Raw genomic sequence first — 110101 nt, 5'->3', positions numbered from 1 at the left:
CGATCCACCCCCTGGTTCATCAGGGCATGGCAGGAGTCCAGCAGGGATTCCACCTCGTCGATGCCGAACTTCTCCTCGCACTCGCTGATGTAATGGCGGGCAAATACCAGGTAATCGATGATGGAGTCGGCATCGGTCCAGGCCTTGAACAGGTAGTTGTTCTTGAAGAAGGAGTTGTGGCCATAACAGGCATGGGCCATCACCAGAGCCTGCATCGGCAGGGTGTTTTCCTCCATCAGATAGGCGATGCAGGGATTGGAGTTGATGACGATCTCGTAAGCCAGCCCCATCTGGCCGCGCTTGTAGTGCTGCTCTGTGCTGATGAAGCGTTTGCCGAACGACCAGTGGTGGTAGCCGATGGGCATGCCGACACTGGAATAGGCGTCCATCATCTGTTCGGCGGTGATCACCTCGATCTGATTGGGATAGGTGGTGAGGCGATAATGCTGGGCCACCCGCTCTATCTCGGCCTGATAGCGATCCAGCAGGGCGAAGGTCCAGTCTGGCCCGTCGGGCAGGGGGGGGCGCTTGGTCTCCATAACACCTCCTAGGCGGCCTGTTTCTTAAACAGCTGACGAAACACCGGCAGTATGTCGTCGGCCTTGCGGATGTTCTCCATGGCGAATCCGGGGAAGCGCTGGGCCAGGTGCTCGTACTGGTACCAGAGGCTCTGGTGGGCCCGCTGGCTGATCTCTATGTAGGCGTAGTAACGCACCAGCGGCAGGATTTGCTCCTCCAGCAGTTGCCGGCACAGGGGGGAGTCATCGGCCCAGTTATCGCCATCGGAGGCCTGGGCGGCATAGATGTTCCACTGATCCGCCGGGTAGCGGGCCTGCAAGATCTCCTTCATCAGCTTGATGGCGCTGGAGACTATGGTGCCGCCTGTCTCCTGGGAGTAAAAGAACTCCTGCTCGTCCACCTCCTTGGCCTGGGTATGGTGGCGGATAAACACCACCTCCACGTTCTGGTAACTGCGGGCCAAAAACAGGTACAGCAGGATATAGAAGCGCTTGGCCATCTCCTTGGTGGCCTGATCCATGGAGCCGGAGACGTCCATCAGGCAGAACATCACCGCTTGGCTGGTGGGCACGGCCCGCTTGACGAAGTTGTTGTAGCGCAGATCGAAGGTGTCGATGAAGGGCACCTGGCCTATCTTGGTTTTCAGGCTCTGGATCTGCTGATCTAGCCAGGCCAGCTGCACTGCATCGGGCTCGGGGGCCATCAGGGCCTGGTGGCGCTCCTGCTCCAGCCGGGCCAGCTCGCGTTTCTTGCCGGCCTGCATGGCCACCCGGCGGGCCAGGGAATTTTGCAGCGAGCGCACTATGTTGATGTTGCTGGGCACGCCATCGGCGGTATAGCCGGCGCGAAAGGTCTTCATCTCCACCAGCTTGCTGGCCTGGGTGGATTGCAGGTTGGGCAGTTCCAGATCGTCGAACAAGATATCCAGGTACTCGTCCCGGGAGAGTTCGAAGACGAAATCGTCCTGGCCTTCCCCCTGATTGCTGGCGTCCCCCTGGCCGGCGCCCTGGCCCCCCCCGCTGGGCCGCTCCACCTGCTCGCCGGTGACGAAGCGATCGTTACCCGGGTGCACCAGATCCCGGTGCCCGCCCTTGCCCAGATGAAACTGGGGCTCCAGGATATCCTTGGCCGGGATGCTGACGCTCTCGCCCTGCTCGATATCCTGGATGCTGCGCCGGGAGACAGCGTCGGAGACGGCTTTCTTGATCTGCTGCTTGTAACGGCGGATGAACCGTTGCCGGTTCACCGCACTCTTGTTCTTGCCGTTAAGCCGCCGATCGATGAAATGGGCCATAGCTACTCCTCATACTGCATACGACCTTAGGCGGACTTGCGCACCCGCAGGTACCACTCGGACAGCAGGCGCACCTGCTTGCGGGTGTAGCCCTTCTCCATCATGCGTTCGACAAAGTTCTCGTGTTTCTTCATCTCGTCGGCCGAGGTCTTGGCATTGAAGGAGATGACCGGCAGCAGATCTTCGGTATTGGAAAACATCTTCTTCTCGATGACGCTGCGCAGCTTCTCGTAGCTGGTCCAGTTGGGGTTGCGACCGCCGTTGTTGGCCCGGGCCCGCAGCACGAAGTTGACGATCTCGTTGCGAAAATCCTTGGGGTTGCTGATGCCGGCGGGCTTTTCGATCTTCTCCAGCTCACTGTTGAGGGCGCCGCGGTCAAACAGCTGGCCGGTTTCCGGATCCCGGTACTCCTGATCCTGGATCCAGAAGTCGGCATAGGTGACGTAGCGGTCGAAGATGTTCTGACCGTACTCGGAGTAGGACTCCAGGTAGGCGGTCTGGATCTCCTTGCCGATGAAGTCGATGTAGCGGGGCACCAGGTAACCCTTGATGAATTCCAGGTACTTGTCGTGGATCTCCTGCTGGAATTGCTCCCGCTCTATCTGTTGCTCCAGCACATAGAAGAGGTGCACCGGGTTGGCGGCCACCTCGCTATGGTCGAAGTTGAACACCCGGGAGAGGATCTTGAAGGCAAAGCGGGTGGAGAGCCCTGTCATGCCTTCGTCTACCCCGGCATAGTCCCGGTATTCCTGATAGGACTTGGCCTTGGGATCCGTGTCCTTGAGGCTCTCGCCGTCATAGACCCGCATCTTGGAATAGATGCTGGAGTTTTCCGGATCCTTGATGCGGGAGAGCACGCTGAACTGGGCCAGGTAGCTCAGGGTGCCGGGGGCACACTTGGCATTGGCCAGCTCGCTGTTTTGCAGCAGCTTCTCATAGATGTGGATCTCCTCGGAGACCCGCAGGCAGTAGGGCACCTTGACGATGTAGACCCGGTCGAGGAAGGCCTCGTTGTTCTTGTTGTGCTTGAAGTGCTGCCATTCCGACTCGTTGGAGTGGGCCAGTATGATGCCCTCAAACGGCAGGGCCGAGAGCCCTTCGGTGCCGTTGTAGTTGCCTTCCTGGGTGGCGGTGAGCAGGGGGTGCAGCACCTTGATGGGCGCCTTGAACATCTCGACGAACTCCATCATGCCCTGGTTGGCCCGGCACAGGGAGCCGGAATAGGCATAGGCGTCGGCGTCGTTCTGGGCGAAGTGCTCCAGCTGGCGGATGTCCACCTTGCCCACCAGCGAAGAGATGTCCTGATTGTTCTCGTCACCGGGCTCCGTCTTGGCGATGGCGATCTGATCCAGGATGGAGGGGTAGACCTTCTCCACCTTGAACTGGCTGATGTCGCCGCCGAACTCGTGCAGCCGCTTGGCGGCCCAGGGTGACATTATGCTGCGCAGGCAGCGGGTCGGGATGCCGTACTCCTGCTCCAGCAGCTTGCCATCCTCGAGTATGTCGAACAGGCAGAAGGGGTGATCGTTCACCGGCGAGCCTTGCAGCCGGTAGATGGGTACCTTCTGCATCAGCGCCTTGAGCTTCTCGGCCAGGGAGGACTTACCGCCCCCCACCGGGCCCAGCAGGTAGAGGATCTGTTTGCGCTCCTCGAGGCCCTGGGCGGCATGCTTGAGGTAGGCCACGATCTGCTCGATGGCCTCTTCCATGCCGTAGAAATCCTTGAAGGCGGGATAGCGGTTGATGATGCGGTTGGAGAAGATGCGGCTTAAGCGCGGATCCTGTGCCGTGTCCACCTGCTCTGGGGTGCCGATGGCCATCAGCAGGCGCTCGGCGGCCGAGGCGTAGCAGCTCTTGTCCTCTTTACAGAGTTCGAGGAATTCCTGCAGGCTGTAGACTTCCTGGCGGGATGCCTCGTAGCGTTGTTGATAATGCTCGAAAATGCCCATGTACCACCCCCAAAGACGTCGTGTTACCACTGCCCAGCTCGGTTGGCTCAGACTGATCTGGCCCTGTGGGTCCTTGATCAAGCCTAGTCGAGTGACGGCCAAAGCAAAATCCAACACCCCGATTCCTAAGCCTTTTTAGCCGGCCTGTCTAGCGGTTTATGACTCACTCATCCCGCAGGGCCGCCACGGGATCCAGCGCCATGGCCCGCACCGCCGGCAGCAGGCCGGCGGTCAGTCCCACCAGGGCGCTAAAGCCCAGGGCGGCCAGCAGGTAGTGCAGCTGCCAGTCCAGCGGCAAGCCTGGCCAAAGCCCATGCAGGATCAGGGCCAGCAGGCCCCACAGCAGCAGGCCCAGCAGACCGCCCAGCAGGGCCAGCAGGCTGGCCTCCGCCAGAAACAGCGACAAGATCAGGCCCGGCGAGGCCCCCAATGCCCGCAGCAGGCCTATCTCGGTGAGGCGTTCCTGCTGGGCTATGGTCATGATGGTGAAGATACCCACGGCACCGATGAGCAGGGAAACCGTGCCCAGGCTGCCGATGGCCAGACTGAGGATGCCCAGTATCTTGTCCAGCGAACCCAGCATGTCCTCCTGGGAGTAGAGGGTGAAGTCGCGGCGGCCGTGGCGCTGGGTCAGCCGCTGGTCTATCTGTCCCAGCAGGACCTGGGTGGGGATCTGGGCGTCGTAGATGACATCCAGCTCCATCAGGCCTTCCCGGTTGAACAGGTTCTGGGCCAGGCCGGCGGGGATGAAGATCATGTCGTCCAGATCGAAGCCCAGAAACTGCCCCTTGGGGGCCATGACCCCCACCACCCGAAAGCGCCAGGAGCCGATGCGCACCTGGGCACCCAGGGCCGGCTGGCCGGCAAACAGCTCCTGGGCCAGGGTGTGGCCCAGCACCGCCAAGGGGCGGGCCTGTTGTGCCGGCTCGTCGGGCAGAAAGTGGCCCTGGGCCAGGGTGAAACGCCACCCTGCGGCGGCTTCATGGTTGGTGCCCAGTATGCTGGTGTCCCGGCTCAGCCGCCCGGCCTTCACCTGGCCTGTGCCGGAGATCACCGGGATCACCGCCTGAACATGAGGCAGGCGACGCAGCCAGTCACCATCCTCCAGGCGCAGGGGGCGGCTGCTGGCCAGCAGGCCATTGGGGCTGGCGGGGTTGTCGCTCACCCCCGGGGTGATGGCGATGACCCGGCTGCCGAATTGGGAGAAGCTCTCCAGCAGATAGCCCCGTAGCCCTTCGCCTATGCCGGTGAGGGTGACCACGGCGGCGATGCCGATGGCGATGCCCAGGGCACTGAGCAGGGTTCGGCTGCCGCTGCGACTCAATGCCTTGAGCACCCAGGCCAGGCCATCTTGCGGGCGCATCACAGGCGCCCCCGCAGGCTGGCCACCGCCGGCAGGCGAGCGGCGCGGGCCGCCGGCAGCCAGGCAAACAGCAGGCCTGTGCCCAGGGCGCAGGCCAGGGCCGCCAGGGCTGCCCAGGGGGGAATGGCCAGCGGGAAGCCGGGGTAGACCCAGCCGCTTAAGGTCACCAGCCCGTAGCCCACGGCCAGCCCCAACAGACCGCCCAACCCCGTCAGCAGCAGGGCCTCGGTGAGCAGCAGCTGCAGTATGAGCCGGGCCGGCGCCCCCAGGGCCTTCAACAGGCCTATCTCGGCGGTGCGCTGCCGGGCGCTGACCAGGCTCAGGTTCATCAGCAGGATACCCGCTACCAGCAGGCTGATGGCGCCTATGCCCACCACCGCCAGGGTGAGGGTGGCCATGATGTCGCTGAAGGTGGCCAGCATGGCGTCCGGCTGCAGCAGGGTCACATCCAGGTTGCCCTGGTGGCGCTGACGCATCAGTTGCTCCAGCCGCTGGGCCAATGGGGAGAGCGGCTGACCATCACGGGCCTGAATAAACAAGCGGAACAGCGCCTGGGTATCGTAGAGCGCCAGGGCACTGCCCACCGGGATCAGCAGGCTGTCGTCCAGCTGCCAGCCCAGGTTGCTGCTGGCGCTATGAAACACCCCCAGCACCCGAAAGCGTCGGTCGTCGATGCGGATCCATTGTCCCAGGGGGGAGCGTGCGGCAAACAGCTCCTGGGCCAGGCCGGCCCCCAGCACACAGACTGGGGTGGCCTGGGTCGCCGGCACATCCGGCAAGGGGCTGCCGGCCACCAGGCGCAGCTTGTGGGTGGTAAAGAAGGTCATGGTGGTGCCCAGCACGGGTCTGTGGCGGCTGCGGGCGCCCTGCCGGATCTGGCTGTTGCCCACCACCAGGGGGGCCAGGCGGACGCGGGGCAGCTGGCGCGCCAGGAAGGCCATGTCCTCCAGGGTGATGTCCCGCAGGCTGGCCCCCAGGGGCGGCAGGCCGCCAGTGGTCTGCTTGCGTCCCGGCAGCATCACCAGCAAGTCCTTGCCCAAGAAGGCAAATTCGGCCGCCACATAGCGGCGGGCGCCTTCCCCCAGGGCGGTGAGCAGCAGCACGGAGCAGACGGCGGCGGCCACGGCCAGCAGTTGCAGGGACGAGCGGCCGCGATGCCGTGTCAGGGCCTGGTGGGCAAACGCCAGGCAGTCGCTTAGGCGCATGGGGCCTCCCCTCGGGGCACTGCTCCCTCCGCTGCACCGCTATCGCTCACCAGTCGCCCGTCGGCCATGCGCAGCTGACGGGCCGCCCGCGCCCCCAGCGCCCCATCATGGGTCACCAGTATGAGGGTGATCCCGGCCTGCTGGTGCAAGGACTCCAGCAGGTGCATCACCTCCTGGCCGGACTGGCTGTCCAGGTTGCCGGTGGGTTCATCTGCCAGCAGCAGGGGTGGGGAGAGGGCCAGGGCCCGGCCGATGGCCACCCGCTGTCGCTGGCCGCCGGAGAGCTGGTGGGGCAGGTGGTGGGCGCGTTCGCTCAGGTTCAATTGATCCAGCAAGCTGGCGCAGCGGGCCGCCCGCGCCTTGGGCGACCAGCCCGCCAGCACCAGGGGCAGGGCCAGGTTTTCGGCGGCACTCAAGCGCGGGATCAGGTGAAAGGACTGGAACACGAAGCCGATCTTTTCTGCCCGCAGCCGCGCCAGGGTCTGCTCGCCCAGTGGATTGATGAGCTGGCCGTCCAGCCGATAGCTGCCGCTGTCGGGTCGGTCCAGCAGTCCCAGCAGGTTGAGCAGGGTAGACTTGCCCGAGCCGGAGGGGCCCATCACCGCCAGGTATTCGCCCTGCCTGATACGCAGATCCACCCGGTCGAGCCCCATGACGGTCTGACCGCCCAGCACGAAGCGGCGGCTCGCCTCGGTCAGCTCGACAAGCGGGGTCTCACTCATGGCGGATCTCCACCGACATGCCGGCCCGGTACGATAGCTGACCCGGTTGCAGTACCAGCTGATCCCCTTCTTCCAGTCCGCCCAGCACCGCCACCCAGTGCCAGTTACGTAGCCCCAGCTCAGGCTGCACCCGCGTCAGGCGGCCCTGCTGGTAGCGCAGTACGCTCTGATCTGTGTCCAGCGCCTCCAGGGGCAGCCGCAGCACTGCGGCGGCCTCATCCGTGATCACCTCCAGATCGGCGCTGTAGCCCACCAGCAGGGGCACATCGGCGGGCAGAGGGGTAAAGTCGGCCTCCACCGCCACGGTGCGGGCCTGCTTCTCTTCGGCCAGCACATAGGGGGCGATGCGCCGAACCTGGGCGGCGAAGCGGCGATCCGGCAGGGCATCCAGTTGTATCCAGGCTCGCTGCCCCACCTTGAGGCGGGCGGCGTCCACCTCGTCCATGGGCGCGGAGACATAGAGGCAGCCGTCATCGATGAGATCCACCACCGGGGGCATGCTGATCCCGGGGGGCGAGGGGGTCATGTATTCCCCAAGCTTGCTGTTGATCTTGGCCACCACGCCGGCAAAGGGCGCCCGCAGTTGCCGCTGGCTCTGCTGGGCCACCACCTCGCCCAGGCTGGCATCATCCACCGCCACCTGGGCCCGGGCCACCCGGCAGCCCAGCTGCTGACTTTGCGCCTGGGTGCGCAGCTCATCCAGGAGGGATTGGGCCGCCAGATCGGCCCGGGCCAGCTTGGCCAGCCGTTCGGCCTGGCGCTGGGCCAGCTCGGCCTGCAGGCACTGCTGGCGCACCAGCAGGGCATCCCGGGCCAGGGCCTGCGCCAGGCGCCGTTGACTCTGGTCTAGATCCTCCTGCCACAGACGCAGCAGCGGGGTACCTCGGGCAACCCTGTCCCCTTCCTTGACGTAGATGTCCGTCACCACGCCGCCTTGGGGCAGGCTCAAACCGGCGCGCTGGCAGGACTCCAGGGTCCCGGCCCGGCTATTGACCAGGCTGACGGTGAGTTCGCCGCGGCCGAGCCGGGTCAGGCTGACCTGAGGGAGACTGGGGCGGCCTAGCCACCACAGGCCGAACAGCAGCAAGGCGAACAGGGGCAGGCCGAGCAACAATAGGCGTTTCATGGCACCTCCTTGAGGTCTCACTAAGGAGTGTGGCACCCCAGGGTGGGGAGTGGGCGACCGTGTCGGCCGTTTATGTGATCCGCGCGGCGTAGTAGACTGGCGCTCCCTGAGCTTGTCTGTGGATCCAAGGTGCGTTTTCTCCATTATCTGTTGCACGAGCTGCCGCGGGCCTGGCGGCGGGCCAGTTGGCCGGTGCGCTTGCGGCGTGTGCTGCTGGGCCTGTTGCTGCTGTGGTTGTTGTGGTTGAGCTGGGTGTTTGTGCAGCTGTGCTGGTATCGCAGCCATGCCCCAGGCAGCACCGCCTTCATGCAGGAGCAGTTAAGCGTCCTGCAGGAGACCCAGCCCAAGGCGCGTCTGCGGCAGCAGTGGCTGCCCTATGGGCAGATCGACCGGGATCTTAAGCGCGCCTTGCTGGTGGCCGAAGACTCCGGCTTCATGGATCACCATGGCTTCGACTGGGAAGGGATCCAGGTCGCCTGGCGCAAGAACCTGGCCAAGGGGCGCATCGTGGCGGGGGGCTCCACCATCTCCCAGCAACTGGCGAAAAACCTGTTCCTCTCCTCGGCTCGTACCCCCTGGCGCAAGCTCAACGAGACCCTGATCACCCTGATGCTGGAGGCTGTGCTCAGCAAGCAGCGCATCCTGGAGATCTATCTGAATGTCATCGAATGGGGGCAGGGAGTGTTCGGCGCCGAGGCGGCGGCACGCCACTACTTCGGTCGTAGTGCCCGCAGTCTCTCCGCCAGCCAGGCGGCCTATCTGGCGGCCATGGTCACTCGCCCGCGCTATTACGAGCAGCACCGTCACCATGCGGCCCTGCTGCGCAAGCAACGCATCCTGCTGGCGCGGCTCTATCAGGTCCGCATTCCCTGAGCGCCGTGGCGGGTGGCTCTAGAGCCACTGATCCAGCAAGGCGGCCAGCCGCTGAGCCAGTTCTATCTCGTCATCCTGCCATTCTCGGGCCCGCTGCTCCTGGGTCAGCAGCAAGACCCCCTTGGCGGCATGGGCGGGGCCGATGCGCTGGGCCAGCAGTGACTGGATGTGCCTGGGGGCGAGGAAGCTGGTGTCGGCCTCTCGGCTGCGCAGATCCGCCCTGGCGTGATGGGCATCCAGGAAGGGGTGGGCCGGCAGGTAGTCAAACAGGGCGGCAAACTGCCCCCGGGGCAGCGCCGGCTCCTTGAACTCCCGGGCACTGGGGCCGTGATAGGTGAGCAGGTTCTCAAGGGTGTCGGTCTGGTAACGCCAGATGCCGACCCGGTCCAGCTCCAGCAGTTGGCAACAGTCCTGGCACAGCTGCCGCAGCCGATCCCCCAGGGGCTGCTGGCTGAGCTGCAGGCAGCGCCCCAGCAAGGTCAGCTCCTGGGACAGCCGTGCCTCGCGCCTGTGTTGCTGCTGTTGCAGGCGATGAGCCGGATCCCGGTTCTCCAGCAGGCCCCACAGGCTGGCCGCCGGTAGCTGGCTGCCCTCCGCCGCCCCCTGCAGGCGCACCCACAGACTGCCGCCCGCTGGCAGATGCCAGGGGCCTTCAAATTGCCAGGCTTCCCCCTGCTGCCAGCTGAGCTCCAGCCGTTGGCGCAGCCGCTGCGCCTCGGCCGGAGGAAAGTGGGCCAGCAGGCCGGCGCTGTCCTGTACCGCCGCAAAGGCCTCCTGGGCGGGGGTGAGCCAGTGCCACAGATCTGCCTGCACCTCCCAGCGCCAGGCCAGGGCACCGGTTTGCTCAAGGGCGCGGGCCAGTTGGTGGTGCTCCTGCCGCTGCTGCTGGCTGTTACGCAACCAGTGGCTGATATCCCGTGCCTCCAGCAGCACCCGGCTGGCGCCCTCCGGCGTGGCCGGCAAAGGGTGGATCAGCAGATCCAGCTGGCGGGGAGTCTCATCCTGACTGGGCAGCGTCAGCAGACGGCGCAGCCGCTGCCCCTGACGTTGCGCCAGCTTGACACTGTGCTTGATCTCGCCGGCCAGCTGGGGATCCTGGGCCAGCGGCGGTAGACTCCACAGGGGGCGGCCCAAGAGGCCGGACTCTGGGCTGCCCAACGCCTGGCACAGGGCCGGACTGATGCTCAGCAGGTGGCCCTCGCCATCCAGCAGGGCCAGCAGGGTGAGACTGTGTTCCAGCAACAGCTGCTGACGGCGCCCCTGGGCGGCCCTGGCCTGTTGCTGGCGCAGCCGCTGCAATTCGGCACTGAGTCGGGGCAAATAGGGCGCCAGCCAGCCATCGAGCAATCCGGCCGGGGGCAGGGGGGCATGGTGCAACAGGCACAGGATGCCGATGGGCGTCTGCTGATCATCCCGCAGCAGCCAACCTTGGTAGCTGGCGTGGCTGTGCTGGCCCAGGCGCCTGTCCCGGGGGAACTCCCGATACAGGGGGCCATCCAGCCGGCAGTGTTCCCATTCCAGGGTCCACTGGCCCGGCCCCTTCTCCAGCAGGTAGTTTTCCGGCGCACAAGCCTGACCCTGCTGCCACTGGGCCAGGCCATAGGCCACCAGCAAGCCGTCCTTGCGGGGCGCCAGGTGGGAGAGGGCCACATGGTCGATGGCCAGTTGGCGGGCCAGGCAGCCGGTCAGGGCATCAAACAGGGCCTGTTCCTGCACTGTGGCGCACGCGAGGGCCAGTTGTTGGGGCAGTTCGGGCGCCATGAAGAGTCTCCGGCAGAGGGGGTCTCTTGAGTGTGGGCCAAGGGGGGCGGGCGGAGCAAACCCAGACCGCCGACGGGCTCGGCAGGCCGGCGGCGGGAATTGCCTTGGGCTGGGCGGGGCTTTGGTTTAGAATGCGCGGCTGTTTATCCACTCCATCAGACGGTCACCTTATGCTCCATATCCCCAATTTCGACATCATCATCCGTTGGTTGCAGCAGGGCCAGATCCCGCATTACATGTGCGATCAGTGCCATGGCATCCACATGGTGGATGTGCAGTCCATGGAGGGGGTGCTGGAGAGTCGCCTGTTCGTGGAGAGTGAAGGCCTGCTGCTCAGCACCGAGCTGGAGGTGCGGCCCAGCGGCCTGCTGCTGCTGGTCTCCGAGCTGGGGCGGCTCAACATGAACTACCCGGCGCTGAAGATCTTCGTTGACGTGGTGGATGACAACCTGCCGCGGCTGATGGTGTGCGCCAGCGCCTATATCGAGGCCGGCATGACGCCCGAACAGCTCACCCTGTTTGTGCAGCGCACCCTGGCCGCCACCCAGCAGCTGATCAGCGAATGCGAGCAGTTGGGGGTCTTGAATCCGCCCGAGAGCGGCTCGGATCTGCGCGCCGTCCACTGACAGCCACTGCCGATCCTGTCTCGTTTGTCACCTACTGTTGTTTTATGCTGATAGCTAGCCAGATTACCGACTTAATCTGCTAATTAGGCGTTGATATCAGCATAACTACTCACTATAGTGCCGCCTCTTTTTTATCGCGCGGGAGTGGGCACTATGCGACAGGATCTGGGGTTGGGGGCGCTCATCGCCCTGGTGTTCAGCTCCATGGTGGGGGCGGGGATCTTCAGCCTGCCCCAGAACATGGCCCAACAGGCCCAGGTGGGTGCCATCGCCCTGGGCTGGCTCATCACCGGGGTCGGCATGCTGGCCCTGGCCTGCGTCTATCAGCGCCTGGCGCTGCGCCGTCCGGATCTGGACGGCGGCATCTTCACCTATGCCCGGGCGGGCTTCGGTGACTTCATCGGCTTCAACGCCGCCTGGGGCTACTGGGTCTGCCAGCTGCTGGCCAACGTCTCCTATGTGGTGGTGCTGTTCAGCGCCCTGAGCTACTTCACCGACCGGCCCGGACACACCTTACTGGGTGAGGGTAACACCCCGCTGGCCATTGGCCTGGGTTCCGTGCTGGTGTGGGGCGTGCACCTGCTGATCTTGAAGGGGGTACGCCGCGCCGCCCTGGTTAACCTGGTGGCCACCCTGGCCAAACTCATCCCCCTGCTGGTGCTGTGCGTGGCCCTCTTGCTGGCCTTCCACCTGGAGACCTTCCGCCTGGATGTCTGGGGCGAGCAAGCCCTGGGCGGCGTGCTGGAGCAGGTGACCTCCACCATGAAGGTGACCCTCTGGGTGTTCATCGGCATCGAGGGGGCCGTGGTGGTCTCCGCCCGGGCTCGCCGTCGGCAGGACGTGGGTCGCGCCACCCTGATCGCCCTGCTGGGGGCCCTGGCCCTGTATGTGATGGTGAGCCTGTTCGCCCTGGGGGTCATGAGTCAGCCGGAGGTGGCGGCGCTGAAGAACCCGTCCACCGCCGCCATACTGGCGCAGATCGTTGGGCCCTGGGGCGCCTGGCTCATCAACATCGGCATGGTGATCTCCGTGCTGGGCGCCTTTTTGAGCTGGACCCTGCTGGCCAGCGAGGTGCCTTTCATCGCCGCCCAAAGCGGCCTGTTCCCCCGTTGGTTCAGCCGCCTGAATCAGCACGGCACGCCCAAGCACGGCCTCTGGGCCACCACCCTGCTGGTTCAGCTGTTCCTGCTGGTGATCCTGTTGCAGGAGAGCACCTATCTGGCCCTCGTCAACATCACCACCTCCGCCGCCCTGGTGCCCTATTTCTTCTCCGCGGCCTACGGCCTGAAGCTGGCCTGGCAGGATAGGGCCCGTGCCCAGGCCTCGGCGCAGGATCTGCTGCTGGGGGCCCTGGCCAGCGGCTATGGCCTGTGGCTGGTATATGCCGCCGGGGTGGAGTACCTGCTGCTGGCCACCCTGCTGTATGTGCCGGGCCTGCTGATCCTGCACCTGGCCCGCCGGCAACGTGGCCAGACCTGGGGACGCGCCGAGGCACTGGGGGGACTGATCCTCGTGTGTCTGGCGGCCTGGAGTGCCTGGCGCTGGGCACAGGGGCTGCTGGGCTAGGGTTTCGCCGCCGGCATCCGGCAGGTAATATGCCCCCTTCAAGGAGGAACCATGCTGCTTAACGCCCTCATCATGTATCTGCTGGCCGGCGCCTGCTCCGGGGTGCTGGCGGGTCTGTTTGGCATCGGGGGCGGGCTCATCGTCGTGCCCCTGTTGCTGGTGGCCTTCCATCTGCAAGGCCTGCCCGAGGCGGTGATCACCCATCTGGCGGTGGGCACCTCCCTGGCCACCATCGTCTTCACGTCCTTGAGTTCGGTGCGGGCGCACCTTAAGCGAACCCAGCTGGATTGGATCCTGGTGCTGCAGATGGCCGTGGGCATGGCCATGGGCGCCTTCCTGGGCGGCATGCTGGCCGCCGATATCCCCGGCTGGATGCTGCAACGGCTCATCGGACTGTTTGCCCTAGCCATCGCGGTGCAGATGTGGTTCAACCTGAGCCCGGGCGGGGGGAAGGAAGCCGGTGAGACGGTGGCGCGGGCGCCGCTGGAGCGGGGCCTGGTGGGGAGCGGCATCGGCCTGCTCTCCGCCCTGTTTGGCATCGGTGGTGGCTCCATCACCGTGCCCTATCTGGCCTGGCGGGGGCTGCGTATGGCCAAGGCGGTGGCCACCTCGTCGGCCACCAGTATCCCCATCGCCCTGTTTGGCGCCGCCAGCTACATGCTCAACGGCTGGGGGGAGGCGAGCCTGCCGGCCCACAGCCTGGGTTATGTCTACTGGCCGGCCCTGCTGGGTGTGATCAGCACCAGCGCCTTCACCAGCAAGCTGGGGGTCTGGCTGGCCCACCGCTTACCGCCCTTGGTGCTGCGCCGCGCCTTCGCCCTGTTGCAGCTGGGCATCGCCTGCAAGTTTCTGATCTTCAGCTGATTGTTCGTTTTTGGCGCACTTGGTGCGCTCGCGGGGCAAAAGCGTTGCATTCAGGCTGTCGGCTGGGTAGACTCCAGCCCGTTGTTATGGGGGCTCTGTTGGTCCTCCCGCATCGGAATCTCTTCGACCTGGTCAGGACCGGAAGGTAGCAGCCAAGGGGAGTCTTCCGAGTGCCGGGATGTGGCTGGCAGAGCCTCCACCATTTCTGCTAAATCAATAAGTTAGCCAGCTGAGCACGCTTGGTCATCCACTTTGTGTGGACGAACTTAAGGTACTCTCTATGAATCTCTGGCTTAAGTCCCCACGGTATCTGGTACTTCCGCAAGGTCACCACGCTACCTTGTGGCAGACGCAAAGAAATCAAGAAGACACTCAGAACAAGAGACGAGTTCGTCGCCAGGCAGAAGATACGGGTTTGTTCGCCTGTTTATGCCCATCCGAGGGCAAGAGACGTTTTGGGCGTCTCTTCGAGGAAGCTAGAGGGGTGGCCCAGATCCGGCGAATCGCCACAAGATAACGCCCACCGCCGGATCAGTCTTGGTTACCCATTTCGCTTAAACAGAGATGTCTGTGTGCGGCATTGAGATAACGTGGCGGTCTTTCCCCAATAATGCGTGTCGTGTCTTCACTGTCTGGAGTTGGGTCAGCCACCATTGCAGTGCCTTTCCTTGGCCGAGCTTGCTACCTCTTTGCCAGGCGTAACTGGGTTGAATTTGCTGTGTGGCTCGCTCGACCGTCTTAGCGACCAGTCGGCCACTGTCGATATAGGGCTGGGCGAGATGGCTGGGCAAAAAACCGGCGCCGAGGCCACGGATCTGAGCGTCGAGTTTGCTGGACATGTCGGCGACGGTGAAAACATCCTGACCGGCCAGCAGGCCGATGCTGAGTGTTGAACCCTGTCGCACAGAATCGGCAATGGCGACTGCCCTGTGCTGACGGATCACGGCATCGGTCAAGGGCTCGGGCAGGCAGGCTAGGGCATGATGTGGTGCCACCGCAAACACAAAGCTGAGGGTGCCCAGTGGTTCGCGCAGCAGTCCTGGTTTGGTGTTGTCGTCCATGACCACCCCCAGAGCCAGATCGGCCTGTCCTGAGGTCAGCGCTTCCAGGGTGCCGGATAGTGTCTCAGTGCGCAGTCTCAGTCGGGTCGGTGGATCCAGGTGCAAGAAAGCATCACAGAGTTCCATCATCGCCGAACGGTCAATAATGCTGTCGACGGCGATGGTGAACTGGGACTCCCAGCCGGTGGCCACCCGCTTGACCCGATTGGCAATGGCGTCAATCTCGGTCAGCAGCCGGGTTCCTTCACGCAACAATTCAGCCCCGGCGGCGGTGAGCTTGGCCTGTCTGGTGCTGCGGTCGAACAGCAATACATCCAGGGCCTCCTCCAACTGTCGAACACGGTAGGTGAGGGCGCTGGGCACCATGTTGCAGGCCCGTGCCGCGGCGGCAAAACTGCCCGCGTCAGCTATCAGTTGCAGCATGGCGAGGGCACTTGGCGTTAGAACATCACGAGGCGTTGGCATCAGGAGCGTCCCGAATCTTGAGAGCCTGAATCATGCCGACAAAGGCGGCAGCTTGTCGAGCTGCCACCGCATGATCCCTTATCCCTTATCCCTTATCCCTTATCCCTTATCCCTTGCGACGAGCGTCCAGGCTCCAGGCGCCTGCGCCCCAGGCGGTTAGCGTCAACAGGCCACCGACCACGGCAATGTTCTTGAAAAACAACAACTGAGTGACGTACTGCTGATCGGCCGGCACCGCCCAGTAAGGGTGAAAGAAGAAGGAGGCAACCAGTGTGAACAGCGCCAGGATGAGGGCGGCAATTCGGGTTTGGAATCCGAGGATCACGGCCAGGCCGGCACCGATTTCCACCACAATGGCGATGAGGGCGCCGAGGGTGGGAAAGGGCAACCCGGCGGAGGCAATATAACCGACGGTGCCGGCAAATCCGGTTAATTTGCTGATGCCGGCCGGCAGAAACAACGAGGCCAATAACAGGCGACCGGCGACCATCAAGAGTTGGTGAAACGTATTTGATTGGGCATTAGGCATGGGAATCTCCTTTTTTAATTAAACATCAGGCCGTCAAATCAAAGACCAGGACTTCGGCATCGTTGCCGTCGCTTAAAACAATCTGTGCCTCACCCTCAAGTTTGATGGCGTCGCCTGCCGATAGGCGTTCGCCATTCACGGTCAAGTTTCCGCGGATCAGATGAACATACGCCTTGCGCTCCGGGTTCAGCGCCAGCCTAGCCTGTTCATCCCCATCAAATAGCCCAGCGTAGAGGGATGCATCCGCATGGATCAGCACAGATCCGTGGGCGCCATCCGGTGAGGCGATCAGGCGCAAAGCCCCCCGTTTTTCGGCTGCTGGAATGGTCGTTTGGGCATAGCTGGGAGGGATGTCCAGCTGATTGGGTTCAATCCAGATCTGCAGAAAATGCGTGGTCTGACCGACAGCATGATTTAGCTCACTGTGGGTGACTCCCGAGCCGGCACTCATTCGCTGAATATCGCCCGGTGGAATGGTCGTGACATTGCCCATGTTGTCCTGATGGGCCAGTTCACCACTGAGCACATAGCTGATGATTTCCATGTTGCGGTGGCCGTGGCGCCCGAAACCCGTGCCGGGGGCTATCTGATCTTCATTGATGACGAGCAGATTGCCCCAGCCACTGTGTGCCGGATCGTAATAGCCAGCAAAAGAGAAGGAATGATAGCTCTTGAGCCAACCATGATTGGCATAGCCGCGCTCATTAGATTTGCGAAGTTGCAGCATGTTTACCCCCTGTTCTCGATGTGACCATCTTAGCCTTGATTGATCGCTATGAGGGCGATGCGGTTTGACGATGTAATTCAAATTTTTTGAATGTAATTTGCCAGCCTCTCTGGATATCAGGGGGTGGCTGGGGCTTGAAGGGGTCTGTTAAATGGCCGCCATTACGCCTCGCCAACCGACTCCCCGATGGCGTAGAAGTGGCCCCCCGCCACGTGGTGCAGGCTGCGCAGGGCGGGATCGGCGTTCTCAAACTGCCAGTGGCCGTCCCGAAACACCGCCGGATCGGCCCAGGCGGCGGTCACCTCGCCGATAAACAGATCATAGGTTTGCTGGTTATGGGGCTCGGCAATCAGGCGACACAGCAGGTAGGCGCTGCAGCCGGCCACCAAAGGCTGATCCACCGCCGGTACAGCCAACAGTTGCACGCCGGCGTGGCGCAGCTTGTCGGCATCCTCGGCCAGGCTGACGCTGCCCACCGCCAGGGTCAGATCCCGCTGCGCCACAGTCGGGATCTGCACCACAAACTGCCCGGCCTGTTCGATCATGGCGCGGGTGTGGCTGGCCTTGTCCAGCACTAGCGTGAGCTTGGGCGGCAGGAAGTCCAGCACGCAGACCCAGGCTGCCGCCATCACGTTATCCACGCCGGCGTGACGGCAGGAAACCAGTACCGTGGGGCCGTGATTGAGCAGGCGATAGGCTTTGTCCAGCGGCACTGGATCCAGGGGCTGGGGGATATCTGTCAGGGGCAACAAAGAGGGGATCATAAGCATTCCGCGTGGGGTCAAGGTGGGCGCCATGATAACGCCGCCACCAGGCTTCGCCCAAGGGATGGGCTCAAATGAAATTAATCTGATTCAGTTCAAATTTACCTCCATTGAGGTATGGTCTGACGGTGGAGGAGCGCCGATTGAGCGCCAACTGTTCAGCAATACGTACAAGAAGGGAGCCGACGATGAACAAACTGATGTTGTGCCTGCTGTGTGCCAGCCTGTCCCTGTCCGCCTACGGGGAGGACGAAAAGACCCAGGTGCTGCTCAAGAGTGAGAAGATCTCCGGGGTGATGAAGGTGTGTGTCTACAGCGGTGGTGCCGTGGAGACCAAGAAGATCAAGGAAAAGTGCAAGCCCACCATCAAGAAGTAAGGCGAGTGGCGTGATGATGGAAACGCCCGGTCGAAGCCGGGCGTTTTGTTGTGGCGACGGCGATGAGACTGCCGTGACTTTTGGAGCGCCGGTTCGCCCTCGGCAAACCGGCTAGTCTGGCTGGCTTTGCCGGATCCGCTGCGCCAGCGCTGCCAGGGCGGCATCGTCAGCGCGGTCGGCATCGTGGGAGGAGAGATACCCCTGATAGTGGGTAAAGAAGTGCCGCTGACGGGATTCGATGGGCCGAAAGTGGCTGCCTTCACCGGTGCCGTGCATGGGAAACAGCTTGCTGTGCAGATGGTCCACGCCAAAGCCCTCAAAGAACATGCCGGTGCGGCCCACATCGTCGAAGGCGGCGTCCAGCAGGCGGGCCACCCGCTTAGTGGCCAGCACCAGCTTGGCCAGCACGGCATCGTCCTGCTCAAAGGCATAACTGCCATGATGGGCCTTGGGGATCACCACGCTGAAGCCCTCGGTATTGGGGTAGATGGACAAGAAGGCCAGGTGTTCCTCATCTTCCCAGATGCGGTGGCAGGGCGCGCGGCCGGCCACCATGTCGCAAAAAATACAGCCCATCTTGATCTCCTTGAGATGGATTAGCCTCACTCGGGTCGGACAGTGTGCCGCCGCTTGCGGGAAAACCGCAACGGCAATCTGGCGGCGGCTCACCCGCTGAAACCTGACGTTGCACAAATCTGCATCAGGTCACAAATTTGAAAGCGTTGCCAGCTTGACTGAGAGGCAAAACAGACAATCCTGCTGCCATGGCTGTGAGCCGGATCACGTGTCTGCCGAGCTTGAAACCGTTACAGTGGCCGCGTTTTTTTTAAGGTAATACGCACCACAGACAGCGAGACATAATAAATGAAGAAACCACGTCTATCTTTTTGGCAAATCTGGAACATGAGTTTTGGCTTTCTCGGCATTCAGTTTGGCTTTGGCCTGCAAAATGCTAACGTCAGCCGTATCTTCGAAACCCTGGGCGCCAGCATCGATCAGATCCCCATCCTGTGGATCGCGGCGCCCCTGACCGGCCTGCTGGTACAGCCCATCATCGGCTATTTCAGCGATCGCACCTGGTGCGGCCTGGGCCGTCGCCGACCCTACTTCCTGGCTGGCGCCATTCTCTCCTCCCTGGCGCTGTTTGTGATGCCCAACAGTCCGGCCCTCTGGGTGGCGGCGGGCATGCTGTGGATCCTGGATGCCTCCATCAACGTCTCCATGGAGCCGTTCCGTGCCCTGGTGGCGGATAACCTGCCTTCCGAGCAGCGCACCGGGGGCTTTGCGGTGCAGACCTTCTTCATCGGCGTGGGCTCTGTGGTGGCGTCGGCCATGCCCTACCTGCTGACCAATGTGTTTGGCATCGCCAACACGGCGCCGGAGGGCATGATACCCCCGTCGGTGAAGTACTCCTTCTATGCCGGTGGCCTGGTGTTCCTGCTGGCCATTCTCTGGACCGTGTGGCGCACCCGGGAATATAGCCCGGCGCAGCTGGCCCAGTTTGATGGGGCTGACGTGGCGCAAGAGGAGGAGTCCTCCGGCGTCAAGGCGGCCCTGGGGGATCTGCTGCGGATGCCCGCCACCATGCGCCAGCTGGCCCTGGTGCAGTTCTTCAGCTGGTTTGCCCTGTTTGCCATGTGGATCTACACCACCTCGGCGGTCACCAGCCATCTGTACGGCACCACGGACTCCAGCTCTGCCCTGTATAACCAAGGGGCGGACTGGGTGGGGATCTGCTTTGCCACCTACAACGGGGTGTCTGCCCTGGCCGCCTTCGTGCTGCCCTGGCTGGCGCAGCGCATTGGCCGCAAGGGCGTCCACGCCGTCTGCCTGGTGCTGGGGGGCATCAGCCTGCTGGGCATGAGCTGGGTCAAGGATCCCCAGTTCCTGCTGGTGAACATGATGGGGGTGGGCTTTGCCTGGGCCTCCATCCTGTGCATGCCTTATGCCATCCTGGCGGGCTCCCTGCCGGCGCGTCGCATGGGCTTCTACATGGGGGTGTTCAACTTCTTCATCGTGCTGCCCCAGGTGTTGGCGGCCGGCATCCTCGGCTACTTCACCAAGACCTTCTTCGGTGGCGATGCCATGCTGGCCCTGGCGCTGGGCGGGGGATCCATGCTGTTGGCGGCCCTGCTGACCCTCTGGGTCAAGGACGTGGACGAGACCCTGTCCCAGGCCCAGGACGATCGCCAAGCGGTTGCCGCTACGGCCTGATGGCGTCATCGACGATATTTTGTTAAATGGCGTGATCATAAGACCATGCCTGTTCTGTGAAGGCGCCGCGGGCGCCTTTTTTGTTTATGGAGGCCTGCCCTCGGGCTAGGGGCGGGGGGCCGGCTTGCTGGCATTCAGGCTGGTGGCGCCGTGATAGAGGAGGGCAGCCCAGCCGGCGATCAATAGCAGGCCGCCAATCGGGGTGATTATCCCCATGGGCCAGTGAGCCAGGATCAGCAGATAGAGGCTGCCACTAAAGCACAGGATCCCGCCGACAAAACAGGCGGCAGCCACTCGCAGGCTGCGGCCAGGATGCGTCACCTGCCGCTGGCAGACCCATAGCAGCGCCAGGGCATGCCAGAGCTGATACTGCACCGCTGTCTGGAGCACCGCCAGGCTCTCTGCCGGCAGGCTCGCCTTGAGCCCATGGGCGGCAAAGGCCCCCATGGCAACGGCGCTCAAACCCGCCAGGGCGGCAAACATCAACTCGCTTCTCATGGATAATGACTCCTTGTGGATGGGCTGTTAGGCGTAACAGCCAGGCAACGACGGCGCCTATCATAGCCAAAGCCCGAGGGCGCCGATACGGGGAGGACAACCCCGGATCCACCTGTTGGATATGACAGTCAGTGTGCCTGAAACGCTTTGCAAGGATGCGCGGCAGTTGAATCCTGTTTTGGCTCTGGCAAGCTGGCACAGCGTATTCCTTTGTGGATTTTGGCCCCGCCTCGGCGGGGCCTTTCTTTTATTGTCTGCCGACACAAGACAAGCCGCCGTTGTAGAAGTAACCAGTTGAATGCACAGGGGGGGAATTTCGTTGACGCTGACGAGGGGCCTTGGGTATGATGCGTGCCCGTTGTAGGGGGAGGCGAGACGTCTCTCCTCAGGCGGCCAGTGTGGGTAACCTCCAGTCGGTGATTAGCGCAGCCCGGTAGCGCATCTGGTTTGGGACCAGAGGGTCGTAGGTTCGAATCCTACATCACCGACCACCCGTGCGCCCTTAGCTCAGTTGGATAGAGCAACGGCCTTCTAAGCCGTGGGTCGCAGGTTCGAATCCTGCAGGGCGCGCCATCTTCCGATGGCAGGGCACCGCAGTGTCGGCAGGTTAACCGGCAGGTCGTTACAACCAGTCAGTGGTGGCTGTAGCTCAGTTGGTAGAGTCCAGGATTGTGATTCCTGTTGTCGTGGGTTCGAGCCCCATCAGCCACCCCATCTTTTAGGTTGTCGTCGTCAACGGCAACCAGCCCTTTTGCGGAAGTGGCGAAATTGGTAGACGCACCAGATTTAGGTTCTGGCGCCTTTGGCGTGTGGGTTCAAGTCCCACCTTCCGCACCATGATTGAACAAACAACCCGGCCTTTGCGCCGGGTTGTTTGTTTCTGCAGCCAGAAAAGAACAGTGGCTTTGCCTCAATTCGGCCTGAAAAGATCTGACGGCTCTCCCGGAATAGGTGCTGGATTCATGCGCCCCTTTATCTCGGTCTGATATGGCATTTTACATCTCGCATCGGTTTTGTTATTGGCTTGTTTCGGAATTAGAGCTTTCATCCAAAAAAAAACTAAAAAACGTGATTTTATGACTGGGTTTTGTATGGCTCTTTGCTTGTTAACTGTAATAGAATCCAGAAAATTCAAATAAAACATGATGATATGAGCACGATCACACTTCGACAGGCACTGGGTGTTCTTGCCAAGTCTTCTCCTTTTTCTGTTTCAACGGTCAGCGAGCGTCCCAGGGATCTCTATGACGAGCTGAAGGCTTACCTCTATGTCGAACAGGACATCGAGAAGGACTTCAAGAAGTTGCTGACGTCACTGCGTGGCAAAGAGGTGATATTCCTCTGCGGTAGCAGTGGAGATGGAAAGTCCGAGATCCTGACTCGCGCTTATGATACCTACCGCCACCAGTTTCACTTTCACCTCGATGCCACTCACAGCTTTCAGCCTCATCAGTCGGCTATTGAGGCGCTGGATGAGCTGTTTGACCGATCCAGCACCGAACAACGCCCTTTGGTGCTGGGGATCAATATTGGCATGTTGGCCAACTACGCCAAAGAAGGGGCAGAACGTCACCATATCATTCGTGAGGTGATAGAGCGGTTCCTGCAACAGGGAGATCGCACCTATCACAGTGAAAGTGATGCGGCTCCGTTCGAACGGTTTCATTTTCTCGATTTCGAGCAATACCCCAAGTTTCAGTTTCAGACGGGGGAACGCGGCTATTCGGACTTTGTGCGTCAGCTGCTGCAACGGCTGACCTGCCAGGATGACCGCAATCTCTTCTATCTGCTGGCCAAGCCGCAGCTGGCGTCGGGCGACGATCGGCAACTGATGGCTAATTTCCGCCTGTTGGCTATGCCGTCGGTGCAGGAGGAGGTGATCACCAACCTGTTCAAGACACGGCTGTACAAGGATCAATTCATCACAACACGGGCGCTGCTCGATTTGCTGCACCATCTGCTGCTCGGTCCGGGATACCTATTCGACAATCTGTTTGCCGGTTCAGATAACGAGTTAATTGCTCGGCTTGGCGAGTTTGATCCGGCGCTGATTCACACCCGCGCACTGGATCAATTTGTGCTGCGCTATGAGCTGGACCTTCCGGATCCGGATTTGGATACGTTTTTGCTGACCCTCGGCGAGCTTGGCATTGTGTTCAACCCTGAGCGGGAGACGGCTGGTGAGGCGGCCTCGTTGATTCGGCTGTTCTATCTGTTGCGTCATCAGTCGCTTGGCAACGATTATCATCTTGCGTTTGCCAGTGAATTTGATGAAGAGCTGTTGCGCAATTATGCCGACGTCTGGCTGCAGCATAGCGAGTTTGATGGCAGCAATGAGCACAAATTGGCGCTGAGGCCTTTCTATATCAATGAGCTGATCCCAGCCGTTTTTCGCTACGCCAATCGTAATGCCCCTGAGCTGGAGAAAGGCGAGTGGTTCTTAGGCCAATTTGGCACCGTTAAGCTGGCCGCACCTATCACGATCAAAGCCGATTTCGCCCGCATTCAACGTGAACATGTCGAGAAGAGCTCGCAGTTTCAGGCGTTTCTCAAAGTTGCAGACAAACATGCGCTCGAGCGGGATCTCAAACCCATCACCATCAATTTGAATCTGTTTGCGTTGCTATGGCGTCTTAATCGCGGCTATCGGCCAAATAAATACGATAAAAATGCCATCGTCTTGCTCGACGAGATGGTCGAGCAGATCAGTGAGGTCGCGCGGCACAGTCCGGCGCTGAGATTTTATGAGGGTGACCGCTGTTATAGCGCCAGTCAGGATGACGGCATGATTGCCGTTAGTGGGGTGAGCTAAGCCATGTTATTTCCAATACCCGAGGGGCTGACCCCATCCGACAAGAATAAGATCAACAGTTTTCTGCCGATCCGTAACAAGGGGAATGAGTTTAAGTGGGATACCATCACCGGGCTGGTGTTAGGCCATGTCCTGAAAAAGGTGGTGAAGAACTACTCGCTCGATCAGTTTCGTGAAGCGTGTCAGGCCCGGTTTATCGCCAAGTTGGATGAGCCTGGCTTCTGGCCAGTTTTGGATCGCATGTATTTTGCTACGGAAGCGGTGTTTCATATTTCACCGCTGTTCTTGCTGTTCAAGTCGCAGCAAAAAGGCAGTGGCAAGAGTGAGCTGGGTGCAGAAAACCTGCGCATGGCTGAATTATTCGCCGGTCTGCTGGGCAACACCTTCCTGTTTGACGATATTCCAGACAACCTCAACTTTATTGAGCAGGAGATGCTCAATGTATTGCGTAGTGAGCTGAAAGCTGGTTCGGTACTTCAATCGCAAGAGCAGCCTTACCTGCCTTATCTGGCGGCACACTTTCAGGACGACATTACCTTTTTGGCCTGCCATCCGCAGTACATGCTGCAAGAATTGACCAACATGCTGCAGTTGTATGCATTCAGTTATTGCGCTCAGTTGGCACTGCATGTCACGGATTGGAAGGCCGGCATACCGGCCAGCAAGCCACTTTATTTCATTTTGGATAACGAGAAAGCCAGTAAAGAGCGGGTTGCCGTGCAGTATTACGGTCATAAGTTGTTCTCGGAATCCAGTAAGCGCCTATTCCCGATGCTGTCGGCGCTGGAAGTGTTGCAAATCCAGTCGCCTAAGCGTCCGCTGTGGCAGGTCTACCGGGATGCACTGGCCTATCACGACCAACCGCGCCTGCTAGCTGAACTCAATCGCTATCTGCATGACTTTGCCGAATCGCGTACATTGCAGCCTTATTGGTGCGAGGCCCAGAATACTGAGCAGGCCTTTGATCTTTTGCGGGAACTGGCTATTCGGCAATTCGAATCGGAAAAGGACACCCGCAGCGAAATCAACAATAAGTACGTCAAAGAGTTGGAGAAACAGGTCGGCGCCAACTTTATCCAGTCGCGTGGCCGTGCTGGCCGCGTGCTGGTTCTCAACCAGGATCAGCTGCTGTTGTTGACCAATCTGGCGATTGGACAGCGCGACAAGTTGCGATTGCATGAGCTGATCAAAGGCTTTGAACAACGCGGTTTCTATCTGGATAGCCAGTCGCAACAGGTATTGGTTAGCTTCTATGAGCGCATGGGTAACGTGGAAAGAATGAGTGACAGTGGAGATGCCGTATATGTCCGCAAAACCCTATGAGCAGTTTTTGGCAGAGCAGTGTATTGATTGGATTGGCCAGGACATTCAGGCCGGCACACGTTATCAGTTCAAGTCTCCGGATGCGGAGAATGCCAAGCGTCTGTATCAGGCATTTGTCACCCTGTCGGGTGGACAAACGTTGTCTCTGGGGCATATGGCCTTACCCAAGGTGATGTGTAACGGCATCGCCCTGTTGCCTGTGCTACATGGTGATGCGCCAGAAGGCTGTACCGAGAATTACATCTCTCACCTGCGTGATGCAGTAGCCAGCCGAAGTGGTGATCTGGCGCAGGCCGGGCTGCTGATAATTCATAACAGTATGCTCGACACCCTGATCAATAGCGCAAGCGATCTGGCAGCACCTGGGGCGATTTGGCATCCCCATACATTACAAAGCAAACTCGCCGGGCTGATTGATCCCTACAACGACATGCGCGAGTTATCACAGTGTTTGCTGCAGGATCAGCTGGCAATCGTCACCGAAGAGGGTGCGACCGTCTTTGGTTTCGCTTCGCTGTACCGCTCTTTGGAGGATGGCCGTCTCGAGTTCAGCGAGCTCGGGCTGTTTGATGATCCGTTGATCCGCCAGATGAGTGGGCAAAGCGCGCAGATCCGTCGGCGTCTGGACGCCAACCGAACTTTGCGCCGCCATATCGAGTTCTGTGTCGAGCACTATGCCGATCAGCTTGAAAGCCAGCTCAAGGAGTTCAGTCCCAAGTTTATTCAACAGCACTTCCTCAAGGAGTCGGCGGACTGGAAACAGCTGGCGTTCCAGATCTATCTGGATGAAATGGATGCTAACAAGGCACAAAAGCTGATCCTGGATGCTATCGAGCTGGGGGCTGGCATGGCGGGGGCCACCCTGCTGCAACGCGACAAGAGCCAGACCAAGGCAGGGCAAAAAGAGAAGAGCCTGCTGATTGCGTTGCCGGCCGAAGTGGACACCTTGGCGCTAACGCTGACCTTTACCGGTAACGATCTGGAGAGTGATCAGCTGCGGCTGATGCATAACAAAGGCTTGGACAAGGTGCTGCACAAGCAGGTACGCCGTGGCGGTGGTAAGCGTTGCTGGGCAGATTTGACGCTCCCTTTTAATGGCGAGCCGACCTTTTTCAGCCTGGAGCTTAAGCGCGAAAATCGCTCCGAAGACTACAAGCTACGTTGTCTGTTGCTGCGCGAGGGCGATTTCTATCTGGAGCCGCTACAGAACTGTTTCCGCGTCGAGCCGCATAAAGGCTGGTTGACACTGCTGATGGATGAGGACCTGCTGCGGTTGCGCGCGGAGCCAGGCCCATGTCTGCATCTGGGCGCGGATGAGGAAGAGGTGGATTGCCGCGGCTACGGCGAGGTCGATTTTTCCGAGCAGGCAAACCAGATCGAGCGCATCCAGTTCACCTTGTGCAGCGGTGAATCGCGCCTCCCAATCAACATTGAAGGACCGGCCGCCGAAGAGGGGCTGATGTTGCCGCTGCTCTTTGATAAAGAGCGATTCGGCCGCCTGCTGCGCGATGACTACAACGGTGAATATAACCGCGCCAAGAATAAGATAGTCCTCGATAATGCCGAGCACGCCGTGGTCGGCGTGCGCCAGCAGCTGTTGACGCTGGAAGCGCGTTTTGTCGATGAACGGTTGATCTATATCGGCAGCTGTGGTGATCCAGTACGGTTAGGCAGCCTGCAGGCAAGCCATCCGGCGCTACACGATGCCTATGCGGCCTTGTTCGACTATCTGGCTCGCCACAAGAGCTTGCCCAGCCTGGTCAGCTGGGGCGAAGGCTATTGCCGGCTCGTGGAGGCCGTGGTGGCCGCTTACGAACGCGCGCTCCAGGGCATTCGCCTGCACAGTGTGTTGAACCTCGAAGAGAAGCGGCTGCTGCGCGTCGGTCTGTGCAAGCTTGAGGACAAGGAGCGCTTTAGCCCGCTGCACCCTCTGGTGCTGGCCTATTACAGCCAGCTGGTGGCGGCAATCCGCAGCGATCGCGATACCGATGGTCACAGCAGTTTTGATGAGCTGCCGGAGATCACCCGTGAGCGCATGGTGGCGTCGGGCCTGATGCCGTTCGCCTACGACGAGGCGGCCGGTTACGCCCACCTGCAGCCGGTCAAAGAGAACAACGGTTGGCTGGAGCTAGTACCGCGCCAGCTGGTGAGCCACAGCTTCGTCAAACGTCTGGTACGCGACAAACTGGCTGAGTTTACAAAGGCCTATGCTCGATTGTTCCGGGCCGGCCCCAATAGCACGCTGATCGTCAATGCCATCAATCAGGGCGAGGCGGCCGAGCTGTTTTTGGGGCTAGTGGAGCACTTTAAGCTGCATGGCGACGCGGCCTTTGCCATCCATGTGAATTTCTACGATGCCAGGCTGCAGTTTAATGAGTTTGACCGCTTCGCCGAGACACCTTCCTATGACGCGCTCAAAACCTGGCTGGGCTTGAATAATGGCAGCTGGCGTGAAGAGGCCGATCTGCTGATCGACCTATTACGCAGCCGGCTAACCTACAGCAAGTTTGTCACACCGACGGCAGACGGTGCCTTTACCTATGCCCATTTGGCGTTTTTCAGCAATAACGCGCCGGTAGAGTGCCACCTAATGGACCCCGCTCAGGCGCTCAGTGGTGTCTTGTGCGATGGTTTGATCGCCGGCGAGGCCGCCGAGACCAAAGACAGCGCCTATTTTACCGCCTTTGGTCTGCGGCATGTCGAGGTTGAACCCCATCCCAGCCTGCGCGTGGCTCGGCTGCTGGGCCAGCTTTGGCAACCGGCGCGCAAGAGTAACGATAGCCATCTTGGCCTGGGCATCGGGCTGGCCGTCAGCGCCGATTTCAAGCAGTTGCTGACTCACTCCTATAACAGCGCCTTGTGGACCACCATCATAGACCCCAAGGTGACTCTCGATTTCTTTACCAGCCAGAAGGATGTGGTGTTGATCCACTATTCGGATCAATACACCAGTGCGGCTGGCTACGATGCCATTACCGTGACACGGCGGGTCGATCTGTTTGAGGGCCTGCTGCGTAAGGAGAGCCAGACCCTGGGGCGCAATCTGCTCTCGGAATTTAATGCCTTCAATGGCGAGTGGCTGCTGCAGATGCTGACGGCGAATGCCACCCAGCGCAAAGAGAAGAACGGCATCATAGGGGCCTACAAGTTTGTTAGTGGCTTGCTGCTCGAGTCGGATATCAGCTGGGTGCCGCTGTCGGTGGCCGAGATGATTCGTGTCTCCGGCAATGTGGGCCTCAAGATGAGCGACAGCGAGTTTTCTCGCCATGTGCACGGTTACCGCAAGGGCGCCATCTCCGATGACGTGCTGTTTGTCGGTTTCAAGGATGACACCCTCTATCTGCTGCCGTTGGAAGTCAAAACCGGTGCGCGACCGGACTTCAAACATGCCGGTGAGCAAGCTCAAGAGCTGCTGCGCTACCTGCGGGATGAGGTGCTGGGGCCACAACGCTTGGCCAATCGCCTCTATCGCGGCCTGTTTGTGCGCCAAGTGCTGCAGCAGGTCGAGAAGTTGCGGCTCTACGGCGTACTCAGCGCCGAGCGGTTGAGTGAACTGCTGGCCCGCCGCGAATGGTGGCTCAAGGGTGAATATCAGGTCAGTGCTGTGCCCGGCTATGTGGACGGCATCGTCTTGGCGCATATCGACAACGACAGCTGCTTTGAACCCCAGTTGCAGACCACAGCGCAGAACCTGCTGCAGATTGAATTGCCCTATGCGCTGCTCCCCCAACTGATGTCAGCTGAAGGCGACGCCGAGTTGGCGCAGTTTGTTGCATGGTGTAAGGGCGCCGCGCACTACCGGTTGCAGCCGCTGCAACCGGCGGTGAGTGCGTCGATTGAAGTAACTGGATCGGCTGGCGCGGCAACAACCACAACGACCACCGCTGCGAGCCCGGTACCGCTGGCCGCAGAGTCGCCAGCTGTCTATGCACCTTCAGAGGCAACCGATGAGTCGGCGTTGCCCGTAGTAACGAGCGAACCGACAGCGACAAGCGAGCCCGCTGGCCCGCTGCAGGTGCTATTTGGCCATGATGCGCTGCGCCAACGCCCGCTGTATTGGGAGCCGACCAATACCGCCAAGTTTATGAATACCAATACCGGCATCATAGGCACCATGGGTACCGGCAAGACGCAATTTACCAAGTCGTTGATCACTCAGCTGATGCGTCAGCAGGGCAATAACGTCAATGGTGCTCCCATCGGCATGCTGATCTTCGATTACAAGTCCGACTATGTGGATGACGCCTTTACCGATGCCAACCAGAGCAAGAAATTCAAACTGCATCGGCTGCCCTATAACCCCTTGAGCCTCTACGGTGATATGCCGATGTTGCCGGTGCATACCGCCACCGGCTTTGCCGAAACCCTGACCAAGGCATTTGGCTTGGGGCCCAAGCAACAGCTCAAACTGCGCAAGCTGATCCTGGATGCCTATGAACTGGCGGGGATCAGTAAGTCGGATGCCAGCACCTGGAGCAGACCGGCGCCAACCTTGACCCAGGTGTGGGATCTGTTTTTGGAGCAGGAGAAGGTGGAAGAGGATTCGCTCTACGCGGCCCTCGACTCACTGGTGACCTATGAGATCTTCGAGACCCAGCCGGATGCCGTCTGCTCCCTGTATGACCTGCTCGATGGTGTGACCGTGATCGAGCTGGCGGGTTACTCGCCACAGATCCAAAACCTGGTGGTGGCCCTGACGCTGGATCTCTTCTACTCGCAGATGCAAAAGCGCGGCAAGCCGCAGGTGCAGGGCGATTACCGCCAAATCACCAAGATGATCTTGGTGGATGAGGCCGACAACTTTATGTCGCAGGACTTCCCCAGCCTGCGCAAGATTTTAAAAGAAGGGCGGGAATACGGGGTCGGGGTCATTCTCTCGACCCAGGATCTCAGCCACTTCAAGACCGGGGAAAACAATTACGGCTCCTATATTCTGACTTGGGTGGTGCATCGCGTCGCCGAAATCAAGAATGCCGATATCAAGGCCATCTTTAATAAAGATGATAAGAGCGAACAGGATCAATTAATGGAAACCATCCGCAAGCTGGACAAGCATTTTAGTCTCTATATCGATGGCGAAAAGCAAGTCAGCAAGATGCGGGATAGAGCGTTTTGGGAGATCAATTAAGTATGAGAAGAGTTGCAGATAGCGGATGTAGATACGACTTCGAAAAAAGAGGTGCTTTTGGCGTATTTAGGTCGAATGGCTCTATACCCATTGAATACATCATGACCACATTTGATATAAATGAGATTGTTCGCCTTTCTTTCGCAAGAGATGTCAATACAGAGTTGAATTTTGATTATTTGATTCAACGAGACATTGATGAGGAACGAGCGCTTGCAGAAATCAGTCAATATATAGCATCTTCTCCAGAAAAAATTCAGAAAGATGTAATATTTCTTCCCCCATTGTTGGCAGCTGTGGTCAGTGTTGATGATATGAATAACCTGGATAGTTTCTATCCATCTTGTGATTTTAATCCTAAGGCTGATAATTTTGGTGAAATATATGAGCGGGAGTGGACTAGAGTTTTTAAAATTGAAAACTATCATAAGAATGATGGCCGGATTATTGGTTTTTCCACAAACAATGGGTATAAAAATGTTCCTGTTGATATTGAATCTGCAAAAATATCTTTAAATATTACTCCAAATGGTGTTAAGGGGGCCAGATTAGTAGTCATAGATGGTCAGCATCGGTTATATGCGCTTTCCTATTTAAGGAATAACATGCGAGAACTGGTTGAAGACCTTATTGTGCCTGTTTGTATTGTGTACCCATCAGGGTCATATTTAACAAATGATAATATTTCCTCCCAACCAAGTGTTCCTCAGGTATTAAGAAGTTTGTTCGTCGATGTTAACTCAACAGTTGAAAGAGTTAGCGGTCATTTTCTTACGTTACTTTCTGAACAAACATTGGGATCTATTATTTGTAGAGAGTTTTGTAAGACTGTCCTTCGAGAAAAGGGAGTTGAAGGGCTTGGTCTTGTCGAATGGAACACTAAAAAGCATAAGGAATCTTTGGAGATATCAAGAGAGCATACAATAACAAGCATTGGCGTTATAAATAGTGCATTTGATGATGTGTTTAAGACAAAAAATGGGGTGCGTTTACTGACTGACATACTTGGTATTTCTAATCAGGATGTCAATTTCGATTTTGGTAAAGATGAATATGATGAGTCACTTCCAGTTCCAGAGTATTTTCCGTGGAGAGATTATCAATCCATACATAAAGAGCAGTTGTCTCAATTGGTAAATAATGTAATTACACCGGTTCTTATGAGTGTATTTTTTGAAACATCATATTTCAAAAAATATTATAATAAAATTAAGAATTATTTTACGGTTAGGGAACAAGAGCTGAGAGTTGAACGTTCTAATGAAGCAAATTATTTTGCAGAGGTTAAAAACTACTATCTATATAATAAACCATTTAGTGAAAGTGGCCGTGTGACTTTCGGTAATGTGCGATTGGAGATTCAAGCTTTAATTAATGACGCGGTACCTTCTTTTGCTAGGAAGTCAATTTTTCAAAAAGCAGTGATTGAAGCTTGGACCATCTTATGCTCTAAGTTTCTTGCAAATAAGATAAGTTTAGTAAATATCCCATCAATTCTGACTTTTTGTATAGATAATGCCTTTGATTCGAGAGTGGATGTTTTTAATGAACAACATTTATATCTCCAAGATACAATTTACTCTGGTTCAAGAATAAAGGTTACGAGGTCATCTAGACGACAAATTTCGAGGTTGATTTTGTCGAATTGCGTCAGAGTAAATTTGTTGGATTTTTTGAGCGATAATGAAAAAAATGTTTTAGGCACAATAGCCGAGTCTGAAGTTGGAGGGTTCATTTCCCAGATGGAAAATGATAAGCGGAAGGCATTTGAAAGTTCATATAAAACAAATTTTTCTATCTCTTTGTATGATAGGGAAAGATTAATTCACGCAGAACAAAGTAAGTCTAATAACATTAGAAAAACAGTGCCTGATGTAGGTTCATTTATGTCTGAGTTTGACCAAATCATTTCTGAGCTGATCTCTAATGACTTAAAAAACTCATACAGTGATCTATCAAATACAGTTGCTTTTAGTAATTTTGTGTTATCTGTAGATGATATTCAGGAAGACGATTTCTAATGAATGTGTACTTTTCTTTTGCTCATGAATTTTCAGAGGACGCATCTGAAATAGTAAAAATATGCAGCATGGAATATGAAAGGTTTATAATGGTTGCTATTAATGAACAGATATGCAATGAATTTATATCTAGTCTTGATTGTCAACTTAGCAATGTTAGCTTTTTCTATTTTTCGGGCCCAAAAATTTTGGGCCCTATTAAAAACTTAATGGGTGTGCTTTGTGGTGATGCTGATTACTATTTGATAGATCTGGAAAACATTAACAGTGCCGCTCAAAAAATAGAACAGCTTGATTGTCGTTGCTTTAGTGAAATAAATAGGCTGAACATGGGGGTGATCAATTCAACTCTAGAGTGTTTAGACCCTAATTTAGTTTTTTTTATAAAGAAAACAGTAAATGAGCTTATTAACTTTCAAGAAGAGGTTGGAAGGTTTTTAATTGGTGAGAGCTATTTTTCTGACTCAATAATCATGGCTAAAATCAACAGCTCTGATTTTGATAACATTAAACTATCTGAACTAAATGAATTTCTGAATCATCTAGTAAATATATGTGGACACTATGGCACGTTAAGTAATTATATTGATGTTGCCATTCAATGTTTCAGGTATTACATGTTATGTGTCCCAAATAATTCAGCGCAATTGATGCATTCAGTTAATAGTCAGTATGTTCAGGATTCATATCCTTCCTTATATAAAATAAATTCGGTTATTAATTATCTTGCATATAAAACCTCAATGAAGAAAAAGTTGTATAATAAAGCATTCATGCACTTATTCAGAACCTATGAGTATTACACATCTGGAACTCTTATTTCCAGAGGGAAAGCAATGTTTGGAAATGCAAATAAGAAAGGGATGGTACACTCAGATTGTTATTTGGTCAACAATAAACATTGCTTGGGATTTTATACGGTTTATAAAGAGTTGGCCCAAGCTGCACCCAATATTGCAAACAATAATGATTATATTAAAATGGATGATTATATCTCTATGAGGAATAAGTTTCATTATACGCATGGTGATTTAAAGGTTAGAAAAGATACGGTTGTTGGCTTTGAAAGTGTAGTGATAAATCAGATTAATTTTCTAGAGCAAGAGCTTATGCAAAATAGAGTCACATTCCAGCATCTTGAATTAGAGTTAAGCAAGTGCTTGCTTATTGATGAATATGAGAGCATGGTGCTGGTTATAAAAGATTATTTCTTAAAGACAATCAAAGAAATGAGTATGCTAAATGTTAATAATGTTTAGTTTGCACATATTAATATTGATGACTATTTAAAAGGTTATTCAGCCTGTTCATAACTTAGATTCATTTATTCCCCTCCATTTATTCCAGACTAAATATTGTAAATTTCTATCACCAAATTCCATTCCTTCATCCATCCGCTTAAAATAAGAAATCCGGGACCTGACTCCGTCAGGCTCCCGGAAATGATCTCCGCGTTCGGATTGGGGGTGGATATCCAGTGTTTGTAATAACTGGCTTAGAGCGATGATCTTGGGATTGCTGGCGCTGATGGCTTCACCACATCGCTTGATATCCTGATAGACAATCAGGGCTAGCAGATACTCTTCTTCGGTCCACGGAATATTTTTGCGGTTGTTCTCACTCATAAGGCCTGTGCTAAATCATTGAGACTTCGATGGTTGCGTAATGCAGCTATACCATCCTCGACATGTGCCGCCCAGGCCTTTGTCAGCTCTTTTTGATCCAGCTCAGGATAGTGCAGCGTCAATAGCAATTCGGTGACTTGGCTGGTTTCACCCAGCCAGGTGTTTTTATCCAAAACCAAAGCGCCATCGAGTTTGCGTTGATCGCCGTGATAACGAAATCCGGATTCCATTGAGCGGAAAAAAGCGATACGGGCAGCGATATTGGGGGTCACACCGGTATAGGCCTTGAGACGCTTGAGTTGCTCTTCGGTCTGCTGTGTTAATTGCATGCGGTTCGGTAACATCAGCTGGCCTCCTTTTGCTGCCAGAAGTAACCATCTTTGAGGAACGAGCATTTGGTCAGACTATCAAAATGGATCTGATAGGCATGGGAAATATCATCCTGCAATGCGCCGGCAAAATAACGCTGGTCCACTTCGGTGTCGGTGGAGAGTAAGACCACCTGATGGCTGGCGAAGGGGAAGTAGTGTTCGATCAGTTTATCTCTGTGATGCGAATCCAGGCGCCCCAACGGCGTATCGATGATCACCGGTAATTGACGGCCCGAGGTTTTCGCCAAGGCTTCGAGAATGGCAATGGCATAAATCTGCTTTTCACCCGCCGAGAGTAATTTCCGGCTGATGGCACTACCATGCTCATCAATGAGTTCAACATCAAAGCTCTCAGGATTAATCCGCGCCTGGATTTGCAGATCTTCTTTACGCGCCAATTTGTGATAAGCCTGAGCAAAGGCCTGCTCCAGCTTTTTCACCCGCGCCAGCGTCAAGACTTCTGAATACTCTTCCAGCAGCTTGATGGCTTCCCGGGCATTTTTCTGGGCACTGTTATCGGTAAATTGATCGCGCTCCTTATCATGCAACTTTTGAATATCCCGCGCGGCGTTAAGCTGTTTATTCAGTGCTTGCCGTGCCTCTTCCAGCAGGGCCTTATATTGCTGGATTTCCCCCTGCCGCTTCTTATCCAGAGCCCGCAATGTCTCAAATAGCCCGATCAGCTGATCATCTTCCGGGGCGCGGGCTATATTGGCTGCGGCTTGATCCAGAGCCTGCTCGACCTCTTGCAGTCGCGCCCTGGCCGTGTCAAAACGGGAGCGGGCATGCTGGCTGTCATGGGTGATTAGCTGCTCAATGACACCATATTCCCGCTCCGAGATATCGAGCTTGATATCGCCTTGGGGCTTGTCCGCCAGATAGGCATCGAGCTTATCTTTAATGGCTTCGGCGGCAATCTTGCCAGCCTCCTTGGATTGGAAGGCCATCTGCCCTTGCAGTGCCTGCAGGAACTGCGTCAGCTCATTGGTAAAGTGCCGGGTCTGTTTCAAGCTGGCTTCGATGCTCAGTTGCTCGAGCAGACCGGCCAAGGTGGTTGGCGCTAGTGCCAATGGCAGACTGGTTTCCATCTCGTGGCGGATCTGCTTTTCTAGCAGTTCTTTTTCTTTTAACAGGGCATCGACTCTTTGTTGCTCTTGGGCCTTGGTTAAGGCAAAGGCACCGCCTTCAGCCGCCAGCTGAGTTTCATATTTCTTGATATCGGCAGTGAGCAGTTCAATCGCGGCGGCACGCACATCAGCTTCAAAGCGGAAGTGTTCAGCCTGCTTGGCGTATTCGGCACTTTCCTTTTCCAAAGTTTCCAGCCGCTTTTGTTGCTGTCGGCTCAGTGAGTTGGCCTCCATGCGCTTGAGGTAGATGATCAGATCGCTGCGCAGCTTGCTAACCAGATCCAGCCCCAGCAGGCGGCGCACTGCAGTTTGCAGCACCTTGCCCGATTCATCTTCGGCTAGCTCAGCAATCTTTTCCCCATCGAAGAAGAAGAGATCGGCAATGCCGTGGGGGATCAGCTCATTCAAAAAGCCCTGGCACTGATCGTAATTCAGCTCCTCTTTGGCGACGCCGTCTTGCAGCAGCATCAGGCGATCTTTCTTGCCGCGCTTCCAGCTGCGGATGACGGTAAATTCTGATTCGACGCCATCCTTGTTGTAGGTAAAGCACAGCTCGACACTGGCCTCCTCGGGGCGCTGGACGGCGCTGACACCGTTATGCACCAAGGCTGCCAGATGCTGGATGTAGTCCTGCTGGGTATAGAACTGGTCGAACGCCAACCGGCCATAGAGTGCAAGGCGGATGGCGGTCAGAATCGAGGTCTTGCCGGCACCATTGAGACCGCCAAACAGCACTATTGGGCGCTGTTGAATGGTCTCACCGCTGATGGTCCTATCCTCCCGCGGCGCCAGGTCGATCTTATGGCTGCCGCGGAACACGCGAAAGTTATGCAGCGTCAGGCTCTTAATGATCATCTGTGGTTACCTCGCTTAGCAGGCCGCTGATCTGATCCGCATGGGCCAGCAACGTCTGAACATCCCGGATCTGCGCTTCTATCTTATCAATGGCTTCCTCATGCATATCCCGTTCATTGCGTTTTTGCAGGGCAGACTGCTTGAGCTGTATCGCCTCTAGCGATCCCCAATCCTGCTTGAGAATGCTGCCGATCTTGTCGAAGACCCCTTGGCGTTTGCTGAGTCCTTCTAAGGAGATCTCCAGTTCAATCAGCTTTTTGACCATCTCGGGTTCGACATCGTGGTGCTGGGCCAACTGGTCCAGCAGCTCGGCATCACTGGCATCGAACCGCGACTGATCATCGACGACCCACGCCAGATCGCGGCCATACACCTCGCGGTAGAGCCGCGGCAGGCTGTCGTTCCAGTCTGGCTCGTTAGGATCTTTGAGCCAATGCTGGCGGATGGCATGTAGCTCGGGCTCGGTGATCAGGGTGATGGTGTGGCCTTGGGCGTTCAGATTTTTTTCTAGCTGCAGCAGCTCCTGCAGCCATAGCTGACGGTATTTAAGCCAGTAGGGGCCGGGAACGTGCTTGCGCTCGGCGGCAATATCTTCACCATCCTTGGCGTACTGGTAGCTGACCTTGCCTGTACGCCGCTTGTAGTTACGGTAGATATCCTTCTGCTCAGGATCTGTGGTCCTGGCCAGTTGGTCGCGGAATTGCAACAGCGGCAGCATCCAGTCTTCGCCGTTCTGGATCAGACTTTCCATGGCTCTGTCTTTGGTGACGACGGTGCAGGTCCAGCAGCCAAAACGGGAGTTGCCGCAGGAAGGGGTGCTGTCGTCGATCACCAGCGGGCATTCCCCCTGACCGGACGAGTCCATATACAAGGTCCACAGCGGACGGTTATTGCCGCCCCATGGGTTTTCCCACTCCTCGATCTCGTCCTCTTCCGCATAGCGGAAGGCGCCGCGTAGCAGCTTCCACACATCCTCCACATCCCAGGTATCGATGGGCGTGTAAATAAAGGCATTGGCCAATGTGGTGTGGCGAGCCAGACGAGTGCCATCGATCTTGTGCTTGGCGATAACCTGGGCCCGGGAGGCGCTCTCGCTACTGCGCGAGCCCAACACCACAATCACTTCCTCGAATTGGCTGACCTTATCCTTGATGAAATCGCTGACGGGATTGATCTTCATCCGCTCGGTACACCAGCGGAAGTTGCGGGTTGGCGCCGGATAGCCTTTACCCAGCAAGTTGACCCAAAAGGTCTCGCTGGTTTTGGGGACCACAGGGTGAACCGTGATGGGCAGCTTGTCGCGCTGAGCACCACGCTCAATCTGCTTCATGGTACGAATGATCAGATCGACCACCACGGGGGTTTCGACCAGGGTATCGGATGAGACGACGAAAATCGGCTTGCTACGCAGCTTCGGTGTCAGACCCAACAGCGCCAGATACACCAGCGTGATGACGGCGGAGGAGTCTTTACCACCGCTGTAACCGATGACCCAGGGGCGTTTGTCGGCGCAGTAGATGCGTTGCACCTCGGCGACATAATGTGCCAGTGGGTGACCGGCGAATTGTTCAAGATTGATAAAGTCTTCGTAGTCGCCCAAATCATGGGCCATTTGCAAGGTGCTCATTGCTGTACAACCTGTTCTTCGAGCACCTTTTCCTCAGGAGTGAGGGAAAGGTTCAGGGCAATTTTCAATGCATTGCAGGTCAGTTGAATCGCAGAGATAGACTTGCTCAACTTGCCATGCAACATGGTCCGACGCAGCCATTCTGGATTGGTCTTGCGCCAGTCGATGGTTCTGAGAAGGGTCAGATCTTGTTTCCAACTCTCGGGGTGCTCACTGATCAGGCTGCGACCCAACAGGCCGAGCGCATGTAGGCCGACACCGTGGGCATGAACATAGTCCTGCCGCAGCTGAGCAGGGGAGACCTCTTTGCGACAGGCCATCTGCCAGTCGGGCATCTGGGCATAGACGGCTAGCCAGTAATCGCGGGCGATGGCGGCTTCCTCTTCGCTGCAGCCTTCTTTGGAGCCCTTTCCTAACAAGGCGCGCGTCGCCTGCTTAATGCTGCTTAATGTGAACAGCTTGCTGGAGAGGGCAGAGATGCTGGATTTCTCCATCTCGGTCAGGCCGACAAAGGGCTCGATCGTGGTGGCCAGCAGACGGGCCAGATCGGAAGCCTGATCGCGGTGATCATAGAGTGTCGCCAAGGATGGGCTGGGCTTGACCGCGTACTTGTTCAGGTCGGCAAACATCTGCTGACTGCGGTGCAAGCCTTCGTCAACGAAGAACAGTACCGGGATATTGTCCTGGCCCAGTTCGGGGCGTTCGGCAATGGCCTCTTCGATCGCCTTGCGTCTGTGCTGACCGTCGTTGATCAGGATCTGGGCATCCATAGGCACACGCAGGGTGCCCAAATTGTTCGAGCCGGGATGCTCTTCAAACTCGACATCGACGGCAATAGAGGCCGTGAGCGCAGAAAAGACGTAGTCCTTAGGGTTTTCCAGCAGGTAACGCACCATTTCCGGAATGCGCGACTTGTTCAAGGTGCGCTGAGCGCGCAGCTCTGGCGGTACTTCACTCTCATCAAAACTGAAAATCTTCGGGATGATCCGCATTGGGCAGGTAGCAATGTAGAAGGGCCTGCCGGCCTGAATGCCCCTGACTGCAGGAAAAGAGTAACAGTAGTCGGAATCAAAGTGACTCATGATGTGTCTCCTACTCGCCAACCTGCGTTAAATATGACGCACTGCGTTAAAATGTACGTAAGATTTGTTTTTCATAATAATAATGACGTTATAAAAGTGTGGAATATGGTGTATAAACGAGCTCTGCGTTATCTTTAACCGGAAATTCTACTTGTTGGTTACGTGTATTCGGAAGCACTTTATCATTTTTCCCTCTCGACTTAGCACTGCCTCAAACTCCCCTCGGCTTAGATTCAGATCCTGTTGCAGGTCTAGTCCGAACAGCTTGCCCAGGTGCTGCTCAAGCGCGCGCTGCTTGGCAAAGTCCGGGTGATCCGTGGGCAGCAGATAGCTTTTATTCAGTAGCGGCGGGCGGCGGGGTGCATCGACATAGTCGAAGAAGTCCACCTCCTGCTCGGCCATGCGGATCTTGATGCGCTCCACCAGATAGGGGATGGGCTGAGTAAAGTCGTCATAGCCCAACAGGCTGACCTTGCCGGATTGGCTATGCACCTTGATGACCTCTATCTCATCCAGTTCACCATACAGCTGACAGGCGGCGCCGACATAGACCCGTAGCAAGGGCGGTAGCTGCGACAGGTACTGCTTGTGCAGTAGCAGTGAGTGCCCCGGATAGTAAAGCGAGGCGGGGAGTTGTTCGTGGGCACTGTGGCAGGCGTCCTCGATTTGCTCTGGTGAGGCGATGGCAAACAACAGCTCGCGGGCGTGGGCCATGGCGCTAGGGTAATCGCCGAAGAAGGCCTTGATGTCGCGCTTTAGCGCTTCGGTGAGTTGACGGTATGGCCGCCGCTTGTCAAACAAGGTCAGTGCCAAGTAGACGGATAGATCTTCGCTGCGTGCTTGTCTGGCTTGCTCAAGCCAGTCTGTGCCTTCTTGTCGTTCCAACAGATGCAGTACCCGAGCCGGGCTGCCGGCTAATTCTTTGAGCCGAGGATAATCGGGGAACTCCTCTTCAATGGGGAGCCGGCCAAGATCAAGACAGCGTTGCCAGAAGGCTTCAAATAACTCGGGGGTTTGTTGCTGAGCCTGTTGTAACTTGCTCAATTTATGCTGGTTGGGCTGCGTTAATTGGTGCCAGCCGTGCTGCCGGCGTAGCCGACCGCTTAAAAAGGCTTGCTCCGCTTGTTTGTCCTTGAAGAGGTAGAAGATGCCGGGGGCGACGGCGATGGGGACTTCATCCAGAGTGCGCTCCAAGAAGCCCCTTAGCTCGCTCTGGTTGTAGTACTTCTGAAAGGTGTTGCGGGAGGTGATGATGCCGTCGCCATAGGGCTTGAACTGAGCAATAAAGTCGTCGCTGGCCAGCATGGCCGACACGACTAACAGCGTCTGACATAGTGCCCAGGCCCCTAGTAGGGCTTCCACCCGTTCTATGGGATCCTCTATGACATTGATGACGTACCCCAGGTTGACGAGTGCCGAGGCATGCTTGCCGGCCTCGGGGCGAAAGTTGGGGTCCCAACCTAAGGCATCGATACCGTGAGCCTGCAATTCCCGCAGATCATCACCCCGGCCACAACCGTAATCGAACACTGAGAATTCACCATTTAGATAGCCGTGTTTAGCCAGCAGCTTCATGGGGGCGGAGAGCTGGTAGCGCACCAGGGCCGTCTTATGGCGATCTATGGTGGTGGCGGTATCGGTTTGAGGCAGCATGGACTGACGAAACAGCCGGCCATCCACTAGGGCATAGCCGTGTTGGGCAATTAGTCGCTCCCAGCTTTGTTTAAACCCAATCTTGCGCGGTTCTGCATAGAGGCCGGCGGCCTCGCCTTCCTGAGTGATAAGATAAAAATCTGGCACGCTGGGATGCTCCGGCCACAACATCTGTTCTTTGCGGTGGAGTATTGGCGGATTGTCTTGCGCGTCATATATAACCACGCGGTGCTGCAGTCGGCTCAGATCCACGGTGACGCTCTGCCGCAATGTCGGATAGGCGTCTGAAAAAAAGTCAGGATAGTGGAGCAAAGAGAGGCGGAATTGCTCGCGGCCTAGCTTTACTAGATTCCACTCATCGGGTGCCACTTTGAGGGCCTGACCGACGGCCTCAACAAACCGGGATAATCCGGGATCTGTCCGGGACAAGGTCTCACGGTGCAAGTAGATGGCCTCCGGTAGCCGCTTACCAAAGGGCAGGGTGGCCACCCGCTGGGCGAACTCTGCGGCCGTCAACATAGTGGCTCCTGGCTGGCCATGGCATCTAGTTGGGATCTCGTTAGCCGACGGGGAATGCGGCGCCCCTGATGCTCTGTCAGCAAAATCAGCTGGCCTGCGGGGCTGGAAGAAAAGCTCAGGTGCAACGGTCTTTGTGGGCCGTAGAGATAGAGTCGATCAAAGGGCAGATGCTGAGCTAGCCACTGCGCAATGCGATGACTGTTTTGCCCGGGATAATAAAAATCTATGGCGGCACCACCTCGGGGGCAGACGAGCTGGCCCTGACGGGTCAGCTCATGCGCGGCGTGTTGATCCAGCTTAGGGGCGATACGGGGGGAGGTGTTGGCCAAGATCAGTTGCCGCAGTCGCGCGCCACAGAAACCGAATGTCAGCTCAGGCCGGCCGAACTGCTCCCAGAGTGGATCCAGTAACCCTTGGGCCAATGTGGCATAGGCCTCCCAACTGGCCGGTTGCTGTGGCGTATTGTCGCAGCGTGTTTGCTGCCAGGTCTCGCCGCAGTGGAATAGCTCCCTGAAGTGCAAGTATTGGCTGCATGCCTGGTCGAGTTGTGTCGTATTCATGTGACTTGCTCATCCCACAGGCGCTGCAACAGCGCCAGGCTGGTTTGGTAGATGCCGGGGCTGCGGGCCTCGCTGGGGCCGGCGAGATTGAGCACTCGGATGGGGTGCTGGCTCAACCAGCAAAGGAGGGCGGTGTGCTGGGGCGGGTAGGGGTCGTCCAACTGCCAAATAAAGCCAGGTTTGCCCAGTTTGCGGATGAATTCCTGGGTGAGACGGCTGCCGCCGGACAGCTCTCCCCGGATGAGGATCAGGGTGGCGTCGCTGTCGCGCACGTTGGCCTTGGTGCGCTGGCGATAGCCGGGGGAGTCGGTCTCCTGCAGCCGGTAGTCGTCCGGCAGCGGCCCATCTGCCGCCAGGCGCCCCTTGGGGCACCAGCCTCCGTGCGCCAGCCCCTGGCGCCGGGCAAAGTCCAGGGCGGCGCGGTCGACACCGGTTTGGCCACCGGAGATCAGTGTGGTGAGGCTGGTCAGGGGCATGGGGTTGGCACCTTGGGCACATGGCAGACGGGGGCACTATGCCACAGGTCGCCTGCCTGGGATGTGCTGGCGTCATACAATCTGAATATCCGATTATTTGAATCTTTTTAATCGACTGGCAAAAGGTCATCAAGTTGCCAACTATGGGGGAAACACTATGGTTCATGTGTGGATCGGTTCACGGCGATCCTCTCACCCCGCAGTGATGTTCGCCCACTCTCACCCAAGGAGACGACTCGATGAGCAGCCCCGACAACCGCCCCGCCGGTAAATGTCCCTTCATGCACGGTGCCCTGACCCAGACCGGCACCAGCACCAGCAACCATGACTGGTGGCCCAAGGCCCTGAACCTGGACATATTGCACCAGCACGACCGCAAGACAGATCCGCTGGGGGAGGATTTCAACTACGCCGACGCCTTTGCCCAGCTGGACCTGGCGGCGGTGAAAGCCGATCTGCAGCAGCTGATGACCGACAGCCAGGCCTGGTGGCCGGCGGACTGGGGTCACTATGGCGGCCTGATGATCCGCATGGCCTGGCACAGTGCCGGTACCTACAGAACCGCCGATGGTCGCGGCGGTGGCGGCACCGGCAGCCAGCGCTTTGCACCTCTCAACAGTTGGCCGGACAACGTCAACCTGGACAAGGCGCGCCGTCTGCTGTGGCCCATCAAGCGCAAGTATGGCAACCAGCTCTCCTGGGCGGATCTCATGATACTGGCGGGCAACGTGGCGCTGGAGTCCATGGGCTTCAAGACCTTCGGCTTTGCCGGGGGCCGCGAGGATATCTGGCATCCGGAGAAGGACATCTACTGGGGCTCGGAGCGCGAGTGGCTGGCTACCAGCGACAAGCCCGGTAGCCGTTACTCGGGTGAGCGCCAGTTGGAGAACCCGCTGGCGGCGGTGCAGATGGGCCTCATCTATGTGAACCCCGAGGGGCCGGATGGCAATCCGGATCCGGTGGCCTCGGGCCGGGACGTGCGGGAAACCTTTGCCCGCATGGCGATGAACGACGAGGAAACCGTGGCTCTGGTGGCCGGCGGCCACACCTTCGGCAAGGCCCACGGCGCCGGCGATCCGACCCTGGTGGGGGCGGAGCCGGAAGCGGCCGGCATCGAGGAGCAGGGGCTGGGCTGGCACAACCGCCTGGGTTCCGGCCTTGGCGTGCACACCACCTCCAGTGGCATCGAAGGGGCCTGGAAGCCCAACCCCACCCAGTGGGACAACGGCTACTTTGACATGCTGTTCGGTTACGAGTGGCAGCTGACCAAGAGCCCGTCGGGGGCTCATCAGTGGACGCCGGTGAATGTGAAGCCCGAGCACCTGATCCCCGATGCCCATGATCCGGCCAAGAAGTACCCGCCCATGATGACCACGGCGGATCTCTCCTTGCGCTTCGATCCCATCTATGAGCCCATCTCCCGCCGCTTCCACCAGGATCCGGCGGCCTTCGCCGAGGCCTTCGCCCGGGCCTGGTTCAAGCTGACCCACAGGGACATGGGACCCAAGAGCCGTTACCTGGGCGCGGAAGTGCCGGCCGAAGATCTGATCTGGCAGGACCCCATTCCGGCCGGCAATGCTCAGCTGGATGCGGGCCAGATCGCCGCCCTCAAGACCAAGATCCTCGCCTCCGGCCTGTCGGTGGGTGAGCTGGTGGCCACCGCCTGGGACAGCGCCCGGACCTTCCGTGGCTCGGATTACCGTGGTGGCGCCAACGGGGCGCGCATCCGGCTGGCCCCGCAAAAGGACTGGGCTGGCAATGAGCCGGCGCGTCTGCAGAAGGTGCTGGATGTGCTCAGCGCCATCCAGGCCGAACAAAGCGTACCGGTTAGCCTGGCGGATCTCATCGTGCTGGGGGGCTGTGCCGCCGTGGAGCAGGCCGCCAAGGCCGCCGGTGTCGAGGTTCTGGTGCCCTTCACGCCGGGCCGGGGCGATGCCAGCCAGGCCCAGACCGACGTGGACTCCTTCGCCGTGCTGGAGCCGCTGCATGATGGTTTCCGCAACTGGCAGAAGCAGGCCTATGGGGTGACGCCAGAAGAGATGCTGCTGGATCGCAGCCAGCTCCTAGGCTTGACCGCCCCCGAGATGACGGTACTCATCGGCGGCATGCGGGTGCTGGGCACCAACCACGGCGGGGCGGCCCACGGGGTCTTCACCGACAGGGTTGGCGTGCTGTCCAATGACTTCTTCGTCAACCTGACCGACATGGCCTATCGCTGGCTGCCTGCCGGGGAGAACCTCTACCAGATCTGTGATCGTGCCAGCGGCGCGGTGAAGTGGACCGCCACCCGGGTGGATCTGGTGTTTGGTTCTAACTCTGTGCTGCGGGCCTATGCCGAGCTGTATGCCCAGGACGATGCCAAACAGAAGTTCGTCCAGGACTTCGTCAAGGCCTGGTGCAAGGTGATGGACGCCGATCGCTTCGATGTGAAGCGCTAAGCTCAGTCTGACCACTGTTTGAATTGCTAGATCAAGCCCGGTCGCTCTGCGACCGGGCTTTTTTGTGTCAGGGCCAGGGGTACCGAGGGGCGAGTGGGTGTAAAAGACCATGCTTTAATCGTGGTTATGTTAACTGCCGCACGCAGCATTTGGATGCATTTGGCTATGGTGGGGACAATTTTCTGCCCTTGGGCATCCCATCCCACCCTAGTTACTGCAAGGAGTCACCATGGCGCTTATGCACTTCTCTGTCCCTCGTCACATCATCTCCGGGCCGGCGGCCCTCAACCATCTGAGTACCCTTAAAGGGCGCAAGGCGGTGCTGGTCACCGGCGGCAGCTCCATGAAGCGGTTCGGCTTTCTGGACCGGGCCGAGCAGTTGCTGCAGCAGGCCGGCATGCAGACCCTGATCGTCGATGGGGTGGAGCCCAACCCGTCGGTGGCCACCGTCTGGCGCGGGGCCAAGGCGATGCAGGAGTTTGAGCCCGAGTGGATCGTCGCCATCGGGGGCGGTTCGGCCCTGGATGCCGCCAAGGTGATGTGGTGTTTCTACGAGCATCCCGAGCTAAAGTTCGAGGACATACTCACACCGGGCTCCATGCCGCCGTTGCGCAACAAGGCGCGCTTCGTGGCCATTCCGTCCACCAGCGGCACTGCCTCGGAGATCACCGCCTTTTCCGTGATCACGGACACCGACAACCACATCAAGTACCCGATCGTCGCGGCGGATATGGTGCCGGACATCGCTATCCTGGATCCGGCCCTGCCGGAAACCATGCCGCCCCACATTACCGCCAACACCGGTATGGATGTGCTGGCCCATGCCATTGAGGCGGTGGCCAGTACCGCCGCCACCTCCTTTACCGATCCCTATGCCATCGAAGCCATCCGCCTGGTGCTGGCAAACCTGGAGCTGGCCTACCGGGAACCCCATAACGCCGCCGCCCGCCTCAACATGCACAACGCCTCGGCGCTGGCGGGCATGGCCTTCACCAACGCCTCATTGGGCCTGGTGCACTCCCTGGCCCACAAGATCGGCGGCGAGTTCGGGGTCACCCACGGCCTGGCTAATGCGATCCTGTTGCCCTATATCATCCGCTTCAACCGTCAGTTCAGCGACAAGTACGCCCTGGTGGAGAAACAGCTGGAGATCCCGGATCTGGCCGAAGCGGTGGAGATGCTCAACCGGCAGCTGGATATCCCCCATACCTTCCGCCTGTGTCAGGAGGTGCCCTTTGACGAATCGCACTTCAGCCAGGTGCTGGCACGCATGAGCCAGAATGCCCATGCCGATCCCTGCACCTGGACCAACCCGGGGCAGCCCACGGTGGCGGATGTGCAGGCACTGTATGAGGCGGCCTTCTATGGCCGTCAGCCGGCGGAGGCCACCGTCTGAGGTGGAGGAAAACCGAACAAAGAGGCGCTTGCGCCTCTTTTTTTAGGTCGACAGGGCTGTCAGACGGCCTGATCCGTGTGACACTCTGTCTCGGCAGACTCAATCACTGACTGGAGGGAATTCGATGAGCCTGATTCAAGAGTTCAAAGCCTTTGCCGCCCGCGGCAACGTCATCGACATGGCGGTGGGCATCATCATAGGGGCGGCCTTCGGCAAGATAGTCTCCTCGTTTGTGGGGGACATCATAATGCCGCCCATCGGCCTCTTGCTGGGCGGCGTGGATTTTAGCGATCTGGCCATTACCCTGCAGGCGGCCCAAGGGGAGACGCCGGCGGTGGTCATCGCCTACGGCAAGTTTATCCAGACGGTGATCGACTTCCTGATCATCGCCTTTGCCATCTTCATGGGGCTCAAGGCCATCACCAGCCTGAAGCGCAAGGAAGAGGCGGCCCCCAGTGCGCCCCCTGCGCCCACCAAGGACCAGGAACTGCTGGCGGAGATCCGCGATCTGCTCAAGACCAAACAGGAATGATGGGCTGATTTGTTTACCTTAGGGGGCTCAGGCCCCCTTTTTCATACCGGTGGTGCCCTCACTGGCCGGATATCGTACTGTCTGCCCGTGGGATATAGTGCTACACCATCTAGCAAGAGGGATGCGAATCGGTCTGGGGCAGGGGGTGCCGCTATGTTGTTGGATCTGATCAAGGGCGTGGCCCTGCTGCTATCCCTGTGTCTGCTGTACGGCATCTTGTTGCGCACTCGGCTGCCCTGGCTGGGGCGCACCGGCCGTCAGCTGCTCACCGGCTTGCTGTTCGGCAGTCTGTGCATCGTGGGCATGTCCACCCCCATCACGCTGGCAGGCAGTGGGGTCATCTTCGATGCCCGCTCCGTGATCCTTAGCATGGCCGGCCTGTTTGGCGGGCCCCTGGTGGCGGCGGTGGCGGGTAGCATGGCGGCGCTGTTCCGACTGTGGCTGGGGGGCGGTGGGGCACCCGTCGGGGTGTCGGTCATACTGCTGAGTGTGCTGACGGGCTTGCTCTACCGCGTTGCCTGCCAGCGCAACTGGCTCTCCTTGAGGTTTCTTCCCCTGGTGCTGTTCGGTCTGGTTCTGCATCTCTTGGTGCTCTACCTCTTTACCTTCTTGCCCAGCGAGGCGGCACAGCTCATCCACAGCCTGTTTAGCCTGGAATTCTTGCTGGTGTTTGCCTTGGCTACGGCGCTGCTGGGCAGTCTGCTGCAAGATGCCCGCCAGCGACGGCGCACCGAGCTGGCCCTGGCCCGCAGCCAACGACAGCTCAAGGCGGTGGTCCATGCCATGCCGGATCTCCTGTTTGTGCTCAATGACGAGGGGCGCTACCTGGAGATGCTCACTCACGAAGAGGCCCATCTGGTGCGCTCCCGCTCCGAGCTTCTGGGCAAACGCATGAAGGATGTCTTTCCCCCGGAGCAGACGGCCGCGCTGATGTCGGTGTTGCAGCGCACCCTGCGGCAAGGGCCTCAGTGTCACGAATACCAGATCGCCATTCAGGGCGGTCAGCGGCGCTGGTTTGAGGGGCGCACCCATGTGCTGGGGCGTTACAGGGGCCACCGTAACTGCATCGTCTGGTTGGCGCGGGACATCACGGAGCGCAAGGAGAGGGAGGAGCAGATCGCCAACCTGGCCTTCTACGATCCCCTGACCGGCCTGCCCAATCGCCGCCTGCTGCGGGAGCGGTTGGGCCAGGGTCTCAAGGAGAGTCAACGCACCGGGCAGTACGGCGCCCTGCTGTTCTTCGATCTCGACCACTTCAAGATCATCAACGACACCCTGGGTCACGACGTGGGGGATCAGCTGTTGCGTCAGGTCGCCGGGCGGCTGCAGCAAGGCGTGCGCCAGGTGGATACGGTGGCCCGGCTGGGGGGCGATGAGTTTGTGGTGCTGCTGGTGGGGCTGGACGGCCAGCGGGTGCCGGCGGCCCATCAGTGTCGCCGGGTGGCGGAGAAGCTGCTGGGGGAGCTGGGGCGTCCATACCGGCTTGCCGGCCAGGATCATTACAGCACCGTCAGCATGGGGATGGTGCTGTTCTTGGGTGAGGAGCACAGTGCCGAGACCCTGCAGCGCCATGCCGATCTGGCGCTCTATCAGGCCAAGGCGGCGGGCCGCAACACCTTCCGCTTCTATGATGAGAGCATGCAGGTGGCCATCAAGCAGCGGGTGAGTCTGGAGAGCGCCCTGCGCCAGGGGTTGCAGCTGCGCCAGTTCCAGCCGTTTTATCAGCCGCAGGTGAACGAGGAGGGCTGGGTGGTGGGGGCCGAGGTACTGGTGCGCTGGCTCCACCCGGAGAAGGGGATGATCTCGCCGGCGGACTTTATTCCGGTGGCCGAGGAGACGGGCCTCATCATACCGCTGGCCGAGCTGCTGCTGACGCAGGTCTGTGATCAGCTGGTGGCCTGGTCTCGGCTGCCGGGATTTGCCGATCTGAGTCTGGCGGTGAACGTCAGCGCCCGTCAGGTGCGCCAGGAGGATTTCGTCGAGCGCATCATAGCCCAGGTGCGTCACAGTGGTGCCAATCCGCAGCGCCTCAAGCTGGAGCTGACCGAGAGCCTGCTACTGCACGACATGGACGACATGATCCGCAAGATGACGGCCCTCAAGGCTTTCGGCATCGGCTTCTCGCTGGATGACTTTGGCACCGGTTATTCCTCCTTGAGTTACCTCAAGTTGCTGCCCCTGGAGCAGCTCAAGATTGACCAGTCCTTCGTGCGGGACTTGCTCAGCGATCCCAACGATGCGGCCATCGCCCGCACCATCATAGCCCTGGCGGATAGCCTGGGCCTGTCGGTCATCGCCGAAGGGGTGGAGCAGGAGTGTCAGCGGCACTTCCTGGCGGCCCAGGGCTGCCACACCTATCAAGGCTACCTGTTTGGCCGCCCCGCCGCAGTTGTTGACTTCATGGCCAGCCTGCAGCTGGATCCGCAGGGGCGCCTTATCCTGAGGTCAGCGTCACCGACCTAGCAGTAGGCCAGGGGCAGCGCCGCCCAGGCGGTGGTGTAGCTGGGGCTACGCTGGGCCTGGCGCATCTGCCAGGGCGCCTGATCTGAGCCTTGGGCGGCCAGCTTGAGGCCATGTGGATGGCGCTGGTTGATGCTGTCCATCACCTGCATCAGCCGCATCCGCTTGGGGTCTTGTCCATCAAAGAGATCCCCCTGCCAGAATTGCCGCGGGCTGAGATCGCTCAGCACCACGCCGGCCTTGTGGTAGGCGTGTCCGGGGCGCCAGAGGCGACCCAGCAGATCATCCAGCCAGGCCAGCAACGCCAGGCTGTCATCGGTGGCGGCCGGCAATGTGATGCTGGCCTGATCGCCATAGAAGGGGTGTGCTGAGTCCTGCGCCGAGGTGCGAATAAAGATCCCCAGATGGCGGCAGCACAGGCCGGCGCCGCGCAGCCGTTCGGCGGCCCGCACCAGGTGATTCACCAGGGCCTCGCGCAGCAGTGGCCGCTGGGTGATGCGCTCGCCAAAGGTTCGACTGCACAGCACCTGCTGACGAACAGGGGGCGGCGCGGCCAGACAACCGGCCGCTTGGCCACCCAGCTCCCGCACCACCCGCTCCAGGGTCACCCCATAGCGGGATCTCAGCCCCTTGGCGGGGGCATTCGCCAACTGGCCGGCGGTGTGGATCCCCTCCCGTTGCAGGGCCTGGCCCAGGCGCTGGCCTATGCCCCACACCTCTTCCACCGGCGTGATGGCCAGCAGCCGCTGGCGCCGGTTGGCATCCTGCAAGTCCACCACACCGCCGGTGGCGGGCCAGCGTTTGGCGGCATAGTTGGCCAGCTTGGCCAGGGTGGGGCTAGGTCCAAGGCCGATGCCGACGGTCAGGCCTGTCCATTGCTGGATCTGCTGGCGCAGCCGGCGGGCGTGCTCGGTGGCATCGGTGAGCCAGGGGCCCTCCAGGCGCAAGAAGGCTTCGTCGATGGAGTAGAGGTGCACCTCGGGCGCCGCCTGCTCCAGCAGGCTCATCACCCGGGCAGACAGGTCGCCATACAGGGTGTAGTTGGAGCTGAACCAGACGCCGCCCTGGGCGGTAAACGCCGCCTGGATCCGATAGAAGGGCTCCGCCATCTTGACCCCCAGGGCCTTGGCCTCGGGGCTGCGGGAGACCACGCAACCGTCGTTGTTGGACAGCACCACCAGGGGGCGCCCCTGCAGATCCGGCCGAAACAGGCGCTCGCAAGAGGCATAGAAGTTGTTCACATCCACCAGGGCCCAGCAGCTCATCGTCCGGCTCCCAGGGCATGCACCACGAAGCGCACCACGCCGAAGATCTCCAGGGTCTGTAGATCCCCAGGATACAGGGGCGGGTAGTCAGGATGGGCGGCCAGCAGGGCGGGGCGCGGGCGCAGCTGCAGTGTCTTGACGGTGAAGGCGCCATCCAGACAGGCCACCACCACGTCCCCCTGCTGGGGCGTCAGGCTGCGATCGACGATCAAGAGATCGCCGCTATGAATGCCGACCCCCTCCATGCTCCGCCCCTGGGCGCGCAAGAAAAAGGTAGCCGCCGGGTGGGGGATACAGAGTTCATTAAGATCCAGCCGTCCCTCCAGGTGGTCTTCCGCCGGGCTGGGAAAGCCGCAGGCCACCGCCTCGCTAAACAGCGGCAGGGCCTGGTGAGTGAGGGGAAAGAGTAGAGGCGAGGCACGCATAATAAAGACCGATAACTGTATTTATGTACAGTATATTGGATGAGTGCCGCCCTTGCCTAGTGATGTCAGCCCTATGCTGGTATTGCCTACGACAAGATGGCACCCTGTCCCAAGCGACCGTTTACCTGTTGAGTACTGGATGAAGAAGGAGCTGTCCATGTCTATGCGTATTCAGTCCCTGGGTGAGACAGCCCTGGTTCTGGAGTGCAATGCGCCCGTGAGTCTGGCGACTCAGCAACGGATCTGGCAGCTGGCCGATCGGTGGCGCGGCCAGCCGGGTATCTGTGAGGCGGTGCCGGGCATGAATAATCTGCTGCTGGAATATGCGCCCGAGTGCTGGCAGTACGAGACCCTGGCGGCGGCGCTGCAAGAGCAGTGGGCCGGGCTGCAACCCCAGGTGGTGACCGGACGTCTGCTGGAAATACCGGTGCGTTATGGCGGTGAGTGGGGGCCGGATCTGGCGGCGGTGGCGGCCCATTGTGGCCTGAGCCCCGTCGAGGTGATCCGCCTGCACAGTCAGGCCGAGTATCAGGTCTACTTTCTAGGCTTTATGCCGGGGTTTGCCTACCTGGCAGGCTTGCCCGCCGCCCTCACCACCCCGCGTCGGGCCACCCCCAGGGTGCGGGTGCCGGCGGGTGCGGTGGCCATAGGCGGCGATCATACCGGTGTCTATCCGCGGGTCAGCCCGGGGGGTTGGCAGATCATAGGCCAGACGGATTGGGTGCTGTTTGATGCGGAGCGTATGCCGCCGTGCCTGTGGCAGCCCGGGGACAGGGTGCGTTTCGTGGCGGTGAGCCCATGAGGCGCCTGATCCTAGAGCAGACCGGCCTGCTGAGCAGCGTGCAGGATGGTGGCCGGACGGGCCTGCGGCACCTAGGCATTGGCCGGGCCGGTGCCTTGGACGGCCTGGCCCTGCAGCTGGCCAATCGCCTGGTGGGCAACCTCCCTGCGGCTCCGGCCATCGAGTGTCTGCTGGGCGGGCTTAGCCTGCGCTTTGCCTGCGATGGCTGGCTGGCGCTCACCGGCGCCGACTGTCAGGCCCGGCTGGACGATACCCCGGTGTGGCCAGGCTGGCGCACCCGTTTTACGGCCGGCCAGCGGCTGCTGCTGGGGCGACCGCGGGTGGGGATGTGCAGCTATCTGGCCCTGGACGGCGGAGTACGGCAGCCCCAAATCCTGGGGGCCTGTGCTGCAGATCTGTCCGGCGGACTGGGGGCGGCCCTGGTGCCTGGTGCCGAGCTGCCCCTGGGGGCGGCGCAGCCGCTTTCTGAGCCCCTGGGCATACTGCTGCCGACGCCGCCCAATGGCCTGCGGTTTTTGCCGGGGCCCGAGTGGTTCTGGTTTAGTCAGGCCGAACCGCAGCTGGTACGCCAAGCCTGGCAGGTGTCGCCCCAGAGCAACCGCATGGGGCTGCGTCTCACGGGCGAGCCCTTGGTGCGTGAGGCGGGGGAGGAGCTCAGATCCCATGGCCTCTTGCCCGGCGTCATTCAGGTGCCGCCGGATGGTCAGCCCATCGTCCTGGGCTGTGAGGCCCAGACCTGCGGCGGCTATCCGCGCCTGGGCATGGTGATCCGCGCCGATCTGTGGCGCCTGGGACAGCTGGGGCCGAGGCAGACCGTCAGGCTGCTGCCGGTGTCACCACGCCAGGCCCAGCAGGCCTGGCTGCGGCAGCAGCGTTACCTGGCGCGGATCGAACTGTTATTGGCAAAGGAGGCCGATACGAGATGCTGAGTGTGGATCTGAATTGCGATCTGGGGGAGGGCTTTGGCCCCTACCCGCTGGGCGACGACGTGGCCCTGATGCCGTATCTGAGCTCGGTGAATATCGCCTGCGGCGTGCACGCCGGTGATCCGGCGCTGATGCGCCAGACGGTGGCGGCAGCCCTGGCCCATGGACTGGCCATCGGCGCCCATCCCGGCCTGCCGGACCGGCAGGGCTTTGGCCGGCGGGAGCTGGCCATCAGCCCGCAGGAGGCCTATGAGCTGACCCTGTATCAGGTCGGTGCGCTGCAGGCCTTTGTCCTGGCGGCGGGGGGCCGGCTGCACCATGTCAAACCCCATGGCGCCCTCTACAACATGGCGGCACGGAATAGACCCCTGGCCCAGGCCATCGCCCAGGCGGTGAAGGATCTGGATCCCAGCCTGCGGCTCTATGCCCTGGCCGGTGGCGCCCTGCTCGACGAAGCCAGGGCCCTGGGGCTGAGGGGGGTGAGCGAGGTGTTTGTGGATCGGGGCTATGGCGCAGATGGCCATCTGCTGCCCAGAGGCACGCCGGGGGCTCTGCTGGACGATGAAGAGGCGGCGGTGGCCCAGCTGCTGAGCCTGGTGCGCGATGGCGGCGTGCAGAGCTCGGAGGGACACTGGGTGGGGCTACAGGCCCAGACCGTCTGCCTGCACGGCGACGGCCCCCACGCCTTGCCCTTCGCCCGGCGTTGTGCCGAGGCCCTCAGTCAGGCGGGGATTGCCCGCCGGGCGCCGGCTTAACCCGTCAGACAGGCCGGGTCGAAACAGTAGCCGCCATCCAGCCAGCTGAGCAGCTCGCGGGCGCAGCGCCGGCTGGCCTCATCGGCACAGTCAAGCCAGGGCCGGTAATGGCCCTGCAATGTCTGCCGCTGAGGCGGTGTCAGATCCGGCAAGCCCACCTCCGCCAGCAGCGGCAGATCCTGCGCCAGCTGCTCGGCCAGCCCCGCCGTCACACAGTCTCTGGCTGCCGGCAAAAAGGCCTCGGCCGCACAATAGTTGGCATCGGCATAGGCCATGGGCAGGGTGGCCAGGGGCAGGCGCGAGAGGGTGGGCTGCTTCATGGGGTTGACGGCGTGGCCGGCGAGATAAGGCGCCTGAGCCTGACCCCGACCGCTAAAGGGGGCCAGATAGAGGTAGTCGCTGGCCTTCTTGCCGTCGTTCACCGGGTAGTTGTCCCACAAGAACGGCCGGCGGCCCAACTGATCGGTCACCCAGCTCAGATGATCCAGCGGATAGTCGGTGGAGCAGACCTTGGGGCCGGTCCAGAACAGATCGAAGCGACGGTCGAGCCCCTGGCCCAGGGTGTGCCAGTAATGGGCCGGCATGGCGCCGAACACCTTCTCCAGAATGGGATCCGTGCTGTAAAAGCTGGGGCAGAGGATGAAGCGCTGGGCCGCACTGACGGCGGCCACATCGTGGGCCATGGCGATCTGCAACTGGGCCAGCTGTGGGGTGTCGCTGGGCATGTCATCAAACAGCAGGGCGAAAATATCCGGCGCCAGTGCCGCCTCTATCTGACGCACCCGCGCCAGCAGGCGTGGCCGGCTGGCAGCATAGTCATGATGGGCGGCCATGGGGGTCAGGCCGATGCCAAAGGCGATGCCGGCCTGTCGACAGGCCTGACGCAGGGCCTGCAGCTGGGCCAGGGTGGCCGGATCCCACTCCTGCTGCCAACGCCGGCGCAGGCAGGCATCCTCCTTGGGGGCGTAAAGATAGAAATCATAGCCATGGGCCTTGAGCCAGGCCGGGTAAGCCAGCCGGTCCGGCCACTGCCAGCCTTTACCGAAAAAGCCTTCGATAAGTCCCAGGGGCGGGGTCTGTGTCATGATGGCGCTGCTGCCTGTTGGCGTGGAATGAAGGAGCGCACTGTAGCAAAGTGCGACAAGGTTGGGCAGTCAGCCCAGGAATCGCGCGCCAGCTCGGGCAGGCGCAAACTGTGGCTAGGATCTCAAAACCACACCGAGTGCCGGATATCTGAGCAACTTTGTCCATTGAGACGGGATTTGGTCTGCCACTGCGCCGGGCTATGGCTCGACTCACCCAAAGAGAGTGGCTATAATGCCGCGTCATTTTATGCACAGGGAATGGAATGATTCCCTGTCTTACTAAGCGTATGGTCCGGGTACTCCCGGCCGAACTGAGAATCAGGGCCAGCACAGTGAGTGCTGAGTTGAACGAGGTATAGCAATGCAAGTTTCTGTAGAGACGACCCAAGGTCTGGAGCGCCGTCTTACTATCACAGTTCCGGCTGATGTGATGGACAAGGAAATCAACACCCGCCTGAACAAGCTGGCCAAGACTCGTCGCGTTGACGGTTTCCGTCCCGGCAAGGCCCCGGTTGCCATGATCAAGAAGATGTATGGCCAGTCTGTTGCCGCCGACGTGGCCAACGACCTGATGCAGCGCAACTACATCGAAGCCGTGATCGCTCAGAAGCTGAGCCCGGTTGGCGCGCCGTCCATGGACGTCAAGACCTTTGAAGCCGGTGCCGATTTCGTCTTCACCGCCACCTTTGAAGTCTACCCGGAAATCGAGGTGCAGAACCTCGAAGCCATCCAGGTTGAAAAGCCGGTGGCTGCCGTGGCTGACGCCGATCTGGACAAGATGCTGGAAACCCTGCGCAAGCAACACGCCACCTGGGTTGAGGCGACCGATGCCGCTGCCGATGGCCTGCGTGTCAACATGAACTTCGTGGGTTCCATCGACGGTGAAGAGTTCGAAGGTGGCAAGGCTGAAAACTTCAACCTGGTGATGGGCGCTGGCCGCATGATCCCCGGTTTTGAAGACGGCATCCAAGGCAAGAAGGCCGGTGAATCTTTTGACATCGATGTGACCTTCCCCGAGGAGTATCACGCCGAGCACCTGAAGGGTAAGGCCGCCAAGTTCGCCATCACCCTGAACAAGGTTGAGAAGCAAGAGCTGCCCGAACTGACCGAAGAGTTCGTCAAGCGTTTCGGTATCGAAGACGGTGCCGTGGACAGCCTGAAGGCCGAAGTGCGCAAGAACATGGAGCGTGAACTGAGCCAGGCGCTGAAGAACCGCGTCAAGGAGCAGGTGCTGAACGGTCTGGTTGAGCACAACGCCCTGGATGTTCCCCAAGCCGCCGTGGCTCAGGAAATCGAAGGCCTGCGCCAACAAGCCATGCAGCGTTTCGGCGGTGCTCAAGGCAAGAACGTGCCGCAGCTGCCGGATGAGCTGTTCCAGGACGAAGCCGAGCGCCGCGTGCGCATTGGCCTGCTGTTGGGCGAAGTCATTCGTACCAACCAGATCAAGGCTGACGATGAGCGCGTGAAGAGCATCATCGAGTCCATGGCCACTGCCTACGAAGACCCGCAAGAAGTGGTGGATTACTACTTCAAGAACGAGCAATTGCTGAACAATATCCGCAACCTGGCCGTAGAGGAACAGGCGGTAGAGTTCATCATGAGCAAGGCTCAAGTGACTGAAAAGCCGATGTCTTTTGACGAAGTCATCAACAAAAACGCCGTTGCTGCCTGATCCCATTTGACGGATTGGTAAAGCTGATGGCTATAATGGCCCGTGTGATGCTCACGCGGGCCTTTTTATTTTCAGGAACAGCACAATATGAACAATTATTTTAATGATCCTCTGCTGGCGCCCAGCAATGCCTTGGTTCCCATGGTGGTGGAGCAGACCGCCAAGGGAGAGCGTTCCTATGACATCTACTCCCGCTTGCTCAAGGAGCGGGTGATCTTCCTCACCGGCCAGGTGGAAGATCAGATGGCCAACCTGGTGGTGGCGCAACTGCTGTTTCTGGAGTCCGAGAGTCCGGACAAGGACATCTACCTGTACATCAACTCCCCCGGTGGTTCCGTCACCGCGGGCATGTCCATCTATGACACCATGCAATTTATCAAGCCGGATGTGAGCACCGTCTGCATGGGCCAGGCCTGCTCCATGGGAGCCTTCCTGCTGGCCGGTGGCGCCGAGGGCAAGCGCTTCTGTCTGCCCCACTCCCGGGTGATGATCCACCAGCCGCTGGGCGGCTTCCAGGGCCAGGCCTCTGACATCCAGATCCATGCCATGGAAATTTTGAAGATCAAGCAGACCCTGAATGACCGGCTGGCCTTCCATACCGGTCAGCCGCTGGAAACCATTGAGCGGGATACGGATCGGGATAATTTCATGTCGGCCGAGCAGGCGGTTGCCTATGGTCTGGTGGATGCCGTGCTGGCAAAACGGGACTGACACCCGCGTCAGCCTAAGATAGACTGCTTGGCAGGTGGCGTGGCCACACCAAGAAGATGTAATTGAGGTTAATGAATGACAGACAAGCGCAAAGGGGATGGCGACCACAGCAAGCTGCTCTACTGCTCGTTTTGTGGCAAGAGCCAGCATGAGGTTCGCAAGCTGATCGCCGGCCCGTCAGTCTACATCTGTGATGAATGTGTAGACCTGTGCAACGACATCATCCGCGAGGAGATCCGCGAGATTAGCCCCCGGCGGGATGAGTCCGAATTGCCGACCCCCCACGCCATCCGCGCCCATCTGGATGACTATGTCATCGGTCAGGCGCATGCCAAGAAGGTGTTGGCCGTGGCCGTGTATAACCACTACAAGCGGCTGCGCAGCGGCCATGCCGCCGACGGCGTGGAGCTGGGCAAGTCCAATATCTTGCTGATCGGCCCCACGGGGAGCGGTAAGACCCTGCTGGCCGAAACCCTGGCCCGCCTGCTGGATGTGCCCTTCACCATGGCCGATGCCACCACCCTGACCGAAGCCGGCTATGTGGGGGAGGACGTGGAGAACATCATCCAGAAGCTGCTGCAAAAGTGCGACTACGACATCGAGAAGGCCCAGCGGGGCATCGTCTACATCGACGAAATCGACAAGATCTCCCGCAAGTCGGATAACCCCTCCATCACCCGGGATGTCTCCGGTGAAGGGGTACAGCAGGCATTGCTGAAGCTGATCGAAGGCACCATCGCCTCTGTGCCGCCGCAAGGTGGCCGCAAGCACCCGCAGCAGGAGTTCTTGCAGGTGGACACCTCCAAGATCCTGTTTATCTGTGGCGGTGCGTTTGCGGGTCTCGACAAGGTGATCGAGCAGCGTTCGGCCACCGGCACCGGCATCGGCTTCAAGGCCGAGGTGAAGACCAAAGCCAAGGCAGTGACCCTGTCTGAGTCTTTTGCCAAGGTGGAGCCCGAAGATCTGATCAAGTACGGTCTGATCCCGGAGTTCATCGGTCGTCTGCCGGTGGTGGCCACCTTGACCGAGCTGGATGAAGCCGCGCTGATCCAGATCCTCAACGAGCCGAAGAATGCCCTGACCAAGCAATACCAGGCGCTGTTCAAGCTCGAAGGGGTGGAGCTGGAGTTTCGGGAAGAGGCGCTGCGGGCCATTGCCAAGAAGGCGATGGAGCGCAAGACCGGTGCCCGTGGCCTGCGTTCCATCGTGGAAGGTGTGCTGCTGGATACCATGTACGATCTGCCCTCCCAAGAGAGCGTCAGCAAGGTGGTGATCGACGAAACCGTGATCAAGGGCGAGAGCGCCCCCTTGTTGATCTATGAAAACCCTGAGCGGCAAGTGGCTTCTGGCGACTGACTGCGCAGCTTTTAAGCAATCGAAAGGGGCTATTGGCCCCTTTTGTTTTTTTTGCCCCCCTGACAATTGAATCTGCCGGAAGCGGCCCCATATACTGACCCATCTGCTTTGCAAAAAGGCATCAGCAACAAGAGAAAAGCCTATGAATCTTGAGCGTTCCGAACGCGTTGTAATTCCCGTTTTACCCCTGCGGGATGTGGTGGTGTATCCCCACATGGTGATCCCCTTGTTTGTTGGACGTGAAAAGTCCATCCGTTGCCTGGAAGCGGCCATGGCCGAGGGCAAGAAGGTACTGTTGGTGGCCCAAAAAGAGGCCGGCAATGACGATCCTGGTCTGGACGACATCTACCGGGTCGGCACCATCGCCAATATCCTGCAACTGCTCAAGCTGCCGGATGGTACCGTCAAGGTGCTGGTCGAGGGGGCCCAGCGGGCGAATCTCGACAAGCTGACGGATGAAGAGGCCTTCTTCGTCGGTGAGGCTACCTATCTGGCCTCCGTCGAGGTGGCCGAGTCCGAGGCCGATGTGCTGGTGCGTTCTGCCCTGGCGCAGTTTGACGGTTATATCAAGCTCAACAAGAAGATCCCCGCCGAGGTGCTGACCTCCATCTCTGCCATCGACGATCCTGCCCGGCTGGCGGACACCATGGCGGCCCATATGCCGCTCAAGCTGTCCGACAAGCAAAAGGTGCTGGAGCAGCCGGAAGTGGCCGAGCGACTCATGTTCCTGATGGCCATGATGGAGTCCGAGATGGATCTGTTGCAGGTGGAGAAGCGCATTCGCTCCCGCGTGAAGAAGCAGATGGAGAAGAGCCAGCGGGAGTACTACCTCAACGAGCAGATGAAGGCCATCCAGAAAGAGCTCGGCGAGATGGATGAAAATGGCAGCGATGAATTCGATGCCCTGCAGAAGAAGATCGACGAGGCCAGCATGCCTGCCGAGGCCAAGGAGAAGGTGGAGTCCGAGCTGTCCAAGCTCAAGATGATGTCCCCCATGTCTGCCGAGGCCACCGTCGTGCGTGGCTATATCGACTGGATGCTGAGTGTGCCCTGGAAGGCCAAATCCAAGGTCAAACGGGATCTGGTGCTGGCTGACAAGGTGCTCAATGCCGACCATTATGGCCTGGAGAAGGTCAAGGAACGCATTCTGGAATACCTGGCGGTGCAAAGCCGCACCAACCGCATCAAGGGGCCCATCCTGTGTCTGGTTGGCCCGCCCGGGGTGGGCAAGACCTCCCTGGGGCAGTCCATCGCCAAGGCGACCGGGCGCAAGTATGTGCGTATGGCCTTAGGTGGCGTGCGGGATGAGGCCGAGATCCGCGGTCACCGCCGTACCTACATAGGTTCCATGCCAGGGAAACTCATCCAGAAAATGGCCAAGGTGGGGGTGAAGAACCCGCTGTTCCTGCTGGATGAGATCGACAAGATGTCCTCCGACATGCGTGGCGATCCGGCTTCTGCGCTGCTGGAAGTGTTGGATCCGGAACAGAACAATAGCTTCAACGACCATTACCTGGAGGTCGACTACGACCTGTCCGATGTGATGTTTGTCGCCACCTCCAACTCCATGAACATTCCGGGCCCCTTGCTGGATCGGATGGAGGTCATTCGTCTGTCTGGCTACACGGAGGACGAGAAGCTCAACATCGCCAAACGTCACCTGGTTCAGAAGCAAATTGAGCGCAATGGTCTGAAAGAAAAGGAGATCACCATAGAGGACTCCGCCATTGTCGGCATCATTCGCTACTACACCCGAGAAGCCGGCGTGCGTAGCCTGGAGCGGGAACTCTCCAAGCTGTGTCGTAAGGCGGTGAAGTCCATCCTGCTGAACAAGGATCTGAAGCACGTCACCATCAATCAGGACAATCTCAAGGAGTACCTGGGGGTTCAGCGCTTCGATTATGGTAAGGCTGAAGATCACAACCAGGTGGGCCAGGTCTGCGGTCTGGCGTGGACCGAAGTGGGGGGCGATCTGCTCACCATCGAGGCCACCAATGTGCCGGGCAAGGGTAAGCTCACCTTCACCGGCTCCCTGGGGGATGTGATGCAGGAGTCCATCCAGGCGGCCATGACGGTGGTGCGTGCCCGGGCGGAACAGCTGCGCATCAATGCCGATTTCTACGAGAAGCGGGATATCCATGTGCACGTACCGGAAGGTGCTACGCCCAAGGATGGCCCCAGTGCCGGTATCGCCATGTGTACCGCCTTGGTCTCCAGCCTCACCGGTAATCCGGTGCGGGCCGATGTGGCCATGACCGGCGAGATCACCCTGCGGGGTGAGGTGTTGCCCATCGGCGGTCTCAAAGAGAAGCTGCTGGCGGCACACCGAGGTGGCATCAAGCGGGTGGTGATCCCCTATGAAAATGCCAAGGATCTCGAAGAGATCCCGGACAACGTCAAGCAGGATCTGGAAATCCATGCGGTGCGCTGGATCGACGAGGTGCTGGCGCTGGCGCTACAGGAGCCGGTGGCGGGCTTCGAGGTGGTGACCCAGTAATACAAGGCAGGCGTCAACCGTGGTTGACGCCTGCTTTTTATCCCATCTCAGTGCATTGGTACCAACGCCGTGTAAAAGCGTGAGATGGGGCAGGGATCCGCCGGTGGGTTGCTTGCAACCGATCTGGAGGATTGTTATAAAGCGGGGACTCGCTGTGGCCTGGGATCCGGCCAGTCAGCTAAGGCTAAAAATAAGGGGAAGATAAAGGTGAATAAATCTCAACTGATCGACAAAATTTCTGAGGATGCAGATCTGTCTAAGGCCTCTGCCGGTCGTGCGCTGGACGCTTTCATTGAGGCGGTAACAGAATCCCTGAAGACTGGCGATCAGGTCTCTTTGGTGGGTTTCGGCACATTCATGGTACGTGAACGTGCCTCTCGCACCGGTCGCAATCCGCAAACCGGCGCCACCATCGAAATCGCCGCGGCCAAGCAACCGGCCTTCAAGGCTGGCAAGGCACTCAAAGACGCCGTCAACTAACCGCCTGGCCGGTTACGCGAAGACTCCATTTATTGAAGCTCTAAGGCTGTTAACCGAGGCGCATCTCACCTGATGCGCCTTTTGATATCTATGTCCACTGCATCGGGAGCATAAGTAGATTCATGCTGATGGATAAATTGCGCGAAGGCGCACAGGGTCGCATAGCCAAGATTATCTTCTGGCTGATCATTTTCTCTTTCTCTTTGGCCGGGGTAGGGAGTTATCTCAACCGTCCAGCCAACACTGATCCTGCCGAGGTAAACGGCGAGCCCATCACGGCCCAGGCGCTGGAAAACGCCTATCGGAATGAGCGCTCCCGCCTGGAAGCCCAGCTGGGCGAGAACTTTGCTCAGTTGGCAGACAATCCGGCTTACTTGCAGCGGATGCGCCAAGGCGTGTTGGAGCGCATGATAGACGATGTGCTGGTGAATCAGGCCATCAAGGACGCCAAGCTGCGGGTTGGCGATGAGCAGGTCAAAAAGGCCATCTTGGCCATGCCGTATTTCCAAAAAGACGGCAAGTTCGATAACGATCTCTACTTGGCGGTGTTGCGTCAGAATAACCTGACGCCGGAAGGCTTCCGTGACACAGTGCGTCAGGATCTGGCCACCCAGGATTATCTGGGCGCTGTCAGCCAAAGTGAGTTTGCGCTGCCTGCCGAGGCGCGCCTGCTGGATCGTCTGCTGAACCAGACTCGCGATGTTCGCCTGTACACCTTGCCGTTGGCGGCGTTTTCCGGCGCCGTGCAGGTGACGGATGAGGAGCGCAAGGCCTTCTATGATGCTCACCATGACCAGTTCATGAGCCAGGAGCAGGTGGCTATCAACTATCTGCTGTTGGACGTAGATAAGATTGCTGCCGGTATCTCTCCCTCCGATGCGGACGTCCAGGCCTACTATGACCAGCATCAGGACAGCTACCGCACTGCTGAGCGCCGCAAGGTGGCCCATATCCTGTTTGCCAAGCAGGATGCCGATGCCCAGAAGAAGGTGGACGCTGAGCTGGTTAAGCTCAAGGCGGGGGCCGATTTTGCCGCCCTGGCCAAGAGTGACTCAGCCGATACCCTGTCCGCCCGCAACGGGGGTGAGCTGGACTGGTTTGAGCCGGGGGTCATGGATCCTGCCTTCGATAAGGCAGCCTTTGCCCTGGCCAAGGTGGGGGATCTGAGCCAGCCGGTGCAGAGCCAGTTTGGTTATCACATCATCAAGCTGCTGGGAGTGGAGCCCGCCAAGGTGAAGACCCTGGATGAGGTGAAGGAGCAGGTGCGTCAACAGGTGAAGGAAGACAAGGCCAAGGAGCAATTCCTCGATCTGCAACAGCAGATGGCTGACTTGAGCTTCGAAAACCCGGACTCCTTGGACGAAGTGGCCACCAAGCTGGGCTTGCAGGTGCAACAACTGGCGCTGCAACCGGTCAGCAGCAATGAGTTCCCGTTGAGCAATGACAAGGTGAAGACCCAAGCCTTCTCCGTCGAGCTACGGGATCAAAATACCAACTCCGAAGTCATCGCCCTGTCAGACAAGCAGGCGGCGGTTATCCACGTAGTGGATTACAAGCCGGCCGCCGTGCGTCCGCTGGACGAGGTGAAGGCGGCGCTGGATACGGCCATCAAACACGACAAGGCACTGGCAGCCGTGCAAGCCGAAGCCGCCGCACTGCTGGAGAAGCTGAAGAGCGGTGAGTCTGTGGATGCGGCGGTAGCGGCCAAGCAAGGCAAGGTAGAAACCCTCGCCGGGGTGCGTCGCGATGACCAGAAGCTGGATCAACAACTGGCCTCCGCCCTGTTCAAACTGGCCAAGCCGGTGGATGGCAAGCCGGTCTACAGCCAAGTCGGGCTGTTTGATGGTGACCAGGTGCTGATGGCGTTGACCGCCGTCCACGAGGCCGATAAGGACTCAGCCAATCTGTCACGTCTGCAGGCCAGTCTGCAGCGTAACTATGGTGATGCCGCGTATCGAGCCATGTTGGCTCAGCTGCGTGCCAAGGCCAAGATCAGTTATCACCAGCTGGACAAGGTGGCCGAGTAACCCTCTGGCGCAGATAAAACCCCCGCTTCGGCGGGGGTTTTTGTTAGTGCCAAATGGCATGTGCGAGGCGCGCCAACTTTTTGTCTGACCGGTTTGCTATCGACGCTAGTTTGGTTATGATGCCAGAGGTTCAGGCAAGGGCCTGGACGTGCAGTTGTAAGGCGGAGAAACTCGATTGATAAGCGTATTGCTAGTTGATGATCATGAACTGGTACGCACAGGGATTCGTCGCATACTTGAGGATGTTCGTGGAGTGAAGGTGGTCGGCGAGGCCACCGATGGCGAGTCGGCCGTGCAGTGGTGCCGTGAGCACCAGGTCGACGTCATTCTGATGGATATGAACATGCCGGGCATTGGAGGCATGGAAGCCACGCGCAAGATTTTGCGCATCAATCCGGACGCACGGATCATAGTGCTGACGGTGCATACCGAAAACCCATTTCCAACCAAGGTGATGCAAGCCGGGGCGGCGGGCTATCTGACCAAGTGCTCGGCACCGGATGAGATGATCCAGGCTATTCGTGCCGTAAACACCGGCCAGCGCTATATCTCCCCCGAGATTGCTCAGCAGATTGCCCTCAGCCAGTTCGATCCCCAGCAGGCGGAAAATCCGTTCAAGATGCTGTCCGAACGGGAGCTGCAGATCATGCTGATGATCACCAAGGGGCATAAGGTCAATGACATTGCGCTCAAGCTGAGCCTGAGTCCGAAGACGGTGAACAGCTATCGCTATCGCCTGTTCGACAAGCTGGCCATCAAGGGCGATGTGGAACTGACGCGCATGGCCATCCGGTATGGCATGCTGGATGCCGAAATTCTTTGACGCGCCATGAGTTCTGAGCCGTCAGTGCAGTCTGAGGCGGGCTTCGATGCCCGCGCCTTCTTAAAGAGCGTCTCACACCAACCCGGTGTCTATCGCATGCTGGATGGGCAGGGCGAGATCATCTATGTCGGCAAGGCCAAGGATCTGCACAAACGACTCTCGTCCTATTTTCGTCAGCGGGTCGGTAGCGAGAAGACCCGCGCCCTGGTGCGTCATATTCGGGATATTCAGGTCACTGTGACTCACACCGAGACCGAAGCCCTGATCCTGGAACACAACCTCATCAAGCAGCACAGGCCCAAATACAACGTGCTGTTGCGGGACGATAAGTCCTATCCCTTCTTGCTGCTGACGGCCCATCGCCATCCCAGGCTGACCCTGCATCGCGGCCCACGTCGACAGGCCGGCGACTATTTTGGTCCCTATCCCAGTGGCGGTGCGGTGCGGGAGAGCTTGCATCTGCTGCAAAAGCTGTTTCCTATCCGCCAGTGTGAAGACTCCGTCTATGCCAACCGTTCCCGGCCTTGCCTGCTGTATCAGCTCAAGCGCTGTGCCGGCCCCTGTGTGGCAGGGCTGGTCAGCGAGGAGGAGTATGCCCAGCAGGTGGCCATGGCGCGGCTCTTCTTGCAGGGCAAGGATCAGCAGGTGATCAGCAACCTGGTGGCGCGGATGGAGCAGGCCAGTGGTCGGCTGGCCTTCGAGGAGGCCGCCCGCTATCGGGATCAGATCCAGGCCCTGCGCAAGGTGCAGGAGCAGCAGTCGGTGAGCGGCAACGTGCTGGACGATCTGGATGTCATCGGCCTGGCCCAGCAACAAGGGGTCGCCAGTATTCATGTGCTATTCATCAGACAGGGCAAGGTGTTGGGCAGCCGCAACTATTTTCCGGCCATGCCGGCGGATGCCCAGGAAGAGGAGGTGCTGGAAGCCTTCTTGTTGCAGTTCTACCTGGCCGGCCAGTCTGGTCGGCAAATCCCGGCCGAGGTGTTGCTGGACCGTGCTTTGGAAGATGAAGGACTGCTGTCGGAGGCCCTGAGCCAGAATGCTGGCTATGGCGTGCGAGTCAGCAGTCGGGTGCGCAGCGAGCGGCAGCGTTATCTCAAGCTGGCCAGTACCAACGCGCTGTCCGCGTTGGCCAGCAAGCTGAGTCATAAGTCGACCCAGGAGCAGCGCTTTGCCCAGCTCGAAGATCTGCTGGAGCTGGAACAGCCCATCGCCCGCATGGAGTGCTTCGATATCTCCCATACCCAGGGGGAGGCGACGGTCGCCTCCTGCGTGGTATTTGACCGCCAGGGGCCGCTGTCGAGCGAATATCGACGCTTCAACATCAGCGGCATCACGGGAGGGGACGACTACGCGGCCATGGCCCAGGCCCTGACCCGTCGCTTTGGTAAACCCTTGTCGGCGGAGCGAGTACCGGATGTGCTGTTTATCGACGGTGGCCTGGGGCAACTGCAGCGGGCCGAAGAGATCCTGGCGGCCCAGAGCGATAATCTGGCGGGTAAGCGTCCTTTATTGGTGGGGATCGCCAAGGGCGAGAGTCGCAAGCCCGGGCTGGAAACCCTGATCCTGGGGGAGAGCCACGAGCAGCTGCATTTTGAGAATGACTTGCCGGCCCTGCACCTCATTCAGCACATACGTGATGAGTCCCACCGCTTTGCCATCACAGGCCACCGCCAGCGTCGGGCCAAGGCCAGGGTGAGCAGCGGGCTGGAAAGCATCGAGGGGGTCGGGCCCAAGCGGCGGCAGGCCTTGCTTAAGTACCTGGGCGGATTACAGGAAGTGAAGAACGCCGGGGTGGCGGAGCTAGCCAAGGTGCCGGGCATCAGCCCTGAACTGGCACAGAAGATCCACGACGCATTGCATCATTAAGGCCTTTCGGGCAACATGGGTCGGCAACTCTGCGGTGGCTGGCATAATGCTCAATATTCCTAATATCTTGACCCTGTTTCGGATCCTGCTGATCCCTGTCTTCGTCGTCCTCTTTTATCTGCCGTTTCAATGGTCCAATCTCTGGGCCGCCGGTATCTTCGTGCTGGCGGCGATCACCGACTGGTTTGATGGTTATCTGGCGCGCCGGCTCAACCAGACCACCGCCTTTGGTGCCTTCTTGGATCCCGTCGCCGACAAGATCATGGTCTGCTCTGCCTTGGTCGTGATTGTCGAGCAGTATCATAGCTTTATCGTCACCATTCCCGCGTTGATCATGATAGGTCGTGAAATTCTGATCTCGGCCTTGCGGGAGTGGATGGCGGAGCTCGGCAAGCGCTCTGCCGTGGCGGTAGGCTGGATGGGCAAGTGGAAGACCAGTATTCAGATGGTGGCCTTGGTGGGCCTCATCTGGCAGATGAATATCTGGATGGTCTGGCTCGCCTATTTGCTCCTGTATTTGGCTGTGGTGCTGACCCTCTCCTCCATGTGGCAGTACCTGCAGGCGGCGCGAGGTGATCTCCTGGGCCGGCACGACTAGGCGATCGCAAAAGCGCGCTAAGTCGTTCAAAAATAGAGCGAACGCAAGGCTGACGGCATCTGATGGGTTGACTCCCCCGGTCAGCTGGTTAGAATGCGTTTCGCTGACAACTATCGTCATGCGGGAATAGCTCAGTTGGTAGAGCACGACCTTGCCAAGGTCGGGGTCGCGAGTTCGAGTCTCGTTTCCCGCTCCAAATTCTAGGCGCGTTAACAAAGCGGTTATGTAGCGGATTGCAAATCCGCCTAGTCCGGTTCGACTCCGGAACGCGCCTCCATCTTTCCTAATGTTCCTTCGCGCCCGGTTGGTGAAATTGGTAGACACAAGGGATTTAAAATCCCTCGCTGGCAACGGCGTGCCGGTTCGACCCCGGCACCGGGCACCATACAAATCAAGCGCTTACGACGATTCACTTCTCTCGTTTCCCATTATGGGGAATATCGGGGGAATATCCTTGGGGAATATCCCGGCCTTTTTCTGGCTTCTTCCGCACTGCATCCACAGTCGCCACCCGCTTCACTGACCTGTCATAGACCGCCACCTGGCCCTCTGTTTTGTGGCCACTGATCGCCTGCTTGTCACGGCTTGTGCCATCGATGTCACTGATCGCCTTTGCCTTGAGATCGTGAAAGGTGAAGTCCAGGGGCCAGCCGGTTTGCTCTCTAGCCCGCAGCATCGTCTCTCGCCAGGCAGAGTTGAATCCGTTGTCCGTGTAGGGGTGACCGTCAGGCTTAACCACCACATAGGCCCCAAGCTGGTTCCTGCTCAAGTCTCTGGCCATGGCGATTGCCTCAAGCAGCCGTTCGGAGAACAGCTTGATCTGCTTGATGCCGGTTTTGCCCTGCTGGATGAAGATCCCGTCTTCAAGCACCTGGTCCCAACGCATGGTCAACACATCACCTTTCCGGGCCGCACAGAGGTAGCTGATCTCCATGGCAACCTTCACCGCCGGCTGGGCGGCCTGGTACACGGCCTGGTACTCGGGATCCGTGACATAGCGGGTGCGGGCCTGCTCCTTGAACTGCTTCACCCCCTTGCAGGGGTTGCCCTTCACCTTGCCACGCTCATAGCCCCAGCGGTATGCCCTGGAGAAAAAGGCCTTCTCTCGGTTGGCCTGCACCCGGCTTTTCAACCCTCGCTTGTCCATGTAGGCCCGAACGTGCCGTGGCTCCACGGCATCGGCCTGCATTGCGCCAAAGACCAATAGAACTGGTTTGCTGTTCTTGCGGTAGTCGGCCTGGGTGGTCTTGGACAGTTCAATGAAGTCTGCTGATGCAAAGAAGTCGCTGATCAGCTTGCTCACCTTGTACCCATGGGCGTCTTCGTTGATCAGCGCCTCGTATGCTTGCCACACCTCGGACTGCTTGGCTGTGGCCGCGCACAGCCGGATTGAACCGCCCCCAACAGGGCGGAAAACGAAGGATGGCCCCTTGATGTAGACCCGGGGCGGCATCCACTTATCGGTCTCTTTTGCTCTGGTCCTGGCCATTACCTCAGGGCCTCCAGGTTGAAATTGTCATCGGTGGGTGGCTTGGTTGCTGCAGTTCCTGCCAGCCAGTCCCGGGTTGTCCGGATATGGCCGTCACGCCGAACTGTGTAACGGATCCCCATCCTGTCCAAAACTTCACGCTGTTTCGTCGGACGGGTGTACCCGGTCAGCTCTTGGATCTCTTGTTCGCTGACAACAAGACTGGTCATTGGGAGACTCCATGATTTCAAGCAATCGGGCCCGGCCCGCTGCGTTGTAAACAAAGGTCTCGATCTGCTTTCCGTTGGGCGCCTTGCCTAGCCGCCATTCACCAAAGCCCGCCACCTTGAGCCCGTGCAGCGTTGCCAGCCTGCCAACGGCATGGGCGGTGATGCCCATTTCGCTGGCCAGCTCACTGGCGCTCCAGGTGGGTTCAGTTCGGGGGGCTTCGATGATGAGGCCGTGCTTGGCCAGCAGCCGGCCAACCTCTTCAAGTTTGGCTGCGGCGCTTAGGGTTTGGGAGTGGATGACGGCCAGCAGCTGCTCAAGCTCCTTGCGGTCCTGCTCATCCAGCAGATCGAGGGGGTTTTGTTGCATGGCTGATGGCCTCCTGTTTTGCACAGGATGGCATGGTCAGCCTGGTGGCGTAGTGCCGCTATTGAGATGATTGATATTCAATGAATGCACACGGGGTGCAGTAATTATCGGCGTCTGCTTTTGGAATAGTAATACCAGTCAGCGTTTCTGTTGCTGGGGCACCATATACCTCGACGCTTAGATGTCGGTCCTTCAGCCCCGGTGGAATTATTGTTGGAAAACCGCCAGTCATAGTAGGCGCCTTGCACCTTGGAAAATGCGAAGGCGAAAAAACGTCGCCATAGCGGTGTGTCTTTAACCACTTCACCAGTGATTTCTTTGATGATGACGGAGTCGTTTTTTAAGCCGCCAGTAAACTCGTCGATAATCGAGTAGGCCCGCTCTCCGAATGAAATGGCGGTGATCTCAACATCCATGGCAGCCCGAATGGCGGCCTTTATGGCCAGGACGACAGTTTGGTATCTGCCGTTCTCATCCATGGAAATGATGGCTGTGTCACCGGTTATGCTGACTGCATACATTCTGTTTGCCCCTTATGCACCACTCATCCATTGTCCACCATCACCCCTTCTCAGGAAAGACCCCATTGAGCACCCCCATGCGGTACTTGAGCCGTTGCCGGCTCAGACCGTAGAGCGATGCTTGGTGGGCGAATTTGTCGATGATGGGCTGGGTCAGGGTAGGGTACTGGCTGGGTTTTGCCCCAGCCGTGGCTGCCTGGCACTCGGCGTTGCACTGCCTGGCCAGAGTGGTTATGGCGTTGTCGGCGTCGTAGTGCATGCCCCACCGCCTGTTACATTGGCAATTGCCATACCGACTTCAGGCAACAGCTCATCCCAGCCGGCTAAGTCGCCATTCAGGTGCCAGCCGGCAATGCCTTGGCTGTTGTTGGCCACCGCCTGCACTGCCACAAGTGCCGCCAGCAGCTCGTCACGCTGCTCCTTCATGCGCTGCCGGCAGTTCACCAAGCTGGTGATCGCCACATCCAGGTCCGCCACCTCTGGGATGGTGGACAGCAGGTCGGCCCACTCGTGGTTTTTCAGCATGGCCGTCATGCCGGTGATGGCATTCAAGAGCTCGTCGCGCTGTCCAATCGGTACATCTTGACTACCAAGCACGTCACCGAGTTCATAGTCGCAGATACAGTCATAATCGCTACCTGGAGGCGCCGGGCGCTCTTTTACCTTTTTAGAGAGCTGTCTGATTTCACCCCAGCAAACCTGCTCCACCTCTTCAGGCCATCCATCCTCTGAAACCTCTCGATATTCATCTATGGTGTCACTCGCAAACTCGATGGCCGCTTGTTCTGTTTTGAATGTTTCAAACCCTGAGTCAGGGTCGAATGCGAAATATCTGTCAGTCATGCTGCCTTCTCCATCATGCGCTTTTCCGCAGCGGTGTACTCGGACCCAAGGATCTCGGTGCAGTTCTTCAGCTCCAAGCGGGTGGATAGGTAGAGTTCGCCATCGACAAAGAAGAGGCTTATGCCGGAAAATGCCAGCTCACCCCAACTGGTGCCGATGGCATCCCAAAGCGGATCTCGGTCAACCTTGTCGATGACCGGCCAGGCTTCCTCGTAGGCCCGTTGCAGCTCGGCAAGCTCGGCCTTCTTGGCGGCGAAGTCCTCCTGGCTCCACGCTGGCCGCTTCTTGAGTGAGCGGCGCGGCCAGCTTGTCCCTCCACACCGAGCAGGATATGTCCAAAGGACCGCATCAGCTCGCTGGTGATATTCAGTCAGGATCAGGCCGGAGAATCTGAACTGGCTTACCTCATTGCAGTAGCAAGGTTTGGCGTCAAACTTCTCCGCGAAGGCCAGCGCCTCGGCCTTCAGGGCTCGCACCTGGTCCATCATCTGCTCATAGATGGCGATAACGGCTGGGTTTGTCACCTTGTAGCTGTTCATGCTGCCTCCTGCTTCACTTTCCACCGACGGGCAATCCGCTTGAAGCGATTGCCGCCCACGTTGGATCCGGCACCTTTTCCGAAGATCCGGTTTTCCAGGTCGCGCTTTGAGTAGTCAACATCCATTACGGCATCAGAATCGAACCCATGGCGCACCAGCACCATAGGTGGCTTGCGTTTGTGCTTCTTGCTGATCATCTCCTTTGCCGCCATTTGCACAGCGGTGAGCCAGCTGTCAGCCTGATCACCCTGGCGCATGCGGCGGATATACAGGATCCCTTTTCTATAACGACTCATGCCGCCTCCTGCATATCCATGATGCCCAGGGTGTCCAGCGGCTTGGCGTCGTCCAGCAGGTAGTTGGCATAGTTGGCCAGCTCCGGCTTGTTGTAGATGGTGAGAAGCAAGCTGGCCGGTATTGCTTCCCGGTAGCCCAGCTCGTAGTTCTTGAGCGTGGTCGGTGGGATGCCCAGCATTTCGGCAAAGGCCGGGCGGGACTTGCCAAGGTGCTCGCGCAGGCGGCGAAACTTGGCCGCCAGAGGGGTGATCTGGTTCATGTGGTGTCTCCTGGTGTGGTGGTTATGCGTATTCGCGAAAGAGGTCGAATTGAAACTCTGATGGGATGACGCCTTTGAGCATGTTGTGCTCGTCATCGGAGATGGAGTGCTCCATAACGTAGGCCTGGATATCAGGCACGTTGAGCTGTAGCTGGAGACGATCCCACATCTCAGATCGCTGGATGATTTCATCCATGGCGGCCGGCTGGCCCTTGCTGAATTTGACTATCTTGTGGTGCAGATAGAACTTGATGGCTTCTTGCGGGTCGTACCCGGTGCAGTCGATAGCGATTGGGTGACTGATAAAGTGCTCAAGCCAAAGCAGCGCCTCGGTGCGGTCTATGTCCATCTCTTTGCCGGTATCAAACGCCATCACCTCTTTGGCCTGTCCAGATACCCGGTCAGTTATGACTGGCAGGATGGCGCCTGCGTGTCGCTGGGCATGCATGATCGCCGGGTCGGTGAGTCCGCCTATACCATGTGGTGGTTCGATACCCTGTGGCGGTTTAAACCAGCGACGCTTCGGCACGGTGACCTTATCCACCGGTGGGCGCATTGGCGGGTAGTGACGCCGTCCGCAGCAGTGAATGTCGTAGTATTCACTGAGCGCACTAAACGCATGCCTGGCATCCCGGTAGATGGACCAGATGAAGTCGATGGCCACCAACTGCCATGGCTGAACCAGCTGAAAACGGGGGAAGCCGTCATTGTGCTTGTCGGCCCAGGCACATTCGTCAGCATCAATCGTCAGCATGTAGCGCAGCAGCCGGCGGCGCGTCTCCAGGTTGAAGTAGTCTGGCTGCAGCACCACATGCCCCGTATCTGGATCGACTGAGCGGCCAAGCCACTCCCGAGTGGACATATCCCAACGGATGGTGAACAACCAGTCGCGCAGATCGGCGATTGGCTTGAGGTAACCGTACTGGTCGCGGTCATTCTCAATCATGGCCTGCAGTGACTTGTCTCGGTCACCGGTTGCCACACATGCCCAGCAACCGAACCGAGCGCCGCAGGCCGCACTGTTAAGCTGCTTATCTGCCATGCCGCTGACGCAGCCACCGTTGGCATCCTTGTAGAGCAGCACCAAGTCATCAAAGTGTCTGGTGAAGCTGGTGAGCAGGTGGTTACCAAGGCGCTGGTCGCATTTGCGAAAGAGAGTCCAGACGTCAACTTCGTCCCAGTCGGCGATGGGGACAGCGTAAAGGTCGCCATCAGGGTTGGTGAGAATTTTCCCTGCCTCGTCGCCACGCTCCATCATTCGCTGTTCGCGTTCTTCTGACTCGCTAAAGCGGGTGCCAACCAGACTGATGATCTTATTGGCCTCGGTGCCGGCCAGTGCCTTTTTCTGGCGGATGATGGGGTGGATCTTCCAGTCCTGTGAGCAGTCACGGCTCATGCCTGGATACCGTGGCAGCTTGCCGCGTCCCACCGTCACATAGAAGAATGAGGCCGTCATCGGCGGCTCGACCTTGATGTACTGGACCGGGATCTGATTCACAGCGCAGTAGCGCTCCAGTTCGCCGGCCATGGTCTCGAAGAACACTTCCAGGGCTGGATTTTCCACTGTGGTGTCGCTGGTGATGGCAAAGCACTGTGGCACAGTTATGCCCTGTTGCTTGGCTTGGCGGATGGCCTCCAGCGCCAGGATCAGCACGGCGGTACTGTCCTTTCCCCAGCTCAGCGAAATACACAGTGAATAACCATCACGAAGCCACTCGATAAGAGGCATCACAGCCTCATCGATTAGGTGTCTCATGGTGCCTCCGATTAAGGACTTAGGCTGCCGCTTCCTGACTTTGCGGCGTCCGCCAGGGGTCGTTGTCCTCAGCCATTGCGGCCAGTGGAAGTGGGCTGACGGAGTTGCCAACCATTTTTACTTGTTCAGCAATGGTGAAACGGCGTCCGTCGTGGCCATGGGCAATGATGTAGTCATCCGGGAACCCCTGTGCCCGATACAGCTCTCGTGGCGACAGCATGCGTAGGCCGATATCGACAATCACATAGGGCTGCCCCTGATAGATGACAGTTACCAGCGCCATCCGATCCTTTGTCGTGATCGTGTTGAGTGGCTTATCTGCTGCTGACCACTGCCCGCCATTGCTGTAGTACTGCATCAGAAATGCAGCGACGCGCAGGGCTCCGGCTTCGTGCTCTGGGGAGAGGCCGGTCAGTGATGCCTCAATAACGGCATGGTGTTGGCCGCCGGCGGTGATAACCGGCATGGGGCCGTCTACGCCACTGCAGTCCATGTTGTTGCGCAGGTGGGCCAGCATTGCCGTTACCAGCTGCTGTTGGCTCCCGGTGGTCGTGATGGTTGTCGCAGGCCTGGTGACCGGATGGGCAGGGGTGGCATTAAAGCCGCCATTGGCCTGGACCATAACCGGAGCGACCAACTGGCTCTTGCCGCCGCCACCTGCGGTAATCGTGCCCAGTGGAGCAGTGATCGAGTGGCCAATAGATGCCCCAAACTGCAGAGCGATTACCGGCGAACAAACAGCAAATGCCCCGCCTTTGGGATAGCCGGTGATAGTGCGGAGTGGTTCGGATGTTGGATTGACGCCAAGCCCTGACCAGTTCGCAAGCTCCACGATGAATGGCTCGGCGGTGCCCAGCACATAACGCTCGATACCGATAGCAATCCGCTTGAGCGTGGCATCGGCCAGGGGGCGCTTGACCCGAAACTCCCTGGCCTGCTCCTTGGTGAGGAATATGCTCGGGCAGGGGATTGACCAGTCGATAACATCGGCAACTGGTCGCCAGCGCTTCTGACCTTTTTTTGGTGCTTCATGGTACTGCGGAGGCCGCCATGTAATTGGGAGGCCATCATTGCGGGCGATCATGTAGAGCCGTTCGCGGGTTGTTGGTGCCCCAGCATTAGCCGCTGGTGAGACGCAGGTTTCTACCTGATAGCCCATGCTCTCCAGTGTGGACACAAAACGCCGCCAGGTTCTGCCCATGTAGCGAGGATCAGGGATCAGGAACTGCTGCTGTACCGGTACCCGCTCACCAGGCGCGGCCACTTGCTTTGTGATCTTGCCGTCATCCTCTACCAGCTTGATGACGCGCCCAGTTTCCTTATCACGCTTGGCGATGAGAGGCCCCCAGTGCATCATCTGGCGCACGTTTTCCATGCTGATCACCCTGGGGGACTTCTTGCCTGCCCAGCGAGCAACAATCCAGCCCAGATCGCGAATGGCCTTCTTCCGCGGCTGGCCGCCGGCAGCTTGGCTGTGATGGGTGCAATCAGGTGAGGCATGTAGCCACCATACCGGCCTGCCTTTGGTTGCCTCGATGGTGCAAACGCCACGGATATCGGTTTCCAGATGCTCAGCACCTGGGTGGTTGGCCTTATGCATGCTGATGGCAGCAGGGTTGTGGTTGATGCAGAGATCCACCGGGCGGCGCAGGCCCATTTCAAGGCCCGTGCTGGCTCCGCCGCCGCCACAGAATAGATCGACAACCATCGCCTCATCCCAATTCAGTCCATATTGGGTGTTGTGCCAATTGCGCGCCGTGGATCTCTTCTTCATGCCGCCCTCCGCTTGTTGTGCTTGCTGGCGTTGACCCGGCTGTGGCTGACCACGCCTTGGGTGATCAGCTGGCGATCCAGTCCCTGCAGCAACGCATCCAGCGGCACGATGGTCGCCTCGATTTCGTTGAGCCTCTCGGATAGGGCATCAGAGCGCAGTACCAGCTTGTCTCGGTCAAACATGGTTTCGTCGTTGAACAGTGAAACGAGGTGCTTCTTGACTGCGACCGGCAGTGCCTTGTGCTTGGCGGCGGCAGCGTCGCCGTTCGCGAGCGGGACTACGTCGCAGTGGTAGCCGGAGTTGGTTTCGACCCGGAAGTAGAACTGGTGAGCCCTGGAAACCTGTTGATCGGTATTCATGGGCTTGAAGCCGCTGGCCACGTTGCCCGGGCGCCGGTAGATGTGGAACTGCTCTCCGTTGTGCTCAATGGTCTGCTCGGTGGCCACGCCTTCGAAGATCATGGCGTTGCGGGTGAAGCGCATCATTTCGAGGCAACTGCGCACTGCTTCTGCGGTGGGGCCCAAGCGGGAGCGCAGGCGCTGGATAGTCTGATTGGCGGTCGCCAGCTGTGCGTCCTTCTTGGCCTGGGCATCAACATGGTTGGCTGCCTGGTTCTTCAGTCGCTTGACCTCGGCCCGCAGCTTGCCTGTCTCGTCGGCATCGCGCTTGTAGTTGTCCCGCTGGTTCTTCACCTGCTCATGCTCGGCCATGATGGCCCGCACCTTCTTTTCATCCTCAGCTCGGCCGGCCTGCAGGTTGCGCAGCTCTTTGGCCAGGCGCACTGCTTCGTCCTGGGCCTTCTGCAGCTCCTTATCGCGGCACTCCAGCACGTCGCAGATGGCGTTATAGTCATCCACTTGGTCATTGCTGGCTTCGGTTATCATCTGCATGTTGCTGACCAGCAGGGTCTGCAGGCTTTCGGCCTGCAGCTTGGTGGATCCGCTGGTGCTGGCGATGAGGACCTGGATTTGGGCGGTGAGGGTATTCAGGGCGAGCTGGGCCGCCGCCCCGGGTTCGAGACGTTGTTCTTCGGTCATGGGGTAATCCTGCTACACAACCCGGCCTGAGCTTTGATAGATCAGCTCTCGGGCCAGTGGTATGAGTTGGTCAACACTGTTGAGGCATAAGGCGGCGTGGATCTTGTCCAGCAGTTCGGAGCAATCTGCACCTCTATGGCCTAGCTCTTTACCTCGCCGCTCAAGTTCATCGATCAAGTCCTGGGTATCGAATTCATCTAGGTCAACATCCACGTCCACCGATATGGTTGGCATACAACCTCCCTCAGTAGTTGATATGGACGCCGGTGATCAGCCCTTTGGCGATAGCGGAGATCACATCACGGGCTTGCTCAGGTGAGAGGGCGCAGGCGAAGGTGAGGGAGGCGACAGCCTGCTGGTTCACCTGGCGACGGTGCTCCACGTCAGCGGCGCGAGCGGCTTCCGCTTGTGCCTTGGCCTGTTGCTCTGCCTCGATGCGCTGGCGTTCCTGCTCAGCAGCACGGGCGGCGGCTTCCTGGGCCTGGCGCTGGGCATTGGCTTCAGCCTCCTGGCGGCGCTGCTCAGCCAGCTCGGCAGCCTGCCGGGCTTGTTCCTCCCGGGCCAGTGCCTCTTGCTCGCGACGCTGGGCATCCAGGCGGGCTTGCTCCTGGCGCTGGGCCTCAGCCTGGGCGGCTTCCTCGGCGATTCGCCGATCCCGTTCTTCCTGATCACGTTTGGCCTGTTCGGCGCGCAGGCGTTCCAGCTCGGCCTGCTGCTCGTCGTATTGCTGGCGGGCGGTCAGGGCTTGCTTCACCTTGACGATGGCGGCGTCCCGGGCCACGGCTGCCATGGCGGCCTTGTCTTCCCAGGTGCTGTCGATCGCGGTCTGCTCCAGCTCGGTGAGGTAACTGGTCAGCTGCTCAACGGTGGGGCCGGGGTGGGGGGATTGGGTCGGCAGGTTGCCCAGTTCATCAATGCGGGCCAGCCGGGCGGCCAGTGCTTCCTCGCGGGCCTTTTGCTCGGCCTCCCAGCGGTTCAGCGGCTCGCGCACCTCATCCCGCAGGGCGTCCAGGGTGTCACGCAATTCCTTGCGGGTGCCGTCGATGCGCTTGGGGATTTCCTTGTACTGGTCGGTCAGCTCCTTGCCAATGCCGTCCAGGTAGGTCTTGGTGCGGGCCACTGCGTGGGCGATGGAGGCGATCTCCTTGCGCCCCTTGGCGGTGGTCAGGTCCGGTACCAGGCTGGTTGCCTGCTGGCGGATATCAGTCAGCAGCGAATCGAGCCCGGTGCGGTCGCTGAACAAGGCGAGGGCGTTGGCCGGTTCGATCACGGCCAGGGTGGTGGTTTCGGTGGTCATGGTGTCTTCCTGGTAGGTGAGGCCCGTTGGTGAGGCGGGCCTTTGAGGTTACTGCTCCGCTTCCAGTTGGCGTTTGCGTTCGCCGGCCAGCTGCTTGATGTCTTTCTTGATCTGCTCGTCGCCGGTGTTGCTGGCCCAGGTCCAGGCCTCGCCGTATGCTGCTTGCCATTCAGCCAAGTCGCTGGCGGCCTCGATGGCGGCAGAATGGTCGGCATAGGCGGCGGAGTGGTCGGGCTGCTCAGGTGCGGTGTATTGGTCGGCCTGGTCGATGGTGGCTGGGTTGCTCTGACCTGCTTCGTCCTGCTTGCCGCGCAGCACGTCCATGGCCCGGGAGCCAGAGCTGGCAGGCACAGGGTTAACTTCGCGTTCTGGCTTTATCTCGTCCAGCTCATCCGGGGTGTAGACCCCCATGATCACGTCCGGACAGTACAGGCGAGCCCAGCGCTTGGTGGCCAGGTAAGCCAATTGCTGGCGAGGGTCATCGGCCCACAGGGTTGAGTTGCGGGTGCGGGCTTGGGCCAGGAACAGTTCCAGAACCCGGGGCTCTGATTCGCCTTTGATGGTTGCCCAGCATCGAACCCCGATGCCTTCCTCATCAGCCAGCTTCCAGCCGGGGACTCGGTATTCGCCTTTGTCACCCCGCTTAATCTCGAACTTGCCAATGACCTTTTCCCAGGGGCCAAACCACTCGAAGTGCAGGCGGTCCTTGGTGGGGGCCAGAGCGGTGATCACGGCATTGACCAGCTGTGCCTCATAGCCAATCTTGCCGGATACGAAGTGGGTCTTTTGCGCCACAGCAAAGGGGTTCATGCCCCACTGAACCGCCTGCATGACAACGGCCAGGCAGTCACCGGGGCTGTTGCGGTACTCCTGCGGGATGGTCGCTTTGCCGGTGGCCATGACTTCGGCAAGGCTCATCATGGCGGTCATGCTGCCAACATCGAGAGTGAGGTTTTGCCCAATCGGATTGACCGGGGCGGCTGCTTGAGAAGGAAAGGCGGCCACATTGGTTTGTTGGTTCATGCTGCGCTCCGTGCCCAGCTCGGGCGGGTGAGGGTGATGATGTCGTGCCAGTCATTGGTGAGCCGGCACTGGTGGTAGCGTTCGAGGTTGCGGCGGTAAAGGGTGTGGCCGTCGTCTACCCACTCCTGAGGCAGTCGGCAGACCATCACCGGATAGCGCCCGCAATCGACAGACGAGCTGACGGTGAGGAAGAGAAAATCCGGCATCTCGCCGAAGTGCTTCAGGAAGCCTTCGCAGTACATGGCCTGCTGGACGTGGTAGCGGAACTCTTCGGCATGGCGCGGGAACCGGCTCATGTCATCCACTTTCTTGACGTCGATGATGACGGGCGCCTTGGTAAGCATCCTGTCCGGGCGGATCCGGCACAGCTCGCCGGTGTGCTCGTCAGTCCAGAAGATGGAAGCCTCGCTGTGCCCTTCTGCTTCAAGTAGGGTTCTGGCATCTGGATGGGCCATGACGCTCTCATGCATCAGCTGGAGCTTGCGGCCTTCCTCGGCGGTCATCACTGTCTTGCCGGTCAGGGCGCAGTCTGCGAGGAACTTGGCCTCGTCCTCCTTGCCCTGGTTGGTTCGCCGGTTAAATTCCGGGGCAACGATGAAGCGGCCTGCAAACTCGTCAGGCTCAAGCAGCAGGCAGTGCAGGGCGGTACCCATATCCAGGGCCTGCAGCTTCTCCTCATCAAGCGGGGCATTCTTGCGCCAGATGTAGGTGGCCGGGCTGATGGCGATATCGTCAAGCTGGCTTTTGCTGACCCCTGGCCCCGAGTGGTATTGGTCGTTCGTCAGGTCGTGGTAGATCCCCGGGGTGATCACGCGGCCTGTTTCAACCGCGGCGGTCATAGCAGGCCCCGGGCAATCAGGTCGGACTGGCGTTCCAGCTCGGCAGCCAGGGCTTGGCCGGCGCGCAGCAGGGTGAAATTCGGGCCGCTGTAAGGGGAGGGCTGGTAGTTCAGCAGGCTGGCCATGCCGCGCTCCAGCAGCATGGCATTCTCATCGGTGGCGTTCACCACCACGCTCAGCAGGCTGTGGCCGTTGTAGCCGTCACCGCAGGCGATGGCGGCGCGGATCTGCTCGGCCTTGAGGTCGATCTGTTCATCGGCCAGCTGCAGGTTGCCTAGGTGGGCGGCATAGGCGCCGGCGGCATTGGTTGGCGACAGGGCGCGGTAGTCAGGTGCGGTGTTCATGCAACCCCCTTGAGCTTGGCGAATTGACGGGCGCGGGCCAGGCTGGGGCGCTCTGATGCGAGCATGGCCGCCCTGGCTCGGATGGAAAGCTGGTTACGCCGGTAGCGGCTGGGCATGAGCCGTGCCGCCAACTGGGCAAGCAGTTGGTTTATCAATGGCATGGTGGTAATCTCACGGTGTTCGGGGGTGGTGCCCCGGGCGCTCACCTTCTTTTGCCTCTCGGCATCGGTCGGTGTCTTTTGGTTTACCGGGGTGGTACCCGGTGGTGAAGAGCTCGCTTCGGCGAGCTTTTTGCTTTTTAGAGCCGGAACTGGCGCTCGATGGCCAGCATGTCGCGTCGGTGCTCAATGGCGCGGCGGGTTTCGCGGGCCTTGTGGCCGTCTGCAGTGACTCGCCCGGGTTCGCTGCGCTGGTTGCCGAACCGGCGGGCCGGCAGCATGGCGAAAAACGCCTGGGCCTGGGATCTCATTTCCATTGGTGGTGTCTCCTGGTGTGATGGTGGTGCCGTGGGGCTGTGCCAACCTGCCGCCAGCCTTCGCCATTGACCCTGCCGCGCTTATTCGGGGGTGCCTCTTGACCAGCCGTGGCCGGTATAAGCGTCGGGATATGGTGCTTGTGCGGGTTCCTGTCCGGATATCCGGTCTGCCACGGCGTGAATTGGTCGGCGATACAGGATTCGAACCTGTGACCCTCTGGACCCAAACCAGATGCGCTACCGGGCTGCGCTAATCGCTGTGGTGCCGGGCTCTCACCGGCCGCGTTGGCTATCCGCCTTCTCTGCCTATGCCTTTGCCGCTTTGTGCTCAGCGCTACGGCCAGTGATAGGCTTCCTGATAAGCACGAGGGAGCAGAGCTGGCATCGCGGCCCCGTGCTGAGTTGTTCATCCTGGCCTTTAACGTCGCCAGGGCGGACGGCCTTCTTACCTCACGGGGCCTACCGCAGACGGAAGGCTGACTGCTGCTACTGCCGTGACAGGGCGCCTTTAGCGATTTCAGGCCACCATCCCTTGCTGGTTAATCGACGGGAGAGTCTTCACAACTGAAAAAAGAGGATTGCACCCTTTTGCGCTAGCCCCTCTCGGTCGTTCGGGATTACCACTAGCTCGGGAAGCCCGTTTTGCAGCGCCCCCTCTTTCAGTTGTGCCCTCGTCTTTCCGAGGTGTCCGCCAGCGCCTGGGGCGTTAATCCATCGCTGGCTGCCGGTGTTATGTCCCCACCGCCGGCTGGGGTCGCGGGTATCCAATCGGCTGGGCTCTCAGTCAGTGCTGTGTCATCAAAGGAGGTGATCCACTGGCCAAGAGCCTATGCGATTGGAGGCGGCGCGGGGCGCGGTTCCCGCTGCGGCGCATCACCCAGGTATCTGAAATACCCAGCAGCGCTGCCGCCAATCTCTCTCATCACGCATAGCCCGCATCGCATCGGGGCCGTATCGGTCTGGTTCCGCCGGTCGTCGCCCGTGTTGTTCACCTGCGAGCCTGGCGTGATGGTCTTACCCTGGTTGTCAAAGAGCGTCCCGCCTGGGCGGGGCCGGAGTCGTCCGGCGATGTGTTGAAGCTTAGAGACCTAAGCTTTTCATGTCAACACAAAATGATCAGAAAAATAAGCATGGCTTAGAAAGTCAGATCTGACAGGTGGCCTGGGGCAAGGGATGGAGCGGTGGAGGGGAGGGGGAGCGGGCAAGAAAAAGCCCGCGCTGAGCGGGCGAATATGCAGGTAACGTGTATGACTGCGCTATCACTTACCTATTTGCATTAGATCTTGTTTCCAGAAGTCAGCTTCGGCCTTCTGTTGGGCTGTCTTTTTGGCTACCGCATCAAGTAGGGCTGTGAAATTTTCAGCTATGACAATGTCAAATGGCTCAGTTCTTTTTTCATAGCAGAAAGCCCTTGTCATGTGGAAAGTCTCTCCGGTGAATTTTGGGATTAACCCCTTTTGATATATTAACTCCAAAGCTGACTTTCTTTCAGTGTTACTTGATGAATTAACTATGTCGATGATGTCAGACAGGTGATATTTAAATATTGTGGCTTGTTCTTCTGTTGGCCTCATATCAAGCAAGTCAAGACCAGATGCTGCTGCTGGCCCAATGCTATTGAAATCTGAACAAAGGTATTTTTGATCTAACAATGTCTCATCTATGCTTACAGCACTATCTTTTTTAGTAGACTCCTTGTTGTCATGGTTCAATATCAGAAGATAAAAAACGACAACAAACACAGCAAACCACTTTAGATGCCATTTGGCAGCATCGGATGCTTTCCTGCGCCACATCCTTTTAAATGCGTAAATTATTGGCATAACGAATGTCGCAAGAAAACCACCAGATAAAAACTCACCAGCAGAGTCCGCAGAGTGCGCAAGCAACACGGCATTATTACTCGTAACCCCAGGGGTAATTCTATATGTGATATATATAACCACCATGGAAATTATTGCTGACGCAATGAGGGTAAACACAGCAAACAGAACAAAGTGAATTACCCTAGACAAAATAATCTTCCCAGAGAGCTCTTCCATAAAGATTCCTATCTAATTATTTTCGCAATGTTTTAAGCGATTCTAGTAGTCGTCATCAACGTCATAGTCATTTTGGAAAAAGTTGCCATCGCTATCCGTGCCGGACTGGTACACGCGGTTGCCGAGGCGGGTAGAGGTGCTGTTCCAGCTGTTGCCATCAGCGTCGTAGCCGTTGGTGGTGGTCACATTGCCCATGCGGGTGCTGGTCTGGTTCCAGGTATTGCCGGTGTTGGCGTTCGAGCCTTGCACTATGGTCTGGTTGCCGAGGCGGCTGACCGTGTAGACGTTGCCGCTGTTGTCGGTGCAGGTTTGCAAGCTGGCGCTGCCGATGCAGCCGGCCCAAGCGGTGGTGTGCAGCATGAGCGCCGCTGCCAGTATGGCTTTCTTCATCATCCGTGACTCCGTGTAAGCATTGGTAAGGCTGATTATCGCGTTAGACCCAGGCGAGATCCATGCGTGGGGTTTGATTTTACTCAAGATGAATGAGAGCGGACGAAAAAACACCTCGAAGAACGGTTTATGGAATTTGAAAGTACAGCAGTTTAGTTGTGTTTGTTTTTAACATATAATTTTTCAAATTGATCAATTGTTTCTCTAACAGTTAGTCCGATATTCTTAAGTGTGCTTATCACATCCAATGTTGAAAATTTGCTATGCAATGGAAATCTTAAGTCTACATATACTTCAAAGTCATTATGGATAATTATTTCAGCTCCACTCGAATGAATAATAATCATTCGTTTTGTTGCGTCACCACCAACTCGACAGTTTGTAAGGCGAGCTCCCCCGCACTGTACGTTAATGTTTTCGACGTTAACATTTGAAATGGTTGGTAATATAATGTTGTGCTTGCTGTCATTATCTAATAAGTGAAACTTCCAATAAATGTCATTGCAGTGACTAGCTGGGCGAAGTTTATTGATAAGTAAATCAAATGAGCCAGGAAGAGATTTTTCAAGCTGCTTCAAAAATCTGTTATCCATTAACTCATCTCTTGTTTCAGCCATTGGGAAGTAGGGGCGGTTATTCGGCGCCTGCGCCTTAATGAGTCCAGATGCTAAATGATCTAACGAGGAGCGGAAGTTATTTATAGCATCACCAATAACCAAGCCTAATGTTTCTGAAATGGGTTTGAGTGGTATGTAAACAAGATTCATTCCAACCGCGTATGGCTTAGGAAATGAAAACTCACTTTCAATTTTTATTTCGTAAAGCTCTTTAGATAAAGGTATTGTTAGTTTTTCAATTTCCTTCACATGCTGGTAAGCTCTCTCTAACTTTAATCTCGGAGAAATAAATAGACTCATAATGCCTCCTTAAACACAAGGTAATGTATGATGAGGAATAATTATCCAGATGTGTTTAGGCCAGAACTGTGCTTTGGCGTTACTTTTTGCAATAAAATCAAGTGCACGCTCGCTTAAGGTCACGCTTTACAGGTGGCGGAGTCAACGCGTAGTCTTGGCGATGAAATGGCTGGTTAGGCCAGCTGGAACAGACTGAATTATGAGGTTTGTATGAAATCCATTTTCAAAGATCACTACGTCAGACACTCAACCATACAACGACGCATTTCCACCATTCACATGGTCAATGATGTGGTTGGGGATGGTAAGTTCATCCCGCTTATTGCTGAGGATTTGCGAGAGCTAGCAGACATGATCGATCGCCAGGAGGCCGGGTGTGCTGGCGCTCAAGTATTTATCAGTCGGCACGGCACAGAAATAACTTTTACCGGGCACAGCATGACCAATGAAGTCCGCAGGGAGGACCATCCTGTATTCACTCGCGGGCCTGACGGGTGCGCTATAGAGGTATAAGCAACCATGTTCAAATTTATTACCGATCTGGTTCAGATGGTCCGCTGGTTTCGCCAGGAAGAGACCCGGTGTGCTGTTCGCCGTCCTCGGATGAGGTCACAATCCTTAGCAAAGCCCGTAACGTATCGCGATCTAGCCGAGATGGGGATCCTGACGCTCGGCCCATTGAAGAACGGAATTCAACCTCATCAGGATGAGTCAATGCCGTTACCGCCATCTGAGCCGCCTCAGTAAATTCCTCTGTTAGCTTGATGCGGCCAGACTGGGTAATTCCCGCCAAATTATTGGTTAGCTCAGCTGCGACCTGTCCATTATCTTTGGCAATGCTCAGCAACAGCAGGTTAATCAGATCCTGCTGCGCCACCATGGCCAACTCAAGATGTTGAATTCTGGATTCCATCTCTTCTAGGTTCATTACCCCCTCCTACGATACCGCCGATGCTCAACCATCACGCCGATGATGGTGATCGAGCAGACATCTGAGCGCATGGGGGCATAGACCTCATTGCGCGGCACCAGCTCGAACCACTCCTTGCCTTCGGCGTTATAGCCGCGGGGCCGGTACTGCTTGATGGTGGCCTCATGGCTGCCGTTCTTGGCCACCACGATATCGCCAGGCTGCGGGGAAACATCCGGATCGACCACCACCACGTCACCTTCGATGATATCCGGCGCCATGGAGTCGCCCTTAACCCGTAGGGCAAAGGCTCGGCTACCCAGCTCCAGATCGGTGAGGATGGTCTCTATGCTGCCGTCGGCCAGGGTGTGGCCACAGGCCTCGGTCCAGCAGCCTGCCTGTACATAGTCGATGACGGGGATGCGGGTTGTGCCGATGGGGACTGGTTCAACGGTTGAAACATTCCCATCAATAGAGACGGTAGCGTTTCTGTCATCAGGGCTACCGATGCCAGTCAGCAGCCACTCCATGCTAGTTCTTAGCGCCTGAGCCACCGCCAAGAGATTCTTCGGTTTGATCAGATCGTTTTCCCACTGGGAAACGATGGCATGCGAATACCCAGTGGCTGCGCTCAGCTGCCTCTGGGTCATTTTTATGGCCTGTCGCCTGGCCTTAATGCGTTGTCCGATGGTTTCCATAACTTAGGAATCTTAGCACCGCTTGATCTTAGATGTCGCAGCGCGGATAATGCTCAGTAAAATAAGCGCGGAGGACATATGACACCATGCAAGCCAAAGAAATACCTCGCCAAAAAAGACGAGGTGTTTCGCTTCTTCGGTGGCGCAAACGCAACCGCCAGAGCCTTCGGCATCTCAACTGGAGCAACAGCCCAATGGGGTGAGTTCATCCCAGAGATACGGGCTCGCCAGCTGGAGGAAATCAGCGGCGGACAGTTAAAGCCAACCATCACCGAGCAGTAACACCACACCACCACCAAACCAGGAGACACCACATGACCACTTCAATACGCAGCTACAAGAACCCGAACCGCAAAAAACTGGACGGCCCCCGGCTGCGGGCCAATGCCAGCGCCATGGCGCTGTTTGAACAGGCGGCCTTCGCCACTGGTCAAAGAGCGTCCGAGTTTCTGGCAGAGGCGGTACTGAGTCACGCCAAGACCGTCCTGATCCGGATGTACCAAACCCAGCCCCGGGCATTCGAGCGCGTGCTGGAGCGGGCCACTGAGGCGGTGCGCCGGCAGGGCCTGCAGGTTGACCGGATCACGTTCGGCCAACTGCTGGACGATCTGGAACTGGATGACATGCCGGCCATGGCTGCAGCCCTGGAGCGCTGCGGCATCACCATCAACCTGGAACGCAGCGACTGGAAGGAGATCGCCTGATGGGAAAAATCGCAAGAGCCGTCCTTGGCGCATTGGGGGCTGAGTCCATTCAGTCGTTCGATGATGGCCAGCATACCCGGCGCAGCCTGGAGCAGGAGTGCCGCGAAAGCGGCGCTGTTGTTGTGCTGTTCAAGCGGCGTGATGAGTCGGCAGAGCAGACCAAGGTGATCCACTGATGGACGAGCAGCAACTGGCCCACGCCGATCCGTGGGATGAATACGAACGGCGCAAGAAAGCCCTGCAGCAGCAGGGCCTTTCTCAGCGCGAATATGAACTGGCGATCCGTCGCCTAGTCGATGAATTGGGGGTGTGACATGGGCGCTGTAGTACCGCTTCAACGTCATGGCGCCAGGCAGCATCAGGGGCATGAGGCATGCAATATGGAAGACAACGCCAAGGCCGGTTTCAGGTTGGTTTTCAAGTCCGTCAAGGGCGCTGCTTGGTACAAGGATTTGGCGAAAAAGGCGGTTTGGTTCCACCTCATCCTGGAAGTGGCGCATGAGCCGAGCCAGGTGGCCTTTGGTGGCACCAGAATTGCGCTTGAGCGGGGGCAGATGGTGACCTCTGCGGCCTCTCTGGCCGATGCCTGCGGCGTATCAGAGGACCAGGCTCGCCGGGCTCTGGACTACTTCGAGCAAGACGGCGCGATCACCCGGACAACCAAGCGGGGGGCGCACGGCTACACCATTGTGACATTGCGCAATTTTGACGCTTATCAGCGCGGATTTAATCGGTCATTTAGCGCGGATTTAGAAAGCGGAAATGTTGCGGATTTAGAGAGTCACCGCAATGGCATGAATAATAAGGAAAAACAGCCGTCACAAGATGGTGGGTCTGCGGATTTAGATGCCGATATGTCTGCGGATTACCCTGCGGATTACCTTGCCGAAGATCCTAATACAGAGATCAAGAAGAGCATAAGAGCTAAGAACAATTCTTCTGACGAAGAATTGCCGCATCAGCCGGCGAAAAAACGCGGTGTGCAAGCTGATTGCCAGGCCATGGTGGACGCCTATCACCGACTGCTGCCAGGCATGCCAGCCATCCGTGAACTGACCGCCACCCGCAAGACCAAGCTGAAAAACTTCTGGAGCCGATTCAAGTTCACCGATGAGCGGTGGGAGGCCTATCTGGGCTACATCGCTGAAAACTGCCGTTGGATGAGTGAGCGGCGCCAGCGGGCCGACGGCGAATCGCAGTGGAAACCGAAGAACCTGGACTTCCTGATCACCGAGAAGTGCTACCTGGGCGTGCGGGAGGGGCGATTCGATGACTAACGCCGCCCTGCACAACCACGATACCGAGCAAGCCGTCCTGGGGGGGCTGATCCTGGCCTGCCAGAATGGCGATGAAAAGCGCATCGCGGCAACGACTGGGCTACTCAAGCCTGCCAGTTTCTACTCCGCACCTCATCGGATGATCTACGCCCAGATCCTGGCTCTGCTGCAGGCCAACCAACCTGTGGACGTGATGACCCTGGATGCTCGCCTCAAGTCGGTGGGGGAGGATGACCGCGCCGGTGGCTTCGCCTACCTGGTTGAGCTGGTCAAGAACATTCCGAGCGCCGCCAACCTGGTGGCCCACGCCCGCTTGGTTCGAGATTACGCAGTGCGTCGGTACGCCATGGGCAAGCTGGCCGATGCCACCGAGCTGCTGTCTACGGCCAGCGGGGACCCTGTGGCCGATCAGATCACCGCTATCCACGGCATCCTGGCTGAAATCAACGACTATGCCAGCACCGGGGAGCGCCGCGGACTGCGCCATGTGCGGGAGATTTCCCAGCACTGGATCGATGACCTGGAGAAGCGGCAGACGCAGCCGGACTACGCCACCGGCTTCACCAGCGGGATCCCATCCCTGGACAAGCTGATCGCGCCAAAGAACATCCCGGCCGGCTCACTGGTGGTAGTTGGGGCCCGCCCGAAGATGGGCAAGTCCGCCCTGATGGTCAGCGTCATGGATCACTTCGCCGACACCCATGGTGGCGTTGCCGCCTTCTCGCTGGAAATGCCAGATGACCAGATCTGGGAACGCTACATCGCACAGAAATCCCGCGTGAACGCCAACCGGTTTTACACCGGGATGGACGATGCCGAGTGGGGCGCCCTATCCAGCGCCATGGGGGTTGCCCTGGATCGCCAGCTGTTCATCGACGACACCCCGGGGATCTCCCTGAGCCATATCCAACGCGAGGTCCGTCGCCTGCGGGCCGACGGGGTGAAGCTGAGCCTGATTGCCGTTGACTACCTGACCCTGATGCAAGCCGAGAAGGCCGAGCGGAACGACCTGGCCTATGGCCTCATCACCAAGGGGCTCAAGGCGCTGGCCAAGGAGATCGATGGCGTGGTGCTGCTGCTGACCCAGCTCAATCGCAACCTGGAAAGTCGCAGCGACAAGCGGCCCATGCCATCAGACAGCCGGGACACTGGCCAGATCGAGCAGGACTGCGACATGTGGATCGGGCTCTATCGGGATGATGTCTATCACGAAGACAGCCCCTATGCCGGCACCATCGAAATGATCTTGCGGATGAACCGACACGGTGGGTCCGGCACTGCAGTGGCTGGCTTCCATGCCGGGCAAATCATCCCCTTGGAGCAGAGCGTCATGGAGACCATGCGGGCCAATGCCGAAGAGGCTGCAGCCGCCAACAGGAAACCCTACAAGCGAGGTGGTTTCGATGGTTGATCTCACCACACCAGCCAGCCAGATGGGCCGCGTCCTGGCCGTGATGCGGGACGGACAGGAGCGCACCCTGCGCCAGATCGAGAGCGAGTGCCGCGGCCGGTTCGGCCACGCCGACACCCAGCCGGCGATCTCCGCCCGTCTGCGAGAGGCCCACCTGCACGGTTACGACAAGTCGGCGCGCATGGAGCGCCAACACAGCAAACAGGTTTGGTTCTACAAGCTCAGCCCACTCAAGGAGGACAACGCATGATTCGTCAGATTTTCGGGGCCCTGGCCCAGCTGCTCGGTGATTTCGGCTTGCCGCCAGTGTTCTTCCGGGATGTCACCCGGCCAACGCCCGGTTTCGCGCACCCGGCCGGCGGCCCAACCCCAGCCGCAAGCTGCGCCGGAGGTAGGCCATGGACATTCTGACCAGTCCGATCCTGCTGCCGCTGCTGGCCCTGGTGTTGGTGGTGTGCGGCATTGCCTGGGCTTGCCGCGACCTCGGCAAGGGCGCTGACGAGCTGGGGCAGTACTGGGAAACCATCGAGGACGAACTGCGGAGGCTGCGCGATGCGGACTAAGCAGCGTGACGCCTGGCTGGAAAAGTTCGGCGAGGCCAAGACCCTGGCCGAAGTAGTTCGCCGGGCCAACCGGACGGCAGCTGATCTCGGCACTCCGCCCTGTGAGACCACTGAGCGGGCCTTGCGCAATGAGATCAAGCAGCTCAACTCGCAGGTGCGCAAGCTGCGCAGAGAGCGGCGGCGTCTGTCCGGCCTGCTGGATCAGCATGGGGTGCCTCATGGCTGACCTGATGGTCACCAGGGGCAACCTGGACGATGCCATGGCCGCCATCGAGGACGAGATCGCCCGCAGTCAGGTCGCCATGGTGGCCATCAAGTCCGGTAACACCGGCAAGTGGGGCATGGCCCGCCTGTGGCGCAGCTGGATGGAGGCCACGGCGAAATTCATGGCTGCCAACGGCGTCACCATGCCGCTGATGATCTCCGCCGACGGGCGCCACTTCGGCAGCCGGCCGTTCAGCGCCCAGGATGCCCATGAATTGTTCACGCACCAGCACCTGGGCTGCGATGCCGACGGCACCCGGCTGAGCTGGAGCAAGGCCGGCCACGACGGCATGCGACCGGCAACCCGGGGCGAGCGGTTCGACGCACTGCGCCGGCACGAAGCCTGGGCCACCGAGCGGGGGATCCGGTTGTTCAATCCTCGGGATAGCGAGTACCGGGAACTGATGAAGGAGCAGGAACAGTGACCAAGGACGAGAAGCAGTACCTGGCCGACGCGGCCAGTCTTGGTTGCCTTGCCTGCAGGATGGACTGGCTGGGGCAGACCCCGGCGGAGATCCATCACCCGAGGGATGAGCAGGGCATGAGCCAGCGGGCCAGCCATGACGATGCCATCCCCCTGTGTGCGGCTCACCATCGCGGTACCCAGCACCCGCTGGTGCCATCCATCCACTTGGATCGCCTCCGGTTCGTCCGGATGTACGGCTGTGAGCGGGAGCTGGTAGCGCGCACCCGCCAGGATGTGGCCGAGTTGCGCCAGGGGATCACCGGGAGGGCAGGGTAGTGGCACTGCACCTCTCCGCCCTGGAGGCCGAGCGCCTGCTGGCCAAGCAGGGTAAGCCCATCGCCAATGCGATTCGGCAGGCAGCCAAGGGCAGCCAGGAAGCCAAGCTCAAGATGGACACCCTGGCCCAGCTGCAGGGGCTGCCAGCCTGGGAGGCTGAGCACCGGTTCCACCCGCGCCGCCGGTGGCGCCTGGATTATGCCTGGGTAGAACAGCAGATCGCCCTGGAGGTTCACGGCGGCGTCCGTTCCGGCGGCCGGCACACCCGGGGCACCGGCTTCACCAACGACCGGGAAAAGATGAATGAGGCGGTGGCCCTTGGCTGGACGGTCATCGAGGCCACCGCAGAGCAGATCAGAAACGGCCAGGCCCGCGCCTGGCTGGACACCATATTCAACAACAGGGGAGCACGGGGATGATCGAGATGATATTGCGGCTGTTTGAGGCCCGGGCGGCCAGCCTGGAATCCATCTGTGGGCGCAGCAGCGGGGCCCTGGGCCGGGACGAGTTTGTGGCCGCAGCATCGGCAGCCTGCCGGGCTCACCCGATCGGCTGGCATGCCTTCATGACCGCAGAGGGCGGGGATGATGTCTCCGCCGGCACGCTGATGGCCTACCTGGTGAAGGCGCTGCCCACACCGGATGTGGCCAAGGCCGCCATGGCCGTGCTGCTGGGGCGCCCGCTTCCGGAGCAGCTGCCAAGCTTGGTGGCCAAGTCGCCCTACTATGATGCCGAGCGCCGCCGGGCCTCGATCGTCATGGAGCGAGCAAAGCGGGCCCGCCGCGCCGGTGACCAGCACAAGTATCAGAACCTGCTGGATGAGCGTAACGGCATCCTGGCCGCAGCCCGCCAGCGTGTGGAGGATGAGCTGCTGAGCACCGGGATCTGCCCCAAGTGCCACGGTTCAGGCCGGCGCGAACGCAAGCAGGACGAGTGCCCTGTGTGCCGTGGACGAGGGCGCATTCAGCCTGCAGTGGAAATGGTCGCGGAGCACTACGGCCCGGCGGCCAGCGACATGCTAAAGCGGGTGGTGGATGTGGTCCTGGTGGACAAGTCCCAGGCCGTGCAGGTAATGGTCTGCCGGCTGCAGATGGAGCGGGAGGTTGCTTATTGCTAAGGGGTGAGGATGAATGGGCTCATAACGAGCCCATTTGTCACTTCAATCCTGAGAATAATCTGTCTGCCGCATATGCCGCCAATGCCTCATCTCTCATTGCGGCCCATGATGAAAAAGGCGTGTTTTGAGATACAAACAACTCCCATTCCTGGTTGTTCTCTAAGTCATCCGCAGTGGTGATTTCTATTTTGCTTTCATCAATAAAGCTCTGAAAGTCAACGTACTGCGTATGTTTATTCATGAACGTTGGACTGAACAGATCAGCAAGAGACATATGATGGGTTCCATCAAGTTCCTTCGCGTTTTTTTCGATTTGTTTCAGGTTTTTTTCGAGATCTTTAAAGCCTTTAAGTGGCATGGCGCTCTCCTGGTTATTTATTGCACAAACATGATGAGGCGATATGGCCAATCAAACATCGACGTAGATCTCATATGGGGCTCCATGAGTGGTTGTGCAGCATGACTGCAGCCGTGGCGTAGGTTGAACCGGATCAATTTACGTATCTTAAGAATCTGGCAATCTGGGTTTCTTTCGGAGACGGATCCACAATGAACCTTTGCGACCTACCTGAGGAAGAACAAGCGCTCATCGAGACTGACAAGGCGGCAGCCTATGCCGTGTGGAAGGAGCGAAAGGGCGACCACGCCAAGGCGGAAGAGGACCTCAAGACCATCCCAGAGCCGCTGCATGCGACCTTTCTCGATGCAGTGAAGAAGTACCGCAGCAAGTAACCAAGGAAGAGATATGGCCGAAAGGATTGGCTATGCCGTTTACAGCGAGTTTGAGCGCGGCTATCTGGTGAACACATCACCAAGCATATACCTGTGGGATCCTTCTGCAGCGATCCTCTACGAGACCCCCGCTAAAGCCTGGGCCTCTGCCAACCGTCGGGAGTCAGGTTACGCCGTGGCGGTTGCAATCGTTCGGGAAGGGGACGGCTCCCTGCAGCATGAAGAGCTGGCCATCCCCATGCGGGCAAAGCCAGGCACATGGATAGTCACTTTGCTTAGCCCCACTTCGTTTAAACAGCCTCACTACATCACCACCGTCAACCGCGACGGGAAAGGCTACAAGCTGTCCATTGCCCGCCATGACGCGAGAGGCTTTAGCCATGAGCAGGCCAAGGAGCTTGCGGCATCCCTCCAGGGAAAGAAGGGCATCAATGCGAGCATTGAGCTCATGGTTGAAGAGGACGCCTGAGATGATTGCCAGCAAGTTCCGGACAGTCATTGCAGCAGCTCTGTTGAGCTCATCGGCCAGCGCGATCACCTTTGATGCCAAGGTGGTTGATGTCACCGACGGCGATACAGTGAAGGTGGTCACCGGTGAGACCTGCACCGAGGGCAAGAACTGTCGCGCTGGCCTGGTCCAGTACCGGATCCGACTGGCGGAAATCGACGCTCCGGAGCGCAAACAACCCTATGGCACCAAGTCCAAGCAGGCGCTGCTGGGCATGGTCGGCGGCAAGCAGGTCAAGGTAGAGCAGACTGACATCGACCGCTATGGCCGAATAGTGGCCCAGCTCTATGCCGGCCAGCTGTGGGTGAACGGTGAGATGGTCAAGACCGGCAATGCCTGGGTCTATCCCCAGTATGCCAAGACACAGGCGCTGTTCCAGATGCAGGATGAGGCCAAGAAGCAGCAGCAGGGGCTGTGGTCATTGCCTGAAGGTGAGCGGGTCGAGCCGTGGAAATGGCGCAAGGCACACTGAACACCCTGTTGAAATAACCACCTGACAGCGTTAGGATTTACCCACCATGGCCGGAGTCTCTACAGACCCCGGCCTTTTCTTTTTCCGGCCCGCCATCGTGCGGGCTTTTTCATTTCTGCGGGGGAGCGGATGCCTGAGAAGGATCCACAGAGTTACTCGCTGCTGGCCTACCTGGCATTCGGCGGACTGAGCGTATGGGGAGGACTTGTGGCCTACATACGAACCATCAAGGCAACCGGAAAGCCTTTCCAACTGGTGGATGCGCTGCTGCAGGTGATTGTGTCTGGATTTGCCGGAATGCTCACCATGCTGTTGTGCTGGTACATCACAGCTCCACTACCGCTGTGTGGGTTCATGGCTGGAATGGCTGGTCTCATGGGCTCCAAAGCCCTGGATATTTACGAGCGCCGGGCGGCCGGCATCATGCGCGGAGGGAAAGGCAATGGAACGTTGGATTGAACTGGCCCGCAGCTTCATCGGGCTGCATGAGGTGAAGGGCCGGGAGCACAACCCGGAGATCCTGCAGATGTGGAAGGACATCAAGCGCGGCGGCATCAAGGACGACGAGACGCCCTGGTGTGCTGCCTTCGTGGGGGCCATGTTGGAGCGGGCGGGCATCAAGTCCAGCCGCTTCGAGGGGGCCCGCAGCTATTCCTCCTGGGGGGAGAAGCTGGCAGAACCAGCCGACGGCTGCGTGGTGGTGTTCTCCCGGGATGGCGGCGGCCACGTTGGGTTTGTCGTCGGCCAGGATAGCGCCGGCAACCTGCTCGTCCTTGGGGGGAACCAGTCCGATGCCGTGAACGTGAAGGCCTTCCCCCGTTCCCGGGTTACCGCCTACCGCTGGCCGGCTGGCGTCCCCATGCCCATCGGCACCCTGCCGGTTCGGGCCCCCGCTGAGTTTTCCAAATCCGAGGCCTGAGCGCTCGCCCAGCCTGCCATCCGCCGGGGGACCGGCACACATCACCAAGGAGATACACCATGGACCTGATGACCATCGTCACCGGCCTCACCGTTGCTGTGCCCGCAGTAATCGGTGCGGCCTCCCTCATCGTGCAGGGCATCGCCCAGATCACCAAGATCACCCCGTCCACCAAGGACGACGAGATCGTGGGTAAGGTGGAAGCCTTCATCGCGGGTGCCCAGCGCATCTTCGATAAGCTGGCCCTCAACCTCCCGGCAGCAAAGGCCCGCCAGTAATGGACGGCCTGCTCAAACTGCTGGACCTGCTGGCGTCCCTCCTGGGGCGCTGGCTACAGCAGGAGCGGAAGAAGGAGATACAGGATGCCCATGACCAGAACCACGCCGACCCACAAGGCCGGTTTGCTGCTCGCTTCGGCCCTGCTGCTGGCAGCCTGCCAGGGAGCCGTGAGCCAAGCCAGCAATTGCCCACCTCCGCGCCCAAGCCTGGTGTGGACGGCGGGGAGTGATGGCGGGGTCTGTGTGTCCCGGGAGTCCACGGCTGACCTACTGGATTACTTGGACGCCCTGGAGCGGTGTGAGCAGTAGAGCAGATGGCAAAGACAAACTGGCAAGCGGTCGCCGAGCAGTATGAGCGCGACCGCATCAAGACAGGCATCAGCGCCAAGGAGTGGTGTGAGCAGCGTGGCATCAACTACGCCTCCGCGCGTCGCTACCTGAAAAGCCGTGGGCAATCACCCGACGAGTCCGCAACTTTTCAAGCAGCTGCGCAATCTGCGCAAAAGAAAGTGCGCAAAAGTGCGCAAAAAGGGGCATCTGCGCAAAGTGGCGGGAATGCGCAAAAGCGCAAAACAGGTAAGGCGTTGCGCAAATCAGGTGAGGAGCCGCAAACAGGAGTCAGTGAAATCGTGAAGCCCAAAGGGCGCGATGAGGCTGGCAGGTTCCTGGCTGGCGAGTACGAAGGCAACCCGAATCCACCAAGGAACCGAGTCGTCCCCGGCAACCAACTCCCAGTAACCCACGGCGGCTATGCCCGCTATTTCAGCGACCAGTCAGCATTTGATGGCGTTGACGAGTTGGGCTTGCAGGACGAGCTGAGACTTTGCCGGGCCCGAGTCATATCGGTTACCAAGGCGCTGAATGACCTGGCTGTACTGCTCGATAGTGCCACTGCTCCAGACGAGAAGGCGACCATCTACGGCCAGATCCTCAGAGCTGACGAGGCGCTGCAGAGGAACATCAGCCGTGTTGAGTCCATCGAGCGCACCCTCAGCGGCCTGCGCATCGACGCCCTGACGGCCCCCAAGATTGAGGCTGACACAGACCGGATCCGTGCTGCGGCCCGCAAGCTCACCGCCGAGGCCAACAAGCTGGAGCGGGATGAAGGCGGGGATGCGACGCCCATCAGCGAAATGGTGGCCGAGCTGCAGGATATGGGCACCGGCGGGCTGATGAGCGGCGGCTGAGTCTGGTATTCTAGGCCGTCAATTTCAGGGAGTGATGATGATGGCGGATGCTGAAAAAATAATAGAAAGTATTATGAAAGAGCCAATGGCACTTGAGCCAACCGATTATGAAGAGCGTATAAGACGTAATTTGCTCGTGATTTCTACTTTGTCGAACATGGCTTGGGCATTTGGTGCTCAACCGTCAGGCCACTTGGAAATATGGGGTCTTTCATTTGAACATTTAGACATAAATGCAATATTGTTTACGGCACTATTGATAACTTTATATCAGCTAACTCATTACGTATGGGTTTTGAGTAATAAGCTAATGTATTGGCGGGTTCGTTTGACTGGTGTAACCCTTCCGGCAAGAAGAGGATCAGTGGCAAGAGCCACTTCTTCAGAGTTAAGTGACTTAGCTGATTTTGGTGGTGATGAAAAGAATTCTAATTTATATGTTTGGATGATTGAGAGGGCTCCTGCATATCATAACTTCATTAATACGTTAAATGTGAGTCGCGACTTCATTTCTACGCTAAATGAGATATTGGAGAGGTCAAAGCCTACTGCAGAGTCAGCGGTTTTAGAGAAATTAAATACAATAGAAAAATCAACTGAGAGGCTTATTTCTGAAATAAACTGCATAAGGATTAATAGATCGCTGCATAGATTTGATCGATGGTTTGACTTCATGATTAAAAGTCAGTCGGCTCGGTGGTTTGTGTTGGACCTGTTCCTCCCGTTAGTTCTAGGTGTAGTCGCCATAATTGGTTTATTGTGTATGATATTTGGTGGCTACGGTCTTTCTGGTAGTCAGGTGTTTTTTGACCTATTCAATCACTCATTAATATAGTTCTCAAAGTAGTACCAACCAACCCGCTTCGGCGGGTTTTTTATTGCCCGGAGAAAACCATGAACGAAGAAGTGAAAAGCGTAATTGAGGCGGCCAGCTGTGAAGACGGCGGCTTGGTGCACATCAGTAACGTGATGGACCGGTACCAGTGCCACAAGCAGGTGCAGGCTGCCGTGATCGTGGCAGCTGACTACGACCAGGAGCTGGGCGCCTTGCTGACCATCGCTTGCCCGAGCGAGCCTAGCCTGGAGCTGCCCTACTTGGCGCCGGAGGACATGCTGGCCCGCTACAAGCCGGAGGCTGGTGATTACCTGGTGCTGTATGCCGACGGCTATGTGTCTATTAGCCCCAAGCTGGCCTTTGAGCAGGGTTACACCACGCTGGGCACTGATGTGACTGCCATCGCCAAGAAGTGTCATGAGATGAACCGCGCCTACTGCCAGGCCATGGGTGACGATTCGCAACTCCCCTGGACTGAGGCGCCGGAGTGGCAGCGGCAATCCGCCGTGAACGGTGTGCTCTTCCACATCGAGCACCCAGAGGCTGGGCCGGATGCCTCGCACAACAGCTGGATGGACGAGAAGCTGGCTGACGGGTGGGAGTACGGGCCAATCAAGGATCCCGAGCTCAAGCGGCATCCCTGCATCGTGCCCTTCACATCGCTGCCGAAGGAGCAACAGGCCAAGGACTCGCTGTTCAAGGCGGTGGTCGATCTGGAGCTTGGACGGATCTGACCCTGCGCCATGACCGAAACAACCAACCTCACCGCGATGACCGAACAGGAGCAGCGCGAGTACATCCGTGCGCGCCTGTCGGACAAGTGGTGGCGGATGAACAACCTCTACCAGATAGAGAACGAGCAGGGGCAGCTGGTCAGGTTCCGGCTCCGACCGGCCCAGGAGCTGCTGTTCCGCTGCATGTGGTTCCTGAACATCATCCTCAAGGCCCGGCAGCTAGGATTCTCCACGGCCATCGATATCTACCTGCTGGATGAGGCGCTGTTCAATAAGAACATCAAGTGCGGGATCATCGCCCAGGACAGGAGCGCCGCCGGGGAAATCTACCGAACCAAGATAGAGGTGCCCTTCGATAACCTGCCGGCCTGGCTGCGGGCTGAGTTTCCCACGGCAGCCAGACGGGGAGGGGCTAACGGCGGCTACATTCTGTTCCGGCACGGCTCCAGCATCCAGGTGGCCACCTCATTTCGTTCTGGCACCGTGCAGCGCCTGCATGTGTCCGAGCATGGGAAGATCTGCGCTAAGTATCCGGAGAAGGCCAAGGAGGTCCGAACCGGTACGCTCAACGCCATCCACCCGGGGTGCGTCGCCTTCATCGAAAGCACAGCGGAAGGTGTCGGCGGAGACTTCCACGGCATGAGCATGAAGGCCATGGAGCTGGCCAAGGCCCAGACTGAGCTATCCAAGATGGACTGGAAGTTCCACTTCTTCGCCTGGTGGCAGGATCCCAAGTATCACGCTGACGTGCCGATGTCAGGCCTGACCGCCAGCAAGACACAGCTGGAATATTTCGCCGCGGTAGAGAAGGCCATGGGCTGCACCATCACCGACGAGCAGCGCCAGTGGTACGTGAACAAGGAAGCCGAGCAGGGCGCCGAGATGAAGCAGGAGTTTCCCAGCACGCCGCTGGAAGCCTTCCTCACCTCTGGCCGGCGCGTCTTCGACCCCATCCATACCATGGCCGCCGAGGGAGATTGCCTGCCGCCGTTGCTGGTCTACGACATGGATCCCGTGACTGGCAGCCGGGAGAAGGCCCGCAAGCCGGAGAAGCTGGACGAGCAGGGGATCCGCTCGCTGGAAAACATGCTGCTGGTCTGGGAGCTGCCCGACGAGGACGAGGACTATGCCGTCGGCGTGGACGTGGCCGAGGGCCTGGAGCATGGCGACCGCGCCAGCATCGATGTGGTGGCCCGTTCGGACGGCCGGCAGGTGGCACACTGGTACGGGCATCTCGACCCCGGGCTGCTGGCCCAGCTGGTTGCTCACATAGGCAAGTGGTACGGCACCGACGAGTACGGACCGGCCTTTGTCGGCCCAGAACGCAACAACCATGGCCACGCCCTGCTGCTCAAACTCCGCGACCACTACCCGGTCAGCCGCATCTATGCCGAGGAATATCTGGATCGCGACGACGATGACGAGACACCGCGCCTGGGCTGGCTCACCACCCGGCAGAGCAAGCCGGTGCTGGTCGATGGCCTCAAGACCCTGCTGCGTGGCGGCGTGTCCGGGATCCGCTGGATCGGTACCATTTCCGAAGCCACCACCTACGTCTACGACAAGAGCGGCAGCATGAATGCCCAGGTCGGCTGCTACGACGACCAACTGATGAGCTACATGATCGCCCAGGAGATGCGCGCCCGCATGCCTGCTCGCCCCGTCAAGTCAGATCTCAAACGCACCCCCAAACATTGGATGGCCCACTGATATGGCAAAGAAATTCGACTCCCTGCAGTTGCTCGACCTCATGGGCGACATCAACGGCCAGCCCGACTGGCGCAGCCTGGCCAACCGTGCCTGTGCCTACTACGACGGCGACCAGCTCAATCCCGGCGTGGTGGAAGTGCTCAAGGCCCGCGGCCAGCCGCTGACCATCCACAACCTGATCGCCCCCACTATCGACGGGGTACTGGGGATGGAGGCCAAGAGCCGCACCGACTTGATGGTGATCGCCGATGACCACGACGACGAGATCGAGCAACTGGCCGAGGCCGTCAATGCCGAGTACGCCGACATGTGCCGGCTTGGTGGACTGGACCGGGCCCGCGGCGATGCCTACGCCGAGCAGATCAAGGCCGGCTTAGGCTGGGTGGAAGTGCGCCGGCTGGGTGACCCCTTCGGCCCGCGTTACAAATTCTCCCGGGTGCCCAGGGATGAGGTGTATTGGGACTGGCACAGCCGCGAACTGGACTTGAGCGATTGCCGTTGGGTGATGCGCCGTCGCTGGGTCGATCTGGATGAGGCCAAGACCCTGTTCCCTAGCAAGGCCGAGATCCTGGACTACAGCATCAACAGCTGGACTGGTTTCGCTTCGGTGGATGCAGTGGAGGGGATGAGCCCCAACCTGGTCAGCGCCTTTGATGAGTGGCAGTCCTGGGATCGTAAGCAGATCGAGTGGTGCAGTCAGCGCCGCGACCGGGTGCTGCTGCAGGTGATCTACTATCGCACCTTCGACACCAAGCAGGTACTGGTGCTGGCCTCCGGGCGCATGGTGACCTTCGACAAGAATAACCAGCTGCACCGTGCCGCCGTCGGCCTGGGCAAGGCCATGGTACAGAAGATGCCGGTATCGACCATCCGGGAAGCCTGGTTTGCCGGCCCGCACTTCCTGGCTGACCGGGAATGCTCCGCCCCCCATGGCATGTATCCGCTTGTTCCGTTCTGGGGCTACCGCAAGGATGCCACCAACGAACCCTATGGCCTGATTGCCAGGGCCATGCCGGCGCAGGACGAGATCAACTTCCGCCGCATCAAGCTGACCTGGTTGCTGCAGGCCAAGCGGGTGATCATGGACAAGGACGCCACCAACATGAGCCGCGAGCAGGTGCTGGATGAAGTGGAGCGGGCTGATGGTCTGATCGAGCTGAACCAGGACCGCCGCAACAAGAACAGCATCAGTGAGGCCTTCCAGGTACAGCAGGACTTCAACATTGCCCAGCAGCAGTTCCAGGTGATGCAGGACAGCGTGAAGCTGGTGCAGGACACCATGGGGGTTTATGCCGCCTTCCTGGGCCAGGGGCAAACCGGTCAATCCGGCGTGGCCATCAGCAACCTGGTGGAGCAGGGCGCGACGACACTCTCCGAGATCAACGACAACTACCGCATGGGCTGTCAGCTGGTCGGGCAGCTGGCCCTGGGCTACCTGCTGGAGGACATGGCCGGCAAGCGTGACTACAAGGTCACCATCAACCGTGACGACAAGCGTAAGCGCAAGGCGGTGGTGCTCAATGTGGCGACCGAGGATGGCACCATCAGCAACGATGTGACCCGGTTGCGCGCCCATATCGCCCTGGCCCCCATCCAGCAGACCAGCGCCTACAAGCAGCAGTTGGCCGAACGCATGGTCAACGCCATGAGCAGGCTGCCGCCGCAGGCCCAGGCCGCATGCTTTGACCTGTTGGTTGAGCTGATGGATGTGCCGAATAAGCACGAGTTTACCGAGCGGATCCGCAATGCCATGGGCATCCAGAAGCAGCCGGATGAAATGACGCCAGAAGAGCAGCAGGCGGCCCAGCAGCAGGCGCAGATGCAGAAGGCCCAGCAGGATCTGGCGATGCGTGAGCTGCAGGCCAAGGTGGCTGAGCTAGAAGCCAAGGCGGCCAAGTGGCAGGCAGATGCCCAGCGGGTGGCCAAGCAAACTGACTCCGCTCGCTTCGATGATGCCCTCAAGCAGGCCCAGACCGGCAAGACTTTGCAGGAGATGGAGCGACTGGCCGCCGAGCAGCAGAACCTGCAGACCGAGCAGGCAGCGTTGCAGGCGCAGTTGCTGGAGCAAATCCAAGGGCAGATCGATGCAATCCAGCTCTAAGGTGTTGATTTAATCGACTGCCAGCGTTAGGATTTTCCCATCCTAGCCCTAGTCTACCGACTGGGGCTTTTTCATTTCCGAACCCGGCCATTGCGCCGGGTTTTTTGTTGGAGATCACGCTATGACCATCAAGCTGATCAAGCAGGCCACTGCAGATGTGACGTCTGACGCCTGGCCAATTGATGCCGACAAGGCTAACCGCTCCTTTATGGCCAGCGGTGCAACCGCAACGGTGACGGTCCAGGTGTCTACTGATGGCCAAGCATGGATGGACTTCTGCGAGCTGACCCCAACCGAGGCTGCAGCGGATGGCTATGCCGATGTGTGCCCATGGCCTTATGTGCGCGCCGTGGCCACTGTCACCTCTGGCAATCTTAACGTCAGTGTGGGGTGCTGACATGGGTCAGCTGATAAACAGTCGTCTGTCAGCCCGCCGAGGGCGAGGGCAAGTGTCATTGTCAGGTAACCGGGTGGTTGGTGAGTCGCTGGCTGTTGAGGCTATGGCTGGTTTCATCATCACTGCAGTGCAGTGGATGCGTGACGGCGTGGCCATCGCCGGGGAAACAGGCATGAGCTACCAGCTTACAGTTGCAGATGAGGGATCTATCGTTTACCCGTTGGTGACGGGATACAGCCCTGTGTCTGCGCCTGTGCCTAATTCTGGCGTGATCCAGCAAGAGCTAGTGCCATTCTCCATTGGTACACTGGATTTTGCCATGGCTTCGCTTGATGCAAATCCATACGGAACTGCCTATCTGTCACACGCCGAGAGGATGTTTGAATACGACGGCGAAACCGTAGACGTTATCTGCGACGCCTCAAGTGGGGCTGATATGTCCTATTGGCACACAAATGTGTTGCCCAATATTCTTGCAAGAACGGCAACGCCTGATTTAGTTGTTTCTCTTGCCAACCCGCTAGGTAATGACACTTCTAACGCCGTTGCCCAGTATGGGCGAGCTGATGCTGCACCAGTAAGCCACTGGACTAATGCGATGTCTCTGCTAGCGGATGGGGTTGCACAGCTCAAGGCGGCGGGGTTTAAAGTGATTGTTGGTAATACGTCGTACCGCAATTACGGTCTGGATAACTCATGTCGCACGGACGAGGATAAAGGGGCCCAGTATGCCAATCGGATTTATCTTGAACCCTGGATAAAGGCCAACCTGCCGGAATGCTGGAATATAGCGGCAGACCGGCCAATGCTAGATCACTACAACTACACTTGGAATATCGCCGACTGGGCTGTGCTACCCGGGGACGGTGTTCACCACACTGAAATAGGGAAGTCTGCAATTCGTAGATATAACTACGAAATCATCACAGCAATGTCCAGAGGTGATATTCCGGTTGTCATTGAGAAACGTACTTGGCCTGATGTTGGACTTCCATCAAGCGACATCGCTGAGACTATTTTTGGCATAGGTGGCTCATCTACCTTGAATAGCCTGCCGACAAATATCAACAAGGGCCTGATCACAGCTAGTGCGGTGATTAACACATTAGTGGCATTCCCTGCTCAATGCGTAGATACCTCTGGACAGTCATCACCAGTTAAGCCGAGGGCTTATGGTTGGTATGGCTACAACTCAAACGGTAGAGGCAATACTGGAGATGCGACCACATCTCTGACAAACAATTTTTTGCTCAAAGGTCTCGCCTTTATAGACAACAACTTCGCGAGAAACGTAGGGGTGATAGAGCTGGGCGGCCTTACTCCGTTCGGTCGCTATAAAGTGCGGTATCAGGCGTCCGCCTCAGTGAGCGCGACAGTAGGCGACAAGGTTTCCCGAGTACGCTGCAATAGCTGGGCGACGTATCAGGATCATGTGTCCGATGAGGCCGATCCTTCAGCGTTCCTTGAGTTCACGGCACATGCAGATGCCCTTGGGTATATTTATCTTCTGGTAACCCTAGCCGATGGTGCGACACTGGCGTATGTGTCTGGCGTGTCAGTAGCATCAGTTAGCTAAGCTGTCATAACGCCCCAGGCCAAGCCTGGGGGCTGTTTACTTAGCAACCATGTCCATCCGCACCAACAACCAACCCGCTTCGGCGGGTTTTTTTGTTCCCAGCCCACGCCGGATTGCTGATTCAACGAGTCGGCAACCCCGCTTGGGCAGCGATACAACCCACTGAGAAACAACGAGGACTATATGGGCATTGACATCAACAACCTGACCGGTAGCGAAACCCTGGAAGAACTGGAGGCTGCGCTGGAAGCTGTCGAGCTTGAAGAAGACGGCGGTGAAGGCAAGGCCACCTACCTGGAGAAAACGGACGTAGAACAATCCGCGCCGTCGGCGGACGAAGGGAAGGCCAGCGACCAGGGCAACGAGCAGGAAGGGGAAGGCAAGGCGATTGCGTCAAAGGATGGCAAACACCAGATCCCCTACGAAGTGCTGGAGCAATCTCGCAACGAGGCCAAGGCTTGGCGTGAGCGGGCCCAGCAACTGGAGGGGCTGGCAGCAGAGCGCGACAAGCTGCAGGCGATGCTCGATGAGCATGGCATCAAGCCTGACGCCGATGTGAGCAAGCTCGATCTGGAAGCCATCGAGCAGCTGGCGGACGACTACCCTGAGCTGGGCAAGCTGCTGGGCCCTATGGCTCGCAAGCTGGAACAGCTGGAGAAGGCCACCACCGGCCAGGTCAAGCAGCCTGATCCGCAGGCGCACCCGGTAGAGACTGCCTTGCAGGCGGTACCCGACCTGGCTGCGTGGCGGGAAGGCGATCAAGACCGTTTCGCCTTTGCGATCCATGTTGATGAACAGCTCAAGTCCGACCCGGCCTGGACTGACAAGCCCCTGGCAGACCGCTTTGCCGAGGCGGCGCGTCGCACCAAGGCGGCCTTTGGTGATGCAGTTGAGCAGGCGCCCGCGCCAGCCAGCGGCAAAGAGACCAAGGCACCCGCCAAGGCGGACCGCCTCCCTGATAGCCCGTCTGCCTTGGGCCAGTCTTTCAAGGCCACCACCGAGGAAGATCGCTACGCCAGCATGAGCCAAGAAGAACTGATGTCCCACATGGGCTCCATGAGCCCGGCACAGATCGAGGCCATGCTGGCTAAGTTCGACATCTAACCCCATCCCAGTAATTCCGACCGAACCCGCCTTGTGCGGGTTTTGTCGTTTTTGGAGAGACCAATATGACTCAAGTGACCTCTGCCCAGGCCAACAAAATCCTGCAGGCAGCCCTGTTCACCGAGGCGCAACGCGCCGACTCCCTGGTCAACGTGCTGACCGACAACGCGCCCAAGGAGGCGGCAGTGGTCGGTGGCGGCAAGCAGACCAGCCATACCGCGCCCGTGGTGCGGGTAACCGACCTGCAGAAGACTGCCGGTGACGAAGTGGATATGCAGATCGTCCACAACCTGTCCGGCCGTCCGACCATGGGTGACAAGAAGCTGACCGGTCGCCTGGAAAGCCTGACCTTCTCCGACTTCTCCCTGAAGATCAACCAGGCCCGCCATGGTGTGGATGCCGGCGGCAAGATGAGCCAGAAGCGCACCAAGCATGACCTGCGCAAGACCGCCCGCACCCTGTTGGCCGATGGCTACTATGGCCGCCTGCTGGATCAGGTGGGCATGACCCAGCTGGCCGGCGCCCGCGGCGATTTCATGGCGGAAGACATCATCCTGCCGCTGGCCAGTGATGATGAGTTTGCCGAGATCATGATCAATGACATCGCGGCGCCGAGTTATGACCGCCACTTCTTCGGCGGTGATGCGACCACCTTTGAAGGCTTGGACAGCGCCGACCTGTTCAACCTGGGGGCCGTGGACAACCTGGCGCTGGCCATTGATGAGATGACCAACCCGCTGCAGCCGATCAAGCTGGCTGGCGACAAGATGGGCGGTGAGCCTCTCTACCTGCTGATGGTCACTCCGCGTCAGTGGAATGACTTCTACACCAGCACCGCTGGCAACGACTGGAAGCAACTGCTGGCCTCCGTGTCCGAGCGTAAGGCCGGCTGGGATCACCCCATCTTCCGTGGTCAGTGCGCCATGTGGCGCAACATCCTGGTGCGCCAGTATAAGGGCATGCCGATCCGCTTCAATGCCGGATCCACCGTCAATGCCTGCGTGGCTAACTCGGCCACCGGCCAGGAAACCCAGGTGACCGCCGGTACTACCATCGACCGCGCCGTGCTGCTGGGCGCCCAGGCCCTGGCCAACGGCTTCGGGAATGGCGTAGAAGGAGGCACCTTCAGCATGCACGAAGAGAAAGTGGATCATGGTAATGGCACCGAGATATCCATCAAGTGGGTTAGTGGCCTGAAGAAGATCCGCTTCAAGCAGAAGAACGGCAACGTCCAGGATCACGGTGTTATCGCGCTGGATACCGCCATAACTCTTCCAAAGTAATCCCCGGTGATGCCGGGGAAACCCGGCTCCCTTTCTGTCCTACTGAATAAGGAGCCACTCATGGCTATTGCAAAGACCGTGGCCTTCACTGGCCGCCGCTGGTTTGTCGGCAGCTTCGGCAACCTGTCTATTTCTCCCAAGCAAGTCGTCACCCTGGCCGCCGTCGCCGCCGGTGATTCCGTGGCGTTCGGCGACAAGCTGCCGGCTGGCATCAAGATCGTCGGCCTCAAGCTCAAGACTGGCGCCCTTGGTGCCAGCACTACGCTGACCATCAAGGCCGGCGAGACCGCGCTGGTTTCCGCTGTCAGTACCGTGTCTGCGGTTCACTCGATCTTACCGGTGGATGACGTGTTGCTGACCGATGACACCGACCTGAGCCTGGTGATTGGTGGCGGCGCTGCGACCGGTGATGTGGCCTTCGCGCTGCTGTACGAGGTGGTCGGCACCCTGTAAGGGGCTGACTTAACAAGGCCGGCCATGTGCCGGCTTTCTTTTTGACACCACAAGGACAATCCCCATGGCTGAGACCATCGATATTGTTTACATCGGCACCAAGCCTGTGAAGAAGGACACCATTACCGGATCCCGTCTGCAGTTCCCGCGCATGACCCCCATCCCGGTACCCGCTGACATTGTGCCGATGCTGCTTGATCACCCCACTGTCTGGCGCAAGGCTGCCGACATGGCCACCGTAAAGCAGGAACAGGAGGCCGCAGCCAAGCAGGCCGCCGAGGAAGCTGCCCGGCTTGAAGCCGAAGAGGCTGCCCGCCGTGAGGCGGAAAACTTCCTCATCGAGGGGATCGGTGACCTGGGCAAGATGACCAGCCCGCAACTGGCCACTCTCTGTGAAGCCCATGAGTTGGGCATCAAGAAAGAAGCGCAGGAATCCGTGCCTGATTTCAAAGTTCGCGTGCGTGATGCCATCAAGGCCAAGTTGGCCCAGGCCGGGGCCTAATCCATGGAGCTGGTAGATCGAGATCTGTTTCTGCCTGCCCTGCGCCAGCAGATCACCGGCCCTCTGGAGATCACGATGGGGGAGGCCATCACGACCGCCTCTATCGCCTTCTGTCGAGAGTCCGGCCTGCTGGCACTGGATCGCACTGTCGCGGCGCCGGCAGCTGGCTCATTGCTGGCGGTCTGTGATCAAGAAGGCATGACAGCTTGTGATCTGCTCTACCTGACCACGGCAGAGGATGGCGAGCCGCTCAAGAGCGGAGCGGACTACTTCGCGATCAGCCCAAACCAGGTGAGTGTCCTGACTGATCTACCTGATGTGCGTCTGTGGTATGTGGCTGCCCCGGTTTTGGCCGCCGAGCAACTGCCGGCCCAGCTGCTGGCAGACCACGCCGATACCATCTGCCATGGTGCCGCGGCCATCCTGTATGCCCAGCCAGACCGACCCTGGACCGACCCAGGGCGGGCCAAGTTCCATCAAGCCGCTTTTGTGGAAGGGTTCCGCGATGCCGGGCGCTTCCGGCGCAACCATGCCGCCCCCACTCAAACGGACTTTTCCAACCCGGTGCGCTCGCACACGTTCATCTGAGGTTTGATCCATGGCTACCATAACTGTCGCCTCTATCCTGGGGCGTGCGAACACGCTGCTCAATGACAAGACGTGGACTCGCTGGACCAAGCAGGAGTTGCTCGACTACTACAACGACGCCACCCGGGCTATCGTGCTGGTGCGTCCAGATGCTCACACCAAGAACGTGGCATTCACCTGCGTCGCCGGCACTAAGCAGGTGCTGCCTGCTGATGCCCTGCGCCTGATTGAAGTGCTGCGCAATGCCAGTGGCCGGGTGATCAACTTCACTGAGCGCAAGGCGCTCGATGACAGTTACCCTGACTGGCACAGCACCAACACTGCCACCCGGGTTGAGGCGTACACCTACGACGACCGGGATCCCAAGACCTTCTACCTGTATCCCGGCCCGGCGGCGAATGTCAGCATTGATATCGTGTACTCGGTGGCGCCCCAGGCGAAGCTGCTTGCCGACGTGGAAGACGACACGAACCCCGCTATCGCAGATCTGGACGACATCTACATCAACCCGCTGATCGACTTCATCCTGTATCGGGCCTTCTCCAAGGATGCTGAATACGCCGCCAACTCGAACCGTGCATCCGGGCACTACCAGGCCTATCTGCAGCAACTTGGTGAGAAAACCCAGGTCGATGCGAACCTGGAGCAGCGCCGCGAGCAGGGCTTTAACCGAGTCACCGGGCGGTAAGGGGTAGGGCATGGCAGGAACTTGGATCCGCGTTGGCACAGTATCTGTCACGCAAAACAGCAAGAAAGTGACTGGTTCTGGAACTACCTGGGCCAGTACCGCAAGCAACAAGCCAGCCAAGGGCCATACCTTCTGGGGGCCTGATGGGGCAGCCTATGAGGTGGATTACGTTGAGTCGGATACCGTGCTGTATCTGGCAGACACCTACCTTGGCGCTACGGCCAGTGGGCAGGCGTACCGGATAGACAACACACGAGATGGTACTACGCCAGCGTTGTCCCGCAAGGTGTCGGAGTTCTACGCCTACATGGGCGGCTATATTGATGCGCTTGGCGCGATTGTTAGCGGAGCAGGCGATGTCACTTTCACTGCCCCGGATGGTCAGCAGGTAACCGTACCTTCTTTGTCCAGCATGCTGAGCAAATCCGGCAACCTGGCCGGCCTGGGCAACGTGGCCACCGCCCGCCGCAACCTAGGGATCTCGGCCTTTGCCGATACCCTGCTGGATGATGCGGATGCGGCGGCCATGCGGACTACGTTGGGCATCGGATCGCAGTCAAAATTCATTGAAGCCGGTTTTTCGGATTTTAACTCTGTGGACTTTGTGCCGTATGTGGCCAAGGTGGACATACGGTGTGCATCAGGATATGCGCCGGCCAATAGACCTGATGCCTCGATCAACTATTGGATTATTCGCAGCGTTGGCTCACCCATTGGATCTGGTGCCGCCAGATACCAGCAAACAGCCACTGACATTGTTACCGGGAGGGTGTTTTATCGGTATGTCTACACGGTAGATTCCGGCGCCACGTATGTTTTTGACTCATGGTATGAGGCCATCTCTCAGCGGAATATGCCATATGAGGTTGGTTCATTTACGCCTACTATTTTGGGTGGGACGACAGTCGGCGTCGGGACGTATTCATCACAGGTTGGGCGTTATACCAGGATAGGAAACAGAGTTTTTTTTGATCTGCAATTGGTCTGGTCTGCGCACACAGGAACAGGGGCGTTAGACATTGGTGGACTGCCCTTCACGTCATCGGCAAATGCGATATATCCAACGTTTCATGTGTCATCGCAGAACCTTTCATATTCAGGATCTGTCATTGCGTTAATTCGGCCATCCACCTCCAGGTTCTCACTGTTCTATGAGAGTCAGCAGGCGCTGCGTGCTGCGTTACAAATTGATTCATCAGCTGAAATCCGCTTGTCTGGTGTCTATGAAATCTAAGGGGTAATGATGTCTCTATCAGAAGAAAAGGCTTTAGTATCTGTCGAGGTGTTGCCGACCAGTAACGCCATCAATGTTCGCTGGGAAAACCAGATCCTTCGGGATGGTGAGATCATCAGCACGGAGAATGTCCGCCGTGCCTATGGCCGTTACGAGCGCGAGGCATTCCTGGCGGATGTGCCGAACGGTGCGGCTTATGCTGATGCGGCAGGACTGGAGCCTGTGGCCAATGCGCCCAGTGCAGAACCGGCAGCTTAGGCCTGGCTTGCTCTGCATATATCCTCGCGTTAGGATTTCCCCATCATGCCCGCTCTCTCAAGCGGGCTTTTTTATGCCCATCGGATAGCCAATGCCCACCATCGACATCGTTACCATGCGAGGAGAGACGCCCCGCGTGGCGCCTCATCTATTGCCGAATGAAGTGGCCACACTAGCCCGTGACTGCCTGTTTGACCGTGGCACCCTGCAACCGCTCAATGATGACCTGGCTATGGGTGTGACACTGCCCATTACTCCAAAGACTCTGTTTCGCTACACGGACAATTTCTGGTTTGCCTGGGCTGTTGAGGTGGAAGCAATTCGCTCGCCCATCGCACAGGACAGCTATGGCCGGGTCTATTACACCGACGGTGACTATCCCAAGGTGACCACAGCTGACATCGCCACAGGAGGCGCAACCAAACCGACGGCCTGGTACCGGCTTGGCGTGTCGGCACCGACATCAGCCATTCAGATAGGCGAGATCACACCGCCTGATGGTGCTACTGATGACGATGCCACCGACGATGAGACCCGCTACTACGTCCATACCTATGTCACGGCCAGTGGCGAGGAAGGGCCGCCGAGCGATGCCAGCACCGAGGTGACCATCACCATTCCAGACTCTACGGTTACCCTGGGGCTGCCGGCAGTGGATGCCAACGACCGCAACATCACGTCTCGCCGGATCTACCGTTCTGTCACCAGTGACGACTCAGCAGACTACCTGTTCGTCGCCGAGGTGCCGATCGCCCAGGCATCCTATGTGGACAGTAAGGCCAGTGACGAGTTGGCCGGCTCCCTGGAGACCTACGATTACCTGCCGCCGCCGGACAACATGCGTGGGCTGTGCCTGATGGCCAACGGCATTGCCTGTGGCTTTGCCGGCAACGAGCTGCTGTTCTCCGGTGCCTATCTTCCCTATGCCTGGCCCGAGGCGAACCGCCTTACCACTGAGCATGAGATTGTGGCCATTGCAGCCACCGGCGCCGCCCTGGTGGTGGGCACCGAGGGTTACCCGTACCTGTGCCAGGGGGTGAGCCCGTCCGCGATTACCAGCACCAAGATCGAGCTTCAGCAGGCCTGCATCAGCCGGCGCTCCATGGTCTCCGTGGACGGCCTGGTTCTGTATGCCAGCCCTGACGGCCTGGTTGGCGTGTCCACTTCGGGCGCCAACCTTGTGACGGTCCAGATCATCACCCCGAGCCAGTGGCAGGTAATGAACCCAGAGACACTGAGGGCGTGGTGCCATGAGGGAAAATACATAGGCATCACCGATACCCATGCCTTCATGTACGACCCGGCCAGCGGAGACTTCCGCCAGATGTCAAACCGCTGGGATGCGGCCTATGAGGATCTGCTTACGGACTCCCTCTATGTGGCGCACGGCACTCAGCTATCCCGCTGGCGCGGTGACAGCGAGGCCAGCGTCAACTACACCTGGCGCTCCAAGGTGTTCACCTTCACTGAGGCGGCCATGAGCTGTGCCAAGGTGAGTCGGGGTGACGGTGATCTGACCTTCCGCTTGTACTTGGATGGTGAGCTGGTTCTTGATCTGGATGATGTGCCGACGGGAGCTTTCCGTCTGCCGAGCCTGCGGGGCAACAAGTGGCAGGTGGAGGTATCCGGGCTGGCGGAGGTTGAGCGCATTCAGGTGGCAACCAGCATGGCGGAGATCCAGTAATGGCCGGCAGCAAGGCGGGGTACCGGGCTGGGCGTGATGTAGCGGCCCAGGCCGAGAACATTGAGCTGCTGACCGGGCAACGCGGCGACAGGTTGGACAAGGCCATCACTTACCGGGATCTGGCTGACATTGGCCTGATCACCTTGAGAAAGGCGGCCAATAAGACCTACTACGGTGAAGCCGCCCCGGGCGTGCTGCCTGACGACACTATCGACCGGCCGTCAGCGCCGACCGGCGTTATCGCCAATGGCGCCTTCCATACCATCCTGGTGGAGTGGGACAAGCCGGCCTATAACGGCCACGCCTACGCTGAGGTGTGGCGGGCAGAGGAAGACAACCGGGCAATGGCGGTGATGGTTGGAGTGACTGCCGCCAACCTGTATTCGGATGCCATTGGTGGCGGGGCCGCTGTCTTCTACTGGGTGCGGTTCGTCAATCGCAACAACATCGTTGGCCCGTTCAATGCGATGGCCGGCACCTATGCCGAAACCAGCCGGGATGTGCAGGACATACTGAACGAGCTGGAGGGCAAGATTGCCGCCAGCCACTTGGTCGCGGAGCTACTGGCACCCATCCAAGCCGTTCCACAACTCCAGATCAACCTGACTGCGCTGAATACCGCGCTTGACCAGACGGCGGCAGACCTGGCCGCTCTGGATGCGCGAGAGGCTCAGGTGAATGACTTGCTTCAAAGCGCACAGGATAATCTTGGCAATAACTACCTGTCGGTTGTGACCATTCAGGAGCAGCTGCGTCAGAAGATCGACCAGTACCAAGGGGACTTTGCGAGCTTTCGCGACGCGGTTTTTGCCGTGGATCCGACGACTGGCGAGATCACCATGGATGCCGTCAACGCGGTTAGGTCAGAGTTGGGTGCGGAGATCACAGCAGTATCGAATCATCTGGATGCCATCGAGGCCATCGTCAACACCTGTGTCACCAGGGCGGAGTTGGC

At 58.8% G+C, this 110101-nt stretch carries 115 protein-coding genes, 8 tRNA genes and 1 other RNA gene (2 of these 124 cut by a window edge); 73 read left to right on the top strand and 51 right to left on the bottom strand.

The genetic code is table 11. The features are described 5' to 3' along the window. The 7 genes from ABD847_RS02485 to ABD847_RS02455 all read right to left on the bottom strand — a co-directional run. Window positions 1-539, bottom strand: the start of a protein-coding gene (locus ABD847_RS02485; protein ID WP_345009698.1) for a SpoVR family protein. It extends 982 nt beyond the left edge of the window; the window shows 539 of its 1521 coding nt (coding positions 1-539); its start codon is at window positions 537-539; the stop codon falls past the left edge of the window. An 8-nt stretch (window positions 540-547) separates the two neighbouring features. Further along, a complete protein-coding gene (locus ABD847_RS02480; RefSeq protein ID WP_345009696.1) occupies window positions 548-1813 on the bottom strand; it encodes a YeaH/YhbH family protein in 1266 nt (421 codons plus the stop codon). A 26-nt stretch (window positions 1814-1839) separates the two neighbouring features. Then, entirely contained in the window at window positions 1840-3762 is a 1923-nt protein-coding gene (locus tag ABD847_RS02475; protein WP_345009694.1) for a PrkA family serine protein kinase, read from the bottom strand. Window positions 3763-3925: 163 nt separating this feature from the next. Then, window positions 3926-5125, bottom strand: coding sequence for an ABC transporter permease (locus ABD847_RS02470; protein ID WP_345009725.1), 1200 nt, complete (start codon window positions 5123-5125; stop codon window positions 3926-3928). After that, window positions 5125-6330 (bottom strand): ABC transporter permease, encoded by a 1206-nt coding sequence (locus tag ABD847_RS02465; protein ID WP_345009692.1) that lies wholly within the window; start codon window positions 6328-6330, stop codon window positions 5125-5127. Before ABD847_RS02465 ends, ABD847_RS02470 begins: the two co-directional genes overlap by 1 nt. Beyond that, window positions 6321-7052, bottom strand: coding sequence for an ABC transporter ATP-binding protein (locus ABD847_RS02460; protein WP_345009690.1), 732 nt, complete (start codon window positions 7050-7052; stop codon window positions 6321-6323). The genes ABD847_RS02465 and ABD847_RS02460 overlap by 10 nt, the downstream gene beginning before the upstream one ends. Then, window positions 7045-8178 (bottom strand): efflux RND transporter periplasmic adaptor subunit, encoded by a 1134-nt coding sequence (locus tag ABD847_RS02455; RefSeq protein WP_345009688.1) that lies wholly within the window; start codon window positions 8176-8178, stop codon window positions 7045-7047. Before ABD847_RS02455 ends, ABD847_RS02460 begins: the two co-directional genes overlap by 8 nt. Before the next feature lie 129 nt (window positions 8179-8307). Between ABD847_RS02455 and mtgA the strand changes: the two genes are divergently transcribed. Then, complete coding sequence (gene mtgA / locus ABD847_RS02450) at window positions 8308-9051, top strand: monofunctional biosynthetic peptidoglycan transglycosylase (RefSeq protein ID WP_345009686.1); 744 nt, start codon at window positions 8308-8310, stop codon at window positions 9049-9051. Between the two features lie 18 nt (window positions 9052-9069). Here the strand turns inward: mtgA and ABD847_RS02445 are convergent, their stop codons facing one another. After that, window positions 9070-10812 (bottom strand): GAF domain-containing protein, encoded by a 1743-nt coding sequence (locus ABD847_RS02445; RefSeq protein ID WP_345009683.1) that lies wholly within the window; start codon window positions 10810-10812, stop codon window positions 9070-9072. Window positions 10813-10982: 170 nt separating this feature from the next. Here ABD847_RS02445 and ABD847_RS02440 point away from each other — a divergent pair, with 170 nt between their 5' ends. From ABD847_RS02440 to ffs, 4 genes are all read left to right on the top strand, one after another. After that, window positions 10983-11438 (top strand): type III secretion system chaperone family protein, encoded by a 456-nt coding sequence (locus ABD847_RS02440; RefSeq protein ID WP_345009681.1) that lies wholly within the window; start codon window positions 10983-10985, stop codon window positions 11436-11438. A 153-nt stretch (window positions 11439-11591) separates the two neighbouring features. Then, window positions 11592-13004, top strand: a complete 1413-nt coding sequence (locus ABD847_RS02435) for a basic amino acid/polyamine antiporter (RefSeq protein WP_345009679.1) — start codon at window positions 11592-11594, stop codon at window positions 13002-13004. A gap of 51 nt (window positions 13005-13055) precedes the next feature. Next, entirely contained in the window at window positions 13056-13868 is an 813-nt protein-coding gene (locus ABD847_RS02430; RefSeq protein WP_345009677.1) for a sulfite exporter TauE/SafE family protein, read from the top strand. A gap of 96 nt (window positions 13869-13964) precedes the next feature. Continuing rightward, window positions 13965-14061, top strand: an RNA gene (gene ffs / locus ABD847_RS02425) — signal recognition particle sRNA small type. A 361-nt stretch (window positions 14062-14422) separates the two neighbouring features. Here the strand turns inward: ffs and ABD847_RS02420 are convergent. The 4 genes from ABD847_RS02420 to ABD847_RS02405 form a co-directional block, all read right to left on the bottom strand. Continuing rightward, a complete protein-coding gene (locus ABD847_RS02420; protein WP_345009675.1) occupies window positions 14423-15352 on the bottom strand; it encodes a LysR family transcriptional regulator in 930 nt (309 codons plus the stop codon). Between the two features lie 148 nt (window positions 15353-15500). Beyond that, the gene (locus ABD847_RS02415; protein ID WP_345009673.1) at window positions 15501-15923 is read right to left on the bottom strand and encodes a DoxX family protein; all 423 of its coding nucleotides are present in this window, start codon (window positions 15921-15923) and stop codon (window positions 15501-15503) included. Window positions 15924-15948: 25 nt separating this feature from the next. After that, on the bottom strand, window positions 15949-16650 hold the full coding sequence (locus ABD847_RS02410) for a pirin family protein (RefSeq protein ID WP_345009671.1): 702 nt from the start codon (window positions 16648-16650) through the stop codon (window positions 15949-15951). 161 nt (window positions 16651-16811) lie between these two features. Further along, window positions 16812-17414 carry a flavin reductase family protein gene (locus ABD847_RS02405; protein WP_345009669.1) on the bottom strand — a complete coding sequence of 201 codons (603 nt, stop codon included), beginning with the start codon at window positions 17412-17414 and terminating at the stop codon, window positions 16812-16814. 188 nt (window positions 17415-17602) lie between these two features. Here ABD847_RS02405 and ABD847_RS02400 point away from each other — a divergent pair, with 188 nt between their 5' ends. Then, complete coding sequence (locus tag ABD847_RS02400; protein ID WP_345009667.1) at window positions 17603-17791, top strand: hypothetical protein; 189 nt, start codon at window positions 17603-17605, stop codon at window positions 17789-17791. Between the two features lie 111 nt (window positions 17792-17902). Here the strand turns inward: ABD847_RS02400 and ABD847_RS02395 are convergent, their stop codons facing one another. Then, the gene (locus ABD847_RS02395) at window positions 17903-18367 is read right to left on the bottom strand and encodes an HIT family protein (protein ID WP_345009665.1); all 465 of its coding nucleotides are present in this window, start codon (window positions 18365-18367) and stop codon (window positions 17903-17905) included. Window positions 18368-18655: 288 nt separating this feature from the next. On the opposite strand from ABD847_RS02395, the gene ABD847_RS02390 reads away from it, so the two are divergent. After that, the gene (locus ABD847_RS02390) at window positions 18656-20005 is read left to right on the top strand and encodes an MFS transporter (protein WP_345009664.1); all 1350 of its coding nucleotides are present in this window, start codon (window positions 18656-18658) and stop codon (window positions 20003-20005) included. A 105-nt stretch (window positions 20006-20110) separates the two neighbouring features. On the opposite strand, the gene ABD847_RS02385 is transcribed toward ABD847_RS02390, so the two are convergent. Further along, window positions 20111-20503, bottom strand: coding sequence for a DUF423 domain-containing protein (locus ABD847_RS02385; protein WP_345009663.1), 393 nt, complete (start codon window positions 20501-20503; stop codon window positions 20111-20113). Window positions 20504-20917: 414 nt separating this feature from the next. Here ABD847_RS02385 and ABD847_RS02380 point away from each other — a divergent pair. The 9 genes from ABD847_RS02380 to ABD847_RS02340 all read left to right on the top strand — a co-directional run bounded on the left by ABD847_RS02380 (window position 20918) and on the right by ABD847_RS02340 (window position 33046). Continuing rightward, window positions 20918-20994 (top strand) — tRNA-Pro (locus tag ABD847_RS02380). Window positions 20995-20999: 5 nt separating this feature from the next. Further along, a tRNA-Arg gene (locus tag ABD847_RS02375) sits at window positions 21000-21076 on the top strand. Window positions 21077-21141: 65 nt separating this feature from the next. Continuing rightward, a tRNA-His gene (locus ABD847_RS02370) sits at window positions 21142-21217 on the top strand. A 39-nt stretch (window positions 21218-21256) separates the two neighbouring features. Beyond that, window positions 21257-21340, top strand: a tRNA-Leu gene (locus ABD847_RS02365). Between the two features lie 313 nt (window positions 21341-21653). Then, window positions 21654-23315: a DNA phosphorothioation-dependent restriction protein DptF gene (gene dptF, locus ABD847_RS02360; RefSeq protein WP_345009661.1), complete on the top strand. Its 1662-nt coding sequence runs from the start codon at window positions 21654-21656 to the stop codon at window positions 23313-23315. Window positions 23316-23318: 3 nt separating this feature from the next. After that, entirely contained in the window at window positions 23319-24638 is a 1320-nt protein-coding gene (dptG, locus tag ABD847_RS02355) for a DNA phosphorothioation-dependent restriction protein DptG (RefSeq protein ID WP_345009659.1), read from the top strand. Beyond that, window positions 24619-29766 carry a DNA phosphorothioation-dependent restriction protein DptH gene (gene dptH, locus ABD847_RS02350; RefSeq protein WP_345009657.1) on the top strand — a complete coding sequence of 1716 codons (5148 nt, stop codon included), beginning with the start codon at window positions 24619-24621 and terminating at the stop codon, window positions 29764-29766. The genes dptG and dptH overlap by 20 nt, the downstream gene beginning before the upstream one ends. 101 nt (window positions 29767-29867) lie before the next feature. Further along, the gene (locus tag ABD847_RS02345) at window positions 29868-31787 is read left to right on the top strand and encodes a ParB N-terminal domain-containing protein (protein ID WP_345009655.1); all 1920 of its coding nucleotides are present in this window, start codon (window positions 29868-29870) and stop codon (window positions 31785-31787) included. Next, window positions 31787-33046: a hypothetical protein gene (locus ABD847_RS02340; protein WP_345009653.1), complete on the top strand. Its 1260-nt coding sequence runs from the start codon at window positions 31787-31789 to the stop codon at window positions 33044-33046. Before ABD847_RS02345 ends, ABD847_RS02340 begins: the two co-directional genes overlap by 1 nt. A 48-nt stretch (window positions 33047-33094) precedes the next feature. Here the strand turns inward: ABD847_RS02340 and ABD847_RS02335 are convergent, their stop codons facing one another. The 8 genes from ABD847_RS02335 to ABD847_RS02300 all read right to left on the bottom strand — a co-directional run bounded on the left by ABD847_RS02335 (window position 33095) and on the right by ABD847_RS02300 (window position 41682). Further along, entirely contained in the window at window positions 33095-33412 is a 318-nt protein-coding gene (locus tag ABD847_RS02335; RefSeq protein WP_345009651.1) for a hypothetical protein, read from the bottom strand. After that, window positions 33409-33756, bottom strand: coding sequence for a DNA sulfur modification protein DndE (gene dndE, locus ABD847_RS02330; protein ID WP_345009649.1), 348 nt, complete (start codon window positions 33754-33756; stop codon window positions 33409-33411). Before dndE ends, ABD847_RS02335 begins: the two co-directional genes overlap by 4 nt. Further along, on the bottom strand, window positions 33756-35765 hold the full coding sequence (gene dndD / locus ABD847_RS02325; RefSeq protein ID WP_345009647.1) for a DNA sulfur modification protein DndD: 2010 nt from the start codon (window positions 35763-35765) through the stop codon (window positions 33756-33758). The genes dndE and dndD overlap by 1 nt, the downstream gene beginning before the upstream one ends. Then, complete coding sequence (gene dndC / locus ABD847_RS02320; protein WP_345009645.1) at window positions 35755-37392, bottom strand: DNA phosphorothioation system sulfurtransferase DndC; 1638 nt, start codon at window positions 37390-37392, stop codon at window positions 35755-35757. The genes dndD and dndC overlap by 11 nt, the downstream gene beginning before the upstream one ends. Beyond that, a complete protein-coding gene (gene dndB / locus ABD847_RS02315) occupies window positions 37389-38474 on the bottom strand; it encodes a DNA sulfur modification protein DndB (RefSeq protein ID WP_345009642.1) in 1086 nt (361 codons plus the stop codon). The genes dndC and dndB overlap by 4 nt, the downstream gene beginning before the upstream one ends. 147 nt (window positions 38475-38621) lie before the next feature. Continuing rightward, the gene (locus ABD847_RS02310) at window positions 38622-40646 is read right to left on the bottom strand and encodes a DNA phosphorothioation-associated putative methyltransferase (protein WP_345009641.1); all 2025 of its coding nucleotides are present in this window, start codon (window positions 40644-40646) and stop codon (window positions 38622-38624) included. After that, window positions 40640-41206: a hypothetical protein gene (locus ABD847_RS02305; RefSeq protein ID WP_345009640.1), complete on the bottom strand. Its 567-nt coding sequence runs from the start codon at window positions 41204-41206 to the stop codon at window positions 40640-40642. Before ABD847_RS02305 ends, ABD847_RS02310 begins: the two co-directional genes overlap by 7 nt. Further along, the gene (locus tag ABD847_RS02300) at window positions 41203-41682 is read right to left on the bottom strand and encodes a putative molybdenum carrier protein (RefSeq protein WP_345009639.1); all 480 of its coding nucleotides are present in this window, start codon (window positions 41680-41682) and stop codon (window positions 41203-41205) included. The genes ABD847_RS02305 and ABD847_RS02300 overlap by 4 nt, the downstream gene beginning before the upstream one ends. A 239-nt stretch (window positions 41683-41921) precedes the next feature. Here ABD847_RS02300 and katG point away from each other — a divergent pair, with 239 nt between their 5' ends. The 4 genes from katG to ABD847_RS02280 all read left to right on the top strand — a co-directional run bounded on the left by katG (window position 41922) and on the right by ABD847_RS02280 (window position 48511). Further along, window positions 41922-44120, top strand: a complete 2199-nt coding sequence (katG, locus tag ABD847_RS02295) for a catalase/peroxidase HPI (protein ID WP_345009637.1) — start codon at window positions 41922-41924, stop codon at window positions 44118-44120. 229 nt (window positions 44121-44349) lie between these two features. Beyond that, on the top strand, window positions 44350-45516 hold the full coding sequence (locus tag ABD847_RS02290; RefSeq protein WP_345009635.1) for an iron-containing alcohol dehydrogenase: 1167 nt from the start codon (window positions 44350-44352) through the stop codon (window positions 45514-45516). 124 nt (window positions 45517-45640) lie between these two features. Continuing rightward, complete coding sequence (gene mscL / locus ABD847_RS02285) at window positions 45641-46048, top strand: large-conductance mechanosensitive channel protein MscL (protein WP_345009632.1); 408 nt, start codon at window positions 45641-45643, stop codon at window positions 46046-46048. Between the two features lie 153 nt (window positions 46049-46201). Next, window positions 46202-48511 (top strand): putative bifunctional diguanylate cyclase/phosphodiesterase, encoded by a 2310-nt coding sequence (locus ABD847_RS02280; protein ID WP_345009630.1) that lies wholly within the window; start codon window positions 46202-46204, stop codon window positions 48509-48511. On the opposite strand, the gene umuC is transcribed toward ABD847_RS02280, so the two are convergent. Further along, on the bottom strand, window positions 48508-49773 hold the full coding sequence (gene umuC, locus ABD847_RS02275; RefSeq protein ID WP_345009628.1) for a translesion error-prone DNA polymerase V subunit UmuC: 1266 nt from the start codon (window positions 49771-49773) through the stop codon (window positions 48508-48510). The genes ABD847_RS02280 and umuC overlap by 4 nt on opposite strands. Beyond that, window positions 49770-50198, bottom strand: coding sequence for a translesion error-prone DNA polymerase V autoproteolytic subunit (gene umuD / locus ABD847_RS02270; protein ID WP_345009626.1), 429 nt, complete (start codon window positions 50196-50198; stop codon window positions 49770-49772). Before umuD ends, umuC begins: the two co-directional genes overlap by 4 nt. Window positions 50199-50355: 157 nt before the next feature. Here umuD and pxpB point away from each other — a divergent pair, with 157 nt between their 5' ends. From pxpB to ABD847_RS02255, 3 genes are read left to right on the top strand one after another with little or no spacing between them, the layout of a single operon-like run. After that, on the top strand, window positions 50356-51000 hold the full coding sequence (gene pxpB / locus ABD847_RS02265; protein ID WP_345009624.1) for a 5-oxoprolinase subunit PxpB: 645 nt from the start codon (window positions 50356-50358) through the stop codon (window positions 50998-51000). Next, the gene (locus tag ABD847_RS02260; RefSeq protein ID WP_345009622.1) at window positions 50997-51929 is read left to right on the top strand and encodes a 5-oxoprolinase subunit C family protein; all 933 of its coding nucleotides are present in this window, start codon (window positions 50997-50999) and stop codon (window positions 51927-51929) included. Before pxpB ends, ABD847_RS02260 begins: the two co-directional genes overlap by 4 nt. Beyond that, window positions 51923-52681 (top strand): 5-oxoprolinase subunit PxpA, encoded by a 759-nt coding sequence (locus ABD847_RS02255; RefSeq protein WP_345009620.1) that lies wholly within the window; start codon window positions 51923-51925, stop codon window positions 52679-52681. The genes ABD847_RS02260 and ABD847_RS02255 overlap by 7 nt, the downstream gene beginning before the upstream one ends. Here the strand turns inward: ABD847_RS02255 and ABD847_RS02250 are convergent. Beyond that, a complete protein-coding gene (locus ABD847_RS02250) occupies window positions 52678-53766 on the bottom strand; it encodes a beta-N-acetylglucosaminidase domain-containing protein (protein ID WP_345009618.1) in 1089 nt (362 codons plus the stop codon). The genes ABD847_RS02255 and ABD847_RS02250 overlap by 4 nt on opposite strands. 361 nt (window positions 53767-54127) lie before the next feature. Between ABD847_RS02250 and tig the strand changes: the two genes are divergently transcribed. From tig to ABD847_RS02190, 12 genes are all read left to right on the top strand, one after another. Further along, window positions 54128-55438, top strand: a complete 1311-nt coding sequence (gene tig / locus ABD847_RS02245) for a trigger factor (protein WP_345009616.1) — start codon at window positions 54128-54130, stop codon at window positions 55436-55438. 87 nt (window positions 55439-55525) lie between these two features. Beyond that, window positions 55526-56149, top strand: a complete 624-nt coding sequence (gene clpP / locus ABD847_RS02240; RefSeq protein ID WP_345009614.1) for an ATP-dependent Clp endopeptidase proteolytic subunit ClpP — start codon at window positions 55526-55528, stop codon at window positions 56147-56149. 75 nt (window positions 56150-56224) lie between these two features. After that, window positions 56225-57505 carry an ATP-dependent protease ATP-binding subunit ClpX gene (gene clpX / locus ABD847_RS02235; protein WP_345009612.1) on the top strand — a complete coding sequence of 427 codons (1281 nt, stop codon included), beginning with the start codon at window positions 56225-56227 and terminating at the stop codon, window positions 57503-57505. 142 nt (window positions 57506-57647) lie between these two features. Next, a complete protein-coding gene (gene lon, locus ABD847_RS02230) occupies window positions 57648-60002 on the top strand; it encodes an endopeptidase La (protein ID WP_345009610.1) in 2355 nt (784 codons plus the stop codon). Window positions 60003-60086: 84 nt separating this feature from the next. Beyond that, window positions 60087-60482: an HU family DNA-binding protein gene (locus tag ABD847_RS02225; RefSeq protein ID WP_345009608.1), complete on the top strand. Its 396-nt coding sequence runs from the start codon at window positions 60087-60089 to the stop codon at window positions 60480-60482. Between the two features lie 128 nt (window positions 60483-60610). Beyond that, window positions 60611-62509: a SurA N-terminal domain-containing protein gene (locus tag ABD847_RS02220; protein WP_425568358.1), complete on the top strand. Its 1899-nt coding sequence runs from the start codon at window positions 60611-60613 to the stop codon at window positions 62507-62509. Between the two features lie 175 nt (window positions 62510-62684). Beyond that, window positions 62685-63332, top strand: a complete 648-nt coding sequence (gene uvrY, locus ABD847_RS02215; RefSeq protein ID WP_345009603.1) for a UvrY/SirA/GacA family response regulator transcription factor — start codon at window positions 62685-62687, stop codon at window positions 63330-63332. Window positions 63333-63338: 6 nt separating this feature from the next. Then, window positions 63339-65201 (top strand): excinuclease ABC subunit UvrC, encoded by a 1863-nt coding sequence (uvrC, locus tag ABD847_RS02210; RefSeq protein ID WP_345009601.1) that lies wholly within the window; start codon window positions 63339-63341, stop codon window positions 65199-65201. Window positions 65202-65247: 46 nt separating this feature from the next. Beyond that, on the top strand, window positions 65248-65799 hold the full coding sequence (pgsA, locus tag ABD847_RS02205; protein ID WP_345009599.1) for a CDP-diacylglycerol--glycerol-3-phosphate 3-phosphatidyltransferase: 552 nt from the start codon (window positions 65248-65250) through the stop codon (window positions 65797-65799). A 120-nt stretch (window positions 65800-65919) separates the two neighbouring features. Continuing rightward, window positions 65920-65995: transfer RNA gene (locus ABD847_RS02200), tRNA-Gly, on the top strand. A gap of 7 nt (window positions 65996-66002) precedes the next feature. Further along, window positions 66003-66076, top strand: a tRNA-Cys gene (locus tag ABD847_RS02195). A gap of 21 nt (window positions 66077-66097) precedes the next feature. Then, window positions 66098-66184 (top strand) — tRNA-Leu (locus ABD847_RS02190). A 24-nt stretch (window positions 66185-66208) separates the two neighbouring features. Here the strand turns inward: ABD847_RS02190 and ABD847_RS02185 are convergent. The 23 genes from ABD847_RS02185 to ABD847_RS02080 all read right to left on the bottom strand — a co-directional run bounded on the left by ABD847_RS02185 (window position 66209) and on the right by ABD847_RS02080 (window position 82217). After that, window positions 66209-67252 carry a tyrosine-type recombinase/integrase gene (locus ABD847_RS02185; protein WP_345009597.1) on the bottom strand — a complete coding sequence of 348 codons (1044 nt, stop codon included), beginning with the start codon at window positions 67250-67252 and terminating at the stop codon, window positions 66209-66211. A 35-nt stretch (window positions 67253-67287) separates the two neighbouring features. Beyond that, the gene (locus tag ABD847_RS16830; protein WP_425568357.1) at window positions 67288-67497 is read right to left on the bottom strand and encodes a DUF4224 domain-containing protein; all 210 of its coding nucleotides are present in this window, start codon (window positions 67495-67497) and stop codon (window positions 67288-67290) included. Next, on the bottom strand, window positions 67424-67864 hold the full coding sequence (locus ABD847_RS02180; RefSeq protein WP_345009595.1) for a hypothetical protein: 441 nt from the start codon (window positions 67862-67864) through the stop codon (window positions 67424-67426). Before ABD847_RS02180 ends, ABD847_RS16830 begins: the two co-directional genes overlap by 74 nt. Before the next feature lie 104 nt (window positions 67865-67968). Then, a complete protein-coding gene (locus tag ABD847_RS02175) occupies window positions 67969-68385 on the bottom strand; it encodes a hypothetical protein (protein WP_345009593.1) in 417 nt (138 codons plus the stop codon). Between the two features lie 40 nt (window positions 68386-68425). Continuing rightward, window positions 68426-68644 (bottom strand): hypothetical protein, encoded by a 219-nt coding sequence (locus tag ABD847_RS02170; RefSeq protein WP_345009591.1) that lies wholly within the window; start codon window positions 68642-68644, stop codon window positions 68426-68428. Then, complete coding sequence (locus ABD847_RS02165; RefSeq protein WP_345009588.1) at window positions 68617-69228, bottom strand: hypothetical protein; 612 nt, start codon at window positions 69226-69228, stop codon at window positions 68617-68619. The genes ABD847_RS02170 and ABD847_RS02165 overlap by 28 nt, the downstream gene beginning before the upstream one ends. After that, window positions 69225-69767, bottom strand: a complete 543-nt coding sequence (locus tag ABD847_RS02160) for a hypothetical protein (RefSeq protein ID WP_345009586.1) — start codon at window positions 69765-69767, stop codon at window positions 69225-69227. Before ABD847_RS02160 ends, ABD847_RS02165 begins: the two co-directional genes overlap by 4 nt. Beyond that, window positions 69764-70063 (bottom strand): hypothetical protein, encoded by a 300-nt coding sequence (locus ABD847_RS02155; protein WP_345009584.1) that lies wholly within the window; start codon window positions 70061-70063, stop codon window positions 69764-69766. Before ABD847_RS02155 ends, ABD847_RS02160 begins: the two co-directional genes overlap by 4 nt. Then, window positions 70060-70323, bottom strand: a complete 264-nt coding sequence (locus tag ABD847_RS02150) for a helix-turn-helix domain-containing protein (protein WP_345009582.1) — start codon at window positions 70321-70323, stop codon at window positions 70060-70062. Before ABD847_RS02150 ends, ABD847_RS02155 begins: the two co-directional genes overlap by 4 nt. A 22-nt stretch (window positions 70324-70345) precedes the next feature. Further along, window positions 70346-72079 (bottom strand): phosphoadenosine phosphosulfate reductase domain-containing protein, encoded by a 1734-nt coding sequence (locus ABD847_RS02145; RefSeq protein WP_345009580.1) that lies wholly within the window; start codon window positions 72077-72079, stop codon window positions 70346-70348. Window positions 72080-72098: 19 nt separating this feature from the next. Continuing rightward, window positions 72099-73853, bottom strand: coding sequence for a DNA cytosine methyltransferase (locus tag ABD847_RS02140; protein ID WP_345009578.1), 1755 nt, complete (start codon window positions 73851-73853; stop codon window positions 72099-72101). Next, a complete protein-coding gene (locus ABD847_RS02135; protein ID WP_345009576.1) occupies window positions 73850-74890 on the bottom strand; it encodes a coiled-coil domain-containing protein in 1041 nt (346 codons plus the stop codon). The genes ABD847_RS02140 and ABD847_RS02135 overlap by 4 nt, the downstream gene beginning before the upstream one ends. A gap of 12 nt (window positions 74891-74902) precedes the next feature. Further along, complete coding sequence (locus ABD847_RS02130) at window positions 74903-75124, bottom strand: hypothetical protein (protein WP_345009574.1); 222 nt, start codon at window positions 75122-75124, stop codon at window positions 74903-74905. Window positions 75125-75134: 10 nt separating this feature from the next. Then, on the bottom strand, window positions 75135-76187 hold the full coding sequence (locus tag ABD847_RS02125; RefSeq protein ID WP_345009573.1) for a coiled-coil domain-containing protein: 1053 nt from the start codon (window positions 76185-76187) through the stop codon (window positions 75135-75137). Window positions 76188-76235: 48 nt separating this feature from the next. Further along, window positions 76236-77210: a RecT family recombinase gene (locus ABD847_RS02120; protein WP_425568356.1), complete on the bottom strand. Its 975-nt coding sequence runs from the start codon at window positions 77208-77210 to the stop codon at window positions 76236-76238. Beyond that, a complete protein-coding gene (locus tag ABD847_RS02115) occupies window positions 77207-78049 on the bottom strand; it encodes a PD-(D/E)XK nuclease-like domain-containing protein (protein ID WP_345009571.1) in 843 nt (280 codons plus the stop codon). Before ABD847_RS02115 ends, ABD847_RS02120 begins: the two co-directional genes overlap by 4 nt. Beyond that, window positions 78046-78393, bottom strand: a complete 348-nt coding sequence (locus ABD847_RS02110) for a hypothetical protein (RefSeq protein ID WP_345009569.1) — start codon at window positions 78391-78393, stop codon at window positions 78046-78048. The genes ABD847_RS02115 and ABD847_RS02110 overlap by 4 nt, the downstream gene beginning before the upstream one ends. Then, window positions 78390-78554 carry a hypothetical protein gene (locus ABD847_RS02105; RefSeq protein WP_345009567.1) on the bottom strand — a complete coding sequence of 55 codons (165 nt, stop codon included), beginning with the start codon at window positions 78552-78554 and terminating at the stop codon, window positions 78390-78392. The genes ABD847_RS02110 and ABD847_RS02105 overlap by 4 nt, the downstream gene beginning before the upstream one ends. A 137-nt stretch (window positions 78555-78691) precedes the next feature. Continuing rightward, on the bottom strand, window positions 78692-78868 hold the full coding sequence (locus tag ABD847_RS02100; RefSeq protein WP_345009565.1) for a hypothetical protein: 177 nt from the start codon (window positions 78866-78868) through the stop codon (window positions 78692-78694). A gap of 183 nt (window positions 78869-79051) precedes the next feature. Beyond that, window positions 79052-79128, bottom strand: a tRNA-Pro gene (locus ABD847_RS02095). A 999-nt stretch (window positions 79129-80127) separates the two neighbouring features. Further along, complete coding sequence (locus ABD847_RS02090) at window positions 80128-80910, bottom strand: PH domain-containing protein (protein WP_345009563.1); 783 nt, start codon at window positions 80908-80910, stop codon at window positions 80128-80130. Between the two features lie 42 nt (window positions 80911-80952). Continuing rightward, window positions 80953-81303 (bottom strand): hypothetical protein, encoded by a 351-nt coding sequence (locus ABD847_RS02085; protein WP_345009561.1) that lies wholly within the window; start codon window positions 81301-81303, stop codon window positions 80953-80955. A gap of 149 nt (window positions 81304-81452) precedes the next feature. After that, window positions 81453-82217: a hypothetical protein gene (locus ABD847_RS02080; protein ID WP_345009559.1), complete on the bottom strand. Its 765-nt coding sequence runs from the start codon at window positions 82215-82217 to the stop codon at window positions 81453-81455. A gap of 210 nt (window positions 82218-82427) precedes the next feature. On the opposite strand from ABD847_RS02080, the gene ABD847_RS02075 reads away from it, so the two are divergent. Further along, complete coding sequence (locus ABD847_RS02075) at window positions 82428-82730, top strand: hypothetical protein (RefSeq protein ID WP_345009556.1); 303 nt, start codon at window positions 82428-82430, stop codon at window positions 82728-82730. A gap of 19 nt (window positions 82731-82749) precedes the next feature. Here ABD847_RS02075 and ABD847_RS02070 read toward each other — a convergent pair whose 3' ends face one another. Both ABD847_RS02070 and ABD847_RS02065 read right to left on the bottom strand, forming a co-directional pair. Then, complete coding sequence (locus ABD847_RS02070; protein ID WP_345009554.1) at window positions 82750-83145, bottom strand: hypothetical protein; 396 nt, start codon at window positions 83143-83145, stop codon at window positions 82750-82752. Next, window positions 83145-83825 (bottom strand): LexA family protein, encoded by a 681-nt coding sequence (locus ABD847_RS02065; RefSeq protein ID WP_345009552.1) that lies wholly within the window; start codon window positions 83823-83825, stop codon window positions 83145-83147. The genes ABD847_RS02070 and ABD847_RS02065 overlap by 1 nt, the downstream gene beginning before the upstream one ends. A 78-nt stretch (window positions 83826-83903) precedes the next feature. Here ABD847_RS02065 and ABD847_RS02060 point away from each other — a divergent pair, with 78 nt between their 5' ends. The 13 genes from ABD847_RS02060 to ABD847_RS02000 all read left to right on the top strand — a co-directional run bounded on the left by ABD847_RS02060 (window position 83904) and on the right by ABD847_RS02000 (window position 89903). Then, on the top strand, window positions 83904-84107 hold the full coding sequence (locus tag ABD847_RS02060) for a Cro/CI family transcriptional regulator (RefSeq protein ID WP_345009550.1): 204 nt from the start codon (window positions 83904-83906) through the stop codon (window positions 84105-84107). Between the two features lie 32 nt (window positions 84108-84139). Continuing rightward, window positions 84140-84529 carry a hypothetical protein gene (locus ABD847_RS02055; RefSeq protein ID WP_345009549.1) on the top strand — a complete coding sequence of 130 codons (390 nt, stop codon included), beginning with the start codon at window positions 84140-84142 and terminating at the stop codon, window positions 84527-84529. Further along, window positions 84529-84705 (top strand): hypothetical protein, encoded by a 177-nt coding sequence (locus tag ABD847_RS02050; RefSeq protein ID WP_345009548.1) that lies wholly within the window; start codon window positions 84529-84531, stop codon window positions 84703-84705. The genes ABD847_RS02055 and ABD847_RS02050 overlap by 1 nt, the downstream gene beginning before the upstream one ends. Further along, window positions 84705-84842 carry a hypothetical protein gene (locus ABD847_RS02045; RefSeq protein ID WP_345009546.1) on the top strand — a complete coding sequence of 46 codons (138 nt, stop codon included), beginning with the start codon at window positions 84705-84707 and terminating at the stop codon, window positions 84840-84842. The genes ABD847_RS02050 and ABD847_RS02045 overlap by 1 nt, the downstream gene beginning before the upstream one ends. A 67-nt stretch (window positions 84843-84909) precedes the next feature. Continuing rightward, window positions 84910-85806 carry a DeoR/GlpR family DNA-binding transcription regulator gene (locus ABD847_RS02040; protein ID WP_345009544.1) on the top strand — a complete coding sequence of 299 codons (897 nt, stop codon included), beginning with the start codon at window positions 84910-84912 and terminating at the stop codon, window positions 85804-85806. Continuing rightward, entirely contained in the window at window positions 85799-87217 is a 1419-nt protein-coding gene (locus tag ABD847_RS02035; protein ID WP_345009541.1) for a replicative DNA helicase, read from the top strand. Before ABD847_RS02040 ends, ABD847_RS02035 begins: the two co-directional genes overlap by 8 nt. Next, a complete protein-coding gene (locus tag ABD847_RS02030; RefSeq protein ID WP_345009539.1) occupies window positions 87210-87467 on the top strand; it encodes a hypothetical protein in 258 nt (85 codons plus the stop codon). Before ABD847_RS02035 ends, ABD847_RS02030 begins: the two co-directional genes overlap by 8 nt. Window positions 87468-87615: 148 nt before the next feature. After that, a complete protein-coding gene (locus tag ABD847_RS02025; protein ID WP_345009537.1) occupies window positions 87616-87780 on the top strand; it encodes a hypothetical protein in 165 nt (54 codons plus the stop codon). Continuing rightward, window positions 87770-88006, top strand: a complete 237-nt coding sequence (locus ABD847_RS02020) for an MbeD/MobD family mobilization/exclusion family protein (RefSeq protein ID WP_345009535.1) — start codon at window positions 87770-87772, stop codon at window positions 88004-88006. The genes ABD847_RS02025 and ABD847_RS02020 overlap by 11 nt, the downstream gene beginning before the upstream one ends. Further along, the gene (locus tag ABD847_RS02015; protein ID WP_345009533.1) at window positions 87999-88469 is read left to right on the top strand and encodes a NinB/YbcN family protein; all 471 of its coding nucleotides are present in this window, start codon (window positions 87999-88001) and stop codon (window positions 88467-88469) included. The genes ABD847_RS02020 and ABD847_RS02015 overlap by 8 nt, the downstream gene beginning before the upstream one ends. Beyond that, window positions 88466-88786 carry a Ref family recombination enhancement nuclease gene (locus ABD847_RS02010; RefSeq protein WP_345009531.1) on the top strand — a complete coding sequence of 107 codons (321 nt, stop codon included), beginning with the start codon at window positions 88466-88468 and terminating at the stop codon, window positions 88784-88786. The genes ABD847_RS02015 and ABD847_RS02010 overlap by 4 nt, the downstream gene beginning before the upstream one ends. Then, complete coding sequence (locus ABD847_RS02005) at window positions 88786-89205, top strand: hypothetical protein (RefSeq protein ID WP_345009529.1); 420 nt, start codon at window positions 88786-88788, stop codon at window positions 89203-89205. The genes ABD847_RS02010 and ABD847_RS02005 overlap by 1 nt, the downstream gene beginning before the upstream one ends. Beyond that, complete coding sequence (locus tag ABD847_RS02000) at window positions 89202-89903, top strand: TIGR02642 family protein (protein WP_345009527.1); 702 nt, start codon at window positions 89202-89204, stop codon at window positions 89901-89903. Before ABD847_RS02005 ends, ABD847_RS02000 begins: the two co-directional genes overlap by 4 nt. 37 nt (window positions 89904-89940) lie before the next feature. Here ABD847_RS02000 and ABD847_RS01995 read toward each other — a convergent pair whose 3' ends face one another. Then, window positions 89941-90261 carry a hypothetical protein gene (locus ABD847_RS01995; RefSeq protein WP_345009525.1) on the bottom strand — a complete coding sequence of 107 codons (321 nt, stop codon included), beginning with the start codon at window positions 90259-90261 and terminating at the stop codon, window positions 89941-89943. A gap of 191 nt (window positions 90262-90452) precedes the next feature. Between ABD847_RS01995 and ABD847_RS01990 the strand changes: the two genes are divergently transcribed. From ABD847_RS01990 to ABD847_RS01875, 24 genes are all read left to right on the top strand, one after another. Then, entirely contained in the window at window positions 90453-90635 is a 183-nt protein-coding gene (locus ABD847_RS01990; protein ID WP_345009523.1) for a DUF3283 family protein, read from the top strand. Window positions 90636-90648: 13 nt separating this feature from the next. Continuing rightward, window positions 90649-91104, top strand: coding sequence for a hypothetical protein (locus ABD847_RS01985; protein ID WP_345009520.1), 456 nt, complete (start codon window positions 90649-90651; stop codon window positions 91102-91104). Between the two features lie 43 nt (window positions 91105-91147). Continuing rightward, window positions 91148-91615: a thermonuclease family protein gene (locus ABD847_RS01980; protein ID WP_345009518.1), complete on the top strand. Its 468-nt coding sequence runs from the start codon at window positions 91148-91150 to the stop codon at window positions 91613-91615. Between the two features lie 129 nt (window positions 91616-91744). Continuing rightward, entirely contained in the window at window positions 91745-92074 is a 330-nt protein-coding gene (locus tag ABD847_RS01975) for a phage holin family protein (protein WP_345009517.1), read from the top strand. After that, entirely contained in the window at window positions 92058-92534 is a 477-nt protein-coding gene (locus tag ABD847_RS01970; protein ID WP_345009516.1) for a TIGR02594 family protein, read from the top strand. Before ABD847_RS01975 ends, ABD847_RS01970 begins: the two co-directional genes overlap by 17 nt. A 59-nt stretch (window positions 92535-92593) precedes the next feature. After that, on the top strand, window positions 92594-92812 hold the full coding sequence (locus tag ABD847_RS01965; protein WP_345009514.1) for a hypothetical protein: 219 nt from the start codon (window positions 92594-92596) through the stop codon (window positions 92810-92812). Next, window positions 92812-93042 carry a hypothetical protein gene (locus ABD847_RS01960; protein ID WP_345009512.1) on the top strand — a complete coding sequence of 77 codons (231 nt, stop codon included), beginning with the start codon at window positions 92812-92814 and terminating at the stop codon, window positions 93040-93042. The genes ABD847_RS01965 and ABD847_RS01960 overlap by 1 nt, the downstream gene beginning before the upstream one ends. Window positions 93043-93126: 84 nt before the next feature. Beyond that, window positions 93127-93999: a terminase gene (locus ABD847_RS01955; protein ID WP_345009510.1), complete on the top strand. Its 873-nt coding sequence runs from the start codon at window positions 93127-93129 to the stop codon at window positions 93997-93999. A 37-nt stretch (window positions 94000-94036) separates the two neighbouring features. Continuing rightward, a complete protein-coding gene (locus tag ABD847_RS01950; protein WP_345009508.1) occupies window positions 94037-94834 on the top strand; it encodes a hypothetical protein in 798 nt (265 codons plus the stop codon). 59 nt (window positions 94835-94893) lie between these two features. Beyond that, on the top strand, window positions 94894-95568 hold the full coding sequence (locus tag ABD847_RS01945) for a RyR domain-containing protein (RefSeq protein ID WP_345009506.1): 675 nt from the start codon (window positions 94894-94896) through the stop codon (window positions 95566-95568). Between the two features lie 9 nt (window positions 95569-95577). Further along, the gene (locus tag ABD847_RS01940) at window positions 95578-97278 is read left to right on the top strand and encodes a terminase large subunit (protein ID WP_345009504.1); all 1701 of its coding nucleotides are present in this window, start codon (window positions 95578-95580) and stop codon (window positions 97276-97278) included. A 1-nt stretch (window position 97279) separates the two neighbouring features. Then, the gene (locus ABD847_RS01935) at window positions 97280-99379 is read left to right on the top strand and encodes a portal protein (RefSeq protein WP_345009503.1); all 2100 of its coding nucleotides are present in this window, start codon (window positions 97280-97282) and stop codon (window positions 99377-99379) included. A gap of 121 nt (window positions 99380-99500) precedes the next feature. Next, window positions 99501-99776 carry a hypothetical protein gene (locus ABD847_RS01930; protein ID WP_345009502.1) on the top strand — a complete coding sequence of 92 codons (276 nt, stop codon included), beginning with the start codon at window positions 99501-99503 and terminating at the stop codon, window positions 99774-99776. Between the two features lies 1 nt (window position 99777). Beyond that, complete coding sequence (locus ABD847_RS01925) at window positions 99778-101352, top strand: hypothetical protein (RefSeq protein WP_345009500.1); 1575 nt, start codon at window positions 99778-99780, stop codon at window positions 101350-101352. Window positions 101353-101535: 183 nt separating this feature from the next. Continuing rightward, window positions 101536-102456, top strand: a complete 921-nt coding sequence (locus ABD847_RS01920) for a hypothetical protein (RefSeq protein WP_345009498.1) — start codon at window positions 101536-101538, stop codon at window positions 102454-102456. Between the two features lie 65 nt (window positions 102457-102521). Next, window positions 102522-103739, top strand: coding sequence for a N4-gp56 family major capsid protein (locus tag ABD847_RS01915; RefSeq protein WP_345009496.1), 1218 nt, complete (start codon window positions 102522-102524; stop codon window positions 103737-103739). A 60-nt stretch (window positions 103740-103799) separates the two neighbouring features. Further along, the gene (locus ABD847_RS01910; RefSeq protein ID WP_345009494.1) at window positions 103800-104192 is read left to right on the top strand and encodes a hypothetical protein; all 393 of its coding nucleotides are present in this window, start codon (window positions 103800-103802) and stop codon (window positions 104190-104192) included. 64 nt (window positions 104193-104256) lie between these two features. Beyond that, window positions 104257-104694, top strand: coding sequence for a hypothetical protein (locus ABD847_RS01905; protein ID WP_345009492.1), 438 nt, complete (start codon window positions 104257-104259; stop codon window positions 104692-104694). Window positions 104695-104697: 3 nt separating this feature from the next. Then, window positions 104698-105282, top strand: a complete 585-nt coding sequence (locus tag ABD847_RS01900; RefSeq protein WP_345009490.1) for a hypothetical protein — start codon at window positions 104698-104700, stop codon at window positions 105280-105282. A 10-nt stretch (window positions 105283-105292) separates the two neighbouring features. After that, complete coding sequence (locus ABD847_RS01895; RefSeq protein WP_345009487.1) at window positions 105293-105970, top strand: phage adaptor protein; 678 nt, start codon at window positions 105293-105295, stop codon at window positions 105968-105970. A 10-nt stretch (window positions 105971-105980) separates the two neighbouring features. After that, on the top strand, window positions 105981-107204 hold the full coding sequence (locus tag ABD847_RS01890) for a hypothetical protein (RefSeq protein WP_345009485.1): 1224 nt from the start codon (window positions 105981-105983) through the stop codon (window positions 107202-107204). 9 nt (window positions 107205-107213) lie between these two features. Further along, window positions 107214-107462, top strand: coding sequence for a hypothetical protein (locus ABD847_RS01885; RefSeq protein WP_345009483.1), 249 nt, complete (start codon window positions 107214-107216; stop codon window positions 107460-107462). A 91-nt stretch (window positions 107463-107553) separates the two neighbouring features. Then, window positions 107554-109146, top strand: coding sequence for a hypothetical protein (locus tag ABD847_RS01880; protein WP_345009481.1), 1593 nt, complete (start codon window positions 107554-107556; stop codon window positions 109144-109146). Continuing rightward, window positions 109146-110101: the start of a phage tail tip fiber protein gene (locus tag ABD847_RS01875; protein ID WP_345009479.1), read on the top strand. It continues 2251 nt past the right edge of the window; 956 of the gene's 3207 nt are visible here — the first part of the coding sequence; it begins with the start codon at window positions 109146-109148; its stop codon lies off the right edge, out of view. The genes ABD847_RS01880 and ABD847_RS01875 overlap by 1 nt, the downstream gene beginning before the upstream one ends.

This window comes from Pseudaeromonas paramecii (genome assembly GCF_039540575.1).
GTDB classification, from domain to species: Bacteria; Pseudomonadota; Gammaproteobacteria; order Enterobacterales; family Aeromonadaceae; genus Pseudaeromonas; species Pseudaeromonas paramecii.
The sequence above is the reverse complement of the archived record's forward strand: the minus strand, read 5'-3'. Positions and strand labels throughout refer to the sequence as shown.

What these genes read in the sequence shown, in the direction of transcription:
- ABD847_RS02035 (WP_345009541.1), top strand. Translation starts at nt 85,799, where the DNA reads ATGACTAACGCCGCCCTGCACAACCACGATACCGAGCAAGCCGTCCTG.
- ABD847_RS02220 (WP_425568358.1), top strand. Translation starts at nt 60,611, where the DNA reads ATGGATAAATTGCGCGAAGGCGCACAGGGTCGCATAGCCAAGATTATC.
- ABD847_RS02250 (WP_345009618.1), bottom strand. Translation starts at nt 53,766, where the DNA reads ATGACACAGACCCCGCCCCTGGGACTTATCGAAGGCTTTTTCGGTAAA.
- ABD847_RS01915 (WP_345009496.1), top strand. Translation starts at nt 102,522, where the DNA reads ATGACTCAAGTGACCTCTGCCCAGGCCAACAAAATCCTGCAGGCAGCC.
- ABD847_RS02155 (WP_345009584.1), bottom strand. Translation starts at nt 70,063, where the DNA reads ATGAGTCGTTATAGAAAAGGGATCCTGTATATCCGCCGCATGCGCCAG.
- ABD847_RS01900 (WP_345009490.1), top strand. Translation starts at nt 104,698, where the DNA reads ATGGAGCTGGTAGATCGAGATCTGTTTCTGCCTGCCCTGCGCCAGCAG.
- ABD847_RS02135 (WP_345009576.1), bottom strand. Translation starts at nt 74,890, where the DNA reads ATGACCGAAGAACAACGTCTCGAACCCGGGGCGGCGGCCCAGCTCGCC.
- ABD847_RS02310 (WP_345009641.1), bottom strand. Translation starts at nt 40,646, where the DNA reads ATGTTGACGGCCGCAGAGTTCGCCCAGCGGGTGGCCACCCTGCCCTTT.
- ABD847_RS02070 (WP_345009554.1), bottom strand. Translation starts at nt 83,145, where the DNA reads ATGAACCTAGAAGAGATGGAATCCAGAATTCAACATCTTGAGTTGGCC.
- ABD847_RS02410 (WP_345009671.1), bottom strand. Translation starts at nt 16,650, where the DNA reads ATGCTGCAACTTCGCAAATCTAATGAGCGCGGCTATGCCAATCATGGT.
- ABD847_RS01990 (WP_345009523.1), top strand. Translation starts at nt 90,453, where the DNA reads ATGAACCTTTGCGACCTACCTGAGGAAGAACAAGCGCTCATCGAGACT.
- ABD847_RS01995 (WP_345009525.1), bottom strand. Translation starts at nt 90,261, where the DNA reads ATGCCACTTAAAGGCTTTAAAGATCTCGAAAAAAACCTGAAACAAATC.
- ABD847_RS01935 (WP_345009503.1), top strand. Translation starts at nt 97,280, where the DNA reads ATGGCAAAGAAATTCGACTCCCTGCAGTTGCTCGACCTCATGGGCGAC.
- ABD847_RS01975 (WP_345009517.1), top strand. Translation starts at nt 91,745, where the DNA reads ATGCCTGAGAAGGATCCACAGAGTTACTCGCTGCTGGCCTACCTGGCA.
- ABD847_RS01965 (WP_345009514.1), top strand. Translation starts at nt 92,594, where the DNA reads ATGGACCTGATGACCATCGTCACCGGCCTCACCGTTGCTGTGCCCGCA.
- ABD847_RS02435 (WP_345009679.1), top strand. Translation starts at nt 11,592, where the DNA reads ATGCGACAGGATCTGGGGTTGGGGGCGCTCATCGCCCTGGTGTTCAGC.
- ABD847_RS02000 (WP_345009527.1), top strand. Translation starts at nt 89,202, where the DNA reads ATGATCGAGATGATATTGCGGCTGTTTGAGGCCCGGGCGGCCAGCCTG.
- ABD847_RS02130 (WP_345009574.1), bottom strand. Translation starts at nt 75,124, where the DNA reads ATGCCAACCATATCGGTGGACGTGGATGTTGACCTAGATGAATTCGAT.
- ABD847_RS02390 (WP_345009664.1), top strand. Translation starts at nt 18,656, where the DNA reads ATGAAGAAACCACGTCTATCTTTTTGGCAAATCTGGAACATGAGTTTT.
- umuC (WP_345009628.1), bottom strand. Translation starts at nt 49,773, where the DNA reads ATGAGCTGCTGGGCCCTGGTGGATGTGAACAACTTCTATGCCTCTTGC.
- ABD847_RS02050 (WP_345009548.1), top strand. Translation starts at nt 84,529, where the DNA reads ATGGGAAAAATCGCAAGAGCCGTCCTTGGCGCATTGGGGGCTGAGTCC.
- ABD847_RS01970 (WP_345009516.1), top strand. Translation starts at nt 92,058, where the DNA reads ATGGAACGTTGGATTGAACTGGCCCGCAGCTTCATCGGGCTGCATGAG.
- ABD847_RS02075 (WP_345009556.1), top strand. Translation starts at nt 82,428, where the DNA reads ATGAAATCCATTTTCAAAGATCACTACGTCAGACACTCAACCATACAA.
- ABD847_RS02300 (WP_345009639.1), bottom strand. Translation starts at nt 41,682, where the DNA reads ATGCCCCTGACCAGCCTCACCACACTGATCTCCGGTGGCCAAACCGGT.
- ABD847_RS02445 (WP_345009683.1), bottom strand. Translation starts at nt 10,812, where the DNA reads ATGGCGCCCGAACTGCCCCAACAACTGGCCCTCGCGTGCGCCACAGTG.
- ABD847_RS02165 (WP_345009588.1), bottom strand. Translation starts at nt 69,228, where the DNA reads ATGACTGACAGATATTTCGCATTCGACCCTGACTCAGGGTTTGAAACA.
- ABD847_RS02280 (WP_345009630.1), top strand. Translation starts at nt 46,202, where the DNA reads ATGTTGTTGGATCTGATCAAGGGCGTGGCCCTGCTGCTATCCCTGTGT.
- dndE (WP_345009649.1), bottom strand. Translation starts at nt 33,756, where the DNA reads ATGTTACCGAACCGCATGCAATTAACACAGCAGACCGAAGAGCAACTC.
- ABD847_RS02115 (WP_345009571.1), bottom strand. Translation starts at nt 78,049, where the DNA reads ATGACCGCCGCGGTTGAAACAGGCCGCGTGATCACCCCGGGGATCTAC.
- katG (WP_345009637.1), top strand. Translation starts at nt 41,922, where the DNA reads ATGAGCAGCCCCGACAACCGCCCCGCCGGTAAATGTCCCTTCATGCAC.
- ABD847_RS02045 (WP_345009546.1), top strand. Translation starts at nt 84,705, where the DNA reads ATGGACGAGCAGCAACTGGCCCACGCCGATCCGTGGGATGAATACGAA.
- ABD847_RS02090 (WP_345009563.1), bottom strand. Translation starts at nt 80,910, where the DNA reads ATGGAAGAGCTCTCTGGGAAGATTATTTTGTCTAGGGTAATTCACTTT.
- ABD847_RS02120 (WP_425568356.1), bottom strand. Translation starts at nt 77,210, where the DNA reads ATGAACCAACAAACCAATGTGGCCGCCTTTCCTTCTCAAGCAGCCGCC.
- ABD847_RS02455 (WP_345009688.1), bottom strand. Translation starts at nt 8,178, where the DNA reads ATGAAACGCCTATTGTTGCTCGGCCTGCCCCTGTTCGCCTTGCTGCTG.
- ABD847_RS02480 (WP_345009696.1), bottom strand. Translation starts at nt 1,813, where the DNA reads ATGGCCCATTTCATCGATCGGCGGCTTAACGGCAAGAACAAGAGTGCG.
- ABD847_RS02140 (WP_345009578.1), bottom strand. Translation starts at nt 73,853, where the DNA reads ATGAAGAAGAGATCCACGGCGCGCAATTGGCACAACACCCAATATGGA.
- ABD847_RS02100 (WP_345009565.1), bottom strand. Translation starts at nt 78,868, where the DNA reads ATGGAAATGAGATCCCAGGCCCAGGCGTTTTTCGCCATGCTGCCGGCC.
- ABD847_RS02305 (WP_345009640.1), bottom strand. Translation starts at nt 41,206, where the DNA reads ATGAATACGACACAACTCGACCAGGCATGCAGCCAATACTTGCACTTC.
- ABD847_RS02020 (WP_345009535.1), top strand. Translation starts at nt 87,770, where the DNA reads ATGCGGACTAAGCAGCGTGACGCCTGGCTGGAAAAGTTCGGCGAGGCC.
- ABD847_RS01920 (WP_345009498.1), top strand. Translation starts at nt 101,536, where the DNA reads ATGGGCATTGACATCAACAACCTGACCGGTAGCGAAACCCTGGAAGAA.
- tig (WP_345009616.1), top strand. Translation starts at nt 54,128, where the DNA reads ATGCAAGTTTCTGTAGAGACGACCCAAGGTCTGGAGCGCCGTCTTACT.
- ABD847_RS01895 (WP_345009487.1), top strand. Translation starts at nt 105,293, where the DNA reads ATGGCTACCATAACTGTCGCCTCTATCCTGGGGCGTGCGAACACGCTG.
- ABD847_RS16830 (WP_425568357.1), bottom strand. Translation starts at nt 67,497, where the DNA reads ATGACCAGTCTTGTTGTCAGCGAACAAGAGATCCAAGAGCTGACCGGG.
- ABD847_RS02260 (WP_345009622.1), top strand. Translation starts at nt 50,997, where the DNA reads ATGAGGCGCCTGATCCTAGAGCAGACCGGCCTGCTGAGCAGCGTGCAG.
- ABD847_RS02080 (WP_345009559.1), bottom strand. Translation starts at nt 82,217, where the DNA reads ATGAGTCTATTTATTTCTCCGAGATTAAAGTTAGAGAGAGCTTACCAG.
- dptH (WP_345009657.1), top strand. Translation starts at nt 24,619, where the DNA reads ATGTCCGCAAAACCCTATGAGCAGTTTTTGGCAGAGCAGTGTATTGAT.
- ABD847_RS02340 (WP_345009653.1), top strand. Translation starts at nt 31,787, where the DNA reads ATGAATGTGTACTTTTCTTTTGCTCATGAATTTTCAGAGGACGCATCT.
- ABD847_RS02105 (WP_345009567.1), bottom strand. Translation starts at nt 78,554, where the DNA reads ATGCCATTGATAAACCAACTGCTTGCCCAGTTGGCGGCACGGCTCATG.
- ABD847_RS01945 (WP_345009506.1), top strand. Translation starts at nt 94,894, where the DNA reads ATGAACGAAGAAGTGAAAAGCGTAATTGAGGCGGCCAGCTGTGAAGAC.
- ABD847_RS02055 (WP_345009549.1), top strand. Translation starts at nt 84,140, where the DNA reads ATGACCACTTCAATACGCAGCTACAAGAACCCGAACCGCAAAAAACTG.
- ABD847_RS02415 (WP_345009673.1), bottom strand. Translation starts at nt 15,923, where the DNA reads ATGCCTAATGCCCAATCAAATACGTTTCACCAACTCTTGATGGTCGCC.
- dndD (WP_345009647.1), bottom strand. Translation starts at nt 35,765, where the DNA reads ATGATCATTAAGAGCCTGACGCTGCATAACTTTCGCGTGTTCCGCGGC.
- dptF (WP_345009661.1), top strand. Translation starts at nt 21,654, where the DNA reads ATGAGCACGATCACACTTCGACAGGCACTGGGTGTTCTTGCCAAGTCT.
- dptG (WP_345009659.1), top strand. Translation starts at nt 23,319, where the DNA reads ATGTTATTTCCAATACCCGAGGGGCTGACCCCATCCGACAAGAATAAG.
- ABD847_RS02465 (WP_345009692.1), bottom strand. Translation starts at nt 6,330, where the DNA reads ATGCGCCTAAGCGACTGCCTGGCGTTTGCCCACCAGGCCCTGACACGG.
- clpP (WP_345009614.1), top strand. Translation starts at nt 55,526, where the DNA reads ATGAACAATTATTTTAATGATCCTCTGCTGGCGCCCAGCAATGCCTTG.
- ABD847_RS02185 (WP_345009597.1), bottom strand. Translation starts at nt 67,252, where the DNA reads ATGCCGCCCCGGGTCTACATCAAGGGGCCATCCTTCGTTTTCCGCCCT.
- ABD847_RS01905 (WP_345009492.1), top strand. Translation starts at nt 104,257, where the DNA reads ATGGCTGAGACCATCGATATTGTTTACATCGGCACCAAGCCTGTGAAG.
- ABD847_RS01940 (WP_345009504.1), top strand. Translation starts at nt 95,578, where the DNA reads ATGACCGAAACAACCAACCTCACCGCGATGACCGAACAGGAGCAGCGC.
- ABD847_RS02440 (WP_345009681.1), top strand. Translation starts at nt 10,983, where the DNA reads ATGCTCCATATCCCCAATTTCGACATCATCATCCGTTGGTTGCAGCAG.
- ABD847_RS01890 (WP_345009485.1), top strand. Translation starts at nt 105,981, where the DNA reads ATGGCAGGAACTTGGATCCGCGTTGGCACAGTATCTGTCACGCAAAAC.
- ABD847_RS02225 (WP_345009608.1), top strand. Translation starts at nt 60,087, where the DNA reads ATGGGGCAGGGATCCGCCGGTGGGTTGCTTGCAACCGATCTGGAGGAT.
- ABD847_RS01955 (WP_345009510.1), top strand. Translation starts at nt 93,127, where the DNA reads ATGGCAAAGACAAACTGGCAAGCGGTCGCCGAGCAGTATGAGCGCGAC.
- ABD847_RS01925 (WP_345009500.1), top strand. Translation starts at nt 99,778, where the DNA reads ATGGGTCAGCTGATAAACAGTCGTCTGTCAGCCCGCCGAGGGCGAGGG.
- ABD847_RS02385 (WP_345009663.1), bottom strand. Translation starts at nt 20,503, where the DNA reads ATGAGAAGCGAGTTGATGTTTGCCGCCCTGGCGGGTTTGAGCGCCGTT.
- ABD847_RS02030 (WP_345009539.1), top strand. Translation starts at nt 87,210, where the DNA reads ATGGTTGATCTCACCACACCAGCCAGCCAGATGGGCCGCGTCCTGGCC.
- ABD847_RS02255 (WP_345009620.1), top strand. Translation starts at nt 51,923, where the DNA reads ATGCTGAGTGTGGATCTGAATTGCGATCTGGGGGAGGGCTTTGGCCCC.
- ABD847_RS02085 (WP_345009561.1), bottom strand. Translation starts at nt 81,303, where the DNA reads ATGATGAAGAAAGCCATACTGGCAGCGGCGCTCATGCTGCACACCACC.
- ABD847_RS02150 (WP_345009582.1), bottom strand. Translation starts at nt 70,323, where the DNA reads ATGAACCAGATCACCCCTCTGGCGGCCAAGTTTCGCCGCCTGCGCGAG.
- ABD847_RS02290 (WP_345009635.1), top strand. Translation starts at nt 44,350, where the DNA reads ATGGCGCTTATGCACTTCTCTGTCCCTCGTCACATCATCTCCGGGCCG.
- ABD847_RS02170 (WP_345009591.1), bottom strand. Translation starts at nt 68,644, where the DNA reads ATGCACTACGACGCCGACAACGCCATAACCACTCTGGCCAGGCAGTGC.
- ABD847_RS02175 (WP_345009593.1), bottom strand. Translation starts at nt 68,385, where the DNA reads ATGTATGCAGTCAGCATAACCGGTGACACAGCCATCATTTCCATGGAT.
- pgsA (WP_345009599.1), top strand. Translation starts at nt 65,248, where the DNA reads ATGCTCAATATTCCTAATATCTTGACCCTGTTTCGGATCCTGCTGATC.
- ABD847_RS02065 (WP_345009552.1), bottom strand. Translation starts at nt 83,825, where the DNA reads ATGGAAACCATCGGACAACGCATTAAGGCCAGGCGACAGGCCATAAAA.
- ABD847_RS02125 (WP_345009573.1), bottom strand. Translation starts at nt 76,187, where the DNA reads ATGACCACCGAAACCACCACCCTGGCCGTGATCGAACCGGCCAACGCC.
- ABD847_RS02460 (WP_345009690.1), bottom strand. Translation starts at nt 7,052, where the DNA reads ATGAGTGAGACCCCGCTTGTCGAGCTGACCGAGGCGAGCCGCCGCTTC.
- ABD847_RS01985 (WP_345009520.1), top strand. Translation starts at nt 90,649, where the DNA reads ATGGCCGAAAGGATTGGCTATGCCGTTTACAGCGAGTTTGAGCGCGGC.
- ABD847_RS02335 (WP_345009651.1), bottom strand. Translation starts at nt 33,412, where the DNA reads ATGAGTGAGAACAACCGCAAAAATATTCCGTGGACCGAAGAAGAGTAT.
- ABD847_RS02025 (WP_345009537.1), top strand. Translation starts at nt 87,616, where the DNA reads ATGGACATTCTGACCAGTCCGATCCTGCTGCCGCTGCTGGCCCTGGTG.
- clpX (WP_345009612.1), top strand. Translation starts at nt 56,225, where the DNA reads ATGACAGACAAGCGCAAAGGGGATGGCGACCACAGCAAGCTGCTCTAC.
- ABD847_RS02145 (WP_345009580.1), bottom strand. Translation starts at nt 72,079, where the DNA reads ATGAGACACCTAATCGATGAGGCTGTGATGCCTCTTATCGAGTGGCTT.
- ABD847_RS01880 (WP_345009481.1), top strand. Translation starts at nt 107,554, where the DNA reads ATGCCCACCATCGACATCGTTACCATGCGAGGAGAGACGCCCCGCGTG.
- ABD847_RS02430 (WP_345009677.1), top strand. Translation starts at nt 13,056, where the DNA reads ATGCTGCTTAACGCCCTCATCATGTATCTGCTGGCCGGCGCCTGCTCC.
- ABD847_RS02345 (WP_345009655.1), top strand. Translation starts at nt 29,868, where the DNA reads ATGACCACATTTGATATAAATGAGATTGTTCGCCTTTCTTTCGCAAGA.
- umuD (WP_345009626.1), bottom strand. Translation starts at nt 50,198, where the DNA reads ATGCGTGCCTCGCCTCTACTCTTTCCCCTCACTCACCAGGCCCTGCCG.
- dndB (WP_345009642.1), bottom strand. Translation starts at nt 38,474, where the DNA reads ATGAGTCACTTTGATTCCGACTACTGTTACTCTTTTCCTGCAGTCAGG.
- ABD847_RS02395 (WP_345009665.1), bottom strand. Translation starts at nt 18,367, where the DNA reads ATGGGCTGTATTTTTTGCGACATGGTGGCCGGCCGCGCGCCCTGCCAC.
- ABD847_RS02060 (WP_345009550.1), top strand. Translation starts at nt 83,904, where the DNA reads ATGACACCATGCAAGCCAAAGAAATACCTCGCCAAAAAAGACGAGGTG.
- ABD847_RS02160 (WP_345009586.1), bottom strand. Translation starts at nt 69,767, where the DNA reads ATGAACAGCTACAAGGTGACAAACCCAGCCGTTATCGCCATCTATGAG.
- ABD847_RS01930 (WP_345009502.1), top strand. Translation starts at nt 99,501, where the DNA reads ATGACCATCAAGCTGATCAAGCAGGCCACTGCAGATGTGACGTCTGAC.
- ABD847_RS02405 (WP_345009669.1), bottom strand. Translation starts at nt 17,414, where the DNA reads ATGATCCCCTCTTTGTTGCCCCTGACAGATATCCCCCAGCCCCTGGAT.
- ABD847_RS02400 (WP_345009667.1), top strand. Translation starts at nt 17,603, where the DNA reads ATGAACAAACTGATGTTGTGCCTGCTGTGTGCCAGCCTGTCCCTGTCC.
- dndC (WP_345009645.1), bottom strand. Translation starts at nt 37,392, where the DNA reads ATGAGCACCTTGCAAATGGCCCATGATTTGGGCGACTACGAAGACTTT.
- ABD847_RS02040 (WP_345009544.1), top strand. Translation starts at nt 84,910, where the DNA reads ATGGAAGACAACGCCAAGGCCGGTTTCAGGTTGGTTTTCAAGTCCGTC.
- ABD847_RS02110 (WP_345009569.1), bottom strand. Translation starts at nt 78,393, where the DNA reads ATGAACACCGCACCTGACTACCGCGCCCTGTCGCCAACCAATGCCGCC.
- ABD847_RS02420 (WP_345009675.1), bottom strand. Translation starts at nt 15,352, where the DNA reads ATGCTGCAACTGATAGCTGACGCGGGCAGTTTTGCCGCCGCGGCACGG.
- ABD847_RS02470 (WP_345009725.1), bottom strand. Translation starts at nt 5,125, where the DNA reads ATGCGCCCGCAAGATGGCCTGGCCTGGGTGCTCAAGGCATTGAGTCGC.
- ABD847_RS01950 (WP_345009508.1), top strand. Translation starts at nt 94,037, where the DNA reads ATGATGGCGGATGCTGAAAAAATAATAGAAAGTATTATGAAAGAGCCA.
- ABD847_RS02180 (WP_345009595.1), bottom strand. Translation starts at nt 67,864, where the DNA reads ATGCAACAAAACCCCCTCGATCTGCTGGATGAGCAGGACCGCAAGGAG.
- uvrC (WP_345009601.1), top strand. Translation starts at nt 63,339, where the DNA reads ATGAGTTCTGAGCCGTCAGTGCAGTCTGAGGCGGGCTTCGATGCCCGC.
- pxpB (WP_345009624.1), top strand. Translation starts at nt 50,356, where the DNA reads ATGTCTATGCGTATTCAGTCCCTGGGTGAGACAGCCCTGGTTCTGGAG.
- ABD847_RS01910 (WP_345009494.1), top strand. Translation starts at nt 103,800, where the DNA reads ATGGCTATTGCAAAGACCGTGGCCTTCACTGGCCGCCGCTGGTTTGTC.
- ABD847_RS01960 (WP_345009512.1), top strand. Translation starts at nt 92,812, where the DNA reads ATGGACGGCCTGCTCAAACTGCTGGACCTGCTGGCGTCCCTCCTGGGG.
- ABD847_RS02015 (WP_345009533.1), top strand. Translation starts at nt 87,999, where the DNA reads ATGGCTGACCTGATGGTCACCAGGGGCAACCTGGACGATGCCATGGCC.
- ABD847_RS01885 (WP_345009483.1), top strand. Translation starts at nt 107,214, where the DNA reads ATGTCTCTATCAGAAGAAAAGGCTTTAGTATCTGTCGAGGTGTTGCCG.
- lon (WP_345009610.1), top strand. Translation starts at nt 57,648, where the DNA reads ATGAATCTTGAGCGTTCCGAACGCGTTGTAATTCCCGTTTTACCCCTG.
- ABD847_RS02475 (WP_345009694.1), bottom strand. Translation starts at nt 3,762, where the DNA reads ATGGGCATTTTCGAGCATTATCAACAACGCTACGAGGCATCCCGCCAG.
- mscL (WP_345009632.1), top strand. Translation starts at nt 45,641, where the DNA reads ATGAGCCTGATTCAAGAGTTCAAAGCCTTTGCCGCCCGCGGCAACGTC.